This window comes from Methylobacterium sp. UNCCL125, assembly GCF_900116795.1.
In the GTDB taxonomy this organism is placed as follows: domain Bacteria; phylum Pseudomonadota; class Alphaproteobacteria; order Rhizobiales; family Beijerinckiaceae; genus Methylobacterium; species Methylobacterium fujisawaense.
The window spans coordinates 110,894-225,364 of sequence record NZ_FPBW01000008.1; the positions used below are offsets into that span (position 1 = coordinate 110,894).

Consider the following 114,471-nt stretch of genomic DNA (forward strand, 5'->3'; position numbering starts at 1 on the left):
TCTTTATCCAATTTCGGCCGGATCAGTGTCGATGAATCGTCTCTTTCTCGCATCATCTGTTCAGGTTGCTGCGTGTTGTCGAAGTAGACTTGTTTGCCGGGGGCGAGCCTGTTGCGGCCTGCCGCCTGACGGGGCAGGCTCTGCCGGTCCAGACGACGCCCCTCCGTCCCGCACGGGAAACCGAGGACGGCTCTACACACCCGCGATCGGCTGCGGGCAGAGCAGGAGCAGGCGCATCAACTCGGCCTGGCGGCGCGTCCCCGTCTTCTCGAAGAGGTGACGCAGGTGCACGCGTGCCGTGTTCCGGGTGATCTGGCGGCGCGTCGCGCTCGCCGCGAGGTCGTTCCCCGCCAGGATGTCGATGGCCAGGGCCGCCTCCGCGGGGGTAAAACCGAACTGATCCTGCAGAACGCCGGGATCCGGCAGGCGTGGCGCCGCGGGGTCGATGAGGCGCAGGAGAACCGCGCCCTCGGCGATCGGGCGGAAGGCCCCGGGGATCGCGCAGGCGGCGACCAGGAGTGTCCCGTCGGGGCCGTCCAGGCGCACCGCGGCGCCGCGCTGGCCGGCGGCGCAGCGGTCGATGACGCGGCGGAGCGTCGCGCTGTCCTCCGGCCCCGCGCCGCGCAGGCCGCCGTGCTCGAGGCGCAGAAGGCCCCGGTCGATGAGGGATTGCGCAGCCCGGTTCAGGAAATAGGGCCGACCGCTCCGGTCGGTCACGGCCAGCCCCTGTTCGAGATGCTCCGCCAGGAGGTGGAGCGCGGCCTCCACCACGAACGCGTCCGGGACGGTGGGGGCGCCGCCGGACTGGGACCGCCGCGCGTGCACCGGGCCGGCCTCCGGCATGCCCCCGGTTCTGCGGATGTTCATGTGCGATTGACTGATCACGCCAGGTTCCTCGCCGCATCGACTCCCCGATATCAGTAACAACCCGTCGGAAATGCCGATTATTCCCGTTTCAGCTCGGGCGTCCGCCGGCCCGAGACCGGAACAGGTCGGCGAAGGCGCGCAGGTCGCGCGGGTTGAGGTCCGACACCGCCCAGTAGGTGAGGTCGCCGAGGTGCCAGCGCTCGATCGTGGACCCGTCCCGCCGTCCCTCGCCGTCCGCAGCCCCGTCGGCGGCGGAGACCACCGTGACGCTGATCACGTGCCGGTCGCGGCGATAGACCAGGGTCGGCACGGGGGTGCCGGCGACGATGTCGACCCGGCCGCCGATCAACGGGAAGCCCCGGTCCGACAGGTCCGGAGCCTCGGGCGCGATGGTGGTCCGTCCGTTGAACCAGGGTTTCACCACGTGCCGGTCCGAGGAGGCGACGTCGAAGGGCTGGGGCGCCGCGAGGCCGCGGAGGTGGCCGGCGAGCACGGACGCGCCCGTATCGGGGGCGCCGCCGGGGCGGTCGAGATAGACGGCCCCGGCGCCGAGCACGGCGCCGCCGGCGAGACCGAGGAGCAGCGTCGCGGCCAGCACCTGCCAGGAGCCGAGCCGGGTGCGGGATGGGGGCGGATCGGAGAAGCCGATCTGCTCGATCACGCCCGCCCGCAGGGTCTCCGGGGCCGACGGTCCCGCCAGAGGGCCGCGCAGGGCGCGCGAGAGGTCGCGGAGGCGCTCTGCCATCGCCCGCGCCGCGGGGTCCGCGGCGAGACGGCGCTCCATGGCCAGGACTTCGCCAGGGGACAGTTCGCCGTCCGCGTAGGCGCTGAGGAGCTGAAGGGTCTCGTCGTCGGTCATCGCCCGTCCTTCGCGAGCCGTACAAGCAGATGCTGCCGCGCGCGGCCGAGGCGCGACATCACGGTTCCGATCGGGACGCCGGTCACCGCGGCGATCTCCCGATAGCTGAGGCCGTGGTACTCGCGCAGGATCAGCGCCTCCCGGAAGGCCACCGGCAGGGACCCGACCGCCCGGGCGAGCTGCCCCGCCTCGTCGCGGGCGATGAGGGTCGACTCGGGCGTCTCCGGGGCCTCGGCCAGGGCGCCTCCGGTCTCCAGTTCGGCGCGGGCTTCGGGGGCGAGGTCGTCGGCGAAGACCACCGCCCGCGGCCGGTGCCGCTGCAGCCAGGAATAGCCGGTGTTGCGGACGATCGTCAGGAACCAGGCGCGGGCATTGCCTTCGGCGAACCCCTCGATCGCCCGGTACGCGCGCAGACACGCCTCCTGCATCACGTCCTCGGCGTCGGTGGCATTTCCGGTGAGCCAGTGCGCGAGCCGGTAACCCTCGTCGAGGCGCGGCAGGACGAACTGGCTGAAGCGCGCCCGCGCCAGGGTCGTCATGTCGGCGGCCGGGCCGGGCCCGCCCCGTCGAGAGCCTGCGAAGCCATGGGGTCCCGACCCTCGTGCTCCAGACCGCAGCGTTGTGCCACACGATCAGGAACCGGTGGGCGGCGGGATTTATTCCCGCCCCGCGCCGGGACTTTCGGTCCGACGGCGCGCGGCTCTGCGGCCGGGCCCCGACCTGCCTGGCGGCACGGGCCGGATGCGCGATCCCGGGCGTTCGCGTCCCTTCCAACGGGAAGGGGCAGGGCCGCCTCCTCGGAGACGGCGCCTGCCCCTGGATCAGCTCGCGGCTCGCGTCACGGTTCGGTGCCGCGATCGATCCCGAGCCGTCGGATCATTAGCGGCAGACCCGCCGCGGGCCCCAGGGAGTCGGGCGGAAGAAGCAGCGGGGGCCGTAGAAGCGCGGACGACGGTAGATCGGCCGGCAGCGCCCGTACGGGCCGGGCGCCCAGCCGGGTCCACAGCCGAAGGCGACGGTGCTGACAGACGCGGGGCCGGTGATCGCGGCGGCTCCGGCGGGTGCCAGGGGCGCCGCGCTGGCGGAGACGAGGCCGAGGCCGCCGATGACGGCCGCGGTCGCCGCGAACATCTTCACGTGCATCATGATCTGACCTTCTGTTCGATTTGTGCCGGTCGGGACCGACACAAGGCCACGATAGAATGGTCGTCTCGCCTGAATGTGGGCTGACCTCCGCCATAACCGTCCAGAAACAAACATTCCGGAACCCTCCGGCGGCGACCGCCGAGAGCAGACTTCCGGTCCGAACCGGCGTGCTCGACGGCTCCTGAGGCGCTGCGGATGGGGGCCTCGGCCGCCGACGATGACGCCCTTCGGCTCGCGCAGGGGCTCTCGCGCAGGGGCTTGCGCCGGATCGGGCTGCTGCGTCTTCCGCTCCCGTTCCCGCGCCTTGAAAGGCGCTCAATCCTGGCCGCCGTCGGGCCGATCCCGCCCCGCTCCGAGACGCGTCCCCTCCCCGGGAATGGCATCGCGGGGCGCCGGGGCGCGGGACCGTACCGGGCCGGGCGCGGGGAGTGAACGCGCCGCAGGAACAGAGCCGCAGGGCTCGTGTTGTCTGCCAAATCTTTTTCACGAGGCGCGACGATGTCGGGTACAGCGAAGAAGACCGACCCCAAGCTGTGGGAGAAGGTCAAGACGCAAGTCACGAAATCGGACAAGGGTGGCAAGCCTGGGCAGTGGTCGGCGCGCAAGGCGCAGATGGCGACCGCCGAATACAAGAAGGAAGGCGGTGGCTATGCCGGCAAGAAGACGGCCGACAACCATCTCCGGCAATGGACCGACGAGGAATGGGGCACGAAATCGGGCGAAGAGAGCGGCAAGACCGGTGAACGATACCTGCCCAAGAAGGCCCGCGAGAGTCTGACGGACAAGGAATATGCCGCCAGCACGGCCAAGAAGCGGGCCGATACCCGCAAGGGCAAGCAGTTCTCGAAGCAGCCGGAGGCCGCCGCCGAAAAGGCCGCCGCAGCGCGCAAGGACGGCAGGAAGGACGGCAGGTCTGCCGGACAGGGCAAGACGTCCGGCAAGGGCTCCAGCCGGTCGGAGCCGACCAAGGCCGAGCTCATGCGCAAGGCCCGCGCTCAGAACGTGCCTGGCCGGTCGCGGATGTCGAAGGCGCAACTGGAACACGCGGTCCACGCCTGAGGCGTGACGCGGAGGGCCATCGCCAGGACGCAAGACGTCCCGGGCAAGACGTCCCGGGCAAGACGTCCCGGGAATGACTCCCGGGACGCTCCTCGGCTCAAGCGGCCAGTTTGATCGGGCTGGGGATGCTCAGGTCGAGAAAGGATACGGCCTGCTCAGAGGGCCTCGTGCTGTCCCGGTGGCCGGGACGCAGCCCCCCGCGGCGCGGGGGGCGCGATCGCGCGAGGATCTCAGTACGAGCCGAACTTGTAGTTCAGGCCGGCGCGGACGACGGCGAACTCGTCATCGCGGCGGCCAATGGTGTTGTACGCCACCGGGAAGTTGTTGGCGGCGTTGATGACGAACGCGCCCTGGTTGCGGGTGTTGCGGTCGAGGTTGACGTACAGGCCTTCGACCTTGAGCGTCACGGCCGAGGAGCGGAAGAAGTTCAGGAAGGAATCGGTGGGCAGGGCATACTCGATGCCGCCGCCGACGGCGTAGCCGGTGCGGAAGCTGTCATTGCCGGCGAAGCCGCCGAAGGAGCGGTCGGCGCTGCCCGAGCCGTAGGCGAAGCCGCCGGTGCCGTAGAACAGCACGCGATCGAAGGCGTAACCGATGCGGCCGCGGACGGTGCCGAAGAAGTCGAGGCTGGAGAGGCCGCGCGGGTCGGTGACGTAGTAGCCGGGAGCCAGCGCGCCGGCGACGAAGGCGTTGTTCCGGTTGCGACCGAAGTCGAGGTACTGGGCGTCCGCCTCGATACCGACGACGATGCCGGAGCCGGGGGTGAACTGGAAGTTGTAGCCAACCTGGCCACCGCCGGAGAAGCCTTCCTGGTTGCGCTGGTTGAAGAAGGCGGTGGTGCCGTTGCCGTACGGGAAGGGCACGGCGAAGCTGTTGGTGTTGTTGCTGCTGGCGTCGAAGGCGTAGCCGGCGTTGATACCGAAATAGGCGCCGGTCCAGGTGAAGACCGGGACGGGGGTGAAGACCGGCGGCGGGGCGGCGCGGCGCGGCAGGTCGGCGGCCGAGGCGGCGCCGGTCAGGAGGGCCGTGGCGGCGCTCGCGAGAAGAAGCTTCTTGATCATCTGGTCCTCTGTCTCCCGTTATGCGGGATGTGTGCGGGGCGGACAGAACGACAGGGCGCGCCAGGGCGATAGTGCGTCGCCGCAACAGCCCGGATACGGGCCCTCCCGCCAAGACAGCCAAGTGTGCTGGGGCACATCCCGATCGGGATTGGTCGAAGCGCTCTCGACCATGTGTATCGGAGTGTTTCCGAGAACAAAAAGCCCCGCCGCGCGGTGCGGACGGGGCTGAAGTTCGTTCGTAAACGTTCCCAGGACCAACCAGGAAGCTTCGACATTCACTAGAGCCTACCGGCAGGCGGCCCGCAAGTCCGTCTGCGACCCGAAGAGCGGTTAACATTAATTTACGAACAGCCCAGATCGGGCCCCCGGATTGCCCGCTTGCGCGAGGGGGGGAGATCTGCTCCGGTCCGGGAGCGTATCGGATCGTTGCCCGTCGGGTTCGCGCCGGCCCGGCCCTGATCTTCCGGCGTCCGACGGCGGATGCGCCCGCGCGAATAGGGGGCCCGGCCGGATCCGGATCTCGGGCGGACGACCGTGACTGCGGCCGCGGCCCCATGGACCGATCGATCTCCCGGGACGCCGCAGATCTCGCGCAAGATCCGGCGCCGGCTCCCGGTGCGGACCCGCTCCGCCCGGCCTGTGGGGAAGAACCTGCGGCCGCCGCACGGCCGAACGGCCGCGGCTTTCCCGGCGCATATCAGGCCCTATCTGCCCGGCCTCGTCATCGGTGGAGAGTTCAGGAGACGCGCATGGGACCCGTCGCGCTGCCTTCGATGCCGGTCCTCCCGGCCCGTATCGGGATCGGGCATCTGTGCCCCACGCCTGCCGGGAGGCTTCGGTGACGGACACGCCGGCCCCCTACATCGCGGTCGCGTTCCTCTCGGCGCTGTTCCTGCTGGTGGCCGGGCTGCAGGCGGAGGGGCTCCTATGGTAGGCTGCTCCGCCCGGGACCCGTGCGCACCCGCGCCTCCATCCGCACCGATGCCCGGCCGCGCCGGGACATGACATGTCCGCGAGCGTAGCGCGTCGATGTTCGGCTTCTCCCTCAATGCGACCGAGCCTGACAGCGTCGCGCACATCATCCAGGTGGCGCTCGCGCCCGCCTTCCTGCTGTCGGCCCTGGCGACGCTGCTCAACGTGTTCTCGACCCGACTCGGCCGGATCTCCGACAAGGTCGACAGCCTCTCGGCGGAGACCGCCCGGGCCACGGCCGCCGAGGCTGTCCGCCTCACCCGCCGTCTGACCTTCCTGCGGCGGCGCTCCTTCGTGCTGGACGTGGCGGTGGTCCTGGCCTCGCTCGGAGGCGGGCTGATCGGCCTGGCGGTGCTGACCCTGTTCGTCGGGGCCCTGCGCGACGCGGCGACCGCCTCCGTCCTGTTCGCCTGCTTCGGCGCGGCGCTGATCTGCACGGTGGCGGCGATCGCGGCGTTCATGACCGAGATCCTCATGGCCGGCCGCGGTGTGCGCGACGAGGTCGAGCACCGTCAGGATGCGGTCACGACGCCACGGTGATTCCGCATCCGAAGCACCCGGGCCGCGCCGGGGCCGGTCCAATCCTCGAATGCGCCCCGCAACGGTGCGCCAGCGGTGCCCCCGTGGCGCTTCGTGGCGCTTCGGGGCGTGCGGGGCGCCGTTCAGAGTGCAGAACGGTCGATCCGTGGTCGCGCGGACGGCCATCAACGATTGCGGCGTGCGGGAACCGGGCCTTAATCTTCCGACGGCCTGATGCCGCCGTCGGCTTCGCCTGAGTGTTCCGTGATGAGCTTCGCGATTATGATTGCCCTCGTTGCCGGAGCGCTCTGCCTCGGAGTCCTGTCCGCGCTCCTGCCGTTCGGGGGGCGGGAGGCTGAGGAACCGCAGGACCTGCTCCCGTACGAGGATGAGTTCTTCGATCTGGGCGGCCCGGTGATCGATCTCGAGGCGCGCCACACCCCCTGACCCCGCCGGGAGGTGTCCTACGGGATGCCGGATCCCACCGTGCCGGGCGGCGGCGTCTGCCGGGCAGACCAGACGACCCGGCCTGCGGGGTCCCTCAGAGCCGCCGAGCCCGACCGGCCGGAGAGCAGCTGCGTGAAGCGTGCCTTCGCGGTGGCGACCGCCGCTTCGTCGGTGGCGCCGGGAATCTGCTCGTCGTGGATAATGATGCCGCCGGCGCTCTCCCGATGGACGATGCATTGCAGCCGGTAGGGCACCGGGGTCTCGATCGGGGCCATGGCGATCTCCTGGCCGGTCATGGGGGCGGCGCGCCGCCAGAGCCGGCGCGGCGACGCAGGATTCCGGACGGCGGCCCTTTGTCGGTCCGGATGGCGAGGACGCCGCAGGACATCCAGCCGGCCTGGGATCGATGACTGGCTCACCTCCTTACCAGATTCCTTCGGCGCGGGCGGGTCTCCCCGCCGCGGTCTTCGCGCCCGCCCCGGCCGTCGCCGGGGCACCCCGGTGACACGTCTCAAGGCTCTCGAAGCGCGGTTCTCGCCCCTGCTCGCCCGCCGGGTCAGCGGCATCCCGGGCCGGCCATGGGGCCCTAGCCGCGCCGGCGCCCGATGACGCGTGGGCGGTGCGTCGGCCTGTCCGGCAGGCGGGATGGGCTCGATCCGGCCCGGTCGTCCGCCGAGGTCCGGGGCGCGGGCAGCAACAGGGGCGGGGGGCGGGGGCGCTCGACGACGACCGCCTCAAGGAGGACCGGCCGCATCGTCCGTGTGGGCCGCGTCACGGGCCCCGGACGTGTCGCGAGGGTTCCGAGGGCCCAGAGCCCGAGGCAAAGCAGGCCGATGAGGATCCCGTCCCAGGACGGCTCGGTCCGGCACATCAGGATGCCGGTCCCGGTGAGGGACGCCCCGGCCGCGAGCAGGCGCGGTGTCGGATCGGCGGAGTTCATGCCGTACCCTCCGTGGCGTTCCCTGAAGACGCGTGAACGGCATCGCTACACTTGTCGGCAACCCCCCTGTTCTCCCCGATGCACACAGCATTCGCTGTGGTCGGTTCCGGCGAGCGCATCTCGATCCGCCGGCCCCGGATGGGATATCGGCGCCGCACGTCCAGCCGCACGTCCAGCCGCACGGCCCGTTGCTCGGCGCGGCGCGGATTCAGACCTCCACCTCTTCGACATGGAGGCCTCCGGCCCGCAGGTGGCTCGGGATCCGGGTGCGGTCGCGGAAGCCGGCTGCGCGCGCCATCGCGTCGAGGGCTGCAAGGGGATCGAGCGCGGAGCCGATCCAGAGGATCGCCCCCGTCGCCGCCTGCATGATCCGGAACACCTTCACGCAACGCCCCAGGTCTCGACCTTCGGACAAGCTCGGGGGGCTGCCGGGTGTTCCCGGCGGAAACGGCGCGGCCCGCAGCTCCCGCCGCCCTAAATGCCCGGAACGGCCTGCATCCGAACGGTTTGCGGCTCGGATCCGCTGCCCGGCGCCCCCGAGTCTTCCCCGAGGCCCATGACCGCCTTCATTCGCTACGCGCCCGACCTGGAGGCTCCGCAGCCCGATGAGGCGGTGGTCCATGCGGGCATGGTCGAGCAACTCGCCAAGATCCAGGGCACCACCCTGAAGGATGACGGCCACGCGGTGCGCGGGGTTCATGCCAAGGCGCACGGCCTGCTGGTCGGCTCCCTGGAGGTGCTGCCCGGACTGTCCCCCGCGTTCGCCCAGGGCGCCTTCGCGGCGCCGGGGCGCCACGATGTGGTTATGCGCTTCTCGACCAATCCCGGCGACATCCTCGACGACAGCGTGTCGACACCCCGGGGCCTCGCCATCAGGATTCTCGGCGTTGCCGGCGAGCGCAACAGACACCCCGCAGGTGTTCAAGAAGGGCTTCTCGGCCCTGCTGCGCGGCGTCGAAGCGGTGCTTGAGGGACTCGGCACGAAGAGCCCGATAGTCATCGCCCTCGGCGGTCATCCCGAAACCCACATCCTGGGCGAGACCTTCTACAGCCAGGCGCCCCTGCGCTGGGGCGATTACGTCGCGAAGGTCGCGGTGGCGCCGGTCTCGCCCGAACTGACCGCGCTCACGGGCGCCGCCCTGAACGTCAACGGCAAGCCGAACGGCCTGCGCGAGGCGGTCGCTGCCTTCTTCGCCGCGCAGGCGGGCGTCTGGGAAATCCGGGCTCAACTCCTCACCAATCGCGAGACGATGCCGGTCGAGGACGCCTCGGTCCCCTGGCCCGAGGCCGAGAGCCCCTATCGCCCTGTGGCGCGCATCACCGTGCCGCGTCAGGAGGCCTGGAGCGACGCGAAGGCGCGGGCTCGCGATGACGGCCTCGTCCTCAGTCCTTGGCACGGCCTCGCCGCCCATCGTCCGCTCGGCGCCCTCATGCGCGCGCCGAGTGGTCTATCCCCGCTCGGCCGGCTTCCGGGCCGAGCACAACGGCTGCCCGATCCACGAGCCGGGCAGCGCGGCCGCATTCCGGGTCTGGATGCTTGCACGGGCATGCCCGAGGTCCGCGGCCGATTCGCGCCGCTCCCGTCCGGGCGGGAACAGGGCGGGCCGGGGGCGGTTCTCGAAGGCAAGCCGGCATGGGCCGGCACGTCGAGAATCCGATCGGGATCCAGGAGAGCCATGACCAGCCGAACCGTTCAATCCGCCCTGCTCGCTCTCGCCCTCGTCGCCGGCAGCGCCGGGATAGCCGCCGCGCAGAGCACGCCCAACGGCAACACCTCGTCCCCCGGCGCCCCTGCGGGCGACAACAGCACCGGCAACGGTGCCACCGGCAGCGGCGCAGCCCCGAGCGGACGGTAACGGGGCTCGACCATCAGGATCGCAGTCCGCGATCCTCACAACCGTGTCCCGTCCCGTCCCGCGGCCGACCGGCCTGCGGGACGTTCCACCTCCGGCACCGGATCCCGCAGGACAGGACGAGCCCGGAGCGCAGAGTCCGGTGTTTGGAACGGAGTGCCACTTTTCTAAGCAGCAGGAATCGCCATACTGGCGGCGGGGCCGATGCCATGTGCGCGGTCCGGACCACAACACGGGCGATGCGACCAAAACCGATCCTGCTGCTCACGGGTGAGAGCCCCGGTCATCGTCAAGCCGACGATTGGCGCGACGCCGTCGCGCCGTTCTGGGACTTCACGATCCGCAAGGAAGATCTGTCCGATTTCCGCGGTCAGTCGCGGGTTCGGCACCTCGGCACCGCGATCGTCTGCAGCGCCCGCGCCTCCGGGCTCCGGTTCGTGCGCGAGCGTGGCCTGGTGGCCCGGATGGGCGTCGATCACATCGTCGCCCACATGCGTGTCTCCGGACAATCGAGGGTGGCGGTCAGCGGCAGGGAGCAGGACTGCGCGCCGGGGGACATCTGCCTGTTCGACCTGTCGCGGCCCCTCTCCGCCGCCTCCACGGATTACGAGGCGATCACGGTCGTCCTGCCGCGGCCGCTCTTCGGCGTCCGGCAAAGCGCGCTCGACACCCTGCACGGGGCGGTGATCCGGGGTGCGACGCCGTTCGGCCGGATGCTCACCGACCACCTGCGCTCCCTCAGCACGCACGCGACCGGGTTCTCGGAGCCGGAGGCCGCTGCGGCAGCTGAGGCCACGGCGGCGCTGCTCGGTGTGGCGGCCTTGGGCCTGCCGCAGGAGGATGGGGGCGTCCAGCCACTCGAGCGGGCCCCCCTGCTCGTCGCCATCCGGCGCTTCATCGAGGCCGAGCTTGCGTCCACGGACCTGACCGCCGAGGCGATCGGGCAGCGGTTCGGCGTCTCGCGCAGCGCCCTGTACCGGCTGTTCGTCCCCCTCGGGGGCGTGTCCGGCTATATCCGGCAGCGCCGGCTCGCCCGCGCCTATCGGGACCTCGCCGCCGGCGACGGGCGCTTCGCCCGCATCTCCGATGTGGCGTATCGCTGGCGGTTCGAGAGCCCCGCACATTTCACCCAGGCCTTCCGCGCAGAGTTCGGCTGCGCCCCTCGGGATGTCCGCGCGCAGGTCGCGATCGAATCCGGGAAATCGTCGGGCACAGAGCCGCCGGCCCCGTCGGAGACCTGGACCGACTTCTACGATTGGGTTCTCAAGCTGGCGGCCTGAGCGGATTCGGGCTCCGAACCGCGTGCCCCGGCTCCGGCGGGCGCTCTGGAGCCGCGATGACCTCCGGGATTCGGCAGCGGCACCCGCGGGTGTCGATCCCGGCCTCTCAGGGCACCTCCCGTGGCGCTGCCATCGGGCGATCCGCATGGAAGCAGCCGGGATCGCCTCCCCGGCGCCGCGGCTTCTGCCTTGCCCGATCCCGTCCGGTAGCCTGCCGCCGGCCCGGCGGCAGCGTCGTCCAGCCGATGGAGCCGCGCTGCGACGCACTGCCCGCCGGGACCTTCCGGTTCCTGCGGCAGGGGGGCGCCGGTCTGGTGCGGGAGATCGATCCTGGTTTGCTGAATGATGCGGCGTCGCCTCGATCGAGGCCGCCCGCGCCGGTGAGGCGGGCCGTGACTTCGCCGTGGTCGCCGCGGCGGTGAAGGCGACCGCCGGACAGACCGCCCGGACGACGGACGAGATCGGCGGCCGGATCGCCGCGATCCAGGCGGCGACCGAACGGGCCGGGGCGGCGGCGGTCTCGCTCAGGCCGGGAGGATGTGCAGCATCCCGCCGACCATGCCGAGAGCCCCCATGCCGATCAGCCCGACGGTGATGTACAGCCGCATCCGGCTCGCGTCGGCGGCCGACGACGGGGGGATGTCTTCGGGCAGGTCGGACCAATCCATCAGGTGAGCATAGCCGGTCGGGTGGGCGGGAGGCGCCGCCCTAGGCCGGCCCGATGACGGCTGGATGACGGGGCCGCCGCAGCGGCACAGGTCCCGGCCATGCTGCTGCCGCGATGCCGCCGCGGTGCGCCGCCGCGGTGCCGCGACGGCTTCACGAGCAGAACGTTCGCTGCCCGGGCGCGCAGGGGGACGGCGCCGCCGTCCTCGAATCCCGGCGTCTCCGGCAGGTCGACGGCCTTCATCAGGGCCCTGCGACCGGCTCCGCCTCGACCTGGGCCATCGCGGCCCCGCCCTTCGATCGCCGTCGCCGTGGCGGGGATATCGTTGCGCGCACCGTGCTCCATGGGGCCGCCGCATTGCGCGGCCCGTCCGGTTGCCGCCCCCGCCTGTCGCGGCTGGGGCTCCGGCTTCAGGGGCGGGATCGTGGGCCGGATCCCGCCCCAGCATGAGGCGAATCAGCGACGGTCCGGGGCTCCGGCCGCGCCGCCGGCCTTGTCGCCGCCCGGCTGGAAGCCGGCCGCATTCGGCGGTCCCTTCATCCGGCCGTCCTGTTTCGGCATCTCCGAGCCCGGTGATCCGGTCGTCGTGCCCGTCGTCGTCCCCGTCGTCGCGCCCTTCCCCGTCTCGTCCTTGCCCGTATAGCCGGCCGCATTGGGCGAGCCCTGCATGCGGGGGCCGGTATTCTCCGCGGCCGTGGCGGCCGCGCCCGTCGCCAGGAGGCCCGCGACGGTCAGGCTGATCAACGTCTTCATGTGTGAATCCTCGGAACGCTTCCCCAGGCTGCCTCTACCGGGCCTGTCGGGAGCAACGCGGCCGGACGGATCCCGTTCACGTCCCCGGGATCGGGGTTGCGCGAGCGCCGGGCCTGCGGGGAAATACTTGCTGCGATGCAATATTTCCGCGTCCGAGAAGGCGCGGCGCGCGTTTCGCGGAGTGATGTATTGATTTATCTTCGGGCTTGAGCGGGTTCGAACAATTGCAATCCACGGCAGAATCTGATTGAATATTCGTATACGTCGCGTCCTATCGTGGTGACTGAATTCGCTTGTGGCCTCTCGGGCTGCGCGAGGAGGTCGAGCATGTACGCTTTGGCCAAGACCAAAGAGAGAACCGACTGGGAGCTGGTCGTCGTCTTCGGTGGCTGGATCGTCTTCGAGATCGCGATCCTGACGTTGTGCTTGGTGTCGATGTAGGCGCTCTCGGAAAGACATCCGTTCTGGCCCGTCCGGTGCCGTGCGGGCCGGCCGGACGCATGCGCCGGGCCACCAATGCTTGGAGATGCTCGGAGATGCTCGGAGGCGCTTGAGAGACATGCCCGTGCCGGGGCATGCTCTGCCGATCGCAGGACACGCCGACAGGATCGGCGCGACGGCAGGGGACGGGTGCATGGCGAAGGCGGTGCGGGCGGGCGGCGATCGCGAGGCGCGTCAGAGACCCCCGGCCGAGGACGTCCACGCTGCGGAACTCGCCCGCCTGCGGGCCGAGGATTCGGCGCCGCGGCCGCCCGGCTGGCAGCTCTCGCTCCAGGCCGTGCGGCGCTTCATCTGCGGTGACGGCGCGACCCCCGCCAAGGTGGTCTGCGCGCCCGCGCTGGTGGAGCGGGCCATGGTCACCCTGGCGACCTCGCGCGCCCTCCTGCTGATCGGGGAGCCCGGGACCGCCAAGAGCCTGCTCTCGGAACTCCTCGCCGCCGCGATCAGCGGGTGCTCGACCCTGACGATCCAGGGCGGTGCGTCGCTGACCGAGGACCAGATCCGCTACGGCTGGAACTACGCGCTGCTCGTCGCCGAGGGGCCGAGCCCCCGCGCCCTGGTGCCGGGCGCCCTCCATACCGGCCTCAGCGCGGGGCGGATCGTCCGCTTCGAGGAGCTGACCCGCTGCCCGCTGGAGGTGCAGGACAGCCTGCTCTCGGTCCTGTCCGACCGGGTGCTCGCCGTGCCGGAACTCACCGGCGCGGACGGGATGGTCTACGCGCGCGACGGCTTCAACCTCATCGCCACCGCCAACACCCGCGACCGGGGCGTGAACGAGATGTCGGCGGCCCTCAAGCGCCGGTTCGGCTTCGAGACCGTGTTCCCGATCGCCGATCTTGAGGCCGAACTCGCCCTGGTGCAGCGCGAGGCCACCGCGCTTCTGGCCCGGTCCGGCGTGCCCCGCAGCCCGGATCCGGAGGTGCTCGAACTCCTCGTGACCTGCTTCCGGGAGCTGCGCGAGGCCGTGGATACGGAGGGCACCGGCATGGAGCGGCTCTCCTCCGTGATGAGCACCGCGGAGGCGGTCAGCGTCGCCCACGCCATCGGGGTGAAGGGCCATTTCCTGCGGGGCGATGCCGGCCAGCCGGAGGACATCGTCGCCTGCCTCGCCGGCACCGCCGCCAAGGACGACGCGGAGGATCTCGCCCGCCTGCGCCGCTATCTCGACCAGCGCGTCAGCCGCCGCTCCGGCGCGGCGTGGCGCCAGCTCTACGCGGCGCGGCACCTCCTCACCCCGCAATGAGCGGTCCCGCGCCGGATTCCGGCCGCCTGACCGTCATCGGCGTACGCCACCATTCCCCGGCCTGCGCCGGGCTCGTCCGGCGCAGGATCGCGGCGTTGCGGCCGGCCTTCGTGCTGATCGAGGGTCCGGTGGACTTCAACTCGCACCTGCCCGACCTCGCCCTCGGCCACGACCTGCCGGTGGCGATCTTCTCGTTCCGGGCGGATGCGACCGGCAGCGCCGCCTCCTACACGCCGTTCTGCGCCTTCTCGCCGGAATGGCAGGCGCTGGAGGCGGGCCGGGCGGTGGGTGCGCAGACGCTGTTCTGCGACCTGCCGGCCTGGGACCCGGCCTTCGGACGCCGCGCCAACCGTTACGCCGACCCGCACGGGGCCCGCGCCGAGGCCGCCGAGCGGGCGCTGGCCGCCGCCCTCGGCGTCGCCGACCAGGACGCCCTCTGGGACGTCCTCGCCGAGGCGGCCTCCGAGGCGGAGCTGCCGGCCCGGCTCGACCGCTACTTCGCCCTGCTGCGCCCGCCCGGCACGGACGATCCCGCCGAGGCGGCCCGCGAGCGCTTCATGGGCGCCTACGCGGCCCACGCCCTGCGCGCGGCCGGCGACCGGCCGGTGGTCCTCGTCTGCGGCGGCTGGCACGCGGACGCCGTCCGGCGCCACGCCGCGCAGGCGGACGGGACCCGGCCCGAGCCGGCGCCGCCGGAGCCGGACCTGCGCACCGGCAGCTACGTGGTGCCCTACGCCTATCTCCGGCTCGACCGGTTCTCGGGCTACGCGGCCGGCATGCCGGCGCCGGGCTATTACGAGCGCGTGGCCGAGGCGGGCCTCGCCCCCGCGGCCGACTGGGCGATGACGGCGATCACCGCGGCCCTGCGTGAGGCCGGACAGGTCGTCTCCACCGCCGACCGCATCGCCTGGCGGGTCCATGCCGAGGCCCTCGCCCGGCTGCGCGCCCATCCGGCGATCCTGCGCGCCGACCTGATCGACGCGGCCCTCGCCGCCCTGGTGAAGGACGCCCTCGACCGCCCGCCCGCCTGGGCGGCCGGCGGCGCCGCGCCCGGCCACCCCGCGCTCGCCGCGATGCTGCGGGCGCTCACCGGCCGGCGCGAGGGACGCCTCGCTCCCGGCACCCGGCAGCCGCCCCTCGTGGCCGACGTCGCCGAGCGTCTGCGCGCCGCCGATCTGGAGCCGGGGCCGGCGCGCCGCAGCATCGACCTCGACTGGGCCGAACCGGGCGACCGGGCGCGGGCGCACCTGCTGCACCGGCTGGCGCTGCTCGGGCTGCCGGGGATCGCCCGCGAGGGGCCGGACCGCGCCGAGCCCGGCCTGCCGCGGGAGCGCTTCACGCTCGTGCGCCACCCGCACTGGCTCGGCGCCCTGATCGAGGCCTCGCTCTGGGGCGGCACCCTGGAGATGGCCGCCGCCGCCCGGATCTCCGCCCGGGTCGAGGCGGCGCCGGATTCCCTCGCCGTTCTCACCGGGGCCCTGTCCGACGCGCTGTTCGCCGGGCTGACCCTGGAGGGCGATCTGCTGGCCCGCTTGAGCGCCGGCATCGCGGCGGCACACGACGTGGCCGCTTTGGGCGCCGCCGGGGCCGGGATCGTGCGGCTATACCGGTTCGGCGACGCCTTCGCGCCTTCGCGGCCCGCCCTCGCCCGCCTCTGCGCCGCTCTGGCGGCCCGGGCGCTCTTCGTCGTCGAAGGCATCCGGGAGCCCCGCGCGGGGCTCGGCGCCATCCCGCTGCTCCTCGCCTGCCGCGACCTGTTCCGCGAGGTCGGCGCCGAGGTTGCGGGCCTCGACGAGCTGCGCGGGCCCTTCGCCGCCATGCTCGGCCGGCGCCTCGCCGACCCGGAGACGCCCCCGGCCCTCGCGGGGGCGGCCCTCGGCTTCCGGGTCGCCTGCGGCGCGGCCGGCTCGGATCCGGAGGCCGCCCTGTCCCGGCTGCGCCGCTTCGGCCTGCCCGCGACGCTGGGCGACTTCCTCGCCGGCCTGTTCGCCCTCGCCCGCGAGGAGATCGCCGCCGACGCCACCCTCGCCTCCGTCGAGGGGCTGGTGGCCGCCTGGGGCGATGAGGATTTCCTGCGGGCGCTGCCGTCCCTGCGGATGGCCTTCGCGTGGTTCCCGCCCCGGGAGCGTGAGCGCATCGCCGTGGCGATCCTGCGCCGGAGCGGCCTCGGCGAGGCCCGGGCCGAGGTCGAGGCCCTGGCCTGGATGCGCCAGCGCGCCCGCCCGGCCGATCAGGCCGAGGCCCTGGCCCGCGAGGCGCGGGTCGCCGCGCGGCTCGCCCGCTACGGGTTGACCTGAGACGCGACAAGGAAAATTTTACCGCCGCGCCACGGGGAGAGGACTGCATGCAGCGTTACGAGCTGACGGCGGGATCATCGGCGAAGTTCTGGGAGGCCGGGACCGAGGACAGCGTTCTCATCGTGAGATTCGGCCGGCTCGGCACGCAGGGGCAGTCCAAGACCAAGAGCTTCGCGAGCGCGCAGGCGGCTCGGGTCGAGCTCGACCGGCTGGTGCGGGAGAAGACCGCCAAGGGCTATCGCCCGGCCGGCGACGCCGCACCGGCTTCGGCCGCCGGGGCGACAGCCCAGGCCACGGTTGCCCAGGCCACGGTTGCCCGGGCCGCCGATTCCGAAGCCGCCGAGGCCTCGCCGGCCCCCGCCGCCCGGGCGGAGGCGCGCTGCACCCCGGCAACCGGCGGCGCCCCGATCTTCTCCGGCACGCCCCTGCCCACGCGCACCCGCCCCGGGCCGCCCCTCGACGCCGCCGCCGACTGGGCGGCCTTCGCGGCGCGGATCCGCCCGCTGCTGGAAACCGCTCCCGACGAGGCCCGCGCGCCGGCCGAGGCCCTCGCCGCCCGGCTCGACGGCGCGCCGCCGGCCCCCGACCACGCCGCGGCCCGGCACTGGCTGGAGCAGCTCGAGGCGGCCTGCCCGGCGCTGAACCAGCGCCTCTGGGGTGCCAAGCCCGGACCGCAGGGGCCGGCGGCCCGGGCGGCGTTCACCCATTTCGCCCGCTGGCTCGTGGCCCGCTCCGGCACCGGGACGCTCGTGGCCCTGTTCGACCGGCTGCAGCCCCGCCCCTCCGGCCGGTACGGCTCCCTGCCGGTCTCGGCCTGGGACATGCCCACCGCCTTCGGCGTCCGGGCCGCCCTGGCCGCCGCCCCCGAGACGGAATACGCGGCGGCCCTGGAGGCGGCCCTCCGGCTCGCCGCCGCGGAGCCGGAGCCGACCCTCGCCCGCTGGCTCGCGGCGGTCTTCGCGGACGACCGGCCCGGCGCCGACCATGCCCTCTGCGCCCGCGCGGTGCTTGGGCGCTGCGACCCGCCGGATCCCAAGGCCTACGGCAATTCCCACGCCGCCCTGCCGCTGATCGTCGACGTGCCGCCGAGCCAGGCCGCGCCCTGGTACGCCGCGCCGTTCCACCGGGCGACCCTGGCGACCTGCGATGTCGGGGCCGAGGAGGCCGCCGCCACGGTGATCGCCGTCGCCGACGCGGCCGGCGAGCCGGCCACCCCCGCCCTCGTCTGGCTCCTGGAGGGAGCGGTCGGCCCCGAGCGCACGCTCATCGCCCGGGCGCTCCTGGAGACCCGGGCCGCCGACGCCCTCGACGCCCTCCTGCCCTTCGTGGGCACCAAGCTGGTCCGCGACGCCCTCGACGCCGCAGACGCGGCCTTCCCCGACTGGATGCTGCGGGCCTATCTCGGGGCGCTCCATGGCAAGGGGGAGCCCGCCTTCGGCCCGCGGGTCGTCACGCTCGCCGAGCGCCACGGACATGAGACCGCCCGCGCCTGGGCGGCGGCCGACGGGGGCCGGGGCGCGGGGCGCCTGGACCGGTTGCTCGCCGCCGGCAGCGGGCCGCAGGCGGCGCCGGAGGCCCTGCCGCCCGTGCTCCGGGACCCGCCCTGGCGGCGGCGCGGGGCCGCGCGCGCCCGGCCGGAACGGGTGGTGGCGCCGATCCCGACGCCCTTCGCGCACGGCTTCGACCCCGAGCAGGCCCTCGACCGCAGCACCTTCTACTTCCAGGCCGGAACGCTGGTGGAGGCCATGACGGACCTCGCGGCGCGGATCCGCGCCACCGAGGCGGAGGCCCTCTACGACATGCCGATCCCGCCGCCGGCCGAGCCCGTGCCCGCCGCCGACGCGGATCCCGCGGCGGCCCTGGCCTGGCTCGACCGCCGGCTCGACCTCACCCGCGAGCAGTTTACGGGCTTCTTCTACTTCAACTACGGGCCCTGGTTCCGGATGGTCGGGTGGCAGCCCGAGCCCCTGGCGCTGATGCTGTGGGAGAAGACCGGGCCGCAGCGCGCCCATTACGTGGCGTGGCGGCGCACCATCGCGGTGATGCTGTCCCGCTTCGGCGAGCGGGCCGTGCCCGGCCTCGTCCGCCTCGTCGCGGCGGATCCGGCGCAGCTCCTGCCGGAGGTCGAGCCGGTGGACGCCGCCGACCTCGCCCCGGTCGCCGCCCGGGTCTTCCACCGCACCCGCAAGCTCCGGCCGGCCGCGGCCGCGTGGCTGCGCGCCCATCCCCGCACCGCGGCGCTGCGGCTCCTGCCCGAGACCCTCGGGCCCGCCGGCCCGGACCGCGACGCCGCCGACGCGGCCCTGCGCTTCCTCGCCGCCGAGCCCGCGGGGCGCGCCGCCCTCGACGCCGCCGTCGCGGCCTATGCGGAGCGGGATCCCGGCGTGACCGAGGCGGTGGCCGCCGGGGTCGACAGCGACCCGCTGGAGCAGGTGCCGGCCAAGCCGCCGAAGCTCCCCGACTGGGTGGTCCCCGCCGCCCTGCCCCGCCCGGTCCTGCGGAGCGGGGGCGCCCTGCCCGACGCCGCCGTCACCGCCCTGTGCGAGATGCTCGCCTTCTCGGACCCACTGACGCCCTACGCGGGCGTCGCGCAGGTCCGCGCCGCCTGCACGCCGGAGAGCCTCGACGCCTTCGCGGTCGCGCTGTTCCAGTCCTGGATCGCCGCCGGCGCCAAGGCGACGGGGGAATGGGCCCTGCAGGCGCTGGCCCTGATCGGCAGCGACCACGCCGCCCGCGACCTCACCCGTCAGATCCGCGCCTGGGGGCAGGCCGGCCTGAAGCCCCGCGGCCGGGCCGGCATCGCCGTGCTCGCCGGGATCGGCACCGACGTGGCGCTGATGAACCTCAGCGCCATCGCCGAGAAGAGCCCGCTGCTGCAACTGCGCGAGGCTGCCCGCGCCGCCATCGTCGACGCCGCCGAGGCGCGCGGCCTCGACGAGGTCGACCTCGCCGACCGGCTCTCCCCCGATCTCGGCCTCGACGCCCGGGGCGGGCTCGACCTGTCCTTCGGGGAGCGCCGGTTCCGGGTCGGCTTCGACGAGACGCTGAAGCCCGTCCTGCGCGACGCCGAGGGCCGGCGGCTCGCCGCCCTGCCCCGCCCGACCAAGGCGGACGATCCCGAATCCGCCAAGGCGGCGTCCCGGCACTGGGCGGCCCTGCGCAAGGACGCGGAAGCCGCCGCCGGCCTGCAGGTCACCCGGCTCGAGGCCATGCTGGCGTCCCAGCGCCGCGTCGCCCCCGGGGTGTTCTGGCCGTTCTTCGCCGCCCACCCGCTGATCCGCCACCTCGCCGGGCGCCTCGTCTGGGGGTTCTATCCGGACGGTGCGCCCGCGACGCCGCCGGGGCACGTCTTCCGCCTCGCGGAGGATCTCTCGCCGACCGACGCCGCGGACGACGCCCTCGCCCTCGACGTCGCGGCGGCCGAGGGCGTGGTCGGCCTCGTCCATCCCCTGCACCTCGACCCGGAAGCGCTGGCGGCCTGGAGCGGCTTGTTCGCCGATTACGAGATCGCCCAGCCCTTCCCGCAACTCGCCCGCGAGACCTTCGCGTTCACCGAGGCCGAGCGGGGCGGCGCCGAGACCCTGCGCTTCGACGGAATCCGGGTGGGCGGCCGCCGCCTGCGCGGCCTGCGGCCCCAGGGCTGGTCGACCGACACCGGTGGCGAGCACGTCCATGCGGTGCAGCGGCCGGTCGCGCTGCCCGACGGAACCCGCCTCGTCGCGGTCCTGCGCTTCGAGGACGGGTTCTGGCACCGGCCCGGCCCGGAGGATGACGGGATCCAGACGCTGCGGAGCCTGACCCTGTCCGAGACCGGCTGGCGCGCCGCGGCGACCCACCGGTTCGGCGACCTCGATCCGGTGACCGCCAGCGAGGTCCTGCGCACGCCGAGCCTGCTCGCCGCCGCCGGCGACGCGTGAGAGGGAGACAGCCCATGGAACGCTACGAGCTGGTCGAGGGCAGCGCGGCCAAATTTTGGGAGGTCGGTGTCTCCGGCCCGACGCTCACCGTCCGCTTCGGGCGCCTCGGCACCCAGGGCCAGAGCAAGGACAAGACCTGCGCCGATGCGGCCGCGGCCGTGAAGGAGAAGGACAAGCTCGTCCGCGAGAAGACCACCAAGGGCTACGTCCGCGCCGAGGGATCGGCTCCCGCACCCGCCGCCGCCCCGGCCGCACCGGCTCGGACCGCGGATGCGGTTCAGGCGTCCGGGACGGCTGAGCGACCGGAGAGCGCCGCTGAAATCCCCGCCGAACCGGCCACCGTGACGGCCACCGACGAGACGGCACCCGTCGCGGCTCCGCCGGCGGCGGCCGAGCCCGCCCCGGACCCGGCCGCGCAGGAGCCCGCATTGCCCCCCGCCCCGGCCGCGGTCTTCGAGGCGGTGCCGCTGCCGACCCGCCTGCGCCCCGGTCCGTGCCCGGACGCGGCGGAGGCTTGGCGGGCGATCGCGGCGCCGTTGGCGGCCGCGCTCGGCGATGCCGAGGCCGCGCGCCTCGCCGGGGCGCCGCCGGACCGGGACGGCCTCGCCGCTTGGCTGGACGCGATCGTCGACGCCGCGGAGGCGCGCCGACAGGGAAATCCGTCCCGGGCCGCCACCGGCGACGCCATCCTGCGGCGGGCGCTGGAGGCGATCCTTCGCTACGCCGTGGCCCGGGGCGGGACGGAGGCCGTCGCCCGGCTGGCCGACCGGCGCCGCCCGACCCCGAAGACGCCGCGCCCCTACCAGCGCCTGTCCTGGGCGGAGCCGCTCCACCTCGCCCTGCGGGCCGCCCTGGTGCACGCCCCGGAGGCCGATTACGACGCCGCGGTCGCGTTCCTGAATGCGCGGATCGCCGAGGATCACGACTGGCCGGCGGCCTGCGCCTGCGCGTTCATCCTGGCCGACGACCGGCCCGCCCCGCACCCGCTCCAGCCCCGCGCCGTGCTCGAAGCCGCCGCTTCCGCGGGGATCGACGTGACGGCCGATACGGCCTTCGTGCCGCTGCTCGCCGATGCGCCGCCGGACGCGGTGGCGCCCTGGCGGACCAAGCGCAGCTACCATTTCTACTTCGTCTACTGCGCCGTCGACGCGGGGGAGGCGGCCGCGACCCTGCTGGCGGTCGCTCGCGCCGCCGGGCAGCCGGCGCTGCCGTCCCTCGACTGGCTGCTGCACTACGCCACCGACGACCAGCGCCGGACGGTCGCCCTGGCGATCCTGTCGACGGGGGAGGCCGGCGCGCTGCCGGCCCTGCTGCCCCATCTCCACGAGAAGCCCGTCGCGGCGGCCCTCGACGCGGCGCTGGAGGCCGATCCCGCCGCGATCCTGCCCCGCTGCCTCGCCGCCCTCGCGGGCGGCCGATCGGAGCCGGCCCTGCGCGCCCGGGTGAACCGGGCGCTCGATATCCACGGCCTCGACACGGTCCGCGGCTGGCTCGCGGCGTCGGGCGGGCGCGGGGCCGGCATCCTCGATGCCCTGGCGGAGGCCCGCGCCGTGCCCCTGGCGGAGCCCGCCGCCTGGCCGCGGGTGCTGCGTGATCCGCCCTGGCGGGCCAAGGCCCGGACCCGGGACGACCTCGTCCTCGCCCTCGCGCCGCTGCCGACGCCGTTCGCGCACGCGGTGCCGGAGGTCGCCCCGAGCTACTGGCGGGCGCGGAACGCCGTGACCCTCGACGGCCCGGAGGCGCTGTCGGCCTTCGTGGCGGCCACCGAGCTTTCCCATCCGACGCAGGGCTGGAGCCGGATCCCGCCCGCGCTCTCCGAGCCGCCGCGCGACGACCCGCCGGCCCTGATCGCCTGGGTCGCCGCCCGCGTCGCCCAGATCGACGAGGCCTGCCGCTACTGGGCGAACTCGCCCTATCGCCAACTGGTCGGCAGCCTGGAGCGGCAGCCCGAGCCCCTGGCGCTCGCCCTCTGGGCCCAGTCGCGCGTCGTTGCGGGATGCTTCCACGTCTCGCAATGGCCGGAGATCGTGTGGGCGATGCTGGCGCGGTTCGGCGAGCGGGCGATGCCGGGCCTCGTCGGGCTGGTCGAGGCCGATCCGGTCGGGCTCCTGCCGGCGGTCCTGGCGGTGGACGATGGCCGTCTCGCCGTGCCTGCCGCCCGCGCCCTCACGAAGCTCAAGAAGGCCCGCGAGCCGGCGCTGGCCTGGCTGCGCCGCCATCCCGAGACCGCCCTCATCCGCCTGCTGCCCGACGCCGTGGGCCGGCCCGGGGCGCTGCGCGACGCTGGCGAGCACGCCCTGCGCGTGCTGGCGCAGGACCGGGCGGACGGCCGCGCCATCATCACTTCCGTGGCCGCGCGCTACGCGGACCAGGCACCGGACGTGACAGAGGCGGTCGCGCAGGTGCTCGACCGCGATCCCCTCGACCGCGTCCCCGCCAAGGTCGGCAAGCCGCCCGCCTGGGTCGTGCCGTCCATGCTGACCCGCCCGCGTCTGCGGGACGGGACCGCCCTGCCGGACGCGGCGATCCTGACCCTCTGCGAGATGCTGTCCTTCACCAACCCGGACGCCGTCTATGCCGGCGTGCCGATGGTCCGCGAGGCCTGCACCGAGGCGAGCCTCGCGGCCTTCGCGTGGGACCTGTTCTCCGCCTGGATCGCCGCCGGGACGCCCTCGAAGGACGGCTGGGCCCTGCGCGCGCTGGGCTGGTTCGGCACCGACGCCACGGCCCGCGACCTGACCCGCCTGATCCGCCGCTGGCCCGGCGAGGCCGCCCACGCCCGCGCGGTCACCGGACTCGACGTGCTGGTCGATATCGGCACCGACGTCGCGCTGATGAACCTCAACGGCATCGCCGAGAAGCTGAAGTTCAAGGGGCTCCAGGAGAAGGCCCGGCAGAAGATCGCCCAGCTCGCCGAGGCCCGCGGCCTCACCCCCGAGGAGCTGGCCGACCGGCTCGCCCCCGACCTCGACCTCGACGAGCGCGGTGGCCTCGACCTCGATTTCGGCCCCCGCGGCTTCCGGGTCGGGTTCGACGAGACCCTGAAGCCCTGGGTCCGGGACGCCGCCGGCCAGAGGCTCAAGGACCTGCCCAAGCCCGCCAAGGCCGACGATGCCGGCAAGGCCGCGGCGGCGGTGGCCCGCTGGGGTGCCCTGAAGAAGGACGCGCGGGCCGTGGCGAGCCTGCAGGTGGCCCGCCTGGAGGCGATGCTCGCCGGCGCCCGCCGGGTCCAGCCGACGGTGTTCGGCCCCTGCTTCGCCGCACACCCGCTCGTGCGCCACCTCGCCCAGCGCCTCGTCTGGGCCACCTTCGCGGATGCCGACCCGCGGACCGGCCCGGGCCTGACCTTCCGGGTGGCGGAGGACCTGACCTTCACGGATGCCGACGACGCGCCGCTCGACCTCGACCTGACCGGGGCGGCCCCGGGCCTGATCGGCCTCGTCCATCCCCTGCAACTCGACCCCGGGGCCCTGGCCGCCTGGGGGGCGCTGTTCGGCGACTACGAGATCGTCCAGCCCTTCCCGCAGCTCGCCCGCGAGACCTACGCCTTCACGGAGGCCGAGGCGGCCGCATCGACCACGAGCCGCTTCGCCGGGACCGTGGTGGAGGCCAACCGCCTGCGCGGCATGGCCGCGAAGGGCTGGCCCCTCGGGTCACCGCAGGATGGCGGTGTGGTCTGGTGGATCGAGCGCGCCGTCACCTTCCCGGGGGGCGCCGCCGGCCAGGCCTCGCTGATCTTCTCGGAGGGCCTGTTCACCGGCGCGGTGGAGTTCGAGGACTGGGAGCAGACCCTCGGCGACCTGACCCTCGGCTCGCCCTGGAGCAACCGGACGGAGCCGGGCCAGCGGACCTTCGGCGCGCTCGCGCCGGTGACGGCGAGCGAGCTCCTGCGCGGACCGAGCCTCCTCGCCGGGACGCGGCTGCGGTGAGCCTCGACCCCGTCACGCGCTGGCGGCTCATCCTGGGCGAGGCGGCGGAGTCCGCCTGCGCGGGGGCCGGCTGCGCCCTGTCGGGGGAGGCCGCCGCCATGGATCAGGCGCTCGACTGGCTCTACGGCCGCGACGCCGACGGCACGGCGCGGGGGGAGCGGCGCCAGGGCGGCCGCGAGGGCTCGACCCTGACGGTGCCGGGCTGGATCAACGCGGTCCACACGCTCTTCCCCCGCGAGACCATCGAGCGGCTGGAGCGCGACGCGATCGAGCTCTACGCCATCGACGACGTGGTCACGAACCCCGAGGTGCTGGCCCGGGTCGCGCCGAACGAGACGCTGCTGAAGGCGGTCCTGCGCACCAAGCACCTGATGGCGCCCGACGTGCTGGTGATGGCCCGCAAGCTCGTCCAGGAGGTGGTGCGGCAGTTGATGGAGCGGCTGGCCCGGGACCTCGCGGTGGCGTTCTCGGGGGTGCTCGACCGGCGGCGGCACACGCGCCTGCCCGGCGCCCGCGACCTCGACCTGAACCGGACGATCCGCGACAACCTGCGCCACTACGATCCCGAGAGCCGGCGGATCACCGTCGAGCGGCTGCACTTCTTCGCTCGGAACCGGCGGCAGATGCGGCCCTGGCAGGTGATCCTGCTCGTCGACCAGAGCGGGTCGATGCTCGATTCGGTGATCCACGCCTCGGTGATGGCCGCCTGCCTGTGGAAGCTCCCCGGCATCCGCACCCATCTCGTCGCCTTCGACACGGCGGTGGTGGACCTGACCCGCGATTGCGACGACGCCTGCGAGCTGCTCATGAAGGTCCAGCTCGGCGGCGGCACCGATATCGGCGGGGCCCTGCGCTACGCGGCCGGCCTGATCACCGCGCCGGAGCGGGCGATCGTGGTCTTGGTCTCCGACTTCTACGAGGGGGCGAGCGAGGCCGCCCTGGTCGCTCAGGTGCGGGCGCTCTCCGGCCAGCGCACCCGCGTGCTCGGGCTCGCGGCCCTCGATTCGGCGGCCCGGCCCGCCTACGACCGGGCGATGGCCCAGCGGCTCGTGGCGGCCGGTGCCGAGATCGCCGCGATGACGCCCGGCGAACTCGCCGGCTGGCTCGCCGCCGCGATCCGGAGCTGAGCCGCGGCGATGGCCCGCCCCGACCTCCGCGCCCTCACGGATGACGGCCTCGTCCAGCTCGCCAATGCCGGCCTGGTGAAGCGCGCGCTGCGCGAGGTGGCCGCCGGCCAGGGGCCGGCCCTCGCGGAGGCCGAGGACGGCACCGTCGAGGCGCGCTTCGCCGACGGCACGGTCACGCGACTCGGCCCCGGCCGGCCCCCGGGCGAGGCCAGCTGCACCTGCCCGGCGAGCGGGATGTGCCGCCACCGGGTCGCCCTCGTCGTCGCCTACCGGGCCGCGGCGGTCGCGGATGGACCGGCGCAGCCAGCCGCACCCGCGGCGGTCGCCTGGGATCCCGGCAGCCTCGACGGCGCCGCCTTCGAGGCGGGGCTCGGCGGCGCGGCGGCGGCGGAGCTGCGGCGCCTCCTGGCGGGTGGGATCACGGTCGGGCTGGAGCGCGGCGCCGTGCCGGCCGCGCGGCTCCCGACCGCGACGGTGCGCTTCCTCGTGCCCGACGCGGTCGGCTACGCCCGCTGCGACTGCGCGGCGGGGGGCGGCTGCGCCCACGTCGCCCTGGCGATCCGCGCCTTCCGGGCGGCCGGGGGCGCCGCCGAGATCCGCCTGGGCGGGGCGGCGCCGGCCGGAGCGGAGGCGGGGCCGGCGGAGGAGGGACTCGCGGAGGCCGCCGACCGGGTGGTCGCCGGCCTGCTGGAGGCCGGGGTGGTATCCGGTCCGGAAGCCCACGACGCCGCCCTCGTCCGGCTGCGGCGGGTGGCCGAGAGGCGGGGCGCCACGCAGATTCTGCTGGCCGAGGCGGACCTGGCCGGGCAACTCGCGGCCTATGCCGGGCGTCACGCCGCCTACGACGCGGCCGTGGTCCTGGCGCTCGCCACGGAACTCCTCGGCCGCGTCCGGGGCGGGGAGGCCGCCCTCGGCGTCGGCCAGCCCTACGAGACCGCCATGGGCAGGACGCGCCTCGTTTCCCTGGGCGCCCGGCTCCTCGCCCGCGGGCGCGGCGCCAGCGCCCGGGTGGCCCTGGCCGACACCGATACCGGCGCGCTCCTGGCCCTGGAGCGCGATTTCGCGCCGGGCGAGGCCGAGGTGGATTTCGTCGGCAGCCTGCCCGGGCGGCTCCTGGGATCGGGCCTGTCCGTCTCGGGCACCGGCCAGGGCCAGATCCTGACCAGCGTCGCCCGGCGCCGGGCGGACGGGCTCCTCGCCCTCGGCCGGGGCGCGCAGGGCCGCACGGCCCTGCTGCCGCGGGACGCCCGCGTGACCGTGCCGGCCCCCCTGGCGGCGCGGGACGTCCCGTCGATCCTGCGCCGTCTGGCCGAGCGGCCGCCGGCCTTCCTGCGGCCGCGCGACCGGCTGGAGGCCTTCCACGTCTTCCCCGTCGATGCGGTCCTGGGACAGGCCTGGGCACCGGGCGCCCAGACGTGGCAGGCCGCCGTCGAACTGCCGGAGGCGGGCGGCACGCTGCATCTCGCCCGCGCCTACGACCCCGCCGCGCCGCACGCCCTGGACGCCCTCGCGGGCGCCTGCTCGGGGCGCTGGGGACCGGTGCGGCAGGTCGCCGGCCCGGTGCGGATCGCCGACGGGGCCCTGGTCTGCGATCCCTGGTCGGTGTCGGTCGACCGGCTCGTCGTGCCCGACCTCGCCGCCCCGGACGGCGCCGGCCACCCGATCCCGCCGGCACCGGACCTGGGGCCGGCCACGCTCCTCGACGAGGCGGCCGCGCTCCTGGCGAACGCCCTCCATGCCGGGCGGCGGGCCTTCGCGGCGAACGCCCGCGCCGGCGGGGCCGACCTCGTGGCGCGCCTCGCGGCGGCGGGGCATCCCGCCACCGCCGCGCGGCTCTCGGCCTTCCTCGCCGCCGCCCTGGCCCCCCCGGGCGCGGAGCCCGATCCCTTCGCCCGGGCTGCCCTCTGGGTCGCCGCCATGCGGGATGATTCCGGGCCGGCGGAGGGCTGATCACGGAATCGTGGGGACGCGGTTGCCCCATCCGGCGCCCTGGGGCAGCTTGCCGCGGTTTCGGGCGCCGTGATTCGCCGGCCGTCCCGTCCCGATCGTTGCGTGAGGAGCCCGAATGCGCGGATCCGTCGATCGTCGCCCAGGCCTGGGCCATCCCGTTCGTCCGGCGCGCGGCCCGCACGCCCACGCGGTGGCATGAGGGTCGTCCGCGCGGCGCGCCTCCACCTGCGGGACGCCACCTCCGACAAGGTCTACGACGTCGATCTGATCGAGAACGAGGCCCTCGGGACGCCCGAGCGCTACTTCGTCAACACACGCTACGGCCGGCGCGGCGCGACCCTGCGCGAGGGCTCCAAGACACCCCAGCCCCTCACCGCCGAGGCGGCGGCCCGGGTGTTCGACAGCGTGATCGTCGCGAAGATCAACGGCGGCTACCGGCGGATCGACGGCCCGGAGCCCTCCGCCGCGTCGGAGCCGTCGGCCGACGGGCGCGCGGCCGTGCTGCGGGCGCGGCTCTCCGCCTGCCTGCACCAGCGCTGGCCCGAGCGGGAGCGCGACCGCCTTCTCTGGCGCATCGGCGAGCTGCGGCTGGCCGCGGCGGCCCCGGACCTGATCGCCCTGGCGCGGGCCCTCGGTCCGACGCAGGCGAGCTACGCTCTGGTCTGGGCGCTCGCCCGGGCGGCCGGCGCGGAGGCGGGCCCGATCCTGGACGCGATCGCCGCCGACGCCCCCGGAAGCGTCGTCCGGGACCTCGCCCGCTTCGCCCTGGCCGCCCCGCTCACCGGGGCGTATCGCCCGCCGGAGGCCGAGCCGGACCTGTCCAGCATGGTCGCCCGGCCGGCCGAGGCGGGCGACGTCGACGGCCTGTGCGGGGCGCTGGACGGCCTCGCCCGGCATGATCCCGGCCGGGTCGGGCCGGCCCTGGTGGCGCTGGGCCGGCTTGCCCAGGGGCGGCCCGCGCTGCACGCGACGCTCTGCGCCGCCCTCCTCCGGCTGCCGGCGCGGCCACCCTACCTGATCGGCCTGCGGCGCCTGTTCAAGCACGCCGAGATGGCCGACGATGCCGCCCTGTTCGGCGCCGCCGCCCAGCGCTTCGAGACCGCGCAGGCGATGTACCAGGCCGGCCGGAGCCACGCCTACGTCCCCGACCTCCGGCGCTACGTCGCGGTGGACGCGGCGCGCCACGGCCCGGAGGCGCGGCTCGGCCTGTCCACGGCCACCCGCGCCTACATGAAGCGGCGGATCTGGCGCGCCCTGCGCAAGCGCGGCGCCGTCGGGGACCCGGCCTTCACCGCGCTGGCGACGGGCTTCCTGCTGGCCCTCGGGCCGGAGGATCTCGACCCCCCGACCCGCTGGACCGCCTGGGGGCGCAAGCCGGACGGGACCTGGGGCCGGCAGGCGCGGGCACGGGGACCGCTCGGCCGCAACTGGACGGCGAGCCAGCTCCTGTACCGCCACGCCCCGGAGGCCCGGCCGCGGACGGGATCGCTGACCTTCCTGGAGACCGGCGCCGTCGATCCCGACCGGCGCGACGAGGCCTTTCCGGATCTCTGGAGCGCCCGTCCGGACCTGGCGCTCCGCCTCGCCGCCGAGGGGCGGATCGAGCCGGTGGCGCGGCTGGGGCTGCGGGTGCTGCGCGCGGACCCGGGGGCCTGCGCGGCTCTGGACGCCGCCGCGATCGGGCGCCTCCTGGCGGCCCCGCACGACGCCGTGCGGACCTTCGCCTTCCAGATCGCCCAGGCGCGCCTCGCCGCCGGGATCGCCGATTCCGCCGACCTCGCCGCCCTGGTGGCGGCGCTGCTGGCCGCAGCCCTGCCGGAGGCGCGGGCGCTTGCCCTGCGGCGCCTCGAGGCCGGGGCGCCAGTCGTCTGGTCGGATCCGGACCTCGCCGCCGCGCTGCTCACGAGCCCGGAGCCGGATGTCCAGGCGGCGGTCCCGGGGCTCGCCCGGGCGCTGCCCCCAGGGCTCGCGGCGCCCCTGGTCTCGCGGCTGGTGGCGTGGCTGCGGGCGATGCCGCCGGAGCCCGACGCCGCCGCGACGGCCGCGATCCGGGGCCTGCGCGCCGCCCTGCCCCTCCTGTGGCCGGACCACGACCTGCCGGTGCAGCCCGAGACTGCCGCCGCCCTGATCGCGCACCCGGCCGCCGCCATCCGATCGGCCGGCCTCGCGCTCCTGGCGCAGTCCCCTGCCGGAGCCGACGGCCTGCCCCCGGAAAGCTGGGACGCGCTGATCGGCACGGGCTCCGAGGACATCCGGATTGCCGCCCTGGTCCTGCTGGCGCGTCTCGACGACGCGCGGCTCGGACCCTACGCCGAGCGGATCGTCGCCTTCGCCAGCGGGCCCGGCAGCGCCGTCCGGCAGGCCGCCCGGCCCCTGGTGGCGCGCCTCGCGGCGGCGGATCCGGGTCTCGCTCCCCGCCTCGCCCGGGAGCTGATCGGCAGCCTGTTTCGCGCGGCCCCCGACGACGCCTACGCCGCCGACGTCGTGGCCCTGCTGCGCGAGGCCCTGCCGGGGGAATGCGCCGCCCTCGACGACGGCACCCTGTGGCGCCTGCTGCAGGCCCGCGCCGACGGCGCCCGCCGCCTCGGCGCTGCCCTCCTGCCCGACCGGCGCCCCGCGGCCTTCAGCGTCCGCCAGATCGCCCGGCTCGGCGGCCACCCGTACCGGGCGGTGCGGGACTGGGCGATGGCGGCCTTCGCGGCCGACCCGGCCCGGTTCCAGGCCGCGGCGGCCGAGGCCGTGCTCCTCGTGGAGAGCGACTGGCCCGACACCCTCGCCTTCGCCCGCAGCTTTTTTGAAACGTGGCCGGAGGCTGCCTGGACGCCCGGGGCGCTCGCCGTGGTCACCGACAGCGTCAAGCCGGAGGTTCTGGCCTTCGCCCGCCATCTCCTGCGCAGCCGGCTCCGGCCCGAGGATGCGGAGGGGCAGGTGCTGCGCCTGCTGGAGCACCCCGCTCCGTCCATGCATCTCCTGCTCACCGAACTCCTGACCGAGCAGGCCGTGGCGAGCGAGGCGGCCTTCGCGCGGCTGATCCCCCTCGCCCGCACCGTGATGCTGCAGGTGCTGCGGGGCCGGGTCGCCAAGGACCGGATGGCCGCCTTCCTCCGGGCCGAGGCCCTGCGCAGCCGCGCCCGCGCCGAGGCGCTGCTGCCGCTCTTCGCCGATCTCACTCTGAGCGGCACGGCCCGGGACCGCAGCGCCGCGATCCTGGCGCTGCGCGACATCGCCGAGGCCCATCCCGGCCTCGCCGTGCCTCTCGTCCGGCGGCCGCCAGAGGTGCGGGGGCCCATCTCTCCCTCGGCACCCGTCTCGGAAGGGGCTCGATGAACTTCGTCCATCGCTACCTCGGCGAGAGCCGGGCCGTCTCGGATGCGGACGCGACCCGGCTCGGCTTCGTCCCCGACACGTTGCGCGAGCCGACCTACTTCGCCGGGACGGTGGCGCGACACCTGCCGTTCCGCGAGGCGATCTCGGCCCTGCACCACGTCGTCGTGTCGGACCTGCGCTTCAAGCCGAAGGACCGCACCGCCTATTTCGCGTGGCTCCAGGCCCACGAGCAGGAACTCCTGGCCGAGGCCCTCGCCGAGAAGGACAGCCTGCGCGCCGAGATCGAGGCGCTGCGCGCCGAACACCGGGACATCGCGGCCCGTTCCGACGCGGTGATGCGGCCGTTCTACGACGCGCGGAAGCGGTACTTCGACTACCTCTACCGGGAGAATTTCGACGCCTGGATCGTCCTCGACCCGGTCATCACCGTCCATCCGGACGAGGTCTTCTTCGAAGCGTTCAGCCTCGACGAATCGAGCTACGGGCGCCTGTCCTGCGACCACGACACCTTCGCGCGGATCGGCGACATGGCCTGCGGCACGACCAACATCGACTACAGCCACGCCCTCTACGACGAGTTCCAGAAGATCCGCAGCTACCGCGATACCGAGCTGGCGATCGACCCGACCGGCTTCGCGGTCCAGACCTCCGGCGAGGCCGCCTATCGCGAGGACAAGATCGAGCTGCCGGATTCCTGGATGCGGGGCTTCCTGCAGGTGTCGAGCGCCATGGCGCAGCCCGCCCACGTGGTGGACCTGCACCCGGTCGACATGCACGCGATCCTGACCCGCCTCGCCGCGCGCCGGGAGCGCCACGGCCCGCGCGCCCTGCGGTTCCTGCTCGAGCCCGGCCGGCCGGTCAGCGTGCTGATCGAGCCCTGGAACGAGCGGCTGACCTTCCGGCGCTCGATCTACCGCGGCGGCGAGGCCGCGGAGATCCGCCTGTGGGGCCGGCGGCGCCTCGCCATCCTGGCCCGGACCCTGCCGCTCGCCCGGTCGGTGCGGCTGCACCTCCTCGGCACCGGCCTGCCGAGCTTCGCGGTGGTGGATTTCGGCGGCCTGCGCTTCACCCTCGGCCTGTCGGGCTGGACCGCCAACGACTGGTCCCGGGCCGGGCAGTTCGACCTGCTCGCCCCCCGGGGGGAGGTCGAGGCCGACACCGCCGCCCGCGTCTTCGCGGCGCTCCGGCGCCACCACGCCGCCGGGACCGGGCAACTCGCCGCCGAGACCGGCCTCGACCGGTCGACCGTGGAGGCGGCGCTCGGCGGCTACGTGCAGGCGGGCCGCGCCATGTTCGACCTCGACAAGCGGGTCTACCGCCTGCGGGAGCTGACCCGGGAGCCACTAGCGCCGGGCGCCCTGCGCTTCGCCTCCGAGCAGGAGGCCAAGGCCGACCGGTTCCTGGCGGCCGGGCTCGTCACCCTCGGGCCCGTCGAGCAGGCGGGGGACCGGCGGCGCCTGAGCGGGACCGTGCTGGATGACGGCCGGAGCCTGACGCCCGCGGTGGAACTCGATTCCGACGACCGCATGGTCGGCGGCTCCTGCCAGTGCGGCTTCTACACCCACAACCGGCTCACCCGCGGCCCCTGCGCGCACATGCTGGCCGTGCGCCGCTTCTTCCACGCCCAGGTCGAGGGCAAGCCGGCGCGGTGGCAGGCGTGAGGCAGACCCGATTGATGCGGCCGCAAGCCTGGCCTATCCTGACCGTGACGAGGGGCGTCGGCCGGGGCGGACCTTGCATTTCGGGCGGCGATTCGCCGTCCCTGCACCCTGCCCGGCAAAGCGTCACTGGCCCGCTCTTCACTGGGCCGGCACTGACCACCGGTGCGCGTTCGCGGTTTGGGTTCGCTGAACCCAAACGCGCACCGGTGGTCGTGCCGGCGTCGAGTGGACCGGGCCAGTCCCGAGACTTGACGAAGGCATCCTGGCCGACGTCCCCCGTCACGCTTCCCCCCGTCACGCCTCCCGCCGCCCGCGCCGGAGGCCGCCGATGAGCCCGCAGCCCGGCAGCCTGACCCGCCAGCAGCTCTACGACCGGATCCGCGAGAGCTCGAAGGACGAGGTCATCCTCGAGGAGATGATCCGGCTCGGATTCTGGCCGGACGGGGCGGAGCAGCCCAACCCGCCGGACGACCTGATCCGCCGCCGCGGCGAGATCGCCCGCGCCCTCGCCGATCTGCACCGGCGGGAGGCGGCGTGGCGCGACCCCGAGGCCGCCCTCAAGGAGATGCATCGCCGCCGCAAGACGGCGGCGCTGGAGCGGCGGCGCGAGACGAAGCTGCGCAACGCCCGCGACCGCCACGCCCGGGCGCAGGCGTGGCACGCGCGCCGGGAGGCGGAGATCCTCCATCTCGGCGACGGCGTCTCGGCCGGCCTTGCGAACGCGGATGCGCCCGCGCGGGGGCCCGCCCCCGGTCTTCCCGCCCTGGCGAGCCCGAAGGCGCTGGCGGAGGCCATGGGGATCGGCCTCGGCGAGCTGCGCTTCCTCGCCTACGACCGGGCGCTCAGTGCGGTGAGCCATTACCGGTGCTTCACCATCCCCAAGAAGGCGGGCGGCCTGCGCCGCATCTCGGCGCCGATGCCGCGGCTGAAGCGGGCGCAGTACTGGATCCTCGACGCGCTCCTCGCCCACGTTCCCGTGCATGGGGCGGCCCACGGCTTCGTGCCCGGCCGCTCGATCGTCACCAACGCCGCCGCCCATGTCGGGCGGGACGTGGTGGTCAATCTCGACCTCAAGGACTTCTTCCCGAGCCTCGACTACCGGCGGATCAAGGGGAAGTTCCGGGGCCTGGGCTACGCCGAGCCGGTGGCCACCGTGCTGGCGCTGCTCTGCACCGAGCCGGACGTGGACGCGGTCGAGATCGACGGCGCGCGCCTCTACGCCGCCCGGGGCCCCCGCCGGCTGCCGCAGGGCGCGCCGACGAGCCCCGCGCTCACCAACCTCGTCTGCACCCGGCTCGACGCCCGGCTCACCGGCCTCGCCGCCAGCCTCGGCTTCACCTACACGCGCTACGCCGACGACCTGACCTTCTCGGCCTCCGGCGCGGCCGCCGGGAAAGTCGGCGCGCTGCTCAAATACGTCCACGCCATCGTCGCCGGGGAGGGCTTCACCGTCCATCCGGACAAGACCCGGGTGATGCGCCGCGGCCGGCACCAGGAGGTGACCGGGCTGACCGTCAACGAGCGCGTCGGCGTGCCCCGGGAGACCCTGCGCCGCTTCCGCGCGCTGCTGCACGGGCTCGATCGGCACGGGCCGGCCGGGCGGCGCTGGGGCGCGGCCGGCGAGGGCGACGTGCTCCGCGCCGCGGTCGGCTTCGCGCAGTTCGTCCGGATGGTCACGCCGGAGACCGGTGCGCCGCTGGTGGCGCAGGCCCGCGCCCTCGCGGACCGCCACGGGCTGCGGCCTGCGGTGCGGCCGCAGCCGGACTTCCGCGCCCGGTCCGCGCGGGGAGCAATGCCGCTGGCCCGCTGGTGGGCGCCGGCCCCCCGTCCCGCGCCCGAGCCGGACCCGATCCTGGCCGAGGCCGAGGCGGCTGCCGCGCGGGCGGTCGCCGAGGCTGCGGCCCGCGCGGCCGCGCCGGTGCCGGGCCGCAGCGGCGTGCCGACCTCCGGGCGCCCGCGGTTCGCTACACCCGAGCCGGTCGCCCCCGCGCAGGCCGCGCCCGGCACGGTCGCGGAGGCCGACGACGCCCCCATGAAGCCCTGGAAGGTGGTCCTCGGGGTCTTCGTCCTGTTCCAGGCGGGCGCCCTGCTGCATCCGGCGCTCGGGCTGCTCGTCCTCGTGGTCGCCCTGGTGCTCGGCCTCCGACGCCTGCTGCGCCGCTGGCGCCGGCGCCGGTGAGCCCGCCCCGGCGCCGTCTGGCCGGGCGAATCCTGGCCAGCCTCGCTGCGGCCCTCGCCCTCGCGCGCGGGCCGGCGGCCCGGGCCGAGGAGGCGCCCGGCACGATCATCTTCAACAAGGCGGAGGCCGCGGGGATCGGGGAGCCGCTGCGGCAGGACCCGGCGCTGCTGCGCAGCTTCCCGGCCTGCCCGGCCGACACCTTCGCGCGGGAGCGCCCGGTCTGGCGGCGGGCCTTCGCGCCCCGGCGACCCACCGAGCGCCGCTGCGCGCGCGAACCCGCGGCCTGCTTCGTGCTCTGCACCCGGTGGTCGAACGCGCCGGCCTGCTTCGACCTCGCCCTCGCCTTCGAGCACCATTCCCTCGACGTCCCGGATATCCTCGACAAGGAGCGCCTCTACGCCCTCGCCTGCGCGGGCGGGTTTCCGGCGGGCTGCACCAACCGGGCCGCCGGGATCCGCAACGGCGGCTACGCGGCCGATCCCTTCCGCGATGTGCCGCGCGCGGACACGGACGCCTGCCTCGCCCGGAGCTTCCGCCTCGATTGCGACCGGCGCGGCGCCTGGGGCTGCGCCATGCTCGGCCAGGCCTACCGCCTGGGCGAGGGCGTCCCCGCCGAGGCGTCCCGCGCCCGGGCGGCGTTCGACATGGCCTGCGCGATCAACCCGGACTTCGCGGCCTGCGCCTTCGCCAAGCGGCAGGTGGCCGAGATGGACGCGCCGCCGGACAGCGCGGACGACGCGCCGTGAGGTCCGGCGAGGCGGGGGCGGATCCCGAGGCCCTGCGGGCCCTCTACGGGCGGAGCGATCCGTGGCCGGCCGGTCCCCCTGCCCCGGGCCTCAGGCGCGCCTGCCTGTGCGTGGAGGTGGACGAGGCGGACGACGTCGCCGCAGCGGAGCGCTGGATGCTGGCCCATGCCGGCCGGCTCACCTGCGTGCGCAGCACCGGCTGCGGCTGCTGCGTGATCGGCTGGGACATCGAGGGGCCGGCGGCGATCATCGACACCCTGCCGGCGGCGCTGGCTGCGGCGTTCGACGGGCCGAGCCAGGCGGCGGCCCCCCGGCGCGCGCCGGTCGCCTGGGGGCGGCGCCTCTGGAACCGCTGCTTCCGCCGCGGCTGAGACGCGATCCCGGACCGGCCACGCCGCCGCGCCGGGCGCCGGCCGGGATGCGCGGCATGCGACCTCCTAGCGCCGTTCCGCGACGACCTCCGGGCGATCCGGCGCCCTCGGATCCGGCCTCCGCCCCGGGATCGGCCTCTCCGCCACCGCGGCTCCGCGTTCGAGGGTGGCGACCGCCAGGGGCGCCCCCCGGCCGCGCAGGGCGTGCAGGCCCAGGGGGCGGGCGCGGACGCCGTCGGGCAGCGGGTCCAGCCGTCCGAGGAGATCCTGCGAGATCAGGATGCCGACGCCGAGCGGGCGGCACAGGGCCTCGATCCGCGCCGTCACGTTCACGGCGTCGCCGAAATACGCGATCTTGTGGCGGTCGACTCCGACCTCGGCCGTGACCACCGGGCCGCCATGCAGCGCCGCCCGCAGCCGCGGGACCGTCCCGAACCGGGCGGTCCAGGCCGCGGCATCCGCCTCGATCCGGTCGAGCACCGCGAACAGGCCGGTGACGCAGCGCGCGTCCTTGAGGCCGCGCCTCATCGGCCAGGTGATCATGGCGAGATCGCCGACATAATCGTCCACGGAGCCGCCGTTGCGCCGCACCGGCTCGGCCAGCGTCGCGAACACGGCCCCGAGATACTCCTGGGCGCGCAGATCGCCGTGGGTCTCGGCGAAGGCGGTGGAGCCGACGACGTCGAGGAACAGGAAGATCCGCTCCTCCTGCACCGGCTTGTGGTAGCGGCCGATCATGAAGTTCACGAACACGGCGCCGCCGATCAGGTCGCGCATCCGCATGGCGAAGACGAGGAGGGCCGACACGGCCAGGGAGTAGGCGAGAAACCGCGGCGTGATGCGCACGGCCGTGGACAGGCTGTCGCCGGTGAGGCCGAACCCCCAGACGACCAGGCCGCCGAGGGCGCAGCCGAGGGTGATCAGCACCACGTAGAGCAACTCGGCCGCGAGCATGTAGACCAGCGCCGGCAGGCGGCGGATCCGCGGCTGGAGACCCGACAGGGTCAGGGCGGGGACGAAGGCCAGCACCGTCCCGCCCACTGCCAGGGCGTAGACGAGGCCGGCGAGCATCGAGGCCCCGCCGACGAAGAGCACATTGTAGAGGAGGCCCGCCCCGCCGCAGGCGAGGAGGAGGGTCAGGGCCCAGAGCCAGCGGTAGTGCGGAAGCATGGGCTGTCGGCGGGAGAGAGCGTGGCGGCGGGCGCGGTGCGACCGACGCGATGGCACGGGAGGAAGGCGAGAGAGCGACGAACGCGGCGAAGACTCGGTCTGATTCGGTGCGCCGCAGACTGCCCGTTCGCGCTTGATCGATCGGGATCAATGCGCACCGTCCACATCACGGTGTCGCGGCCGTGCCACAGGGCGCGTTCGGCCTCGCCGTCGTGAGCGGCTCCTGGGCGAGGGACCGATCCGGGCTCGGCCCCTGTGGGTCGGCGGAACCGCGTGAATGCGGGATACGGGGGGCCGGCGAGGGTGGTGCGGCTGCCCGCGGCCAGCCTGGTGGGCCCGGCAGGACTCGAACCTGCAACCAGACCGTTATGAGCGGCCGGCTCTAACCATTGAGCTACGGGCCCGGGAGGCGCCGACGGATAGCCGATCCCCGGCCGTCCGTCACCCGGATTTCGCCGCCCCGCGCAGGCGCCGGGTCCGGGGGGCCGGGGCCTGACGGGCTGATTCGTCCCCCGGCAGGGGCGCCCCGTCCTTGATGCGCCACAGGTAGCGCGCCAGGATCGAGCGGTACGGTGCGAAGGCCGACGCCACCGCGCCGGCATCGGCCTGCCCGGTGAGGCGGCGCAGGCAGCCCACCGCCGCCACGTCGCCCGCGGGCCAGATGTCGGGGTCGTGGAAATGGAAGATGCCGACCATGTCGGCCGTCCAGGGGCCGACGCCGCGTATGCCGCACAGGATCGCCGCCCGCTCGGGATGCGGCAGGCCGGCGAGGCCGGGGCCGAGCAGGCCCGCCGCCTCGGCCGCCACGATCGCCTGGAGGGCCCGCACCTTGTTGCCCGAGATCCCGCAGGCCCGCAGCAGGTCCGCGTCGCCGGCCTCAAACAGGCCCCGGGGGCTCGAATCCGCCGCTGCGGCGGCCGCCTCGATCCGGGCCCAAATCGCCCCGGCCGCCCGGGTGGAAAGCTGCTGGTTGACCACCTCGACGAACAGGCGGTCGGCGACGCGCAGATGCGCCGGCGGCTCGATCCGGATCGGACCGGCCTGCACGAGGGCGGCCCGCAGCGCCGGATGGGCGCGCGCCGCGTCCAGGAGATGGGCGTAGATCGCGGGATCGAGCATCGCCTCAGCCCATCCGGCCCGCACGGCGCTCCGCCCCTCGGAGAGGCGGCCGGCCTCGCGCGCCGCACCCGTATCCGAGCCGCGGCCCCGTTTCCAGTCCGGCAGACGGGATGCCGCGCAGCGCCATCTTGTCCGGGCCTCTCCGGCCGGTCTGGACGGAACGCGATGGCGGCCCAGGTCTCGACGGCATGGCGATCTTCTTCACCGCGGACACGCATTTCGGCGACCCGCACATCCTCCGCCACCGCGGGGCGCGGTTCGGCAGCCTCGAGGCCCACGACGAGGCCCTGGTCGCCGGGTGGAACGCCGTGGTCGGTCCGGAGGATGCCGTCTGGCATCTCGGCGACTTCGCCGCCCATGCGAGCCCCGCCCATTGCGCGGCGATCTTCGCGCGGCTGAACGGCACGAAGCGCCTGGTCCGGGGCAATCACGATTCGAACCGCGTTCTCGACCTGCCCTGGGCGGAGCCGCCGGTGGAGAGCGCCCGCCTCTCCATCGCGGACGCGCAGGGGCGGTCGCACCGCCTGTTCCTGTCGCACTACGCGCATCGGGCCTGGCCGGGGCTGTGGCGGGAGACGCGCCACCTCTATGGGCACAGCCACGGCTGCCTCGCCGACACCACGCGCTCCTGCGATGTCGGCGTGGATGCCTGGAACGACCGTCCGGTCACCCTCGACGCCATCCTGATCCGTCAGGACGCGGCCGCGGGCGTGCCGGAGGAACTCGCGGCCCACGGCCTGCGCTGATGACAGGCCGCCGGCGCGCGCTATCGTCCGCCGGAGACGCGAGATCCCGGCAGGAGGCCGCATCGCCATGACCGACATCCCCGCCCCGCCGTCGGGCTGGACCGCCGCCGCGACGCAGGCCGCGGCCGAACTGGGCCTCGGCACCGATTGGGCCGCTCTCGCCGCGCCGGACTGGACGCGGCTCTGCCGACGGGCCGGCAAGATCCTCGCCGGCCAGGGTCACGCGCCTCCGGCCGGCTGGGAGGGCGCCCTGGCGCGCGCCCTCGGCCGCCCCGATCCGGCGGCGGCCCGGGACGAGCTGGCCCAGGATGAACTGGCCCAGGACGCCGCGAACACCGTGCTCGCCGAGCGGGGCGAGGTGTTCGCGCCGGAGGACGATGCGTGAGGCGGACGACCCGGGCGCGCCTTCGCGCCGGCAGGTGGTTGCCGTCGCGGGGGTGCGGGCCGATGTAAAAGGCATGCCTTATCCCGAACGCCGGCGCGCCGCCCCGAGACCGACCGAACGCTATGGCCCCGGCCCGGCGCCGTCCGCCCTGCGCGTGGTTCCCCTCTCGGGCGGCCCGGTCCTCGACGCGCAGACGCGCCTGCGCCTCGGCCACCAGATGCGGGCGATGTACGATCCGGTGATCGACGAGGCTCTGGATCCCCGACTGGCGGAGCTGCTGCAGCAGCTCGACACGGACCGGGGCGGCGGTTCGACCTGAGGTCTGGGCTGGGCCCCACCTCTGCCCGGCACATCCGCCGGAGATGCGGGAAGAGGCCCCCATCGGTGGATCGGGGGGATGTCACACCGATGGGAGCCGAGCCGAGTCGACGGATCGACCCAACCCGCTTCATATCGCCCAGGCGCCGGCCCGGACGCTTTCACCTAAGTCAAATTTCCTGCCGAATACGGCGGTCTGAGTGTCGAATTGGCTTATTCGACCTGGAGAATCGTCCCGATCAGGCCGAGCTGCCGGTCACCGACAGCATGACCCCGTCGCTGCCGATCTCGGCTCCACTGTATCCGAGCATCCGCGCGAGCTGTTCGCGGGCGCGCCAGACGCGGCTCTTCACGGTCCCGATCCGGCAGTTCATCACGGCGGCGGCCTCGTCATAGCTCAGGTTCTCGATCGCCACGAGAACCAGCGCCTCCCGCATCACCGGGGCGAGGCGGTCGAGGGCGGCGCGCACGTCCTGAAGATCGAGATGGCCCCCCTGCTCGGGAATGCTGGTCAGCCGCTCGGCATAGGTGCCGTCGGTGTCGGCGACCTCGCGGCCCTGCTTGCGGTGCTGGCTGTAGAAGACGTTCCGGAGGATCGTGAACAGCCACGCCTCCAGATTGGTGCCGGGGGTGAAGCCGCCGCGGCCGCGCCAGCCGCGCAGCAGGGTGTCCTGCACGAGATCGTCCGCCGCAGCCGGGTCGCGGGTCAGCGAGACCGCGAATCGGTGCAGCGCCGGCACCACCTCCAGCAGACCCGCCCGGAACAGCTTGTCCCGCTCGCCCTCGGCCTGCGCGAGGGCCGTCTCTAGGCGCGCCAGCAGGTCGGCGAAGGGGTCCGAGGCGGGCTCCGACCCGAGGCCGATCCGGTCGTAGGCGCGGCCGAGCAGGGTGCCGAGATGGGCCCGCACGGCCTCCGGCAGGCCGTGGCGGGTCTCCGCCCCGGCCTCCTCTGCACGATCCGTCACGGGATCGAGGAGCGATGAGCCTTCGGTGTCGGGCATACGGTCCGGTCGTCGGCGAGTGGGCCGGTTGCGCCCATGGGACTGTTTGTGGCGTGCCCGGGCCGCCCATGCCGCAACATGGGTTAGCGCTTTTCCCGAAGGGGGCTCGGCCGCGGGGCCGCGCCGGCGCGCAGCGCCGTCGGGACGGGCCGGCCGATGCCGCCCGAGGTGCCGGTCACGACCGCCGACCCGCCGCTCAGGCGCGCCGATCAGGCCCTGCGTCCCGCGTTGCCGTCGTATTGCAACTGGACGGCGAACCCTTGCCCGCGCCGCGGTGTTTGCCTTCGCAGCTGCAGCCGGTCGGGTGCGCCGTCATGTGCGGCCGACCGGCCTGCGCCGACACGTCCGCCCGAACCCCGCCGAGGTCACCGATGCCAGCCCCCGATCCAGCCCGCACCGCGGGTTCCGCTCCGGAGGGGAGCGCCTCGACGGTCTGGACGCTCGCCCTCGCCACCGCGCTGATCGGCCTCGTCGCCCTTCCGCGCCGGACAGGGCCGCCGGCCCCACGCCCCGCCGACCACTCCGGAGACCGCTCCGCCGGGCGGGACGGGGCGCGCCGGACGTCGCCCTCGCACGCGGGCCAGGAGGCGCAGGCCGTCGCCCGGACCCAGGCCGATCGCGGGCGGGGGGCCTCGACGCCGGCCGAGATCCCCGCCAAGGGTTGGAAGGACATCGCGCTGCGGGCCTATCACGACATCGGCGAGAACCGCCTGTCGCTGATCGCGGCCGGCGTCACCTTCTTCACGCTCCTGGCGATCTTTCCCGCGGTGGCGGCCCTGGTCTCCTGCTACGGCCTCGTGGCGGATGCGGCGACCATCAACGACCAGCTCGCCAGCCTCCAGGGTATCCTGCCCCAGGGCGCCCTGGAGATCGTCGGCGACCAGGTGAAGCGGCTGAACGCGGAGGGCAACAGCACCCTCGGGCTCAGCCTGGTGTTCGGCGTCGTCCTGTCGGTGTGGAGCGCCAATGGCGGGGTGAAGCACGTCTTCGACGCCCTCAACCTCGTCTACAACGAGCGCGAGAAGCGCAACTTCTTCGTGCTCAACTTGGTCTCCCTCGCCTTCACGGCGGGCGCGCTGCTGTTCCTCGTCCTGGCGCTGGCCGCGGTGGTGGCGGTGCCGGTGATTCTCGCGTCTGTCGGGCTCGGCGCGGATGCGTGGTGGCTGTCGCTGCTGCGGTGGCCGGTTCTGCTCCTGGCAGTCCTGCTCGGGCTCGCCCTGCTCTACCGCTACGGGCCGAGCCGGGACGCACCGCGCTGGCGCTGGGTCACGCCCGGGGGTGCCCTGGCGGCCGTGCTGTGGCTCGGCGCATCGGTGCTGTTCTCCTGGTACGTCGCCCATTTCGGCAGCTACAACAAGACCTACGGCTCCCTCGGTGCGGCGGTCGGGTTCATGACGTGGATCTGGCTCTCGACCATGATCATGCTGGCCGGCGCCCAGGTGAACGCCGAGATGGAGCACCAGACCGCCGAGGACACCACCGTCGGCGCGCCCCAGCCCCTGGGCACGCGCCGGGCGCGCATGGCCGATACGGTGGGCGCCGCCGCGGACTAGCGCCGCACCCGGTCCGGCGCGAACGGCCTTTCCGAGCGACCCGAGCGAATAACCTGCGCGGGCGCACCGGATCGACGCGTCCCCCGTCCTCAAGCCCGGGAACGACGACTTAACACAGGTTGGCGCACGTTTTTCTGCTGCAGGCACAAGCCGATCAAGATGATCCGGACTTCGATGTTCGGATGACGGTTTGGTCCCTGCCGATAGAAATATCCTTGTCCCATTATTTCACCGATACCCCCGGCGGCACCGTCGTGCGGGACGCTTCGGACGCGCGCGACGTCCCCCGGTCCCGTGTACCCGGCCGCGACGCGGCCGAATCTCCGGTCGGGCCCGTCTCCCTCCCGAGGGTCGCCGACACGCCGGTGTCGCGGTGATCTGACCGGAGGGGGACGTGGAGAACCCGTTCGTGCGGAAGATGGAGCGGCACGTCCGGCTCGCACCCGAGGACCGCGCGGTCCTCGACGGGCTGGGGCGCCAGCACGTCCGCCATGTCGCGGCCCGTCAGGATATCGAAGGGCAGCAGAGCGACCCGTCCCACACGCACCTCATCCTCGACGGCTGGGCCTGCCGGTACAAGCAGTTTCCGGACGGGCGGCGGGCGATCGTCGCGCTGCTCCTGCCGGGCGACCTGTGCGATCCGTTCGTCTTCCGCCGGGCGCACATGGACCACGCCATCGGCGCGCTGACCTCCGTCACCGTCGCCCGGATCGCGCCGGACCAGCTCGGCGACGCGATCCGCGGCCGGCCGGCCGTGGAGGAATGCCTGTGGCGGGAGATGCTCGCCACCACGGCCCTCCACCGGGAGTGGATCGCCAGCGTCGGCCGGCGCTCGGCGATCGAGCGGCTGGCGCACCTGTTCTGCGAGCTGCACCTGCGGCTGACACGCGTCGGCCTCGCGGACGGGATGACGCTGCCGATGCCGGTGACCCAGCCCGATCTCGCCGATGCCCTCGGCCAGACGAGCGTACACATCAACCGCACCCTGAAGGAGCTGCGCATCAGCGGCCTCGTCGCCCTGCGCAGCCGGCGCCTGACGATCCGCGACCTCGACGGGTTGATGGAGCGGGGGCTGTTCGATCCGGCCTATCTGCAGCTCTCCTGACCGGCGCGGGCGATACGCCGCGGCCCCGCAGGCCGGCCGAACCTTGCCGCGGAACCGCCGCGGCCGATCTGAGGCGGACCTCCCTCCCGGCACGGGCCCGCGCGACACACGATGCACATCCACCTCGACGCGCTCGGCGGCGTGGCCGGCGACATGTTCGCCGCCGCCCTGCTGGACGCCTTCCCTGAGCATCAGGCCGGCGTCTCCGCCAGCATCCGGGCGGTCGACGGGCGCATCGCCTGCGCGGTCCGGGCGCACAATGACGGGATCCTCAGCGGCGCGCGCTTCGCCGTTTCGGCCCCCGGGGTGGAGCCCGGACCCGCGCCGCACCGACACGACCACCCGGCACGCCACGACCATCCGCATCCCCACGATCACGATCACGCCCATGATGACGGCCACGGTCACGGCGATGGCCACGATCAGGGTCACGGTCACGGACACCGGCCCTGGTCGGAGATCCGCGCCGCGCTGGAGGCGGCGGATCTCGCGCCGGCGGTCCGGGCGCAGGCCCTCGCCATCTTCGGCCACCTCGCCGCGGCCGAGGCCCGGGTCCACGGCATCGCGGTCGAGGCGGTGGCGTTCCACGAGGTCGGCGCCTTCGATTCCATCGCCGACATCGTCGCCGCCGCCCACCTGATCGCCGCGCTGGGGGTGCGGAGCTGGAGCGTTTCGGCCTTGCCGCTGGGCTCCGGCCGGGTGCGGACCCAGCACGGTCCCCTCCCCGTCCCGGCCCCCGCCACGACGCTGCTCCTCGAGGGCTTCTCGACCCTCGACGACGGCGTGCCCGGCGAGCGCGTCACCCCCACCGGCGCGGCGATCCTGCGCCATCTCTGCGGCGAAGACCCCGGGCGGGGCCGTCCGCGGGGCATTCTCGGGCGCACCGGCATCGGGTTCGGCACCAAGGTCCTGCCGGGCCTGAGCAACTGCCTGCGCGTCCTGGTGCTGGATGAGGCGGCCGCCCGTCCCGGCCGGCGGGACCTCGCGGTGATCGCCTTCGAGATCGACGACCAGTCCGGCGAGGATCTCGCCATGGGCCTCGACCGGCTGCGGCGTGAGCCCGGAATCCTGGACGTCGTGCAGGCGCCGGTCCTCGGCAAGAAGGGCCGGATGATGGCCCGGATCCAGGTTCTGGTCCGCCCGGAGAGCCTGGAGGCGGCGATCGCGGCCTGCTTCCGGGAGACCACCACGATCGGCCTGCGCTACCATCGGGTCGAGGGGGCGGTGCTCGACCGCGAGGCCCGCACGGTGGATCATGCGGGCCGACCCGTCCGGGTGAAGGTCGTGGACCGCCCCGGCGGGCGCACCGCCAAGGCCGAGGCCGACGATGCCCGCGACCACGCGGGTCACGCCGCACGGGCGCGCTTGCGCCGCGAGGCCGAGCGCCTCGCCCTGACTGTGCCGGAGGAGGAGCGGTGACGCGCCAGAAACTCGAAGCCGTCCTGGCGGGACTCGGCCCCGTCGCCGTGGCGGTGAGCGGCGGGGTCGACAGCCTGACCCTCGCCACCCTCGCCCACCGGCTGGCGCCGGGCACGACCCTGGTGGTGCACGCGGTCTCGCCGGCCGTGCCGGAGGAGGCGACCGCGCGGGTCCGCGCCGAGGGCGCCCGCGAGGGCTGGACCCTGCGGGTGATCGAGGCCGGCGAGTTCGCCGACCCGGCCTACCGGGCCAACCCGGTCAACCGCTGCTTCTTCTGCAAGACCAACCTGTACGGGGCGGTCCGGGCCGTCACCGACCGGCAGATCCTCTCGGGCGCCAACCGCGACGACCTCGGCGAGTACCGCCCCGGCCTCGACGCCGCCCGGGAGCACGGCGTGCGCCACCCCTACGTGGAGGCGGGGTTCGACAAGGCTTCCGTGCGGGCGCTCGCCCGCGACCTCGGCCTCGGCGCCGTGGCGGAGCTGCCGGCGGCCCCGTGCCTGTCGAGCCGGGTCGAGACCGGCATCCCGATCGAGCCGGAGACGCTGGGCTTCATCCACGCCGTCGAGCGGCTGGTGGGGGGCGCCCTCGCTGCGGGGACCGGCGCCAAGCGGGCGGTCCGCTGCCGGGTGCGCGCCGAGGGCGTGGTGGTGGAACTCGATCCCGGGAGCCTGGCGGCCCTCGACGCGGACAGCCGCGCCGAACTCGGGGCCGGGATCCGGGAGATCGCACCGGCGCGTCTCGCCGGCCCGGTTCGGTTCGCGCCCTACCGGGTCGGCAGCGCCTTCCTGGTGCAGCAGGGGGAGGCCCGTTCGTGAGCGTCGCTGAAGAATTCACCCTCGACTTCGCCCGGTCGGAGCGGATCGGGCTGGAGGAGGCGATCTTCTGCGCCGGCAAGAGCCCTGAGCAGATCGACGCGATCCTGGAGTCCGCCCGCGCCCGGGGCGCCTCGCTCCTCCTCACCCGCCTCGATCCGGAGAAGCGCGACCGGCTCGATGCGGCGGCCCGCCTCGACTATTGCCCGGTCTCCCGGACGGCGGTGTTCGGCGAGGCGCCCCGGATCACGGGCCCGGCCCGGGTCGCCGTGGTGGCGGCCGGCACCTCGGACGTGCCCGTCGCCCGCGAGGCCCTGCGGGTGCTGGCCTATGCCGGCCGGGCCGCCGCGCTCTTCGCCGATGTCGGCGTCGCCGGCCTGTGGCGGCTGACCACGCGGATCGAGGAGATCCGCGCGCATCCGGTGGTGATCGTCGCCGCCGGCATGGATGCGGCGCTGCCGAGCGTCGTCGGCGGCCTCGTGGCCGGCGCGGTGATCGCGGTCCCGACCTCCGTGGGCTACGGCGTCGCCGCGGGCGGCCGCGCCGCCCTCGACGCGGTGCTGGCGAGCTGCGCCCCCGGCATCACGGTGGTCAACATCGACAACGGCTACGGCGCCGCCTGCGCCGCCTTGCGCCTGCTCCACGCGGCAGGACGCCTCGCCGCGGAGACCGAACGATGAGCCGGCCCGACGCATTACCTCTCCTCACCCGGACACTCACGAACGGAGACAGCCGATGGAACGCCGCAGCTTCCTACAGGGCGCCGTGCTCGGCGCGGGCTTGGCTGGCGCCGGCAGCGCAGGTGCGGCCGTGAACGCCCCCGTGCTCCCGGGCAACCGCCCGCAGGACCCGGCGGACCTGCCCTTCGTCACCGATCCCGGCGAGCGCCGGGGCGAGATGCTCTACCGGACCTTCGGGAAGACGTCGGAAAAGATCTCGGCGATCGGCATGGGCGGGTTCCACCTCGGCAAGAAGGCCGTGACCGACGACGAGGCGACGCGGCTGATCCATGCCGGGATCGATCGCGGCATCACCTTCATGGACAATTGCTGGGACTACAACGACGGGCGCTCCGAGCTGCGCATGGGCGCGGCCCTCGCCCAGGGCGGCTATCGCGACAAGGTCTTCCTGATGTCCAAGATGGACGGGCGGACCAAGGAGGTGGCGATCAAGCAGATCGACCAGTCGCTCCTGCGCCTGCGCACCGACCGGATCGACCTCGTCCAGCACCACGAGATCCTGCGTTTCGACGACCCGGACCGGGTCTTCGCCGAGGGCGGGGCGATGGAAGGCTTCCTGGAGGCCAAGAAGGCCGGCAAGCTGCGCTACATCGGCTTCACCGGCCACAAGGACCCGCGCATCCACCTGCAGATGCTGGAGGTCGCCGCCGAGCGCGGCTTCCACTTCGATTCCGTGCAGATGCCCGTCAACGTGATGGACGCGCATTTCCGCTCGTTCAGCCACCTCGTCCTGCCCTATCTCGTGCAGAACGGCATCGCGCCGCTCGCCATGAAGACTTTTGGCGACGGGGTGATCCTGAAGGCAGACGCGCCGATCAAGCCGATCGAGTACCTGCACTTCTCGCTGAACCTGCCGGTCTCGGTGGTGATCACCGGCATCCAGAACCAGCGCGACCTCGACCAGGCCTTCGAGGCGGTGAAGACCTTCAAGCCGATGGACAAGGCGGCGGTGGCCGAGCTGCTGTCGCGGTCGAAGCCCTACGCGCTGGAGGGCAAGTACGAGCTGTTCAAGACGAGCGCGACCTTCGACGGCACGGCCAAGAATGCCGCATGGCTGGGCGAGGATGTGGCAAGCGTGAAGAAGCTCGCGCCGACGATGGAGTAGAGCGGGTCGCAGAATGGCGCGCCCTCCCTCCCCCGCAGAGGGGGGAGGGAGAAGCGGCCGGCGTTACGCCACGTCCTCCAGCCGGATCGGCAGGCTGCGGATGCGGCGGCCGGTGGCGTGGTGGACGGCGTTGGCGATGGCGGCGTTCACCCCGATGATGCCGAGTTCGCCCAGACCCTTCAGGCCGAGCGCGTCCACCCGGTCGTCGGGATCGGGTACCAGCAGCGCCTCGACCTCCGGCGCGTCGGCCGCCGTGGGGACGAGGTATTCGGCGAGATCCGGGTTGCGGTAGGCGGCGCCGTCGAGCACCGTCTCTTCGAGCAGCGCCGAGCCGAGGCCCCAGATCATCCCGCCCGTGAGCTGGCTCCGCGCGGTCAGCGGGTTGAGGATGCGCCCCGCCGCGAAGGCACCGGTGAGCCGGGCCACCCGGATCTCCCCGGTCTCGGCATGGACGTGGATCTCCGCGAACTGCGCGCCGAAGCCCCAGGACACGGCTTTCCCGCCCCCGCCCAGGCTGAGCCCGATATGGCCCTGCCGCAGGCCCGCGAGCGCCGTCTCGCGGTCGCCGCCTTCGGGCACGAACGCCGCGACGGTCTCCACGCCCGCTGGGCCGACCGCCTCGGCCAGCGCGATCCCGGCCCCGTCCGGGGCCACGAGCCGCCCGTCCGCGAGGCGCAGCGTCCCCGGATCATGGCCGGCGAGGCGGCCGCCCTGCCCGGTCGCGGCCTGCGCGAGGGTCTCGCGGATCTGCCCGCAGCCCAATGCCAGGGCGTTCATCAGGCTGGTGGTCGTGCTCGATCCGCCCGAGATGCCCGCGGCCGGCAGCTCCGTGTCGCCGAGCCGGACCGTGACCCGCTCCACCGGCACCCCGAGCCCGTCCGCGGCACCCATGGCGAGCAGCGTGGTGATGCCGTTGCCGATCTCGTGATGCGCGCAGGCCACCTCCGCGGACCCGTCCGGGCCCAGCCGGACCCGCATCGTCGCGGCGGCGATCTTCACCGGCCGCACCGAGGTGGCGCAGCCGAGACCCACCCGCCAGGGACCGTCGCGCATCGAACCCGGACGCGGCACCCGGCGCGACCAGCCGAAGGCCTTGGCGCCCGCATCGAAGCAGGCCATCAGCGGCCGGGTCGAGAACGGTTTTCCCGAGACCGGATCCACCGCCGTGTCGTTGAGCCGGCGCAACTCGATCGGGTCCATGCCGAGCGCGGCCGCCATCTCGTCGACGGCGCTCTCCAGGGCGAACAGGAACGGGACCTCCGGGGGCGCCCGCATCGGCCCCGGCGTGTTGCGGTCGACCCGCACGGCCCGCTCCTCGGTCCGGATGTTCGGGCAGGCGTAGAGGCTCGCGGTCACCTCCGCGCCCTCCATGACGAAGGGATCGAAGCGCGAGGTCACGGTGTCGGCTTCGTGGACCATGGCGGTGAAGCGGCCCGTCCGGTCGGCGCCGAGCCGGATGCGGTGGCGGGATTCCGGCCGGTAATTGGCGATGGTGAAGCATTGCCGCCGGCTCGGGACCAGGGAAACCGGCCGGCCGAGGCGCTTGGCCGCCAGGGCGACGAGCGCCGTGTGCTGCGACAGCGCGAATTTCGAGCCGAAATGGCCGCCGATCAGGCCCGCCACGACCCGCACCTGCGCGGGATCGAGGCCCAGTTGCGCGGCGAGTCCGTGCTGGACCGCGCCGACGTAGCGGGTCGGCTCGTGCACCGTCAGTCTGTCGCCGTCCCAGGCGGCCCGGGTGGTGAACAGCTCGATCGGGTTGTGGTGCTGGACCGGCGTCTCGTAGCGCGCCTCGATCCGGACGGCCGCCGTATGCAGGGCGGCTTCGGCATCACCGCGGGCGATGTCCTCGTGATGGGGCTTCAGGTCGGCCAGCCGCACGGTCTCGGCGCCGGGCGCATCGAAGCCGCCGGCGGCGGGCTCGGCCGCGTAGGCGACCCGGACCGCGCCCGCCGCCGCCGCGGCCGCTTCCTGCGTCTCCGCCACGACCAGCGCCACGATCTGGCCGGCATAGGCGACCGCCTCGGAGTCGAGGGGGCGGTGCGAGCTGTTGGCGAAGCCGCCGGCCATCAGGTGCTTCACCGGCGCCACCGCGCCCGCGAAATCCCGGTGGGTGAAGATCCCCAGGAGACCCGGCACCCGCCCGGCGGCTTCGAGGTCGAAGCCGGTGATGCGGCCCCGGGCGATGGTGCTGGTCACCAGGGCGGCGTGGGCCGTGGCGGTCTCCGGGCCGACACGGTCGGAGCTGTAGAGGGCCCGGCCCGTGACCTTGTCGGGACCCTCGACCCGGGTATGGGCCCGTCCGAGATGACCCTCGTCCAGCGCGCGTGCGTCCATCCTGCCCTTCCCGTCCGCGGCCGCTCCGGCCGCCGCTTACGAACGGAATGGACGAGACGGTGGTTCGGGTCCGCTCGCCGCGGGGCGACAGGTTGCAGCGGCCGCTCCGGCCGAGCCGTCCTCGCGCATGAAGCGCTTCGGGGCAGCGCGGCCTGGATCGGCCGGGCGTCCCCCGGATTGCCGCGCGCCCCGCGCGAGGACGGGGCGGGCTGCGGCGGCCTGCGCCGCAGCCCGGCGCCTCAGTTCAGGACCTTGCCGTCCGGCCCGACCTTGATCTCCTGCTCCTTGTCGGCGCCGGCGACCTTGATCTCGTACTGGACCGCGGAACCGTCCTTCTCGACCTCGGCCTCGTAGGCCTTGCCGCCGCCGGCCTTCTGCTCGGCGATGGCGAGCGCGTCCTTCAGCGAGGTCTTGGCGTTCTGGAAGTCGGAGGCCTTCAGCCGGGTGAAGTAGCGCTCGATCGGCTGGTTCTCGGTCTTGTAGAGGGCGCCGGTATCGGCGTTGATGCCGTATTCGACCAGCTTGCCGCTCGGGTAGACGACCTTGATCGCGTAGTGGGCCGGATCCTTGCTGTCGGCCTTCTCGAAGTCGGCGTCGATGGCGCGGCCGCCCTTCTCGTCGCCCTGCGACTCGGCGGTGGCGAGCGCCTGGGCGAGGCCGACCTTGGCGACCTTGGCGACCTGCCACTCCTTCAGGTTGCTGTCGGCCTTGGTGGCGGGTTCGGCGGGGGTCGCGGTGGGGGTCTGGGCCACGGCGAAGCTGGCGGAGAGGGCGAGCAGGCCAGCGGCAGCGGTGAGGCGGGTGATCATGGCGGGTAGTCCCTTTGCGGGCTCGTTCACGGGAGCGTGAAACGTCGGGTCCGGAAATCCGGTTGCCCGCGCCCGGAAAAAATTCTGCCGCCGTCGCCCCGGAGCGCGGCCGGGCGCCCCGCGAGACGGGCGGCCGGGGCCCCTGTATGAGACGCTGACGATCCGGCGTGCCCCTCGGCGACGGCGGAGCCCTCACGGATGGAGCAGGCCATGACCGCGCACGAGCCCGAGCCGCTGGACGATTTCACGCGCCTGCACGCCAAGCTGTCCGCCCTGGAGATCGTGCTCGGCGTCCTGATCGGGCGGCTCTCCGAGGAGAACCCGGAGATCCGCGAGGACGTGAAGCGCGACGTGGCGGCGATCCTGTCGGATATGCCGATCGACGGTCCGAGCGAGGAGATGATCGCCGCCGAGGTCCGCCGGGCCGCCGCGGTTCTGACCAGCGTGTCGATCGGCTGAGCCGTCAGCGCGGCGGCATCCGCAGCGCCCCGTCGAGGCGGATCGTCTCGCCGTTCAGCATCGGGTTCTCGCAGATGTGGCGGACGAGGTCCGCGTATTCCGACGGGCGGCCGAGGCGCGGCGGGAAGGGCACGCTCTGGCCGAGGGTGTCCTGCACGTCCTGGGGCAGCCCCGCCATCATCGGGGTCTCGAAGATGCCCGGCGCGATGGTCACCACCCGGATGCCGTGCCGGGCGAGTTCCCGGGCGAGGGGCAGCGTCATGGCGACCACGCCGCCCTTCGAGGCCGCGTAGGCGGCCTGCCCGATCTGGCCGTCGAAGGCCGCGATCGAGGCGGTGTTGACGATCACGCCCCGGGCGCCCGCCGCGTCCGGCGCCTCCCGGGCGATGGCGTCGGCCGCCAGCCGGATCATGTTGAAGGTGCCGACGAGGTTGACCGAGACCGCCCGCGCGAAGGTCTCGAGCCGGTGCGGCCCGTCGCGGCCGACCACCTTCTCCCCCGGCGCGATGCCGGCGCAGTTCACGAGCCCGTGGAGGTGCCCGAAGGCGTCCAGCGCCGTCCGGACCGCCGCCGCGCCATCGGCCTCGCGGGTGACGTCCGTCTCGACGAAGCGCGCCTGCGTCCCGAGATCCGCCGCCACCCGGGCGCCGGCCTCCCGGGCGATGTCGGCCACGACAACCCGGGCCCCCGCCGCCGCGAGGCCCCGCGCCGTCGCCTCCCCGAGGCCGGAGCCCGCGCCCGTGACGATGAAGACCCGATCCCTGATCATCTCGCTGGCCATCCTGGCCCCCCGACGGTTCCGGGCGACCGACGGCGCCCCGCGGCCACCGACCTAGCGCGGCGCCGCAGCGGCCGGAAGTCGTCCCCGTTCGGATCCGGGACCGATCCGTTCCGCTGGCCGATTGACGTGTGAATTTTTCCCACATAAAACATGCGAAGACGATCTGCGGTCGCGGATCGGATGTCCCCGTGTTTCCCGCGCTTCGGTGCCCGGTCGCCAAGTCATGCCGTGTCCATGTCAGGGAACGGCCAAGTCATGGTGCGGCCGAGTCGTGCGGTCGTGACGGTTCTGTCGCGGGCCGCACCCGTCATTCTCCGGTCCCGGCCATCCGGGAGCGGCCGAGCCCTCACGCCTGATCAGGACAGTCATGGACGTCCCCTGGATCGAGACCGCCGCCCGGCACTGGCGGCATGGGCGGATCGTCGGGCGCCGGTTCGCCGACCGGCGTCCCGGCATCCGCGCGGCCCTGCGGGCGGCCGCGCCGGACAGCGTGCTGCTGGCCGGCAACTCCCACGCGGAGTTCGTCGGAACGCCGGATCTCGGCGGCCGGGCCTGCATCAACATCGCCGTCGGCGGCAGCACCGCGGCCGATTGCGGCCGCCATCTCGCGGAGCTGCGCGTTCCGGCCCGCTGCGCGGCCGCGGTGCTGATCATCGGCACCAACGACCTCCAGCGCTGGCGGCATCCCGAGCGGGCCCGCGTGGTCGACCGGTTCGAGGCCGATGTCCGGCGCATCCTGCGCAGTCTGGAGGCGTGGTCGGCACAGGTGTTCGTCGCCGCCGTACCGCCGGTCGGAATCGGGGCGACCGGCCGGGATCCCGCCGCCGTCGCGGTCTTTTCGGACCGCTTGGCGAGGCTGTGTGCCGAGGGGGGCCACACCTTCTTCGACCCGTTCGCGGCGTGGCGCGCCGGCACCGGGGGGCTCGCCGGCCCCGGTCTCCACCGGGACGGCGTGCATCTGGCCGATTACGCGCCCCTGGCCGCGGCGCTCTCCCGCGCGGTGGCGGGCATGGTCCCTCCGGCCGGGCGGCCGCCCCGCCCGCATGTGCCCTGTCCCGGGCCCCGCCCGACGCCCGTCGCGACCGCGCCTGCCGCGACGGCGCCCCTGCGGGTCCTGCGCGCGGCCTGGGTCGGCCGGCCGTGAGGATCCGCGCGCTCCGGGTCGCGGCCATGCGCCCGCCCTCGCGCGGCGACAGGCCGTCCCTGCCGCGCCGGGTTTGGCCCGCCGACGCGGCGGCGTGGCGCGACGAGAACGGCGTCCGGCAGCCCCGGGCGGCGCGGCGCACCCTCGCGGCGCTGGCGGCCCTCGAGTCCCGCGGACGGTACGACGCCTGGGCGGAGGGCGAGGGCAAGGTCGTCGCCGGGCCGGTCAGCGCGCTGGTCCTGGGCGACGCGGAGGCGGAGATCGGGTTCGTCTTCAGCCTCACGCCCGACGGGTATGGCGCGGAGCCGTTCTGAACGGATCCCGATCAAGGCGGGCTCGTGCACAGCAGGGTGGGCGCGCAGACCGTCCGGAAGCCCGCCCGGACGTAGAGCGCCTCGACCGCGCCGCCGGCCGGGCATTGCAGGAAGACCTGTGTGGCCCCGCGGGCCCGCGCCTCGCGCAGGGCCGCCACGGTCACGGCGGTGCCCAGGCCGCGACGCTGCCGGTCGGCCCGCGTGCTGACATTGTACAGCCCCGCCCTGTCGCCGCGCAGGTAAAGGCTCGCGCAGGCCGCCGGACCGGTGGCGTCGCGCAGGACGAGGTGCAACGGCGCGAGTCCCGTCCTGCTCCGGGCCGCGCGCAGGGCCGGGATATAGAAGCGGCGCAGATGCGTCCGCACGCCCGGGTCGTCGGACAGGTGAGCGAAGACCCGCTCGAAATCCGGCCCCGGTGCGGGCGCGGCCTGCACGGTGATCGCGCCACCCGCCGCGGACGACGACGGCCGCGGCCACGCCACCATCCAGCTCGCCGGGTAGAGCGCCGCCGGCTCGAACAGATCGCGCAGCAGCGCCACCTCCGCGTCGTCCCGGGCCAGGAAGGCCGGCGCCCGGGCACGCCCGAGGGCCGCGGCCCCCGCCCAGGCGAACTGGTCGGGCCGATGCACCCCGAAGGCGAAGTTCAGGGTCGGGTCCGGAATGCTCCGCGACCAGACGTAACCCGCCCCCCCGGGGCCGTGCTCGACGCCGTCGATCAGGGAGCCGGTGAGCGCGGCCACATGGGCGTCGCGCAGGGCCTCGAAGGTCAGATCGGGATCCCGCGGAGTCATGCGGCGGTCCCGGCAGCGGCTCCGGCGGCTCCGGCGGCGGCTCCGGCGACGGTCCGCGCGGCCCGGCCCCATGCCCCGGCACCGGGCGCCATCAGCGCGGCGATCCGGTCGTGGAGATACGGCGACAGGACGATGTCGAGATGATCGGTTTCCGGTACGGTCTCCACCGCGAGAAGCCGGCTGGTGAGCGCGGACCAGTCGATCACCGGCAGGCCGCGGGTCAGGGACTCCGCCGCCACGAAGCTGTGGACCGGCACCGCGGCGGGTTCCAGCCGGAGGCTGCGGAACTGAATGGCGTGGTCGACCAGCGTCCAGAGCATCCGCTCCCGGCTTCCGACCTCGGGTCCGTCGGTCGGCAGGGGCTGCGGCTCGGCGGCCAGGAAGCGCAGGAACTGCAGGTCGGCCTCCGGGTCCATGCGGGCGCGCAGGGCCGCCCAATGCGCACGCATCGGCGAGCGCTCGAGCCAGGCGCCGACCAGCGATTCGTGGGCCGCCCGCTCCTCGGGCGCGATCGGCCGGCCGGCGCCGGGGGCGAAATTGGCCTCCAGGCCGCAGGCATCGAGCATGCCGACGCACGCCAGGGGGAAGCCGGGGCCGAGCCGGCGGGCGGTCTCGTAGGCCAGCACTCCGCCCCAGGACCAGCCCAGGAAGACGCACGTGCCGGCGCGGCCGCGCATCAGGCCGCGCACCCGCTCGGCATAGGCGTCAGCGAGGTCGGCCACCGCCGGCAGCGGCCGGACCGCCTCCACCAGGGAGGCGCAGAGGAAGCCGTGCGCCTCCTGCCCGGGACCGAGATGGGCCACCAGGGGCTCGTATTCCCGGGTGCTCACCAGGAGTCCCGGGAACAGCACCAGCACCGGCCGGTCGCTCTCCGGCCGCCCGGCGGACAGCCGGACCGTGGGGGCGAGGCCCTCGTCGGCGGCCTCCGCTCCGGCATCGATCCGCGCCGCCAGCTCCGCGATGGTGGGATCGCGCAGGAGGTCCGCCACGCCGATCCCGCCCCGGGGCGCGATGAGGCGCAGGCGCGCCACCAGCCGCAGGGCCGACAGGGAATCGCCGCCGAGTTCGAAGAAGCGCCGGTCCGCCACCCGGACCGGAAAGCCCAGGACCTCGGACCAGATCCCGGCGAGCCGCCGCTCCGTGGCGGAGCCGGGGGGCCGCCCGCGCCGGTCGTCGGCGGCGGGGTCCGGCAGGGCGTGGCGGTCGAGCTTGCCGTTGGCGGTCACCGGAAGCCGGTCGAGGAGGGTCAGGCTCGCCGGCACCATGGGCTCTGGCAGGGTGCGGGCCAGGCCGGCGCGCAGGCGGCCGGGCTCCGGGCGGCGTCCGCGTGACGGCACGACATAGCCCGCGAGATAGGCACCGGCCGGGCCCTCCCGGCGCAGGACCACGGCCTCCGCGACGCCCGGCAGCCCCCGCAGGGCCGCCTCGACCTCGCCGATCTCGATCCGGTGGCCGCGGATCTTGACCTGATCGTCCGCCCGTCCGGCGAAGGCGAGGCTGCCGTCGGGGCGGCGCCGCACGCGGTCGCCGGTTCGGTACATCCGGCCGCCGCCCGCGGCGAAGGGGTCCGGCAGGAACCGCTCGGCGGTGAGCGCCGGACGCGCCCAATAGCCCCGGGCGAGGCCGCCGCCGATGTAGAGCTCGCCGGTTTCCCCCGCGCCCACGGGTTCGAGATCGGGCCCCAGCACGTAGGCCGCCCGCGCGCCCACTGGGCCGCCGATCGGCGCGTAGGGCTCGTCGAAGGTCGCGTCCGACGGCACCGCCCAGATCAGCGGCGAGATCACGCATTCGGTCGGGCCGTAGCCGTTGATCAGCAGCCGGGGCTTCAGGGCGCGTCCGAGCCGCGCGAAGGTCTCCCGGGGCATCCCCTCCCCGCCGAAGGAGTAGACCTGGACCGAAGAAGGGGCCTCGCCCAGGCGCTCGGCCCAGTCGGCGAGCTGGCCGATGAAGCTTGTGGGGAAGCCCGCATGGGTCACCCGGTGCCGGCGGATCTGCGCCAGGGTCTCGGCGGCGGTCCAGAGGTCGGGGCCGCGCAGCACGATGCAGCCGCCGGCCACGAGGGGCGTCATCCAGCGCTCGTGGGCGCCGTCGAACGCGAAGGACAGGACATGGAGCTCGCGCGACTCCGCGTCCATCGCGTAGGCCGCGGCCGTGGTCCGGCAGTGCATGGCGAGCGGGCCGTGTTCCACGAGCACGCCCTTCGGCATGCCGGTGGAGCCCGACGTGTAGATCAGGTAGGCGGCATCCCCCGGCTCCGGCATCACCGGGACGGCGGCGGCTCGGTCGGCTTCCAGGGCGGCGGGATCGAGCCGGGCGAGGCCCGCCGGAAGCTCCAGGCGCGCGGCGATCGCCGGCGTCGTGACGCAATGCGCGATGCCGGCATCCGCCAGCATCAGCTGCACCCGGGCGGCGGGGTATGCGGGATCGAGGGGCAGGAAGGCCGCGCCGGCCCGCAGAACCCCGAGCAGCGCCACGATCATCTCCGGCGACCGCTCCAGCGCCACCGCGACGCGGTCCCCGCGCCCGATCCCCCGGGCCGCGAGCCCGGCCGCGAGGGCGCAGGCCCGGGTGTCGAGCTCGCCCCGGGTGAGCGTCCGGTTCCCGAACACCACCGCCGGCCGCCCGGGCTCGGCCGCGGCGAGGCGGGCGAGCCGGGCCGGGACGCTCTCGCGGTCGGCGTCGGGGGCTGGCTCCGACAGGGGGACGGCTTCGGGCGCATGCGCCGGATCGGCGATCCAGTCCCGCGCCGCCGCGATCCCGCAGGGGCCGTATGCCCGGCTCCAGCCGGCGGGCAGCGCCTGGCCGGCCGGCCAGAAGGCGCCGTGCCCGGCCCGGTCGAAGGCCACCACCACCGGTGCCAGGGTCCAATCCCCGGCCGCGTCCGCGGTCGTGTCCCCGCCCGTGTCCGCGATCGCCGCCTCGTCCGCCATCGCCGCCTGGCCGGTCTGCCTGTCCATCCGCTCGCTCCTGCGCCGCTCCGGGCCTCGATGAACTGACGGTTGAGGCGGGGGGCCGTTCACGGCGGCGCCCCGGGGCCTCCGGGCCGCCCCCGCACGAAAGGTCTGAACGCCGGGCGGCCCCATCCGTCAGGGAGGTGCCGGCGACACGCGGAGGACGGATGACGGACGCTTCGAGGCCCAGCATGTCCAGGGACGGGATGCACGACGACACGGCGCACGCCGACGCGCGGGTGCCGCTGACCCTGGAGGGGACCCGGGAGGTGCCGGTGATCCGCCTCGCCGGTTCGGTCGAGCCGGCGGCCGCCGTGGATGCGATCCTGGCGCGCGCCGAGGCGCTGACCGCCGAGGACACGCGGGTCTTGCGCATCGCCGTGACGGCCGATCCGGCGACGACCGGGCGGCTGCTCGACCTCGGCGCGGCCCGGCGCAGCGGCGACGGGGTCGAGATCCTGCCGGGGCTTCTCTGGCAATGCGCCGCCCGCTGGCTTCCCGCGGTCCGGCCGCCGTTCCCCGAGCTGTTCACCGCCACGGACGGGCGCCGCCACCCGCTGCGGCCCGGGACGCCTGCCGGCACGGTCTACGCGCGGGCGATCCCCTGGCTCGGCCGCACCGTGAGCTTCCGCACGATGACGGAGCCCGGCGACGTCGCCCTGTTCTCCGCCTGGATGAACGATCCCCGGGTCGCCGCGATCTGGCAGGAGACCGGCACCCTCGCGGCGCATGCCGCCTACATCGCCAAGCTCCAGTCCGACCCCGCGACCCTGCCGCTGTTCGGCTGCCTCGACGGGAAGCCGTTCGGCTATTTCGAGCTGTACTGGGCGCGGGAGAGCCGCCTCGGGCCGCTCTACGAAGCCGGGCCCTACGACCGCGGCTGGCACGTGGCGATCGGCGACGAAGCCGTCCGCGGGCGGCCCGTTCTCTCGGCGTGGCTGCCGTCGCTGATGCATTACCTGCTCCTCGACGAGCCGCGCACGCAGCGGATCGTCGGCGAGCCCCGGGCCGATCACGCCCAGCAGATCCGGAATCTTCACGCCTCCGGCTTCGCGACGATCGCCACCGTCGACTTCCCCCACAAGCGGGCGGCCCTGGTCGCCCTGTCGCGCGAGCATTTCGTCCGCGACCGGCTCTGGGTGCCGGGCGCGGCCGCCGCCGACGCCGCGCCGCGGCCTCCCGCCGTGCCGGCCTAGACCGCCCCCCGAGCGAACAGAGATGCGAGCGATGACGGATCACCCCGCGACCGACGACATCATCGGCATCGGCTTCGGCCCGGCCAACCTGTCCCTGGCCATCGCCCTGCGGGACGCGATGGGCGACGGGCCGCCGCGGACGTCCCTGCGGTTCATCGAGCGGCAGGATCGGTTCGGCTGGCACCGGGCGATGATGCTGCCCGGCGCCGACATGCAGATCAGCTTCGTGAAGGACCTCGTGTCCCTGCGCGATCCGACGAGCCCGTTCAGCTTCCTCAACTACCTGCACGTGAAGGGGCGGCTCAGCACCTTCCTCAACCTCAAGACGTTCAACCCGTCCCGGGTCGAGTACAACGACTACCTGGCCTGGGCGGCGGACCATTTCTCGGACGTGGTCGCGTATGGCGAGACCGTGGAGGCCGTGCGGCCGGAGATCCGCGACGGCCGGCTCGCCGCCTTCGTGGTCGAGGCCCGGGACGGCGCCGGGACGCGCCGCCTGCGCCGCTGCCGTCACCTCGTCGTGGCCGCGGGCGGCGACCCGGCGATCCCGGCCCCCTTCGCGGCCCACGCGCAGGACCGGCGGCTGATCCACTCCTCCTGGTACCTGCCGGGGATCGCGCAGGCCCTCGGGGCGCCGCGCCTGGACGGGCCGGAGCCCCGCATCCTGGTGGTGGGCGGCGGCCAGAGCGCCGTGGAGATCGTCACCGATCTCGGCGCACGCTACCCGCGGGCGCTCGTCGACCTCGCGATCCGCGGGCCCGCCCTGAAGCCCGCCGACGACAGTCCCTTCGTCAACGAGATCTTCGACCCTGCGGCCGTCGACCGGATCCACGGCGCCCCCGCGCCGGTCCGGGCCGAGCTGATCGCCGCCCACCGCGCCACCAACTACGCGGTGGTCGACGCCGACCTGATCCAGGACTTCTACGCCACGCTCTACGAGCAGACGGTGAGCGGCGTGACCCGCTACCGGCTGCGGCGGAGCACTCGGGTGGTGGCGCTGGAGCCGGCATCGGAGGGCTTGCGCGCGACCCTGCGCGACGACGTCGCCGGCACCGAGGAACGGCAGAGCTACGCGGCGGTGATCTGCGCCACCGGCTACCAGCGCGCCGCGGTGCCGGCGATCCTCGATCCCGTGCGCCCATTCATGGCCGGCGAGACCGCGGACCGGCACTACCGCCTGCCGCTGGAGCGCGCCGAGCCCCGGGTGAGCCTGCACCTCCAGGGCTTCAGCGAGCCGACGCACGGTCTGACCGAGACGTTGCTGTCGATCCTGCCCGTGCGGGCCGGCGCCATCGCGCAGACGATCCTCGAAGAGGAACGCGCCGCCCGGGCGGCCATCCGGTCGGCTGCGGCGGCCCCGTGAGGCGGCCGGTCGATCTCGACCAGGACCGGGTCGTCGCCCTCGTCCTGCGGTTGTCGGGGCCGGCGATCCTCGGCATTTCGGCCCACGCGCTGCAGATGCTGGTCAATGCGTGGTTCGTGGCCGATCTCGGCGCGGCCGCGATCGCCACCATCGCCATCGCGTATCCGGTCACGCTGCTGGTCGCGGCGCTCGGCTACGGGGCGGGGATCGCGGCGGCCTCGCAGGTCTCCCGCGCCCTCGGGGCGGGGGACGACGACCGCGCCGCAGCCTCTGCCGGCCTGGGCTTCTGGCTGAGCCTGCCGGCCGGGCTCGCCGTCACGGCCGCGATCGTCGCCGACACGCCGTTCTGGCTGCGCCTCCTCGGCGCCGATGCCGCCCTCGCCGCGGAGGCCGCGCCCTACACGGCGCTCGCCACGGTCGGCACGGCGCTGATGCTGGTGATGATCGTCGGCGGCTTCATCGTGCGCGCCCAGGGCCATGCGCGCCTCAGCGGCGCCGTCATGGTCGGCAGCTTCGGCCTCAACATCCTGCTCGACGGGGTGCTGATCCGGGTCTGCGGTCTCGGCACGGCGGGAGCCGGCTGGGCGGCGATCGGCGCGCAGCTCGCGGGGGCGGCCGCTTACGGCCTGCATTTCGCCCGGGCGCGGGGGCCGGACCGCATCAGCGTCCGATGGCCCGGCAGCCGGGTCGGGCGGGCGGCTCTCGCCGAGGCCCTGACCCTCGCCGTGCCGGCCACCGGCTCCAGCCTCCTCGCGGCCGTCGCGATGGCGCTGTTCGTGGAGGCGGCCGCCCCCTATGGCGACGCCGCCGTCGCCGCGCAGGGCATCGCCCTGCGGCTGACCCTGGTGGCGGCGCTGCCGCTCCTCGGGACGATGGCGGGCGCCCAGGCCGTCCTCGGCCACGCCGCCGGTGGCGGCCGCCGGGATCGCCTGCACCGCGCCCTCGCCTTCGTGCTCACCGCCGCCCTCGCCTACGGAGCCATCGTGGGCGGCCTGATGATCGTGCTGGCCGAGCCCCTCGCGGGCCTGTTCGCGCAGGATCCGGGGACCGCCCGGGAGGGTGCGCGCGCCACCGCGATCTTCGCCGTGGCCTTCATGCCGGTGGGCCTACAGCTCACGGCCGCGACCCTGTTCCAGGCGATCGGCGCGCCGCGCCGGGCCGCCGCCGTGTCGCTGGCGGCGCAGGGGTTGGCGCTGATCCCGCCGCTCCTGATCCTGCCGCCGCTCCTCGGCTATACGGGGGTGCTCGCCAGCCGGGTCGCGGCCGAGTTCCTGGCCGACGGGATCGGCTTGGCGCTGATGCTTGCGTGGTGCGTCGGCGCGCGCCGGACAGGCGGCGCAGCGCCGGTCGAGGGCCGCGAGGCAATGCAGGTGGCCGCGGCGCACGAGGCCGCACACCAGGGCACGTGAGACCCCGAGCCGGGCCGCGATCTCGATCTGCGGAACGCCCTCGACCCGGTGGAGCTGGAAGGCGGTCCGCACCGGCTCCGGCAGTTCGGCCACCGCGGCCTCCACCTGCCGCAGGGATTCGCGCGACGCCGCGGCCGCCTCGGGGGTTCCCATCCCCGGGTCGGCCGGATCCGGGGCGGCATCGAGGCCGGTGAACAGGCGCCGCTCGAAGCCCTGCCGCCGAGCCCGGTCGAGGGCGAGGTTGCGCACCATCCGCCCGACATAGGCGGCCTGGACCGCATCCCCGGCCTCAGGCGGATCCGCGATGAGCCGGAGCAGCACGTCCTGCACAACGTCCTCGGCCTGGGCCGGGCAGCCGAGGATGCGGCGCGCGCTCGCCAGATAGGCGGCGCGATGGCGCTCGAACGCCGCGAGGTTCCAGGATCCGCCGGGCGGCTGCCGGCCGGAGCCGGGCACGGGAGCCGCCGTGATCCTCTGGCCGGAGAGGCCAGCGTCGTAATTCCGGGCCGCCACGATCCCGCTCACATTGTCCCGCCTGCGTAGCTCACGCAGCCGGGACAGCTATCATGCGGTCGATTTGGACAACAATGTCTATCTTCGTGAATTAGAATGATTAAAATATTCGCTGTTCGGGATGTTTTCGCAGCGATTATCGAAAAGATCTGATTTCCGGGTGCGAAGAAGGTCGTGACGACTTTCTAAGTCTTGAATCCTGCGGTCCGGCGTCTGGTGTCTGGCGTCCGGTGCCGGAGCGGCCGTGGGATCGGATTTCCGTCCGCGCCAGGGCCGGTCGGCGCGTGTATGCTGGCGGCCTGTCGATTCGGAGCGCGGGATGCGCATCCGAACCCTTCCCCGCAGGATCGCGTCAGGAGAGCCGGGGCCGCGATGCCGTCCGTCGATACGCTCGTCCCGGTGGGTGCCTTCGCGCTGCTGGTCCTCGCGTTCGCCGTGAAGCACCTCGCGGCGGATTTCCTGTTCCAGACCAACTGGATGGCTGAAGGCAAGCAACGGCCGTCCGCGTGGCTCGTCCCGCTCTGCGCCCATACCGGCCTGCACGGCCTCGGCACGCTGCTGATCGCCCTCGCGGTGAAGCCGGCCCTGTGGTGGCTGGCGCTGGCGGACTTCGCGATCCACACGGCGATCGACCGCGGCAAGGCGCTGGTCGCCCAGCGGACGCGCCTGCCCGCCACGGATGCCCGGTTCTGGTGGCTGGTCGGCATCGACCAGTTCCTGCATCAGGTCACCCATCTCGGGTTCGCCGTGATGCTGGCGGCGGCCTGATCCGCGGTGCGGAGGGCGGGCGCCGCCGGGCGCGTCACAGCATCTCCGCCTCGAGCAGCCGGTTCGTGTCGGAGACCTTGCCGGCGAGTTCCAGCATCAGGAAGCGCTGGAAGGTGAGCGCCAGATCGGGGCGCTCCCGCTCCATGCGGGCGAGGCCGGCGCGGTCGATGCCGACCACCCGGCAGGGGCTCTCGGCGATGGCGGTGGCGGTGCGCCGGCCGCCCTGGACCAGCGCGATCTCGCCGATCACCGTGCCCGCGGTGGTGGTGCGCAGGCGCAGGTTTCCGCGGCCGGGAACCTCCATCTCGATGGAGACGACGCCCTGCTCCAGGAAGTAGAGGGCGTCGGCCGCCTCCCCCTGGCGCATCAGCGTCGCCCCGGCCGTCAGGTCGCGGACCGTCAGATACGGTGCGAAGTCGTCCGGCCCGAACGTGCTGCCCAGCCGATCGGCCATGTGCCGGGCGAAGACGGCGACCTCCCCCGGGCCGGCTCCCCCGGCCTCCGCCAGGAGGGTGGCCTCGGCTTCGCGCAGGGCCTCGTCCAGGGTGTCGCGGATCCGGATATGCGGGTCCGCGGTGAGGCCGTTGCGGGCGATCTGCAGGCGTGCGGCCGGATCGAGATGGACCAGCAGCACGTCGAAGCCCCGCTGCTCGGCGAGCTGGCCGACCTTGCGGAACGCGATGAGCGCCGAACTGTCGAGCCCGACCGTCTCGCGGAAATCCAGGATCAGGACGCGCAGATTCCTGGCCTCCGCGCCGGCGCGCCGGTAGATCGCCTGGGCGTTGAGGAAGAACAGGTAGCCCTGCAGGGTGTAGATCCGGGTGCGGCCGCCGGCTTCCTGCAGACGCGCCGCGGCGTCGGGACCGCGGATGACGCTGCTGCGCCGCTCCGCCCCAGAGAGCGACCGGCGGATCGCGCCGATCTGCCCGTACTGGACCCCGAAGATCAGGATCGCCAGCAGGACGCCGACCAGGAAGCCCGTGGTGGCTCCGAAGAACGCCGTGGCGGCGCACACGACCAGCGCGATGGCGATCTCCCAGCCCGGAAGGGTCCGGCAGGCGATGTTCAGGTTGAACAGCAGCCCGATGCCGATGGCGATCAGGGCGCCGCCGGCCAGCGGGCGGGGCAGAAGCGCCAGGGGGCTCGCGCCGACGATGAGCAGCGCCGCCATGACGGCCAGCGTCAGCCACCAGCCGAGCCAGTGGCCGCCGCCGATGTTGTGCAGCAGGAGCGTCGAGGTCCGGCCGAAGCCCATCGCGGAGCTGCCGAACAGGCTTCCGACCATGTTGGTGGCGCCGGAGGCGACGAACATCCGGTCGATGTCGAGGTCGCGCCGGATCTCCAGCTCGACGCTCACCACGTAGAGGATCTGGATGATCACTGCCACGACGACCAGGGTGGCGATCTTGGGCCAGATCGGCAGGAGCAGGTGCGGGTCGAAGGCCATGAGGCTGCCGATGGCGGGCGGCCGCAGCAGCGACCCCGCCGGCAGCGGCTCGATCAGCCATCCCGCGGCCTGCCCGGCGGCGACGCTGGTGCCGGTCCAGGCCAGTCCGAGATGGACCACGGCGAGACTCGACAGGATGACCGTGGGATAGGTCCCCCAGTGCCGGACGATCCGGGGCAGGTAGAAGGCGCAGAAGCCGATGCCGAGGGTCAGGGCGATGCGCGCCAGCGCTCCGGCATCGATCCGGCCCGGATCGAGGGCCGCCGGGTCGACGGTGCGGAGCAGGGCCGCCAGCGGATCGTCGACATGGCCGCCGATCTGCACGCCGCTGCGCAGGAACAGCAGCCCGACGCCGCCGAGGAAGCCGGCGAGCACCGGATAGGGCAGGAGCTGCACCAGCAGGGAGGCCCGCAGGGTGCCGAGCAGCGCGAAGACCAATCCGGTGGCGAAGGTCGAGACGCCGCAGGCGACGAGGACGAGCTGGCCCACCGTCTCCGGATCGGTCACGCCCGCCGCTTCCAGCTGCCCGGCGACGCCCGCGGCGATCGCCGCCTGCACGATCGCGGCCGCGCCGATGAAGGAGAGCGAGATCCGCGCGGTCCGGCGGAGCGCGATGAAGACGAGGCTGCCCAGCACGTAGGCCGCGAGCAGGCCCGACAGGCCGGCGGCGCGGCTCTCCGCCAGCGGCCCCGCGAAGATGAGCTGGGAGTAGCTGATGAGATCGAGCAGCAGCACCATCACGGTCACCGCCGCGGCGGCGCCGATGCGTGCACCGCGCAGCAGCCCCTCGCGGCCGCCGGCCCGGGAGGCGGTTCCGGCGGACGTCAGGTCGGGTGTCGTCATCGGCACGGCCTCCACATCGTGCAGTCTCCGGGACTGCCGAGACAGGTTCCCGATAGTCGCGCGGGCCGATCATCACAGAGCCGCAGGACTCGGAGTTCGGCCGCGCGTGTCCTAACCTGATGGCGGCCACGGGCTTAAATTATCGTGCAGGCGTGAGGCTGCCCGAAGGCAGCATCGGCGCGGGCGGCGGACCGACGAGGCCCGGTTGCGGCGCGCGGGTCCCGGTCCGGTATCCGGGATGCGATCCTGGACGGCGCGCCCGCACCTGCTAAGCCGACGGCGCCCAGGAGTCGCCGATGACCGCACCGATCCGACCCATCCGTCCCGCCTGCGCGGCGCTGCTGCTCGCCGGCTTCGCCGGGTCCGCCCGCGCCGCGGATGCGCCGTCGATCGCATGGCCCGAGCCCGGCGGCCGGGCGACGATCAGCCGGCCGCTCAAGGGATCGCCCCTCGCCGTCGGCGTCTCGTCCCGGACCGCGGGCGCCATCGACAGCCTGACCTGGGGCGGCACGCAGTTCATCAACGCCCGCGACCACGGCCGGGAGCTGCAATCGGCCGCCGCCTTCGACGGCTACGGCGAGTGCCTGAACCCCACGGAGGCCGGCAGCGATGCCGACGGCACCGGCCCGCGCAGCACGAGCCTGCTCACGGCCCTGCAGGTCGGCGCCGACACGCTCGAGACCCGGTCCCAGATGGCCTACTGGATCGGGCCCGGTGCGACGACCGGCAATTGCCCGAAGGGCCCCGGCCCCCATGCCGGGCCGCGCTCCAACGACGTCCTGGCCAAGCGCGTCACCCTCGGCGCCGAGGGCGTGGCCAACGCCGTCGCGTACCGCGCCACCTACGTCACCGCCGAGCCGCATGCCTCCGCGACCTTCGAGGCGGCCACCGCCTACATGCCCCCCGACTTCGCGCAGTTCTGGAGCTACGATCCGGCGACGGGCCGCTCCGCGCCGCTCTCCGCGGGGCCGGCCGAGCAGGGCGTGCCGGTGATCCTGGCCAATGCCGACGGATCCCGGGCCATGGGCGTGTACAGCCCCGCCCTCCCCCAGCCGAGCGTGCCGAACGCGGGCTACGGCCGGTTCAACTTCGCGACCCTGCCGGGCCCCGGCAACGCGACGGTGAAGTGGAACTGCGTCTTCCGCGAGAACAACGTCCCGGCCGGGGCGCACAGCTACACCTGCTACGTGGTGGTCGGCACGCTGGAGGACGTCAAGGCGGGGATCGCGGCCCTGCGGACGGCGCTCGGCGGCGGGCCGGCCGCTCAAGCGCCGCAGGCTGCCCAAGCGCCGCGGGCCGCCCAAGCGCCGCGGGCCGCCCAAGCGCCGCGGGCTGCTATCGCGCCGCAGGCGGCCGTCGCGCCGCCCCCGGCCGCCCGGGCGCCCGGTACGGCGCTCTATGTCGGCACGCAGGGCGGCTGCAACGCCGGCGAGGTGACGATCGACCCGGGGTACAAGGGCTGCGCCACGGCACCGATCGGCGCCACTCTGGCGCAACCGGGTAACCCCGGCGACCCGCCCGTCTATGTCGGCACGGCGGCCGGGCTCGATGCAGGCCTCGTCACCAGCAATCCCCGCCATCTCGACGCCGGCACGCGGCCGATCGGCTACCTCGCGCGGCCCGGATCCGGGGGGACGCCCCTCTATGTCGGGACGCAGGCGGGGTGCAATGCCGGGGTGGTCTCGACCAACCCGGCGCATCTCGACTGCAGCGGCGCGCCTCTGGGCGTCGCCGTGCGGTGACGGTTCAGCGCGCCTCGCTGAAGCGCTTGGTCGCCCGCTGCTCCTTCTTGTAGGCGGTGATCGCCGCCGAGCAGTTGGGCGAGAGCTTCTTGAGATTGGCCTTGAAGCAGGCTTCGACTTCCGGGCCGCCCGGCGCGTAGGCGCTGCAGAAATCCATGTAGTCGCCGGTGCAGTACTGCTTGAGCGCTTCCCGGGCCGGGGATTGCTCCGCGAAGGCCGCGGCGGGGCCGAGGCAGAGACCGATGGCCAGCAGGGCCGTCTTGGTCGAAGTCATGGACATCCTTCACTCGTCCCGGCCGCGCGCGTACGGCGCGCGGCGATGGGCGGGGCGGATGGACGCCAAGGATGGCGTCACCATGACACCCGGGCAGCGCGAATGCAGATCAGCCATGCCCGGTCCCGGAGGGCGGCCCGATCCTCCGGTCAGTGCGCGCCGACGCGGCGGCTGGGCACGATGTCGTTGGCGACGATCTCCCCGAACGGGCCGTCGTTGCGGGCATTGGTGGCCGGGCGACCCGTGGTGGCGCGCAGCGGCAGCTTCGGGAAGACCAGCTCGGCGAAGCGGTAGGCCTCCTCCAGGTGCGGGTAGCCCGAGAGGATGAAGCGGTCGATCCCGAGATCGATGTACTCCTTCATCCGGTCGGCGACCTGATCGGCCGAGCCGACCAAAGCCGTCCCGGCACCGCCGCGCACGAGGCCGACGCCGGCCCAGAGGTTGGGCGACACCACCAGCTTGTCGCGCTTGCCGCCGTGGAGGGCCATCATGCGGCTCTGGCCTACGGAATCCTGCCGCTTCAGGGTCTCCTGCGCCTTGGCGATGGTGGCGTCGTCGAGCTTCGAGATCAGTTGCTCGGCTGCGTCCCAGGCCTCGCCCTCCGTCTCCCGGGCGATAACGTGCAGGCGGATGCCGTACGAGAAGGTCTTGCCCTTCGCCTCGGCGGCCTGCCGGGCGGCGGCGATCTTCTCCGCGACCTGCGCCGGCGGCTCGCCCCAGGTGAGGTAGACGTCGCAATGCTCGGCCGCCACCGCCATCCCGGCGGGCGAGGAGCCGCCGAAATAGAGCGGCGGATAGGGCTTCTGCACCGGCGGGTAGATCAGCCGGCCGTTCTCGGCGCGCAGATGCGCGCCCTGGAAGGTCACGGTCTCCCCCGCCAGCAGGCCGCGCCAGATCGTCAGGAACTCGTCGGTGACGGCGTAGCGTTCGTCGTGGGACAGGAACACGCCGTCGCCGGCGAGCTCCACCGGGTCGCCGCCGGTGACGACGTTGATCAGCAGGCGCCCGCCGGAGATCCGGTCGAGGGTCGCGGTCATGCGGGCGGCGGCCGAGGGCTCCATCAGGCCCGGCCGCACCGCCACGAGGAAGCGCAGCTGCCGGGTCAGGGGCGCCAGGGCCGAGGCGACGATCCAGGAATCCTCGCAGGAGCGCCCGGTGGGCAGCAGCACGCCGTAATAGCCGAGGGCGTCGGCGCCCTGCGCGATCTGCTGGAGGTAGCCGAGCGACACGTCCCGGGCGCCCTCCTGGGCACCGAGATAGCGCCCGTCGCCGTGGGTCGGCAGGAACCAGAGGACGTCGGCGCGCCCGTCGTGCGATGCGGTCATCGGGAAGCTCCGTTGCGGGTCAGGCGGCCTGCGGCGCGCCCAGAAGATGATCGAGAATACGGCCTTCGAGGCGTGCGAGATCCGGATCCCCGCGTCGGCGCGGGCGCGGCACGTCGACCCGCAGGTCGAGGGCGATCCGCCCGGCTTCCACCACGAGGATGCGGTCGGCCAGCGCCACCGCCTCGGCGACGTCGTGGGTCACGAGCAGCGCCGTGAAGCCCTGCGCCTGCCAGATCCGCTCGATCAGGTCCTGCATGCCGATGCGGGTCAGGGCGTCGAGGGCGCCGAGGGGTTCGTCGAGGGCGAGCAGGCCCGGCCGGCTCACCAGCGCCCGGGCCAGCGCCACCCGCTGCCGCTGGCCCCCCGACAGGGTCGCGGGCCATTGTCCCGCCTTGTCGCCGAGCCCGACCTCGGCGAGCGCCGCGAGCGCCCGCTCCCGGCGCTCGGCCCGGGAGCCGAGGCCCGACAGGCCGACCGCGACGTTGTCGACGACCCGCGCCCAGGGCAGGAGGCGCGGCTCCTGGAACATGATCCGCTTCGGCGGCTCCGACCGGCGGGGCGACGTCGCCGGCCCTTCCAGATCGATCCGGCCGCCGGTGGGCGTCTCCAGCCCGAGGATCAGGCGCAGCAGGGTGCTCTTGCCGCAGCCGGAGCGGCCCACCACCGCGGTGAACCCGCCGGCCGGCAGGAACAGGTTCAGGCCCTCGATGACGGCGGTGCCGTCGAAGCTCTTGTGCAGGTCGCGGACGGTGACGGCGATGCCGCGGCCCGCGGGCTCCGCGGGCGGGCGTGACGATGCGGATCCCCCGGCCTGACGGGGTGCCGATCCGGCGTCGGGAAGCGCCTCGCGGCGGACGGCGTCGAGCAGCATCAGGCGCTCCTGTAGGCGGGATTCCAGGCGAGGCAGGTGCGCTCGAGCTGGCGGGTCAGGGCGTCGGCGAGCTTGCCGAGGGCCGCGTAGATCAGGATCGCCAGCACCACGACGTCGACCAGCATGAACTCGCGCGCCTGCATGGCCATGTAGCCGAGCCCCGACGAGGCCGAGATCGTCTCGGCGACGATCAGCGTCAGCCACATGATGCCCAGGCCGTAACGCAGGCCGACGAAGATCGACGGCAGGGCGCCGGGCAGCACCACCCGGGCGAACAGCTCGCTGCGGGACATGCCGTAGACCCGGCCCATCTCCACGAGGCCCGGATCCACCGAGCGGATGCCGTGCAGGGTGTTGGCGTAGATCGGGAAGAACACGCCGAGCGCCACGAGGAACAGCTTGGCCTCCTCGCCGATGCCGAACCACAGGATCACCAGCGGGATCAGCGACAGGTGGGGCACGTTGCGCACCATCTGCACCGAGGTGTCGGTGAGCCGCTCCGACAGGCGCGACAGGCCGTTGGCGAGGCCGAGCGCGAAGCCGATGCCGCCGCCGATCACGAAGCCCGCGAGCGCCCGCAGGGTGCTGACGCCGAGATTGGTCCAGAGCTCCCCGGTCCGCCCGGCCTCCCAGCCGGCCCGGACCACGTCGAGGGGCGCCGGCATGAAGCGGTTGGAGACGAGGCCCGCCGAGACCGCGGCCTGCCAGCCGAGAAGGAGCGCCGCCGGCAGGAGCCAGGGCAGGGCCGTGTCGCCGAGGCGATCGAGCTTGGCGTTGCGCATCAGCGAGTCTCCGCCCGATTCTCGGCCCGGCGCTCGGGCTGCGTCCAGACCGCGTCGGCGACCCGGATCGGTCGCGGCAGGAGGCCCAGCCCGTGGAACGCGTCGGCGACCTTCTGCTGGTCGGCGACCGCCGCGGCGTCGAGGGGCGCGACGCCGTAGGACAGCCGTCCCAGGGCGACGCCGAGAACCGGCGCGGGGATGCCCACCGCGGGGGCGAGTTCCGCCGCCACGGCGTCCGCGTGGCCCTCCGCCCAGGCATCGACCTCACCGATCGCCTTGAGTACGGCCGACACGATCTCCGGGCTGGAATCGGTGAAGCCCCGCCGGGACAGGTAGAACTGGCGGTTGGGGGCGAGCCCCTGCCCGTCGGCCAGGACCCGGGCGCCCGTGGCGCGCTCGGCGGCGGCGAGATACGGATCCCAGATCGCCCAGGCGTCGACGGAGCCGCGCACGAAGGCGGCGTTGGCGTCCGCCGGCGCCAGGAAGGCGAGCTTCACCCCGTCATAGGGCACGCCCGCCTGCGCCAGGGCGCGCACCAGCAGGAAGTGGACGTTCGAGCCCTTGTTGAGGGCGATGGTCTTCCCGCGCAGGTCGGCGACGCTGCGCACCGGGCTGTCCTTGGGCACGAGGATCGCCTCCCCCCGCGGCGCCGGCGGCTCGGTGGCGACGTAGCGCAGCTCCGGGCTCGCGGCCTGGGCAAAGATCGGCGGGGCCTCCCCGGCGGAGCCGAAATCGATCGCCCCGGCATTCAGCGCCTCCAGGAGCGGCGGCCCGGACGGGAATTCCGACCACGCCACCGTGACGCCCAGCGGCTGGAGCGCCGTCTCCAGGCTGCCGCGGCCCTTCAGCAGCACCAGGGAGCCGTATTTTTGGTAGCCGATCCGGATACTGCCCGCGGCCCGGGCGGGGCGCAGCATCGCGGCCGCCGCGAGGCCGAGCCCGGCGGATAGGAGCAGGCGGCGGTTCGGCGCCGGGCGGTCGGACGGCGGCAGGGCCAGGGCGCGGGGCGTGCGGTCGGTCATGGCTCTCGGCAGTCGGTGTCAGCCGTTGCGGGCGGGGGCGGTCCAGACCGCGTCGGCGATCCGGATCGGCTTGGGGATCAGCTTCAGGACGTGGAAGCGGTCGGCGATCCGCTGCTGCTCGGCGGCGACCCGGTCGTTCATCGGGCCGATCACGTAGTCGGTCCGGTCCACCGCCCGGCGCGTGGCGGCGAGGGGCACGCCGGTGCCCTGCGACAGGAGGTCGGCGACGGCGCCGCGGTTCTGCGTGCACCAGGCCGCCACGTCCCCGAGCGCGTCGATCACCGCCTGGAGCACCGGGGCGCGGGTCTCCGCGAAGGGGCGACTCGCCAGGAAGTAGTTGTTCTGCGGGGTGATGTCGCTGGCGCGGGCCAGCACCCGCACCCCCTCCCCCTGCTCGGCGATGGCGAAATACGGGTCCCAGATCGTCCAGGCGTCGATGCTGCCCCGGGCGAAGGCCGCCGCGGCGTCCGCGGGCGCGAGGGTCACCGGCGTGATGTCGGCGTAGCTGAGGCCGGCCTTCTCCAGGGCCGCGATGGTCAGGTTGTGGGCGCTCGACGCCTTGGCGAAGGCGACCCGCTTGCCCTTGAGCTCGGCGAGGCTCTGGATCGCCGAGGCCTTCGGGAGCAGGATCCCCGCCCCCGACCCGCCGGCCTCCTGGGCGGCCGCGTAGACGAGGTTGGCGCGTGCGGCCTGCGCGAAGATCGGCGGCGCGTCGCCGGTCTGTCCGAAGTCGATCCCGTCGAGCGACAGGGCCTCCAGCAGCGGCGGCCCGAAGGAGAACTCGACCCAGCGCACGCTCTGGCCGAGGGGCTCCAGGCGCTTCTCGATGATTCCCTGCTGCTTGGCGACGACCAGGATGCCGTTCTTCTGGTAGCCGATCCGCACCACGCCGGGCTCGGCCGCGCGGGCGCCCCGGACCAGGGCCGGCGCGAGGGGCAGGGCCGCCAGGGCGGCCAGCAGGTTGCGGCGGTCGAGCATCGCCCGGCTCACTCGGCGGCGGCCAGGGCGAGGGGCGCAGCGGAGGCCGACCGGTGGACCAGCAGGGCCGCGAGCTGCCCGCCGGCCTCGGCGGCGCGGGCGCGCACGCCGGCCTCGGTGAGCACGCCGTCGCTGAAATCGGGATCGGAGGCGTAGACGGCCGTCGGGATCTGGAGGGCGCCGAAGAAGCCGAAGAGCGGCCGGAAGGCGTGCTCGACCACGAGCGCGTGGCGCGCGCCGCCGCCGGTGGCCACGATCGCCACGGGCTTGCCGGCCAGCGCCCCCGGATCGACGAGGTCGAACAGGTGCTTGAACAGGCCGGTATAGGCGCCCTTGTAGACCGGCGAGCCGACCACGAGACCGTCCGCCTCCTCGATCGCCGCGAGCACGCTGCGCGAAGACGCCGGGAGCTGGTCGCGGGTCCAGGCGGCGCCGAGGCCGGTTCCGGCATCGACGAAGTCGAGGAGGCGCACATCGAGGGGCGCCCGGGCGCCGGCCTCGCGCAGCACCGCATCCACCAGCGTCCGGGTCTTGGAGGGCCGCTGCACGTTCGCGCTCAGGCCGACGAGTCTCGGTCGTGTCATTCCGGGTGCCTTGCTGCGGGACAGGATGGCGAGCCGCCGCGATCTCGAAGAGCGAGGATGGTGCGGCCGGACATCCGAATAGGTTGATAGAATTGATCGCCCCACGTTCCGCCGTCAATGAAACGCGGTTCCCAATTGTCTCGCGAACGCAAAACGTTCTGCTCGAAACATCTCGCCCCGGATGAGATTTTATCTCAGGATGCCGGGCGGACGCGCGCCGAAATCTTGTGCCGCGGCGGCTTGGTCGCGCGGGAAACGAAGCTTTCGTCTCCCGGAGGGCCCGGCGGGAGAAGGGCGCTCTCGCATTCCGCGGGGCTATGGAAGGGCCTCGTCGGCCGGGAGCCCGGCGGGCCGGCAACCGGCAGACGCTCACCCGTCGGCCGCGAACCCTGGCGGCCGGAGGGCGGCGGGGGGGGGGGCCAGCACGCGCCCGGCCGGCGGCCCGTCTATTTGCGGGCGAGGAGATGCAGCACGGTACCGTCGTCGCCGTACTTGTCCCACATCTGCGCGCAGGCCTGCTCCGGACGCTCCCGGAACTGCGTCGCCTCCGCGTCGAGGTCCTGCTGCAGGGCGACCGAGCGCTTCTTCGTGAAGAAATCGGCGTGGTTGAGGTGGTTCTCTCGCGAGAACTGGCGGAAGCGCTCCGTGTCGATACGGACATTCGGGCAGTTCCGGGCGGCCAGATCGGCTTCGATGCCCGGACGCAGGGCCGGAATATCCTTCTGGAGCGCGGATCGCCGGGCTTCGGCCCAGGTGCCGAAGGCGGCCCAGGCGAGGATGGCGGCGACGAGAGGGGCAAACTTGGTCATCGAGAAACGTGTCGCTGTGCTGCGACATCCCAAATCTCGCACCTGCGATCGGTTCGACCTGAGCCGGAGGATGCACCACACTTCTGTGTGAAAGCGCACATCCCGCGGTCGGATCCGGGCCGCCGGGTTTCGAGAACCGGTGCGCTCAGTAGGTCGGGACGACGCGCGTCTCGGGCAGCGGCGCACGCATGGTGAAATGCAGGCCGGCCGGCTGGAAATCGAAGGCGATCTCCGCCTGGCACTGGAGCTTCAGGACGCGTTGCAGCAGCGTCGAGCCGAAGCCCTTCCGCGTCGGTGTCTCCGTGAACGGGCCGCCCCGTTCGGTCCAGTCGAGATGGAGCATGCGTGCCGCCGGCGTCTGCTCGACACCCCAGCGGATCCGGATACAGCCCTCCGGAACCGACAAGGCGCCGTGCTTGGCCGCGTTGGTCGTCAGCTCGTGGATGGCCATGCCGGTCGGGACCGCGAGGTCGCCCATCAGGTCGATCGGCGGCCCGTCCAGCTGGATGCGGGAGCCCTCGACGTCGTTGTAGGGCCCCAGCTCGTTCATCAGCATCTCGCGCAGGGGGGCCTGCTGCCAGTAATCCTCGGTCAGGAGATTGTGGGTCTTGGCCAGCGAGATCACCCGCGCCGAGAACGCCTCGTAGAACGCGTCCACGGTGGTGGCGGACCGGGCCGAAGCCCCGAGCAGCGCCTGCACCGTCGCCAGCGTGTTCTTCACCCGGTGATGCAGCTCGCGGATCAGGAGCGCCTGCCGCTCCGTCGTCCGCTCGCGCTCCTCGAGATGGGCCCGCGCCTCGAGCTGCCGGCGCTTGGCGCGATGGGCGGCCCGGGCCGCCATGATCAGGGTCGCCGGATGGAACGGGCGCTCCAGCACGCTCACGTTGCCCAAGAGGTCGGTCAACTGCGTGTTGGGCTCGGCGCCGCGCAGTCGCAGGAGGATGAACGGGAAGTCGGACCAGGGCGGCTGGGCGGCGATCCAATCCGCCAGCGCCTGCCGGTTCGAGGAGAGCAGCGCCTCCTCGGTCAGGACCGCGCAGGCGGCCGTGTGGAGCCGGGCGACCACCTCCGCGAGGCTGCCGCAGATCTGCGACGCGATCTGTCCCTCGCCGAGGATGGTCGCGGCGACGACGGCGTCGCGGCCCCCCGGCGTGAAGAGGAGAACCGGCGGTTCAGCGTCGGTCATCAGCCCTGTGGGTGGGCAAGAGGGACGACCGTTCACCTTCGAATGTCGGAACGCCGGTCATGATACCCCTGAACGCGCTGAGTGGTTCGCCAACGCGGATCCCGTCGGAGTCGATCCGCAACTCGCGGATCGCGTTCTCATGGCTGCCGGTCCGCTTCTTCACCACCGAGATCGCGCGCCGCAGCCGGCCATCGGCCTCGAAGGTGCGGAACAGCAGGATCGTGTCGCTGAGATAGGTCAGGTCGACATTGGCGCCCATCGCCCCGATCATGCCGTGCTGGGCCAGGACCAGGAGCGTGACGACGCCCTGCTGGTTCAGGTAGGTCAGCAACTCGTGCATCTGCAGGAGCAGGTAGTTCTCCTCCGGCATGGCGTTGTGATAGCCGGTCAGGGAATCGATCACGACCGTCGTCACGCCCTGGTGCTCGACCGCCTCCTGCACGATGTCGGCGAGTTCGCCGGGCGAGACCTCCGCCGGATCGATCTGTTCGACCCGGAGATCGCCGGAGGCGATTACGGCGTCGATCGGCATGCCGAGGCCGCGGGCCCGGCGGCGCAGCACGTTCGTGGTCTCGTCGAAGCTGAGGATCAGCACCTTCTCGCCGCGGGCGATCGCCGCGGTGACGCAGGTGAGCGCCACCGTCGACTTGCCGACGCCGGACGGGCCGATCAGCATCGTGCTGGTCCCGCGATCGATGCCGCCGCCGAGCAGCAGGTCGAGCTCGGGGCTGCCCGTGCCGCACTGGTCGTCGGCGAAGGTGCCGAGATGCTCGGCCGCGACGAGCCGCGGGAACACCGTGAGACCGCCGCGCCGGATGACGTAGTCGTGGAACCCGCCCCGGAACGGCGTGCCGCGCATCTTGATCACGCGCAGGCGCCGCCGCTCCCCGCCGTAGAGCGGCGCGAGCTGTTCCAGCCGGATCACGGCATGGCTGAGACTGTGCAGATTCAGGTCGTCCGCCTCGGCGGTCAGATCGTCGAGGAGCAGCGCGGTGGTGTTCTGGATGAGCAGGAAGCTGCGCAGGGCGTGGACCTGCCTGCGGTAGCGCAGCGAACCCTGCGAGAGCAGCCGGATCTCGGACAGGCTGTCGAACACGACGCGCTGCGGCTTGGTCCGCTCGATCTCGGCGATCGCCATGCGGATGGTCTCGCCGAGTTCGAGATCGGACGAATGGACGAGGCTCTGCTGCTGGTTCGGGTCGAGGCTGAGTTCCGGCGCGATGAGTTCGAAGATCTCGATGCCGTCGAGGGACCAGCCGTGGCGCCCGGCGACGTTCAGAAGCTCGCGCCGGCTCTCGGACAGCGTGATGTACAGGCAGCGCTCGCCCCGCCGCACGCCGTCGAGCAGGAACTGCATCGCCAGCGTCGTCTTGCCGGATCCGGGCCGGCCCTCGATGAGGTGCGAGCGCCGGGACGCGTAGCCGCCGTCCAGGATGTGGTCGAGGCCGGCCACTCCGGTACAGACCGGCGCCGCGTCTTGATCGGTCACTGCCATGTCCAGGTCTCTGCCGTCGCCCGACGGGCGGGCAGCCCACCGACCGCGTGACGGAACGCGGAGCCCGGTCTCGTACACGAAGGAGCGCGCAGGGCGAAACCCCGTCCGCCGCGCTCCTGCGCCGGCCGATACCGTCAGCGCGACCGGGATATCGGTCCTGCCGGACGGCCGCGCCGTGCGGCAGCCGGGATTGGCGCCGCGATGGAGGACCGGCGCCCGCATCCTGCGGGCGCCGGGGGTTCGCGCGCTCACTGGCTGCCCGGACCCTTCGCCAGGCCGGCCAGGGTGAACAGGTCCACCGACAGCTTCGCGCCGATCACGAAGGCATCCGGGATCGGCTTCGGACGGAACGGGAAGCGGGTCTGGTCCGGGTCGATCACGTATTGCAGGTTCGGCATCAGCCGCACCGCCGGGGTGAGCTGGATGCCGTAGCTCAGCTCCAGGATGGTCTGCAGGGATTCGACGTTCCGGGTGCCGAGCCCGAGCGCCGTGCGCGCCGCCCGGATGTTGGCCGTGCCCAGCGGCGAGAGCTTCTCCATGGCGAAGACGAAGCCGAGGGTGTCGTAGGGCCGGCCGGGGAAGGTGCCGGTCAGCACGGCGCCGCCCTCCAGGAAGTAATCCTGGGTCTGCCGGCCGCCGGTCCCGCCGAGCGCGACGCCGAAGACCGACAGGCCCTGGATGCCGCTCGGGTCCGGCCGCCAGACCATCTGGTCGAAGCGGGCGTAGACCGCCGAGCGGCCGAACCGGGTCAGCGGATCGAGGCCGCTGAAGACCCGGGCGCCGCCCCGCTGGTCGAGCACGGGATCCTTGTAGTCCGACCGGTCGAAGACGACGCCGACGCTGTAGTTGCGCGGCAGCGGGTCATTGCCGAAATTGGTCGAGTAGCCGACTTCCACCGGCACCAGGACACCGGTGGCGCCGTTGGTCGACCAGTCGATCCCGTTCTGCGTCGGCAACTGGTCGCGGGGGTTCACCTCGTAGATGCCGGCGTGCAGGAACACCTTGTCGTTGACCCAGGCCTTGGCATGGCCGCCCCAGGTGGCGATCGGCCAGTAGGTGAAGTTCGTCAGCTTGAAGATGGACTTCGGCGCGCCGCAGGTCGCGTTGTTCTGGAAGTTGCAGTAGAGCGGCGAGGCCAGGAAGTTCGGGTTGGCCAGCAGGCGGCCGACCTCGAGGTCGAGGCGGTTGTCGAACAGCTTCTGCTCATAGGACAGCAGGGTCAGATGGGCGGTCTGGCCGCCGCCGTAGATCTCCTGCACGCTGCCGTCGAAGCCGATGGAATCCTGCGCCAGGCTCCGTCCGTGGCGCTGGGTGACGACGGTGTGGACCGAGCCGCCGTCGATCCCCGCGAGACGCGCGAGATCGGCGTCGAGGCCGAAGGCGATCTGGCCGGCATAGGCCGATCCCTGGCGGATGCCGCCGGACGGGTTGGCGGCGAACTCGCCGGTGTAGTTCAGGATCATGCTGATCCCGTTGCCCAGATCGAGGGTGCCCGGCGGCAGGCTGGGCGGCGTCGCGCTGCTGCCCTGCACGTCGAGGCTGGCCGCGGCGCTGCTGGCGCCCGAGAAGCTCCGCGCCTCCCGGATGACCCGCCGCCGGGCGCGGTTCGCCCGGTACCGGGCCTTCTGCGCCGGATTCGCCTTCGGCCCCGGATTCACCAGCGACGGTCCCCCGTCCGGAGCCGTGGCTTCAACCTGTGCGCCCGCCGGACACGCGCCCGCCGTGACCGTCGCGGCGCAGAATGCGAGCGCGGCCCATCGCCTATGCTTTCTCCATTGCTTACCCATGTGACTCCCCCTTAACCGCGCGGCCTTGCCTGGCTCTGTCGCGTTCGTGTCCCGCAGGGGGCCTCCCGGTCAGTCCGTGTCCGGTCAGTCCGTGAAGGCCTCCACCGTGCGGCGCTCGCCGCGCATGAAGGCGTCGGCGGCGTGGATCAGCGGATTCAGGTCGACGTCGCTGGCGCCGGAGCGGACCAGGGCGGCGAAACGGTCGTAGAGGCCGCGGTACTCCGCCTCGGGCGGGAGCGGCTGGTCGCGGCCGTCGATCGTCAGGACGGCCCCGCCCTGCGAAAGCACCAGGGTACCGTCGTCGGTCTCGACCCGGATGTCCCAGGTCTGCGGCCCGGTCTGGCGCCAGTCGAACCGGGCTCGGATCGGGGTGCCGGCGGCATCGGCGAAATGCAGGTCGGCGGCGATCGGCGCCTGCCGGTTCTCCGGCACCGACAGGGTCGCGCCGGTCAGGTGGAACGGCGGCAGGATATGCGTGGCGATGGACAGGGCGTTGATCCCCGGATCGAACACGCCCATCCCGCCCGCGTCCCAGATCCAGTCCTGGCCCGGGTGCCAGTGCCGGACATCCTCCAGCCAAGCGATCTCCACCGACCGGATCCGGCGGCCCGACAGCCAGCGGCGCGCGGGCTCCACCCCCGGCGCGAAGCGCGAGTGCCAGCTCGCGAACAGGCTCACGCCCCGGGTCCGGGCGGCCTCGACCAGGAGCCCGACCTCGGCCAGCGTCGCCCCCGGGGGCTTCTCGAGGAAGACGTGGCGGCCCGCCGCGATCCCCGCCAGGGCCGCCGCGAACCGCGCCTGCGGCGGCTGGCACAGGGCGATGGCGTCGAGGTCGCCGTGCGCCGCCAGCATCGCCTCCAGGCTGCCGTAGCTCGGCACGCCGTCGAGCCCGCCATGCCGGCTCGCCACCGCCACGAGGCTGTAATCCGGGGAGGCGGCGATGACCGGCAGATGCTGGTCGCGGGCGATCTTGCCGACACCCACCAGACCGATGCGGATCGGGTTCGCCATCTCAGAGCACCCGCACGGTCGGGTCGGCGGGCGGGGCGGCCGCCAGGGGGTTGCGCAGGGGCAGCGCGAACGGCTCGGCCTCGATCTCGAACACGTCGCCGGGCCGGGTCGCGACGCCGTCGCTGAACGATAGGGTGGCGGTCCCGAAGAAGTGGACGTGCACGTCGCCGGGGCGCCGGAAGGGTGCGTATTTGAAGTGGTGCCGCTCCAGGTTGGCGATGCTGTGGGACATGTTCGCCTCCCCGGAGAGGAACGGCTTCTCCCAGAGCACGGCGCCGTCGCGCAGGATACGGCTGGTCCCGCGCACGTCCGGCGGAAGCGCCCCGAGCCACAGCTCCGGGCCGAGGGCGGCCGGGCGCAGCTTGGAATGGGCGAGCCACAGGTAGTTGCCGCGCTCGGTCACGTGGTCGGAGAACTCGTTCGCCAGGGCGAAGCCGAGGCGCACCGGGGTGCCGTCGGCGTCGACCAGGTAGATCCCGGCGATCTCCGGCTCCTCGCCGCCGTCGCGGGCGAAGGCCGGCGAGACCAGCGGCTCGCCGGAAGCGACCAGGCCGGATCCGTCGCCCTTGTAGAACCATTCCGGCTGCACGCCGGCCTCGCCCGGCGCCGGCTTGCCGCCCTCGACGCCCATCCGGAACATGCGCATCGAGTCGGTCGGCGCCGGGTCGGCCGCGGCCGCGCGGTGCATCGCGTCGCGGCCCTCCGCGGAGCCGAGATGCGTCAGGCCGGTGCCGCTCAGCATCAGGTGGGCGGGATCGGCGTGGTCGATGGGCGGCAGGAGCCGGACCGTGTCGAGATCGACGGGCGCGCCGAGTCCCGCCCGCTCCGCCGTCGCGGCCAGATCGTCCCCCGCCTCGAGAGCCCTGCGCGCCAGGGCGCGCACGCTGTCGACGCCGAGCACCCGCCGCGCCCGACCGTCGGCGAGCAGCGCGACGCCCCGCTGCCCGTCGGCGGCGCGGAATTGTAGGAGTGATCGTCCCATCTGTGTCCTCCCGGGGACGACCGCTTCGGGTCGTCCTGAACGCGCGGCCGTCGAGGGTCGCGCGGCGGCCTGTCAGCGGCCGGGTTGCGGGTCGAGAACGCCGTCGATCCGGCGCGCGAGATGCCAGGGATTGTCCGGACGCAGGGGCGGCGGCAGGAGCGCGTCGGGCAGGTCCTGGTAGCAGACCGGGCGCAGGAACCGTTCGATCGCCAGCGTGCCCACCGAGCTGCTCCGGCCGTCCGAGGTGGCCGGGAACGGCCCGCCATGCACCATCGCGGGGGCGACCTCGACGCCGGTGGGCCAGCCGTTCGCCAGGATCCGTCCGGCCTTGCGGGCCAGCAGCGGCACGAGCCCGGCGGCGAGATGCTCGTCCGCGCGGTCGAGGTGCAACGTCGCGGTGAGCTGCCCGCCGAGGGACTCGAGGAGCCGGGTGACCTCCGCCGTGTCGGCGGCGGCGACCAGCAGCGCGGCCGGACCGAACATCTCGTCGGCGAGGGCCGGATCCGCGAGGACGTGGCGCGCCTCCGTGCGCAGCAGGCAGGCGGGGGCGCCCCCCGGCCCGGCGGCCGCCCCGCGCGCCGCGACCGTCACTCCCGGTCGGGCCGCCAGCGCGGCGACGACGTGCGCGAACCGGTCGCGGATGTCCGGGGTGAGCATGGTGTGCGGCACACTCTCCCGGATCGCCGCGGCGGCGGCCTCCGCGAAGGCGTCGAGGTCGGAGCCGGCGATCCCGATCAGCAGACCGGGATTGGTGCAGAACTGCCCCGCCCCCAGCGTCAGCGACTGGACGAAGCCCGCCGCCAGGGACGCGCTCCGGGCCCGCAGGGCGCCGGGCAGGAGCACGACCGGGTTGACCGCGCTCATCTCGGCATAGACCGGGATCGGCTCGGGCCGGCCGGCGGCCACCCGCATCAGGGCGAGCCCGCCTGCGCGCGACCCGGTGAAGCCGACGGCCTTGATCCGCGGGTCGGCGACCAGGGCGCTTCCGAGGTCCGTGGACGGTCCCGGCAGGTAGGAGAACGTGCCCTCGGGCAGGCCGCCGGTGGCCACCGCCGCACGCACGGCCCGCGCGACCAGCTCCCCGGTCCCGGGATGGGCCGGATGGCCCTTCACCACCACCGGGCAGCCCGCCGCCAGGGCGGCGGCGGTGTCGCCCCCCGCCACCGAGAAGGCCAGCGGGAAGTTCGAGGCACCGAACACAGCCACCGGGCCGATCGCGACGTGGCGCCGGCGCAGGTCCGGCCGGGGCAGCGGCTGCCGCTTGTGCTGCGCCGGATCGATCGTCGCCCGGATCCACGCGCCGGAGCGGACGAGATCCGCGAACAGCCGCAGCGGCCCGACCGTGCGGGCGCGCTCGCCCTCCAGCCGCGCCCGCGGCAGGCCGGTCTCGGCCATCGCCCGCTCGACGAGCGGCGCGCCGAGATAGGCGATGCCCTCGGCCACAGCTTCGAGACAGCGAGCGCGTGTTTCTGGTGGCGTCTCCGCGAAATGCGGGAACGCCGCTTCCGCCAGCGTGCAGGCGGCCTCCACCTCCCGAGGGCCTGCGGCCGAGAAGGCCGGCTCCAGGGGCGCTCCGGTGGCGGGATCCACGGCCCGGAAGAGCGCGGCTGTGGTCACGTCGGTGGCGCCGATCAGGACGCTGCCGCGGATCGTCACGGACCCTGGTGATTCACTACTCATACAATTAGGCTAGGGCAGTTCGCCTCCCGCCGCAAGCGCGGCCGCGATTCCGGTGCAGAGGGTGTTCCTCTTTGCGCTCCTACAACTTCAGGATAGAATCACGCCGATCCCGCCCCGACCGACCCGGTGGCCCGGACTGGAGGTGGACGAGTGAGGCAGGATCGCGGTCCGGAGAACGTCACGCTGCCCCTCGCCTCGGGCTCGCGCCGCATCCACGGCTCGGTCGCCCGCGATCTGGGGGTGGCGATCCTCGGCGGCCGCTACGCCCCCGGGGACGTGCTGCCCGGGGAGATCGAATTCTCTGAGAAATTGAACGTCTCGCGCACCGCCTATCGCGAGGCGATCCGCATCCTGAGCGCGAAGGGGCTCGTCGAGAGCCGCCCGCGCACCGGCACCCGCGTGAGCCAGCGCAGCCGCTGGAACCTGCTCGACCCCGACATCCTCGCCTGGGCCTTCGAGTCGGAGCCGAGCGAGTCCTTCATCCGCGACCTGTTCGAGCTGCGGATGATCGTCGAGCCGGCGGCGGCGGCGCTCGCGGCGGAGCGGCGCTCGGGCCTCGACATCGCCCGGATGGGCCATGCCCTGGAGGAGATGGGCCGCCACGGCCTCGCCACCGAGGCCGGACGGGCCGCCGACCAGGCCTTCCACAACACGATCCTGGAATCGGCCCGCAACGGGGCGCTGATGGCCCTGTCGAGTTCCATCGCCGCCGCGGTCACGTGGACGACGATCTTCAAGCATCGCCGCCAGGGCCTGCCCCGGGATCCGATGCCCGACCACCGCGCCCTCTACGACGCGATCGTTGCGGGCGACCCGGCCGCCGCCCGGGAGACTATGACCGAGCTGGTCCGCCTCGCCCTCGCCGACACCGAGCTGGCGATGCGCCCCTGACGGAGCCGGCGGCGTCCGCGCCGCCGGCCCGGGCCTCGTCTCAGTGGTTGTCGCGCGGCACGCCCCGGGTCTGCGCGATGCGCTGGAACGCCTCGGCGCCCTCCAGGATGGCCCCGGTGTGCATCTGCCCGACCGCGGCGCGCTGCATCGCCTGCCACGGCGTCTGCGAGGCCGGATAGGCGTAGCCGCCCGCCGCCTCCAGGGCGCTGCGGCGGCGGACGATCTCGTCCGCGTCGACCAGCATGTCGGCGGTGCCGCGGCGCAGGTCGATCCGCACCCGGTCGCCGGTGCGCAGGAGCGCGAGGCCGCCGCCGGCCGCCGCCTCGGGCGAGGCGTTGAGGATCGACGGCGAGCCCGAGGTGCCGGACTGGCGCCCGTCGCCCAGGCAGGGCAGCGCGTGCACGCCGGCCCGGATCAGCTGCGCGGGCGGGCGCATGTTCACCACCTCGGCGGCCCCGGGATAGCCGATCGGCCCGGCCCCGCGCATGATCAGGATGGTCTCCGCGGTGATGCCGAGGCTCGGGTCGTCGATCCGGGCGTGGTAATCCTCCGGTCCGTCGAAGACCACGACGGGACCCTCGAAGGCGTCCGGATCCTCCGGGTTCGACAGGTAGCGGGCGCGGAACTCGTCGCCGATGACGCTGGTCTTCATGACCGCGGCGTCGAACAGGTTGCCGCGCAGGACCAGGAAGCCCGCCGCCTCCTTGAGGGGCCGGTCGATCGGCCGGATCACGTCCTCGTCCTCGATCACGGCGCCGCGGCAATTGTCGCCGAGGGTGCGCCCGTTGACCGTCAGCGCGCCCTCCCGGATCAGGTCGCGGCGCATGAGCTGCGCCACCACCGCGGGCAAGCTGCCGGCGCGGTAGTAATCCTCGCCGAGATAGGTGCCCGCCGGCTGCAGGTTGACCAGCAGAGGCACGTCGAGCCCGTGGGTCTGCCAGTCCGTGATGTCGAGGTCGACCCCCATGTGGCGGGCGATCGCCGCGAGGTGGATCGGCGCGTTGGTCGAGCCGCCGATCGCCGAATTGACCGCGATGGCGTTGAGGAAGGCGTCGCGGGTCAGGATGTCGGAGGGCTTCAGGTCCTCGGCCACCATGGCGACGATGCGCTTGCCGGTCTGGTAGGCGGCCTCCTGCCGGTCGCGGTAGGGCGCCGGGATCGCGGCCGAGCCGGGCAGCATCATGCCCAGGGCCTCGGCGAGCGTGTTCATCGTGGTGGCGGTGCCCATCGTGTTGCAGAAGCCGGTCGAGGGCGCCGACGAGGTGACGAGCTTGATGAAGCCGTCATGGTCGATCTCGCCGGCTGCCAGCATCGCGCGGGCCTTCCAGACGATCGTGCCGGAGCCCGTGCGCTGGCCCTTGAACCAGCCGTTGAGCATTGGCCCCACCGACAGGGCGATGGCCGGGATGTTCACGGTGGCGGCGGCCATCAGGCAGGCCGGGGTGGTCTTGTCGCAGCCCGTGGTCAGCACGACCCCGTCCAGCGGGTAGCCGTAGAGCAGCTCCACGAGGCCCAGATAGGCGAGGTTGCGGTCGAGGCCCGCGGTCGGCCGCTTGCCGGTCTCCTGGATCGGGTGGACCGGGAATTCCAGGACGATCCCGCCCGCCTCGCGGATGCCCTCGCGGATCCGCTCCGCGAGGACGAGATGGTGGCGATTGCACGGGGACAGGTCCGAGCCGGTCTGGGCGATGCCGATGATCGGCCTGCCCGAGCGCAGCTCCTCCAGGCTGAGGCCGAAGTTCAGGTAGCGCTCCAGGTAGAGCGCCGTCATGTCGATATTGTCGGGGTTGTCGAACCAGGCGCGGGAGCGCAGGGGCCGTGCAATCGGTCGGTCGGTCATTTCTGGGTCCGGTGAGCGGGGCTGGTCGAGAACCGGTAGGCGATCACGTTCCGGTAGGTCTTGCCGGGGTCGAGCCGGGCGGAGCCGAAGGCCGGCTGGTTCGGCGTGTCGGGGAAGAGTTCCGGCTCCAGCGCCAGGGCGTCCGACTGCCGGTAGGCGAGGCCGGATTTACCCACCACCGTCGCGTTGAGGAAGTTGCCGGCATAGAACTGCACCCCCGGCTGGTTGCTCGCCACCTCGAGGATCCGGCCCGATTCCGGATCCTCGACCCGCGCCACGAGGTGCGGCTCGGCCGTGGGCGCGTCGGTGACGACCCAGTTGTGGTCGTAGCCGCGCGCCCGCACGATCTGCTCGTCCCGCCCGTCGCGGATCCGCGCGCCGATCACCGTGGGCTTGCGGAAGTCGAAGGGCGTGCCGGCCACCGGCAGGTGCGCGCCGGTGGGGATCAGGGTGGCGTCGACCGGCGTGAAGCGCTCCGCCGGGATGGTCAGGGTCTGATCGAGGATCGAGCGGCCTGAGCCCTCACCCGCGAGGTTGAAGAAGCTGTGATTGGTCAGGTTGACGATCGTCGGCTTGTCGGTCGTGGCCTCGTAGGTGACCGTCAGCGTGTCGGTCGCGTCGAGCGTGTAGGTGGCGGTGGCCGTGAGCGTTCCGGGATAGCCCTCCTCCCCGTCCGGGCTGACGTAGCGCAGGGTGACCGACGGGGCCGCGCCGCCCTTGACCGCGGTGATCGTCCAGAGCCGCTTGTCGAAGCCGGCCGCGCCGCCGTGCAGGGCGTTCGGGCCGTCGTTGGTGGGCAGCGTGTAGGTCTGGCCGTCGAGGGTGAAGCGCCCGGCGCGGATGCGGTTGGCGTAGCGCCCGACGCTCACGCCGAAATAACTGCCCTTGGTCAGGTAGGAGGCGAGGTCGTTGTAGCCGAGCACCACATCCGCGGCCTTGCCGGACCGGTCCGGGACGTCGAGGCTCCTCAGTAGCGCGCCCCACGACAGGATCCGGGCCGTGATCCCCTTGCCGTTCGTCAGCGTCACCTCCTCCACCGACCGGCCGTCCGGCAGGGTGCCGAACACCGTCCGGACCGGCTCGGCCGCCCGGACCGGAGCCGGGGTCAGGCCCGGGATCGCCGCGCAGGCGCACAGCGCCAGGGGTCCCACTCCACGCATCGCATCCTCCCCTCGATGAAGCCGCCCGTCCCGCCGATCCTGCGCCGGCACGCGACGGGGACGCGGTTGACGTCCGCGAATCCGATATATACTCAGACAAATGAAATGGACAACATGGGACCGTCGGCAAGGCGGCCCGGAGCGCAGAGGACAACGCCGGATGGCAGGACCGATCGCGACCGTCGGGACGACGGCGCCCCGGACGGGGGCGGAGGCCGCGCGCGACCGGGGCGCCTACCGCCCGGCCCTGTCGCTGCTGGCGAGCCTCTTCTTCATGTGGGGCTTCATCACGGTCATAAACAACACGCTGCTGCCGCACCTGCGCAGCGTGTTCGACCTCGATTACACGCAGACGACGTTGATCGAGTCCGTCTGGTTCATCGCCTATTTCGTGGCCTCGATCCCGGCGGCCAAGCTGATCGAACGGGTCGGCTACCAGCGCGCCCTGGTGGCGGGGCTGGGCATCATGGCGCTGGGCACGCTCGGGATGATCCTGGCCGCGCACCAAGTCTCCTACGCGATCACGCTCACGGCCCTGTTCGTGATCGCCAGCGGCATCACCCTGCTGCAGGTCGCCGCGAACCCCTACGTGGCGGTGGTCGGCCCGGCCGAGAGCGCTCCGGCGCGCCTCAACCTCGTGCAGGCGTTCAACTCCTTCGGGACGACCCTGGCGCCGCTGTTCGGCGGCTACCTGATCCTCGGGCGCTCCGCCGCGGGCAACGCCGCCGCCGGCACCATCCTGACACCGGCCGAGCGCTTGGCCGACGCGCAATCGGTGCAGTTGCCCTACCTGATCGTGGCGGCGATCCTCGTCGGTCTCGCCGTGATCATCGCCCGCTTCCCGCTGCCCGCCCTGGGCGGCGCCGGCGGCACCACGGCCCGGGCCGTCAAGGCCGAGCGCGCCGGCCTGTCCCTCTGGCGACACCGCAACCTCGTGCTCGGCGTGCCGGCGATCTTCATCTACCTGATCGCCGAGATCGGGGTGTCGAACCTGTTCATCAACTTCGTCTCACAGCCGGAGATCGGCGACCTGACCCACGCCCAGGCCTCGCGCTACCTGTTCCTGCTCTGGGGGGGCATGATGGTCGGCCGCTTCGCCGGCAGCTACCTGATGCAGGCTCGGGCGGCCGAGACCGTGCTGGCCGGGGCGGCGATCGGCGCCTGCGCGGTGATGCTGGTGGCGACCTTCGCGACCGGCCATTGGGCGATGTGGGCCCTGATCTCGGTGGGCCTGTTCCACGCGATCATGTTCCCGACGATCTTCACCCTGGGGATCCGCGGCCTCGGGCCGCTCACCGAGGAGGGCGCCGGGCTGCTGATCATGGCGATCGCGGGCGGATCCCTGGTGGTGGTGCAGGGTTGGGCGGCGGACCGGTTCGGGCTGCAGCATTCCTTCCTGATCACCGCCGCCTGCGAACTCTACGTCCTGTTCTACGCTCTCTGGGGCTGCCGCCCCGCCGCCGCGGCGCGGCCGGCGGGCGCCTGAGCGTCGGCGGGATCGGGGAGCGCTCTGCCATGGACCCGCGGATCCGCATCCTGGACCGGCCCCGGCGCGACCGGCTCGGCGAAGGCCCGATCTGGGTTCCGGAGCGGGGCTTGCTGTTCTGGGTCGACATCGAGGCCCCGGCCCTGAACTGGCTCGACCTCGCCCGCGGCGAGACCGGCACGCATCCGTTCCCGGAGCCGCTGGGCTGGATCATCCCCCGCGCCGGCCGGCGCGACTTCATCGTCGGGCTGAAGAGCGGGTTCGCGATCTACGACCTCGAGGCCGACCGGATCACGCCGATCGGCGATCCGGAGCCCGACGAGCCCGACAACCGCCTGAACGATGCGAAGGTCGACGGCGCCGGCCGGATCTGGGCCGGGAGCATGCACCAGGCCGAGACCGCGGCTTCGGGATCCCTCCACCGGCTCGATCCCGACCTGACTTGGCGGCGGATGGACACGAGCTACGGCGTCGCCAACGGGCCGACCTTCAGCCGCGATGGCCGGATCCTCTATCACAGCGACAGCGCCGCCCGGACGGTCTACGCCTTCGACCTCGCCGCGGACGGCACGCTGACGGGCAAGCGCGCCTTCCTGCGCTTTCCGGAGGCCTGGGGCTGGCCCGACGGGATGACCACGGATTCCGAGGGCTGCCTCTGGATCGCCCATTGGGGCGGCGGCCGGCTCAGCCGCGTGGATCCCGAGGGGCGACTGATGCGGGCGATCCCACTGCCCGCCCCCAACATCACGAGCTGCGCCTTCGCGGGAGAAGGGCTCGACCGCCTGTTCGTCACCTCGGCCGCCCGGGGCGCCGAGCACGTGCCGGCGGCGGGGGCCCTGTTCGAACTCGATGTCGGCGTGACCGGCCTGCCGCCCCGCGCCTTCGGGGGCTGACCGGCCCGGCGGCCGTGGAAGGTCTTTCCCTGTGGCTGTAGCGTCCCCGGACGGCGGGGCCTGATGGCGGCCGGGTTGTCCCGGGCGCCCGACGCGATCCGTGCGGCGGCCCGATCCGCGTCCGCGCGGGCCTCGACGCAATCCTCGCAGGATCGTGTGGCCGCCTCATCCGGATGGGGGATGCGCGGTCCCCGGCCGGTCTCTACGCTCGCCACTTCTCCGAGACGAGATCACCTTCAGCCCGCCCGGCCCTGCCGCGGCGGGCTCCTTGTCGGATGTCGCCGACACGGCGCTACCGCCGGATCGGAAGCCGGCGGATGGGCCGCCCGGCGGTGTCGCGCACCACCAGGCTCCAGGAGCGGCCGGGATCGGCCGCGCAGACCTCATCGGCCATCTCGGCGATCACGCTGCGTGCCTCGGCCAGGGCCTCGTCCAGGCTGCCGACCTCGACGCCTTCCTCGTCGCGGATCGTTTCCTCGCCGCTCTCGACGTCGAAGTAGAAGCGTTCGGACACCGACCTCCCCCCTGCTGCCGCCCTCCGGCGGTCGTCCTGATCTCTCTACGTAGTCCGGAATATGACTGGGACCGGTCTTTGATCGGATAAACCTTAATGCATTTAAAACGCGGATTTGCCTGTATCTGTGCGAAGGCGGCCCAGTCTCGATTGAATTATCGATTATAAGAACCAGGCACGCCGCCGCCGATGTCCGATGGCTTGCTGAGGTGGCGCTCTTGGAGTCGGGACCCCTGACATGTCGACCTCCGCCGATCCGCCCAACGCGCGCGCCGAGAAAGCCGCGCTCCGCAAAGCCACGCTGCGGGCGCATATCAAGAACGTTCTGTCGACGATCCGCAGTCATCATACGGGGCGCGGCCGCGCGTCGATGCGGGTCTCGCGCTACACCCTTGGACGGTGGTTCCGGGGCATCGCCGCCGGAGCGAACCCGCTTTTTGCGTAGCAACGCTCGTCCGATGGACGTGTTTCTCAAGGCGCCGCGCTCCGGCGCTTCGAACCGCGTCCCATGGCCGAGACCACCCGCCTCCGATCCCATATCCGTGGCGTGCTGCTCAGGCTGATGCAGCGGCTGCGCGCCCGGGCCGGCTGACGCGACAGCGGTCGGACGCCGGCCGTCGGGCGGCCGTCTTGCGCCCCTGCCCTCGGCTGCGGCGCGGTGGAGTGCGGGGGGGGGGCGCCTGCCGATGGGGCGGGCCACGCGACACGGCCCGATCCCGCCTGGAGGTCCCGCCTGGGGGGCCTGCCTGGAGATCCTGCCCGGAAAACCTGCTTGGCGAACCGCGCCGTCCAGGCCGGGGACGGCGCGGCGGAGCCGCCGACAATCTGAGGGATTGACCGGATTTCACGCCGAAACGACCGGTCTAGTGCTGACACGACCCGTCTTCGTTGCCGTGCCAGCGGCTTTATCTCCAATCGATACAGATCTAGATTCGCGGGCCCAACGAGCCGGCACCGGGCCCGTCCCGGCGCGGGCGCGCCGTCCTGCCGGGCAGACCGGCTCCCGAGGTGACGATGGGCCAGATGACGATCAAGGACGTCGCCCGACGGGCCGGCGTGAGCTTCCAGACGGTCTCGCTGGTCCTGAACCATCCGGAGAAGGTCGCCCGGACCACGCGCGAGACCATCGAGACGGCCATGCGCGACCTGGACTTCGTGCCGAGCCTCGCCGCCCGGTCCCTGCGCAAGAAGCCCAGTCGCAGCATCGCCTGCGTGTTCTCCCTCGGGGCGCAGCCCGCCGATGCCGCGTTCCATCTGAGGGAGGAGGCCGATCAGGGCCTCGTCCTGCAGACCTTCGGGTACGTGACCGACCAGCAGGGCTATACCCTGGTCCACCGGTGTCGCCGCGGCGACGACCCGGACGGCCTGAGCCGGATCGCCAGCCTGGTCAGCGAGGCCCGGGTCGACGGCATCGTCGTCTTCGCCGACCGCCAGGACGACCCGCTGATCGGCCTGCTGCAGGCCAAGCGGTTCCCGTTCGTCGTGTTCGGCCTCGACGTTCCCGGCACGCATTACGCCATGCAGGCCGAGCGCGACGCGGCCCGCGACGCCGTCCGCCACCTGATCCAGGCCGGGAGCCGGTCCATCTGCTTTTTCACGGGCGCGGGCGACGGTCGGCGGTGGCGTGCCGGGGCCGAGCGGTTCCGCGGCTACCGGGACGCGCTCGCGGAGGCGGGGCTGCCGCTGCGCGACGACCGCGTGGTGGCGTGCGACTGCACGTCCGAGGGCGGCTATCGGGCGACGCGCGCGCTGCTGGAGCGGCCGGACACGGGGTCAGGAGACCGGCCGGATGCCATCGTGGCCGCCAGCGATCGGGTGGCGTTCGGCGCGCTGAAGGCGCTGCACGAGCGCGGCGTGCGGGTCCCCGCGGAGATCCGCGTCGTGGGCTTCGACAACCTCACCCAGGGGGCCTACTCGGTCCCGAGCCTGACCTCGGTCGATGTCCCGACCCTCGACATGGTCCGGTTCGCCTTCGCGACCCTGGTCGAGCTGATCGAGGGGACGCGCGCGCCGGACGACCTCGCCCAGCGGCTGTTTCCCACGCGCCTCGTCGTGCGCGAATCGACCGCGGCGCGGCCGCAGGCCTAGGAGGCCGAGGCCGGCGTTCCGCCGCCCGTATGGGCGCCTCACTCCGCCGCGAGGATGCCCGTCTCGGGGTCGCCCCGTCCGAACTGCGCCGCGTGCAGGCGGCTGTAGGGGCCGCCGGCGGCGAGCAAGGCCGCGTGCCGGCCCTCCTCGACCACGCCGCCCTCCCCCAGGACCACGATGCGGTCGGCGTCCCGGATGGTCGCGAGGCGGTGGGCGATCACCAGGGTCGTGCGCCCGCGGGCGAGTTCGGCGAGCGCCCGCTGGATCTCCCGCTCGGTCTCGGTGTCCAGCGCCGAGGTCGCCTCGTCGAGGATCAGGATCGGCGGGTTCTTGAGGAAGACCCGCGCGATGGCGATGCGCTGCTTCTGCCCCCCCGACAGGCGCACGCCGCGCTCGCCCACCACCGTGTCGAGGCCCTCCGGCAGGCCGTCGATCAGCCCGCCGAGCCGGGCGCGCCGGGCGGCGGCGTCGATCTCCGCCTCCGTGGCGTCGAGGCGGCCATAGGCGATGTTCTCCCGGATCGTGCCGGCGAACAGGAACACGTCCTGCTGCACGATGCCGATCTGCCGGCGCAGGCTCGCGAGGGTGATGTCGCGGATGTCGATCCCGTCGACGGTGATCCGGCCCGCCTCGACCTCGTAGAAGCGCGGCAGCAGGGCGCAGAGGGTGGTCTTGCCGACCCCCGAGGGGCCCACGAACGCCACCGTCTCGCCCGCCGCCACCGCGAGGTCGAGGCCGGCGAAGACCGGGCGCCCGGGGCCGTAGCTGAAGCCGATCCCCTCGAAGCCGATGTCGCCCCGCAGGGACTCCACCGCGCGGGCCTCCGGCCGGTCGGTGATGTCGGGCGCGGTGGCGAGCAACTCCTGATAGCGGCGGAACCCCGCCACACCCTTCGGGTAGGTCTCGACCACGGCGCCGATCTTCTCCAGCGGCCGGTAGAACACCCCGACGAGGAGCAGGAAGCCCACGAAGCCGCCGGGCGTCAGGTCGCCCCGGACCACGAAGGCCGCGCCGCCGAGCAGCACGGCGATCTGCACGAGGCGCAGGCCCAGGTAGTTGATCGACAGGCCCGCCGCCATCAGCCGGTAGGCCTCGAGCTTGGTGTCGCGGTAGCGGGCATTGTCGCGGGCGAACAGGGCGCGCTCGTGGGGCTCGTTGGCGAAGGCCTGCACGACCCGCATCCCGCCGACATTCTCCTCGATCCGCGCATTGAAGGCCCCGACCCGGCCGTACTGGGCCTGCCAGTTGCGGGTCATGCGGCCGCCGTAGCGGATCGACACGAAGGCGATCAGCGGCAGGATCGCTGCCGTGATCAGCGCCAGCGGCGCGTGCACCGTGAGCATCAGTGCGAAGGCGCCCAGCAGCGTCATCACGGCGATGAACAGGTCCTCGGGCCCGTGATGGGCGACCTCGCCGATCTCCTCCAGGTCCTTGGTCACCCGGGCGACGAGATGGCCGGTCTTCTGGCCGTCGTAGAAGCGGAAGGAGAGCTTCTGCAGGTGGTCGAAGGCCCGTTCCCGCAGGGTGGTCTCGATGTTGATGCCGAGCACGTGGCCCCAGTAGGTGACCACCACCATCAGGCCGGCATTGGCCACGTAGACCAGCGTCAGCGCCGCGGCGGCGAGCAGGATCAGGCCCCAATCCTGCCGGGGCAGGAGGCTGTCGATGAAGCCCTTCACGGCGATGGGGAAGCCGAGTTCGAGCAGGCCGGACAGCACCGCGCAGCCGAAATCGACCAGGAACAGCGTCCGGTACGGCCGGTAATAGGCGAGGAAGGCCTTCAGCATCGCGCGGCTCGGATCAGCGTGGGGCGGCGCACGCGACGGGGCAGAGCGCGCCGCAGGACGGCACCCCCGGCAGGCGCTGGCGCAGGCAGCAGACGCGCCGCCGCCGGCACCCCGACGTCCCCGGACAGAGCGCCTGCGCCAGGGGGCTCCTAGCGCAGCCCGGGCCCGGACGCCATCCGAGGCAGGCCGCGACGTCGTCACAGGCGGCGGCGCAAGCGGGGGGCGCCCCGGCCCCCGCCCCGTCCCCGCCCCCGTCCCCGAGCGGGGTCCCGAGTTCCCGGGCGACGTAGTCGAGGATCACCGCCGCGTTGCCCCAGAGGATCCGGGGGGCGATGCCACATCGGGCGTGGCACAGCTCCACGAACGGGCGCAGATGCGCCTCCACCAGCCCGGTGAGGCCGGGCGCCGGGCAGGCCGCGCAGCCGGACCCGTCCGCGGGCAGGCGGAAGCGGCACGGCCGCCCCGCCGCGTCGAGTTCGAGGCGCATCGCATCGAAGGCGAGCGGCAACGGCCGGCCGAGGCGGACCAGGGCCGTCAGCGCCGGCGTCGCCAGGGCCGCGAGGTAGAACTGGCTCCAGTACGAGACCCGGATCCGCGGATCCGCGGTCTGGAACTCCGCGCCGAACCCGGCCCCGAAGGCCGCCAGCGTCGCGTCGAACACGTCCGGGTCGCGCAGGGCGCCGAGGGGCACCGCCTCCGGGCCGCCGGGACCGTCCGCGACGCCGTCCCGATAGGCCGCGAGCGAGTCGGGTATCTGCGCGGCGACCTCGGCGATCATCGCGCCACCCCGTCGGCCCGCAGGGTCCGGCCCACCGCGACGGCGAGCCACGCCACCGCGGCGGCGTAGAGCGGCAGGCTGGCGGCGAAGTAGCCCGGCCAGCCGACCCAGCCGGCGAGCGCCGGAGCGGCGACCCGCAGGGGCATGGCGGCGAAGAAGGCGGCCCCGAACAGCAGCGCGTAGTCGGTGGCGGGCCTCGGCCCCTGGGCCCACCGGTAGATCATGTTGAAGACCGGCACGCCCAGGAAGCCGCCCGCGACGAAGCTGAGCACCGTGGCGGCGATTCCGAGATCCGCCATCCGGCCGGCGCAGGCGACGGCCATCAGGCCCCCTGAGGCCAGGACGCCGAGGGCGCCCGCGGCGATCAGCCGGACCGTGCCGAACCGCGCGGCCAAGCCCCCCGCCGCCAGGGCCATCACCAGGTTCACGGCCGGCAGGACGGTGCCGGTGAGCGATCCGACCTGCCCGAGCGACACGCCGAGATCGAGGAGCGCCAGGGTGTTGGGCCCGGCGACGAGATAGGAGGCGGCGAAATAGGCCCCGAGGACGAGCACGCGTCCGGCCAGGCGGCGCAGACGCGCCAGCGCGCCCGACCCGCGCTCCAGGCTTGGCCCGGCCCCGCGCAGGCGCGCCTCCCCGTAGCCGAGGATCGGCAGCAGGCAGAGGGCGTCGAGCGCCGCGCAGGCCAGGACCGCCCCGTGCCAGCCCAGGCTGTCGTAGGAGCCGACCAGCACGCCGACCCCCAGGATCCCGCCCAGGGAGGCCCCGCACAGCTTGGCCGAGGCCACGTAGGCCCGCTCGTCCGCCGGGACGGTCTCGACCACCAGCGCCTCGAGGGCGATGTCCATGGTCGCCACGCAGGCGCAGGCGGCGATCGCCAGGGCGAGCAGCGCCGGGAGCGGCCAGGTCTCGCCGAAGCTCAGGGCGACCAGCAGGAGCACCGAAGCGGCCTGCGCGACCACGATCCAGCCGATCCGATGGCTGAGGAACGGCAGGCGCAGCCGGTCGAGGACGGGCGCCCACAGGAAGGTCAGCCCGACCGGCAGGTTGATCAGTTGCAGCAGGCCGACCTCGGCCAGCTCCACGCCCCGGGCCCGCAGGATCAGCGGCGCCCCGCCGGACAGGAAGCCGAGCGTGGCCCCGAAGGTCACGTACAGGCAGAAGAACGGCGCCAGCGGCCGCAGCCCGGCCAGGGCGTCGACGACCCGGGTGCCGATGGCGGGGCCGGCGGATCCGGTCACCGCGGCCCACACGCTGGTCTGAGTCCCGCGCCGTCCCGGAGGCTGCAGTTTATAATCACACTAATCTATTGATTTACCTCAGTTTTTGTTGTTTAGAGGGGGGCGGGTCTTGGATCAAGCCGGTCGGCAGATGCGGCGCGCTGTCCCCTCGCGGAGAGCGGATCCTGCGTTAACCTTCCGTCAACCATACCGCCGACAGAATCCCAGGCGGAGGGCAGAACCATGACCCGACGCCGGGATTTCGACGCGCTGAGCGAAGCTCAGATCGCCGCGGGACGCACGCAGAAGCGCTGGGTCGAGCCGAAGGCGGGGTTCCGTCCGGCCGCGCCGCAGGCCGTGGCCGACTTGCTCGACACGATCCAGCACGTGGCCGAAGCCGCTACCGGCGAGCGCAGCTTCCTGTACCTGCGCCCGCAGGCCGGCCGCCCCCGCGGGCGCTGAGGCGATCCCGCCCACGCTTCCGGCGCCCGGATCCCGCGGCGCACTGGCAAGGGCCGGCCGGTTCTGCAAAAACGCCGGTATGGCACCGCATCCCGCTCTCGAATCCGCCTGCGCGCGCGTGTCGATCGCGTCCGCCCGATCCGGCGGCGATTCATGAGTGTGGACGAGGTCGCGGATCTCCGGCAGCGCAACCGTGCGCTCGCGGACGAGGTCGAAGGCCTGCGTGCCGCCCTCGCGGCCCGGGCGGAGACAGACGCCGCGGTCACACCGGCGGGCGAGACCGCCTTCGGCCGCGCCTTCTGGCGCGCGCCCGCGCGGATCGACGCGACCCTGCCCGATCCCGACCCGGCACGGCTCGACGATGCCGAGTTCCGCAACCTCGCCGACCACCTGCCGATCCTGTGCTGGCTCGCCCGCAGCGACGGCTACCTGTTCTGGTACAACCGCCGCTGGCTCGACTATTGCGGCACCACCCAGGAGGCGATGGCGGGCTGGGGCTGGCAGGCTGTCCACGACCCCGCCGAGCTGCCGCGGGTCAAGGCGGTCTGGGCCGCCGCGATCGCCACCGGCGAACCGTTCGAGATGGTCTTCCCCCTGCGGGGCGCCGACGGCGTGTTCCGGCCCTTCCTCACCCGGATCGTGCCCCTGCGGGACGCCACCGGACGGGTGGCGCGCTGGTTCGGGGTCAATACCGAGATCGGCGCGCAGGCCCGGGCCGAGGCGGCTCTGCGCGCCTCCGAGGGCCGCCTGCGCCGGGCCCAGGAGGCCGGCGGCGTCGGCGTCTTCACCATCGACATCGCCAGCGACACCGTCCACGGGACGCCGAACTTCTTTCGCCTTTACGGGCTGCCGGAGCAGGACCGGCTCCCCGTCGACGTCATCGCCAGCCTCGTCAGCCCGGACGATGCCGGCCTGATCGCCCGGCGGGCCGACCGCGCGGCCGGCCGCGCCGCGCGGGACGTCGCCTACCGGATCCGGCGGGCCGATACCGGCGCGGAGCGCTGGATCGCCTGGCGCGGCGCGTTCGAGCGGGACGGCGCGGGGCGTGCGGTCCGGTTCGTCGGCGCGGTGCGCGACATCACCGACCACAAGGCCGCAGAGGGGCTCGCCGAGGCCAACGAGCGCGAGCTGCGCCTCATCACCGATGCGCTGCCGGTGCTGATCGCCTTCATCGGCCGGGACTACATCTACCGTTTCGCCAATGCGGCCTATCAGGACTGGTTCTTCCGCCCGGCCTCCGAGATCGTCGGCCGCGACGTGCGTGCGCTCCTGACTCCGGCGAATGCCGAGTTGCGGCGCACCTACATCGAGCGCGCGCTCGCCGGCGAGGCCGTCCTGTTCGAGGCGGCGTGGCCCCACGCGGACGGGCGCCACCGGGATGCCGAGATCCGCTATCTGCCCCGGCGCGATGCCGGCGGGGCGGTCGACGGCTTCCACGTGTTCGTCCAGGACATCACCGACCGCAAGGAGGTCGAGGCGACGCTGCTCTCCGAGGTCACGCAGCGCACCCGCGAGCGCGACCGGCTGTGGGAGACCACCAACGACCTGATGGGCACGGCGGGGCTCGACGGCTTTCTCAAGAGCGTCAACCCGGCCTGGGCGCGCATGCTCGGCTGGACCGAGGCCGAGCTCCTCGGACGCCCGTTCGCGACGTTCATCGATCCGGACGACCATGCCGAGGCCGCCGCGGTGGTCGGGCGGCTCGCCGCCGGCGAGAGGGTGGCGGGCTTCGTCGACCGCGTCCTCACCCGCGCGGGCGACCGCCGGGTCGTGATGTGGACCGCGGTGCCCGAGCCCGGGGCCGGGCTGTTCTACATCGTCGGGCGGGACCTGACCGAGCAGCGCCGCGCCGAGGAACAGCTCCTGCAGGCGCAGAAGATGGAGGCGATCGGTCAGCTCACCGGCGGCATCGCCCACGACTTCAACAACCTGCTCACCGGCATCATCGGCTCCCTCGAGCTGATGCAGACCCGCATCCGGCAGGGGCGGTTCGACGCGATCGAGCGCTATGCCGGCGCCGCCATGGCATCGGCCAACCGGGCGGCGGCCCTGACCCACCGGCTGCTCGCCTTCGCCCGGCGCCAGCCCCTGGCGCCGCAGCCGACCGCCGCCAACCCGCTGATCGCCGGCATGGAGGAGCTCCTGCGCCGCACCCTGGGCGAGCGGGTGGAACTCGCCCTGGTCACGGCGGCCGACCTGTGGCTGACCCTGTGCGACCCGCACCAGCTCGAGAACGCCGTCCTCAACCTCGCCATCAACGCCCGGGACGCGATGCCGGAGGGCGGCCGCCTCGTGATCGAGACCGGAAACGCCCGCCTGGGCGATGCCGACGCAAGGCTGGAGGCCGGCGCGAGGGCGGGCTCCTACGTGAGCATCCGCGTCAGCGATACCGGGACCGGCATGAGCCCGGAGGTCGCCGCCCGGGCCTTCGATCCGTTCTTCACGACCAAGCCGCTGGGCCAGGGCACCGGCCTCGGCCTGTCGATGATCTACGGCTTCGCCCGGCAGTCCGAGGGGCATGTCCGGATCGAGTCGGAGCCGGGGCGCGGCACCGCCGTCACGCTCTATCTGCCGCGCCACCGCGGCGTCGCGGAGCCCGAATCCGTGGCCTCGGATCGCACGGTGCTGCACCGGGCGGCGCGCGGCGAGACCGTGCTGGTGGTGGAGGATGAGCCGGTGGTGCGGGACCTGATCGTCGAGGTGCTGGCCGACCTCGGCTACACCGCGGTCCGGGCCGCGGACGCCCGGGCGGGGCTCGCCCTGCTGCGGGGACCGGGCCGGATCGACCTTCTGATCAGCGATGTCGGCCTACCCGGCGGCCTCGATGGCCGACAGATGGTGGATGCGGCCCGCCCGCACCGGCCGGACCTGAAGGTCCTGTTCATTACGGGCTATGCCGAGAACGCGACCTTCGGCACCGGTCACCTTGAACCGGGGATGCAGATGATCACCAAGCCGTTCTCCGTGGAGGTGCTGGCCGCCCGGGTGCGGGCGATGATCGCCGGTCGCGACTGACCGCCGATGCCGCTCCGCGTCCCACGCCCCGCCGCGCCGCCGCCGTCGCTACCGCCGTCGCCGCCTCTCTCGCTGCCTCTCTCGCTGCCTCTGTCGCTGACGACCCGCATCCTGCTGCTCGTCCTGCTCGCCCTCGCCCCGGCACTGGCGATCCAGGGCTACAACGAGGTCGCCCTGCGGGCGAGCCGCGACGCGGCCGTGCGGGCCGAGGCCCGCGCCATCGCGTGGGACGTCGCGGAGGATTTCGCGCAGATTTCCGAGCGGATGCAGCAGGCTCTCGACCTGATCTCGGGGGATGCCTCCGTGCAGACCCGCGACCCGGCGGCCTGCACCGCCTACCTGCGGCGCGCCGCCGCCCGGCTGCCGCACGTGCTGCTGATCGCCCTCACCGATCCCGAAGGCGCCGTGCTCTGCGACAGTGCCGGCTCCCCGGCGGGTTCCTACACGAGCCGCGACCGCGCCTATCACCGCCGCGCCCTGGAGACGGGCGGCTACGCGGTGGGCGGCTACGCGGTCGGCCTGCAGACGCGGCGGCCCTCGATCCACTTTGCCCGGGCCGTCCATGCCGGCGACGCGACGGCGGCCCCCACCGGCGTCCTCCTCGCCGCCGTCGACCTCGACTGGCTCTCCGATCATCTGGAACAGACGCTCCATCAAGCGGAGACGGCGATCACCGTCACGGACCGCGACGGCCTGATCATCGCCCGCCGTCCGGACGAGGCCGCCTGGATCGGCAAGCCGATCCCGCCCGACCAGCGCGCCATGCGGGAGATCCAGGGCAGCGAAGTCCGCGTCGCCGAGGGGCTCGACGGCCGCCTGCGGATCATCGCGGCCGCAACGCCGGACGGCCCGCTGGCGGGGGTGCGCGTCGTGGTCGGGCGCGACCATGCCGCCGCCTTCGCGGATATCGACGCCGCCACGCGCCGCGGGCTGGTGCTGATCGCGCTCGGGGCGGCGCTGGCGCTGGCCGCCGCCCTCGTGGCCGGGCGGCTCTTCATCCGCCGTCCGGTCGAGCGGCTCCTGCACATCGCGGCGGCTTGGCAGGCCGGTGATCTCGCCGCCCGCACCGGCCTGCGCGGCGCCACGGAGTTCGAACGCCTCGGCAGCAAGCTCGACGCCATGGCCGGCACCCTCCAACGCAGCACCGCCGCGCTGCACGCGGAGATCCAGAACGGGCGCGCCCTGCAGGCGCAGCAGGGCACGATGCTGCACGAACTGAACCACCGGGTGAAGAACACCCTGGCGACCGTCCAGGCCCTCGCCCGCCAGTCCCGCGGCTCCGCGGACGTCCTGGAGGCGCGGATCCTGGCCCTGTCGAAGACCCACGACCTCCTGACCCGCGAGGACTGGAGCGGTGCGTCCCTGCGCGAGGTGCTGGAGAACGAACTCGGCCCCTACCGGACCGGCGGCGACCAGATCCGCCTGGACGGTCCGGACGTCTCGCTGAGCCCCCGCGAGGTGCTCGCGCTCGGCATGACCATCCACGAACTGACCACCAATGCCGCCAAGTACGGCGCCCTCTCGGTCCGCGAGGGCCGCGTCCGGGTGACGTGGTCGCTCGCGCCGGGCGCGCGACATCTGCGGTTCCGCTGGGAGGAGAGCGGCGGCCCGCCGGTGCAGCCGCCGACCCGGGTCGGCTTCGGGACGCGGCTGATCGCCGGCGGCGTGCGGCGCGAGCTCGCCGGCACGGTCGATCTCGCCTTCGAGCCCCAAGGCCTCCAGTGCCGGATCGACGTGCCGCTGGATCCGGGGCTCGGCACGATGCTGGCACCCACGGGCTAGAGCCCACGGGGTTCAGCAAGATTGTCTCGATGCGACAGGGCGTTGAGGCGACATTCTGATTGATCGGTTCAGCACATCCGGATCAGCCGGGCGCGATGGGCCGGCTTGCCAAGACAGGATGCGGAACGACGAAGCAGCCCCTCTACCGGCGAAGCGCCGGGCCGCTCGCGTCACGCGTGAACGAACGGGCATAGCCACCTGACGGAAAACGACCTTTCGGTCCCGGGATCAGGTGCCGATGCGTGTAACCTCCCGGACGTCCCGCTTCACCTGCCGCCATGTCCGCCAGGGTTCCAGGTTCGAGAGCGCCATCCGGCGCACGCCCATCCAGCCGAGGCCGAGCGCGACGGCCAGGAACGGCGCGGCGACGAGCAGCGCGGCCGGCGCCTCGGAACCGAACGGCACCGCCAGCAGCTTCACCACGGCGTCGAGGCCGAGGAAGAAGGTGACGATCAGGAGCACCGGGATCGTGCCGATGATGGCGACCAGCGATACGATCGCCCGGATGTTGCCGTCGATCTCCGTCCGCGCCAGCGTCAGCAGCGCCTCCACGTGCGCGGTCCCCTCGCGCAAGGCCGCAATCAGCAGGGCGAGGGTTCCGTCCGGGGTCTGACGCATGGATACGATGGTCCTCGGGGCCGTTTCCGGCCGTCCCGGGCCAACGGGGCCGCGGGCCGAAGCGTTCCGCCCCCGACGCTCACAGCATCAGGAGCACCGCGCCGAGGATCAGCACGGTCGCGAGGCCGGCCAGGATGACCGCCCGGCTGGCATCGGCCCGGTCGTCCGGGATCGGCTCCGGCGGGGCCGCCGCAGCGGATCCGGGCGCAGCGAAGGCGGCGCCGTATCCTGCCTCCGTTGCCCGGTCCGGCGGCGTGCCGGGCTTCGGTGCCGGGAGTTCCACCGCGGTCGAGACCGGCCGGTTCGCCGGGGGACCGACGGCCTCGGGCTCGACGCTCACGCCCGCCGCCTCCAGCTCCAGCATCACCAGAACCAGGGCATCGACATCCATGCGCTCGACGGGCAGCGCGGTGTGCAGATCGTCGGCCGTGATGGCGCCCCGGCTCCGGCCGAGGGCGATCAGCCGGTCGAGCGTGCCGCGATCCAGACCCTGCGTCATGCTCCGCCCTCCCCGGCCGCGACCCGATGGTCTATCGCGAAACGCGCCCGGGCGGGCCCGGTTACCCGGCGGCGCGTCCGGCGCTAGGCGCTGAGCGCCGGACGCGCCGCCGGTATGGGGCCGGGCTCGGGGCTTGCGGCGGCGCCCGTTCCCGCGCGGAACCGGAGCATCGGCCGTTCGATCAGAAACCAGCTCAGCAGGCCGAGGGGCATGGCGGCCCCGAGCGCCAGGGCCGCGACCGCCCAGGGGGAAATGCCGGGGATCCGGGCGATCAGCAGGTTCTGCAGCGGCCAGGCGTAGAGGTAGAGCCCGTAGGACGGATCGATCTGGGCGGTGGCGCGGCTGAGGGCATTGGGACGCACCGCGAAGGCGAACCAGAAGATCAGATACCCGCCGAGGAGCGCGAAGGCCGGCTCGGCCAATGGCCGGCTGAACAGGAGCGGCACCAGCAGCAAGGCGGCGAGGCCGGCGCCGCGGCGCGTGTAGGCGATCCGGTCGGCGAAGAGCCGGAAGGCGCCGCCGCAGCAGAATACGAAGGTGAGGCGGATCATCTCCGACAGGGAGCCGAGGGCATCCCCCGGATGCCCGATGGGCAAGTAGAGCCAGCGCAGGGCGAGGAGGATGCCGAGACCCGTGAGGAGACCGAGATAGCGCCCGCGCCGGCGCAGGGCGCGGGCAGTGCCGACGAGGCCGAGCAGGAGGTAGCAGCCGAACTCGCAGGGGATCGTCCACATCGATCCGTTGAGCAGCGGATAGGGCAGCCCGGCGAAGGTGCCGGGGACCACCGGCATGAGGAGCAGCGACAGCCGCGCCAGGGCCTCCAGCGGCGAGGCCGCCGCGAGGTCGCCGCCGCCCAGGGGCGCGACCACGGCGATGCAGAGCAGGGACGCCACCACGAAGGCCGGGTAGATCCGCAGCGCCCGCCGCATCAGGTAATCCGCGAAGGAGCGCTTGGCGCGGTAGCTCGCGGTGATCAGGTAGCCGCTCACGAGAAAGAACCCGTCGACGGCGATCTCCCCGAGGGACAGGGTGCCGAAGGCCTGCGTCAGCAACTCGCGCGACCGGTTCCCATCCACGAGTTCGGGGGCGTGGGCCAGGATCACGAGGGTCGCGAACAGGAGGCGCAGGGACCCGAAATTGTTCGCCCGCGGATCCCGGCCGCCCGTCACCTCCGCCACCGCTGTTCGCTCCCGACCCCTCTGCCCGGTGTTCAGGGGTCAAGAAGCGGCGCACGAAGGCAAGGACGCCGGCGCCACACCGGATGGTGATCGGGCGGCGCCGCGCGATGGGACGGGCGCCGTTGCACGGGCGACGCAGTCGGATCAGGGCATGGCCGTGGCCCGGGCCCGCAGCTCAGCCGGACAGCGCGTCGCCCTCCGAAGCTGGAGGGGCTGGCCCTCCAAGGTGCTGAGGGCTGCGATAGAATTCAGTCTCTGAGCCGATCGCCGAACTGCCGGTCATCGCGTGTGGCGCACCCGCGGCGCCGTTGGGCCTCATCGGGCAACTCGCCGCGACCGCCTTCCGCAGCGGGCAAGCCGCGTCTGAAAGCCGCGTCCGTCGGGCCGGGCCGGCGGTCCGGCACGATCGACGTGCGCCTTCAACGGCACTGTTCCTCCCTACACCACCCCAAGTGCCGCGCGAGATCCAGCCTGTCGGGCTCGTGTCGGTATCGGCACCTCCGCTGCCGCGCGGGTGACGTCTTGGACGATCCGACGTGCCGACGCGGGTGTGCCTTCTGTCGCCACCCGCATGGTCGTCCCAAGCGCCGCGCACGCCCGCGAGCTATCGTCGACCACGACGCGGATGCCGGAAGCGCCGTCCCTCGTCGCGCGTGTCGGGGGCGACGTCGCGGCTCCAGCGCGCGCCGCGCCTCCGTATCGACCGTTGCTCGTCCCGATCGAGGCGGAACAGCGTCTTGCGATCGAGAGGCCGCCCCGTCGACCTCGGCCCAGCCCTCGTCCCCAACCCTCCGTGCCCTCGTCGAAGCCGTGGACCGCAATGCCGACATCGGTCTGGCTGTAGGCGCAGTTCGGGGACGCAACGCCTTCGAAGCGAATTTGACGCTGGCCCGTTCTACGCAGGCTTCGGCATCGTCGTGCAACCTGATGCAGAGGCCCCCTCCTTCTGGACGGCCGCCATCATTCGTGGGCAGCCGTTCCCGGTCCGGCATTCCCGTGCTGCTGCCCTCTGCGGCGACGCGATCCCCGGGGCGACCCTCCCCGTCTCGATCGGGACGGGAGCGCCGTTGATCGCGCTCGCCCATCGCCTGCGGCGGCGCACGCGCGGCGCGCCATGCGCCGGCTGCCCTGGCTCAACTCCGGTCAACCCGCTCCGGCGCGCCCCCACGACGTCCCCGTCGAGGCGATGAGAAGCAGAGCGCGATCGTATCGGCGCCGTTGCGCTCCTCGCGCGCTTGGGCTAGGAAATCGCCACGGCCTGCACCCGTAGCTCAGCTGGATAGAGCGTTGCCCTCCGAAGGCAAAGGTCACACGTTCGAATCGTGTCGGGTGCGCCAATTTTACCCTTCATTGACAGCTACTTAGCTGCTTCGCCGACTTGGCGGCCCTGATCTTTCGAGGGGTGGTGTGCCAAGGGTGTGCCAAAGATGCTGGCGGTTTGCGTGGTGTCGGGCGCCTTCACGGCGTCCCACAAGCGAAGAAATTTGACACAGGCAGACCGATTCACCGCGTGAAGGTGGGATAGCCTTCGACTTAAGATTGATCCGCTGCCCTGATCCGGCCAGATTGCAACCTGGAGGTTGGCATGGGCAGGGTGTGGGCCGGTTTTGTCGCGGTGCTCCTTCTGGTAGCGCTGCCCTCTGTCGCCGATGCAGGCGATCTCGCCTTGTCCGGCAACGCCCGCTGGGTCGTTCTGGCCAGCCGACCGGACGTCGACACCGCCATCGGCGTCGCGCGCTACCATCGCTGGCAATTCCCGAGCGTGCGTGTCGTGCGCGCGGCCAACGGCTGGTTCGCGGTCGTCGCCGGGCCGGAGAACGCTACCGATCCGCGCGCCCTGCGCCAGCGCCTTACCCGTGCGGGTGGCCTGCCGAGCGACTTTATCTTCTCGCGTGGTGATAGCTACGTCGAGCAGGTCTGGACGCCGCCGCGCCCACCGGCCGGGCCAAGCGCCAAGTACGACGGAAAACGCGACAGCGTCCTGCGCGTCGGCACCCTGTCCGTCATGCTCAGCAGCGTCAGGGGAAAGGACGGCGACCGCCACCCGGTGGCTGTAGGCCGTGAGGATGGGCAGTTGGCTTTCGCCCTCTCCCTCGATCAGTCCACCCGTGGGACGGACGATGATTCGAACTCCGACTTTGCCGAGGTCGCCGCCGTGCGACTCGACCCAATCTCGCCGCGCCTCAGCCTTGTCGTCTCATCGTTCTGGGGCGGCGCCCACTGCTGCACGGTGACGAAGATCGCCACGCAGGACGCGCGGACAGGCCGCTGGTTGGTCGCGGACGGCGAGACCTTGGATAGCGGCGGCTACGCCTTTGAGGATCTCGACGGAGACGGCACCTACGAACTGCTCAACGGCGACAACAGCTTCCTGTACGCCTTCGGCCCCTATGCCTCGTCCAATCCACCCGCCCAGATCCACTGGGTGCGCGCCGGACGGCTGGAGGATGTGACCCGCCACGCCAACTTCGCGGGCTATCAGCGCCAGCGGCTCGCGGGCATGGAGCACACGGCAAGCCTCGACCCCGAGCGGTGGCATGACAACAACTTCCTTGGCGGGTGGGTCGCGCAAAGCATCCTCGTCGGGCGCGGTGAGGCCGCGTGGGCGCGCATGCTGCAACTGTACGATCGCAATGCTGAGTGGCCCTACGAGGAATGCACAGTCGCCCTGCCCCTGGCCAAATGCCCGGATGCACGGAAGCGCAAGACCGACTTCCCGACCGCGTTACGGCGTCACCTGAACGAAGCGGGCTATCCGACTCCCTGGCTTGGACCCCTGGCGGTGGCACCGCCCGCGGTCACTGTGCCTGCGGGCCCTGCCCGGTACGAGTTCGCCGCTGCGGCCTTCGAGTCCCAGCCGGTGAATGAGCGCATCCGCCTCCAGGTGCTGCTGACCGCTACCGGCCATCAGGTCGCCGTGCCGAACGTCGATTTCTCCAAACGGCTGTTCGAGACGGTGGTGCGCTTCCAGTCGCAGAGCGGGCTATCCGTAACTGGGGTGATTGATGAGGGGCAGGCCGCGACGCTCATGAGCTCGGCGACGCCGCTGCTGCGCACCTGGGGTTTTCGCGCCGCTGCACATCCATACAGGGGCCACCCTATCTGGGTGCCGTTCGGCCTCGGGCTGCGCGAGGAGCGCACGGGCTCGGGCGTGACCTGGACTGACCCCGCCAAGCGCGCGACGCTCAGCTACATCGCCACCCCGAGCGCGTTGGAGGACGGCTATCGCACAGCCCTCGAACGGTTCGCCAGGGACGGCACGCGGGTGAACTACAAGGTTCTCCGCCCAGATTTCTTCGCGATATCGGCCTCCGGTACGGATGGGCTGGATTGGTACATGCGCTTCCACCGAGACGGAGCAGGCACGCTCGGCTTCTTCCTGGCTTGGAAGTCCGCGGAGGCCGACCTACACATGGAACGCGTCGCGGTGCTGGTTTCGGGGTCACTGGCCGCCAGCATGTCGGGCGCGCCGTTCACGGCGCCAATCGCCGTAGCCCCTCCTTCAGCGGTGGCGGTGGCCACGCCCTTACAGCCAGTCGTTCCGACGCCGCCCGCAGTCGCTCCCAGGCAGCCGGATCCCAAGCCGCATACGGCCTCGTCCGGCACCGGCTTCTTCATCAGCCGCGCTGGCCACCTGCTGACGAACGCCCATGTGGTTCAGGATTGTGCGACCATTGAGGTGAATGGACCAAACGGGCTTGTAGCGGCCCGGCTCGTGGCTCAGGACCGGACGAACGATCTTGCGCTTCTGAAGGCGGAAATCACTCCGGTAAAGATCGCTGCCTTGCGCACGGGGGTTCGCCTCGGCGAGGCAGTAGCAGTCTTCGGCTACCCGTTGTCGGGCATGCTCTCGACCTCAGGTAACTTCACGCTGGGCAACGTCACTGCGCTGACCGGGCTCGCCGATGACAGTCGCTACTTCCAGATCTCGGCGCCCGTGCAGCCGGGCAACTCGGGTGGCCCGCTCGTCGACGCCTCTGGCAACCTAATCGGTGTGGTGAGTGCGAAGCTGAACGCCTTGAAGGTGATGGTCGCCACCAATGGCGACATCCCGCAGAACGTGAACTTCGCGATTAAAGGCTCGCTGGCGGGAGCGTTCCTGGAGAGCAACGGCGTGGCATACACCATAGGAACTGATACCACCGCCCTCCCCCCGGCTGATCTCGCCGAACATGCCAAGGGGCTCAGCGTATTCGTGGCTTGTCGGTAGGCCAAAAACTCCTTCACAGAGCCAGATGATTGCGGGAAACGGCAAAACGGGCCGGGCATCAGAGGGAGAATGCCCAGCAAAAACGTGGGGGATTCTGGAACAGGGGTAGGACGCGAGTTGGTCAAACCAACGATCTGCTCGACGACGTCAACGAGGGCCAGAGGCGATACGTAAGGACGTTGAGGACGTTGAGAAGGAGGTCACCGAAACCGACAAAAAATTCACCAGATGCGATTCACGCGAACAGATCGGTGCGGGGTGAGCAATCTCAGCTCTGAACCCGAGCGTTGCTTGACGTGATGATATGCATCACAAGACTGGGCTCGTGGGGACTGCAACACCGGTTATGACCGTTGATCTTGTCACGATAGATCACGCCCAGGCTATGCCACCAGGAACGGATCAGGCGCGCCTCGTCGCCCTCGTCGATCACCTCCGTGCTCTCCCGGCTGAGACCGGTTGGGCAGAGTTCAAGGAGAACAACGCCGACCCGGATCGGATCGCGCGGACCGTGTGTGCGATGGCCAATACCGCATGCCTAGAAGAGCAACCCTTCGCCTACTTGATCTGGGGCATCCGGGATAGCTCGCACGAGGTCGTGGGCACCACCTTCGAGCCCACCGCTGAGAAGAAGGGCAACGAACCCTTTGAGTTGTGGTTGGCCAAGAACCTGAGCCCAAGTCCTTCCTTTCACTTCAAGGTCATCACGCACGGAGGTTTGCGGGTCGTCCTGTTGGAGATCCCGGCCGCCAGCACCGTGCCGGTGAAGTTCAATGGCATTCCCTATTTGCGGGTGGGTAGCGCTACCCCCAAGCTCTCCGACTTCCCGGAGCGCGAGGCCGATCTCGTCAGTAAGTTGCGGCCCTTCGTATGGGAGCATGGCGCTGCCCGCTCCTTCGTCACCGACCAAGGTGTGCTCGCCCTTCTCGATCACACTGTCCTGTTCACAATGCTCAAGCAGACAGCCCCCGAGAACCCGGCGACCATCCTCGAACGCCTCGCTGAGGAGCGCCTGATCGCCCGCGACGTGGGCGATCGGTGGAATATCCTGAACCTCGGTGCTGTGCTGCTCGCGCGCAGGCTCGAACAGTTCGATGGCCTCGCTCGGAAGGCGCTGCGCGTCGTGCAGTACGACGGTAACACGCGCGTGAAGAGCAAGCGCATCCAAGAGGGCTCGAAGGGCTATGCCGCCGGGTTCGTCGGCCTGCTACGCTACATCGACGACCTGCTTCCGAGCGAGGAACGCATTGAGGTCAGCGGCGTCCGTGTGCAGCGGCGCGCCTTCCCGCAGATTGCACTTCGGGAACTCGTCGCCAACGCGCTCGTCCATCAGGACATGACCGTGACTGGGTCGGGGCCGCTGGTGGAGATATTCGACAACCGCGTGGAGATCTCGAATCCGGGTGCGCCCGTGACCGACGTGCTGCGCAAGCTGTTCGGCGCTCCCCCACGGTCCCGCAATGAGCAAATGGCCCGGCTCATGCGCCGCATGGGCCTGTGCGAGGAACTTGGGTCGGGGCTCGTCAAGATCGTGGCGGCCCTGGAGGAACACCGCCTCCCTGGCTTGGAGTTGAAGGTCGTCGACGCGAACTTCCGGGCCATCCTGCTCGGGGCACGACCGTTCGCTGAGATGACCCGGATCGAGCGCGCCCGTGTCTGCTTCCAGCACGCCTGCTTGAAGTTCCACGGAGGAGGTCTCCTGACGAACGCCTCCTTGCGCGATCGGTTCGGGATCGAAGACCGCAATGCCGCCCAGGTCTCACGGGTAATCCGGGACACCCTGGACGAGGGAGCGATACGCCCCGCCGACCCGGAACGCCCGAAAGCAGGCTACGTCCCCTACTGGGCGTGAGGACGCAGGATTTGATCGTGATTTGACTGGCGAGCCTTCCGCAGGGTGGGGCGCGCAGAGAATGCGTTATCCGTCAATCTTTTAGCCCCAGGCGTTGCGCGGTCCGGTCTTGACCTTGATTTGATCCTCGCCGCTCCAATGCCTCAGCGCGGCGACGGTCCCATATGTGGGGTAGGCCAATATGGACGTAGGGCGTGGGGCAGCGCAGCGGACCGAAGCATCCTGATCGAGGATAACCGATCGAGGCGCTGGCGGGCACAATCGAGCGTGTCACCTTCCACAGCCCTGAGACCGGCTTCTGTGTCCTCAAAATCCAGGCCCGCGGCAAGCGCGACCTCGTGCCCGTCATCGGCCACGCCCCGCCATTCGGCCCGCGGGGGGGCGTCGAGGGTGTAGCCCTGGCGGCGTAGATCCGATCCGTTCGAATGAGGGGGCGTAATCGGCTCGTCCACTTTATCGGGGCCGGACTGGTGCGCTCTGCTCTAGGCGGCTGCGGCCGGGTACTCGTCCCAGGTCCGCCCGTCGAGAAGCCGACCCGTGCGCGATTTTTGTGGGCCGCCCCACTGCTTGAAGTGGAACGCGACGCCCGCCTCCACGGTCGTGTCGCGGATCTCGCGCACCCAAGCCGAGTCGACGGGGCGCGCGCCCGGCCCGCTCTCACCGCCCGCGATCACCCAGTCGATGCCGTCGAGGTCGAGGTCGGGAAGGGGTCCGAGAAGGGGCTCCAGAGACAGGAACTTCACCTTCGCGCCTGCTTCGCGGAGGCGGTCGATGCGCCAGAGGTAGTCCGCGCTCTCGACGCTCACCCCCATCCAGACGTTGTCGGGCCACGCCAGCGACGGCGAGACTTCGAGCAGCCGGTCTGCGCGCTTGGTGAGGACCTGATACGTGTGCTGGGGCGTCTCGGCCATCACCGCGAACACCTCGCGCACGTATGCCAGCGGCACGTCCTCATGGAACAGGTCGGACATCGAGTTGACGAAGACCCGCCGCCCCTTCGCCCACGCGCGTGGGGCGTGCAGGGCCTTGCGATCGAGCACGAGCTTCCCGGTCCATTTCGCCCGACCGCCCGACTTGCGCGTCGTTCCGGCGTACTTGGCGTGGCCCATCGCCTCGCAGCGGGCGGCCATGCGCATCGCGTAGCAGTTCGTGCAGCCCGGTGAGACGATGGTACAGCCCGCGACCGGGTTCCAGGTCGCGTCTGTCCACTCGATTGATGAGGAACTTCCCACGCCGCTCGCCTCTACCGGAATGTCACCGTGACGTTCTCGCCGAACGTCCGCTCGCCCTTACGCATCTGACGTTCGGCGGCGGGCGGGCTGGCGGTGATGCGGCCAGCGTTCTCCATCTCGTTCAGCACGCGCTTGTAGTTCCTCTCGACGAACGGCGTGTTGACGTTGTGCGCCTCGTAGATCTGCTTCATCGTCATCGTGCGACCGGCATACCTGACGGCCAGATCGTTCGCCAGCGCTGCGATCGGCCGGTTCAGTGAGAACAGCAGCGGGCAGCGCGCGTCGGCGGGGGAGTACGTGAAGGAGGGCACGCCCTCGTCCTCCGTCGAACTCTCCTTTGCCATGATGTCCTTCATGATGCCGTAGCCGAGCTTGTCCTTCGAGACGAACACCAGCGCGTGAGAAGTGCGGCTGCCGTCCGCCCGCTTGAAGCGGAACGGCAGGATGAATGGCGCGCCGAGGTCGCGCAGCGCGCTGGCGAGTTCCTCCAACACGAAGGCTTCTCGCTCGTTCGGCCTCATCTCGGTCATGAACGCCCGCATGCGGTCGATGCGCTCGCGCCCGAACAGGGCGTCCATGTGCGCGCGAACGGCGTCGTTGTTGATGCCCGCGTTGATGCGGCCGTAGTTGAAGAAGAACACGCAGTCGCAGCCCCAGTCCTTCACCATGGCCTGGACGAAGCCGCGCGACAGGCCCCTGTAGCCGAAGGGGTCGGCGAACGAGAACGTCGGGAACATCCGGATGCCCTTGAACATCGCCTCGGCGTCGGCGCCGACCTCGCCGCAGTAGATACGCGGCTTGTGCTTGAGCTTGGCGAGATCAGGTAGGGCGTCGACCGCGATCCTCAGAGAGTCGACGTTCTCCTCGTCCCTGTCGTTGAACATCGTCGTCAGAATCTCGGCCAGTTCCGGCTTGGCGACGGCCTGCTCCAACACGAGGAGTGGTGTCGACTTCGCCCCGTCCTTGTAACGGCCGGGTCCGGCGAAAAGGTCGATGTAACCCAGTCTGTCGATACGAATGCCTTTGCGGCGGTTGGCCAGCATGACGTGCGCCCAGGCGTCGAAATACTTGGCTACGATCCGAGCCTTGGCCTCGGACTGCTCAGTCTGCTCGTCGAAGAACTGCTCCACCTTGGCCACGCACAGCCTCCATGGTGCGAGGCATATCAGATCAGACGTCGGAACGAAAGTGGAACACAAATGCGAGGAACTGCGCTCGCGTTGAGCCGAAGCCACCGCATCAGATCTCGATCGCCAGACCTCTTCTCCCTGTCAGCGGCCTCAGGCAGGTAGGAACACCCCGAACAACCTTGACCATTCTAAGTTGAGGATGCAACCATCTGCGACTGGCTTCGCGCACCGGCTTGAGAGGACCCTTATGAGCCGCGTCGAGTTCGACTCCACGAAGAAGCCCCTTGACGAACTCCTGCGTAAGGCCGCCGAGGGCCTGATCCAGCTACCCGACTTCCAGCGCGGCTGGGTCTGGGACGACGAGGGCATCCGCGGCCTGCTTGCTTCCATCTCGCGCTCCTTCCCGGTCGGTGCGCTCATGACCCTCCAGACCGGCGGCGAGGTCCGCTTCAAGCCCCGCACCGTCGAGGGCGCGCCCAAGGTCAGCGCCGCGCGCGAGCCCGAAAGCCTTCTGCTCGACGGCCAGCAGCGCATCACCTCCCTCTATCAAGCCGTCATGCGCCGGGAGGTCGTCGAGACCCTCAACGCAAAGCGCCAGCGCATCAAGCGCTGGTACTACATCGATATGAAGGCCGCCCTCGATCCGAACTACGACCGCGGCGAAGCCATCGTCGGTGTGCCCGAAAATAAGACCGAGACGCGCAACTTCGGCCGCGACGTCGTCCTCGATCTCACCACCCCCGAGCGCGAGTACGAGGCGATGCTGTTCCCCGTGAACCGCATCTTCGACGACCGCGAGTGGCAGCACGGCTTCGAGGACTTCTGGCTCGACCGCGACGACCGGGACAAGCGCGGCTTCTACCGCGACTTCTACGACAAGGTGCTTACCGCGTTTCTGCGTTACCAGATGCCGGTAATCGAACTCGGTCGCGCCACCAGCCGCGAGGCCGTCTGCCTCGTGTTCGAGAAGGTCAACACCGGGGGCAAGAAGCTCGACGCCTTCGAACTGCTCACCGCGATCTTCGCCACCGACGAGTTCGACTTGCGCCAGGACTGGCTCGGCACGGCGGAGATACCCGGCCGCCAGAAGCGGCTGGCCAAGCACAACGTCCTCTCGCAGGTGCAGCCCACCGACCTGCTTCAGGCCGTCTCCCTGCTGCACTCAGCCGCCCGCCGCCGGGCGCACGTCGCGGGCGGCGCGGCAGGCGATCCGCCGCCCGTCATCTGCACGCGGGACGCGATTCTCAACCTGCCGCTGGCCGCCTACCGAGAGCACGCCCCGAAGGTCGAGGCCGGGTACGAGCGCGTCGCCCGCTTCCTGCGGGCGCAGCGCATCCACTGGTTCAAGGACGTGCCCTACACCACCCAACTCGTGCCCCTGGCCGCGATCCTGGCGGCGATCGGCGACCGCTGGGAGGAGGAAGCCGCGCGGCGCAAGCTCACCCGGTGGTACTGGTGCGGGGTGTTCGGCGAACTCTACGGCTCGGCGGTCGAAACGCGCTACGGCAAGGACCTGTGGGAGGTCCCTGCCTGGATCGACGGCGGCCCGGAGCCGAGCAGCGTGCGCGACGCGGTGTTCCGCGCCGACCGGCTCGACACGATGACCTCGCGGCTGTCGGCAGCCTATAAGGGGGTGCACGCCCGCCTGATGCGCGAGGGCGCCCGCGACTTCCGCTCCGGGCAGAGCTACGACGACACGGTGTACTTCGAGGACGCGGTCGATATCCACCATGTGTTCCCCCGGGCGTGGTGCGAGAAAAACGGCGTCCCACGCACCCGCTACGACACCATCGTCAACAAAACGCCGCTGACGGCCAAGACGAACCGCATCATCGGCGGCTCGGCCCCGTCGCGCTACCTCGGGGCGCTTCGCGAGGCTGGCTCGATTAGCGACGACGCGGCGCTCGACGGCCTCGTAGCCAGCCACGCGATCGACCCGGCCCTGCTGCGGGGGGACGACTTCGCCGCCTTCTACGCCGCGCGGCGCGAGCGGCTGCTCGGGCTGATCCAGGAGAGCATGGGCCACAGCGTGTACCGGGGGGGCGAAGCCGACGAGGCGACCGGGCCTGTCATCGACGAGGAGCACGACAACCGCGAATCCCTCCCGCAGGCGGCGGAGTAGCCACGGGGGGGGGGCGTCGGTTCGGTCGCCGCAACCGCGCCTCAGCGAAACCCCCGCGCCTTGCGCGCCGCGTCGTAGGCGACGTTGATGCGCTTCGACTCCTCCTCGGCCAGGGCGCGCAGCTTCGGCCCGAGGGTGGCGACGCGATCCGAGTGGTAGCCCTTGATCGCCTCGCGGTAGGCGGTCTTGATCTCCCCCTCGGAGGCGGTGGCCGCAACGCCGAGGACCTCGTGCCACGACGGATCGGGCGGCGTTTGCTGTGCCTCCCGCCGCCGCTCCGTCCGCTCCTCGTCGCGCGGGATCTCCGAACGGTCCGCGACGAAGTAATCGTCGGCGTCGGTGTGAGGCGACCACCTCGCTTCGAGGTGCAGCCACGCCGCCGCCCGATCGCGATCGATCCGCTCCGGCAGCCTCCGCCGATGCACCCGCAGCGCGACGGCGAAGGTCGCGTAGGCGAGCACGGCCGCGCCGACCAGCGGGCTGATCAGCACCCGCGGCGGCAGCGGGTCCCACAGCAGGAAGCCCTGCGCGGCATAGGCCGCGTCCGGCCGGGCGAGCGACCAGACGTACAGCACGACGGTTGCGACGCCGAAGGCCACCAGCCCGTGTAGGACGGCGAGCTTGACGGCGTATCGCCTTACCCAACCCTCGAACTCCGCGCGCCAGGGCGGGATGTCGGCGCCGACGCGCAGTCGCGCGTCGCGGACCGCGCCCTCGATCCGCAGCAGCGCGGTCTCGGCCGCGTCGAGGGTGGCGTTCAGTTCCCGGCCCAGCCGACCGCGCGTGTCGAACCGCGTCTCGCCGCTGCCCTTGGTGAGGTGCAGCCCTTCGAGTGAGCCGCGGCCGTACTGCTCGCGGCGGCGGCGTGTCCACGCTTCCTTCTCGCCGAGGAGCTTGGCGACACTCCGCGCGATGCCCCCATCGTGAAAGCCCGCCGGGTCCGACAAAGCGGGTGGATGTCGACCGACATCCCGCAAGGCCAGGAGTGCGATGCCGACCGCGAGCGGCAGCGCGTAGAGGGCCGCGGTGGCGGCGAGCTGGAACAGGAAGCCGACGACGGCGACGATGACGCCGAACGCCATCACCAGGAGGATGAGGACTAGCCCGAGGCCGCCGTCCCCGGCGTTCTTCCTGCGGCGTGCCACGGCGCCGTCCTACGGCTTGGCCGCCAGCGCGCCGCCGAGCAGCGCCAGCAGTCCGAGGTAGAACGCGGCGCTGAAGGCGTAGGTCATCAGCGGGCTGCGGGCCTGCCGGGTCTCGAACAGGATCGCGCTATAGCGGCCGGAGGGGAACATGTAGATCAGCCACTGGATCGCGAGGCCCGGCAGCAGCAGCCGCTTCCACGGCCGATCCAGCCTGATCCGCGGGATGTTCTCGCGCCGCCAGTCCATCCGCTCTCCCCCCTACGCGGCGCCTCTGCCCAGCCGCGCGCGCGGCCTCGCCGGACCCCAGAACAGTCGGCCGAGGGTCAGCCCGATACGCCGGGCAAGCAGCGCCGCGGCGAAGCTCCAGGTCAGAGCGAGCCACAGTGCCTGCGTCAGCCACGCCAGGACGTTGCCGAGGAGGAACGCAGCCGGGCCGAGCAGTTTGAGGGCGGAGCGTGTCGGCTTGCCCACCGCTTCAGCCAAGCGTCGTATCCTGCCGACCTCGCGCGCGTTCTGAGCCACGTTCAGCGCCTGAGCCGCCCCGCGTTGACCGAGGCGCGCCTCAAGCGCCAGGGTGTCCTCGCCGAGGCGGGTGAGCGTGCGCAGAGCCTCGGGTCGCATGGCCTGCTGCGCCGCTCGCCGCGCCGCCGACAGGTTGAGAACCCGCGCGGCGGCGACCGCGTCCGTGAGGGCCGCCGCGTTCACCGTCTCGGTCGTCATGCGGACGAGCCGTGCGGCCAGATCGCGCGACAGCAGCCCCGCCCTGCGCGCCGACTTGAGGAAGTTCAGACCCCGCGCGATCGAGAGCTTCGCCGCCGCGAGCGGTGCCGCGCTGACGACGGCGGCCGACCCAGCGACGGTGGCGCCGGTCAGCGCAACGCCCGCGGCGGACAGGCCGAGCACGAGGTCGTCGTAGGGCTCGCCGCGGTAGAGCTTGTTGCCCTCCTGCCAGAGGTCGCGCATGTCGCCGAAGCCGACGACGTCGGCGACGAGCGCCCCGGCCGTGCCGACCCAGGTGTCCGAAGCGCCGCTGGCGAAGCCGGTGGCGAAGTCTCGTCCCGCCCCCGGTGCCGCCACGAGGGCGGCGGTGACGCGCTGGCGCCGGGTGGGGTCAACCGGTACGCCCTGCACATCGGCTAGGGCCGTGAAGCTGTCGGCGAGATCCGGGTCTCCCTGGCGCAGGGCTTCGTCGATCTCCTCGGCGAGGCGATCGCGCGTGGCGACCGCCGGGAGGCGCAACTCGGTGAGACGGACCGGATCCTCCTCGGCGCTGAGCAGGGCCATGCCCGTCATCACCTGCGGCAGGTGTGAGGCACCCGCGGCGACGATGAGCGCGAACAGGGCGGCGGTGACGGCGAGGCGGACCCGCGGGCCGCTCCCCTTGAGGCGGCGGATCAACCTGTTCGAGCGGATACGAGCCCCGTGGTCTCGTGCCCAGGCCACGAGCCGGTCCAACTCTCCCCTGGTCTGTTCAACAGGGCTCATGCGGCCAACCTAACGTACTTGCCCTTGGAGAGATATGGCCGGAGAGTGTGATCATGAGCATGTCGCCGACGGCATCAGTTCTCGCGGTCTGCATCCTCGTCTTCGGGGTCACGGGGGGCCGTGCGCTCGCTGGGCCGGATGGCGACGGCTCCATGATCGTCCTTAAGGGGGTGTGCAATGAGAAGAGTCACATCGCCGAAGGGTCGCGGACCGAGGATCTGACGAAGCGACAGTCGCGGTTCTTCTGTGACTCCGCGGTGATCATTCACCCGAACGGCGATCCC

93 protein-coding genes, 2 tRNA genes and 4 pseudogenes (2 of these 99 only partly in view) are annotated in these 114,471 nt (G+C 72.8%); 48 read left to right on the forward strand and 51 right to left on the reverse strand.

The window, feature by feature from the left end; translation table 11 throughout:
• The 5 genes from BM396_RS33305 to BM396_RS09935 form a co-directional block, all read right to left on the reverse strand.
• Positions 1-200, reverse strand: partial view of a YjiS-like domain-containing protein gene (locus BM396_RS33305; protein WP_244538852.1) — the 5' end (the start) only. Its footprint begins 259 nt before the window's first position; 200 of the gene's 459 nt are visible here — the first part of the coding sequence; the start codon lies at positions 198-200; the stop codon falls past the left edge of the window.
• Entirely contained in the window at positions 193-885 is a 693-nt protein-coding gene (locus tag BM396_RS09920) for a helix-turn-helix transcriptional regulator (RefSeq protein WP_043389287.1), read from the reverse strand. Before BM396_RS09920 ends, BM396_RS33305 begins: the two co-directional genes overlap by 8 nt.
• Positions 886-955: 70 nt before the next feature.
• Complete coding sequence (locus tag BM396_RS09925) at positions 956-1,726, reverse strand: anti-sigma factor family protein (protein WP_043389283.1); 771 nt, start codon at positions 1,724-1,726, stop codon at positions 956-958.
• Positions 1,723-2,265: a sigma-70 family RNA polymerase sigma factor gene (locus BM396_RS09930; protein ID WP_043389281.1), complete on the reverse strand. Its 543-nt coding sequence runs from the start codon at positions 2,263-2,265 to the stop codon at positions 1,723-1,725. The genes BM396_RS09925 and BM396_RS09930 overlap by 4 nt, the downstream gene beginning before the upstream one ends.
• Positions 2,266-2,605: 340 nt before the next feature.
• The gene (locus BM396_RS09935) at positions 2,606-2,872 is read right to left on the reverse strand and encodes a GCG_CRPN prefix-to-repeats domain-containing protein (protein ID WP_043354130.1); all 267 of its coding nucleotides are present in this window, start codon (positions 2,870-2,872) and stop codon (positions 2,606-2,608) included.
• Between the two features lie 498 nt (positions 2,873-3,370).
• On the opposite strand from BM396_RS09935, the gene BM396_RS09945 reads away from it, so the two are divergent.
• Positions 3,371-3,931, forward strand: a complete 561-nt coding sequence (locus BM396_RS09945; RefSeq protein ID WP_043389277.1) for a hypothetical protein — start codon at positions 3,371-3,373, stop codon at positions 3,929-3,931.
• Positions 3,932-4,161: 230 nt separating this feature from the next.
• On the opposite strand, the gene BM396_RS09950 is transcribed toward BM396_RS09945, so the two are convergent.
• Positions 4,162-4,992 carry an outer membrane protein gene (locus tag BM396_RS09950; RefSeq protein ID WP_091994785.1) on the reverse strand — a complete coding sequence of 277 codons (831 nt, stop codon included), beginning with the start codon at positions 4,990-4,992 and terminating at the stop codon, positions 4,162-4,164.
• 1,029 nt (positions 4,993-6,021) lie between these two features.
• On the opposite strand from BM396_RS09950, the gene BM396_RS09955 reads away from it, so the two are divergent.
• Both BM396_RS09955 and BM396_RS09960 read left to right on the forward strand, forming a co-directional pair.
• A complete protein-coding gene (locus BM396_RS09955) occupies positions 6,022-6,504 on the forward strand; it encodes a DUF2721 domain-containing protein (RefSeq protein WP_043355782.1) in 483 nt (160 codons plus the stop codon).
• Between the two features lie 246 nt (positions 6,505-6,750).
• A complete protein-coding gene (locus BM396_RS09960) occupies positions 6,751-6,930 on the forward strand; it encodes a hypothetical protein (RefSeq protein WP_043355784.1) in 180 nt (59 codons plus the stop codon).
• A gap of 17 nt (positions 6,931-6,947) precedes the next feature.
• Here BM396_RS09960 and BM396_RS09965 read toward each other — a convergent pair whose 3' ends face one another.
• The 3 genes from BM396_RS09965 to BM396_RS32730 form a co-directional block, all read right to left on the reverse strand.
• The gene (locus BM396_RS09965) at positions 6,948-7,205 is read right to left on the reverse strand and encodes a hypothetical protein (RefSeq protein ID WP_043355792.1); all 258 of its coding nucleotides are present in this window, start codon (positions 7,203-7,205) and stop codon (positions 6,948-6,950) included.
• 311 nt (positions 7,206-7,516) lie between these two features.
• Entirely contained in the window at positions 7,517-7,870 is a 354-nt protein-coding gene (locus BM396_RS09970; RefSeq protein WP_043382308.1) for a hypothetical protein, read from the reverse strand.
• Positions 7,871-8,078: 208 nt separating this feature from the next.
• On the reverse strand, positions 8,079-8,255 hold the full coding sequence (locus tag BM396_RS32730; RefSeq protein ID WP_158713283.1) for a hypothetical protein: 177 nt from the start codon (positions 8,253-8,255) through the stop codon (positions 8,079-8,081).
• 171 nt (positions 8,256-8,426) lie between these two features.
• Here BM396_RS32730 and BM396_RS09975 point away from each other — a divergent pair.
• From BM396_RS09975 to BM396_RS09990, 4 genes and pseudogenes are all read left to right on the forward strand, one after another.
• Positions 8,427-9,388: pseudogene (locus BM396_RS09975) on the forward strand (catalase family protein); the annotation flags it as partial.
• 158 nt (positions 9,389-9,546) lie between these two features.
• Positions 9,547-9,726 (forward strand): hypothetical protein, encoded by a 180-nt coding sequence (locus tag BM396_RS09980; RefSeq protein WP_043355788.1) that lies wholly within the window; start codon positions 9,547-9,549, stop codon positions 9,724-9,726.
• 236 nt (positions 9,727-9,962) lie between these two features.
• Positions 9,963-11,003, forward strand: a complete 1,041-nt coding sequence (locus BM396_RS09985; protein ID WP_043382311.1) for an AraC-like ligand-binding domain-containing protein — start codon at positions 9,963-9,965, stop codon at positions 11,001-11,003.
• A 355-nt stretch (positions 11,004-11,358) separates the two neighbouring features.
• A pseudogene (locus tag BM396_RS09990) lies at positions 11,359-11,508 on the forward strand (methyl-accepting chemotaxis protein); the annotation flags it as partial.
• A gap of 19 nt (positions 11,509-11,527) precedes the next feature.
• Here the strand turns inward: BM396_RS09990 and BM396_RS32735 are convergent.
• Both BM396_RS32735 and BM396_RS10000 read right to left on the reverse strand, forming a co-directional pair.
• Positions 11,528-11,671: a hypothetical protein gene (locus tag BM396_RS32735; RefSeq protein WP_167380411.1), complete on the reverse strand. Its 144-nt coding sequence runs from the start codon at positions 11,669-11,671 to the stop codon at positions 11,528-11,530.
• A 455-nt stretch (positions 11,672-12,126) separates the two neighbouring features.
• Positions 12,127-12,423, reverse strand: a complete 297-nt coding sequence (locus BM396_RS10000; RefSeq protein WP_043355801.1) for a hypothetical protein — start codon at positions 12,421-12,423, stop codon at positions 12,127-12,129.
• A gap of 634 nt (positions 12,424-13,057) precedes the next feature.
• Between BM396_RS10000 and BM396_RS10005 the strand changes: the two genes are divergently transcribed.
• From BM396_RS10005 to BM396_RS10055, 11 genes are all read left to right on the forward strand, one after another.
• On the forward strand, positions 13,058-14,167 hold the full coding sequence (locus tag BM396_RS10005) for an ATP-binding protein (protein ID WP_043382316.1): 1,110 nt from the start codon (positions 13,058-13,060) through the stop codon (positions 14,165-14,167).
• Positions 14,164-16,464 carry a DUF5682 family protein gene (locus tag BM396_RS10010; protein WP_043382318.1) on the forward strand — a complete coding sequence of 767 codons (2,301 nt, stop codon included), beginning with the start codon at positions 14,164-14,166 and terminating at the stop codon, positions 16,462-16,464. The genes BM396_RS10005 and BM396_RS10010 overlap by 4 nt, the downstream gene beginning before the upstream one ends.
• Positions 16,465-16,511: 47 nt before the next feature.
• Entirely contained in the window at positions 16,512-20,381 is a 3,870-nt protein-coding gene (locus tag BM396_RS10015; protein WP_043382321.1) for a DUF4132 domain-containing protein, read from the forward strand.
• Positions 20,382-20,395: 14 nt separating this feature from the next.
• A complete protein-coding gene (locus BM396_RS10020; RefSeq protein ID WP_043382323.1) occupies positions 20,396-24,310 on the forward strand; it encodes a DUF4132 domain-containing protein in 3,915 nt (1,304 codons plus the stop codon).
• Positions 24,307-25,437: a VWA domain-containing protein gene (locus BM396_RS10025; RefSeq protein ID WP_043382325.1), complete on the forward strand. Its 1,131-nt coding sequence runs from the start codon at positions 24,307-24,309 to the stop codon at positions 25,435-25,437. Before BM396_RS10020 ends, BM396_RS10025 begins: the two co-directional genes overlap by 4 nt.
• A gap of 9 nt (positions 25,438-25,446) precedes the next feature.
• The gene (locus BM396_RS10030; RefSeq protein WP_043382328.1) at positions 25,447-27,387 is read left to right on the forward strand and encodes an SWIM zinc finger family protein; all 1,941 of its coding nucleotides are present in this window, start codon (positions 25,447-25,449) and stop codon (positions 27,385-27,387) included.
• 195 nt (positions 27,388-27,582) lie between these two features.
• Complete coding sequence (locus BM396_RS10035) at positions 27,583-30,714, forward strand: hypothetical protein (protein WP_043382330.1); 3,132 nt, start codon at positions 27,583-27,585, stop codon at positions 30,712-30,714.
• The gene (locus BM396_RS10040; RefSeq protein WP_043382332.1) at positions 30,711-32,375 is read left to right on the forward strand and encodes an SWIM zinc finger-containing protein; all 1,665 of its coding nucleotides are present in this window, start codon (positions 30,711-30,713) and stop codon (positions 32,373-32,375) included. The genes BM396_RS10035 and BM396_RS10040 overlap by 4 nt, the downstream gene beginning before the upstream one ends.
• Before the next feature lie 328 nt (positions 32,376-32,703).
• A complete protein-coding gene (locus BM396_RS10045) occupies positions 32,704-34,554 on the forward strand; it encodes a reverse transcriptase family protein (RefSeq protein WP_043382335.1) in 1,851 nt (616 codons plus the stop codon).
• Positions 34,551-35,300, forward strand: a complete 750-nt coding sequence (locus BM396_RS10050; RefSeq protein WP_043382337.1) for an SEL1-like repeat protein — start codon at positions 34,551-34,553, stop codon at positions 35,298-35,300. The genes BM396_RS10045 and BM396_RS10050 overlap by 4 nt, the downstream gene beginning before the upstream one ends.
• Complete coding sequence (locus BM396_RS10055; RefSeq protein WP_043382340.1) at positions 35,297-35,671, forward strand: hypothetical protein; 375 nt, start codon at positions 35,297-35,299, stop codon at positions 35,669-35,671. The genes BM396_RS10050 and BM396_RS10055 overlap by 4 nt, the downstream gene beginning before the upstream one ends.
• A gap of 66 nt (positions 35,672-35,737) precedes the next feature.
• Here the strand turns inward: BM396_RS10055 and BM396_RS10060 are convergent, their stop codons facing one another.
• The 3 genes from BM396_RS10060 to BM396_RS10070 form a co-directional block, all read right to left on the reverse strand.
• A complete protein-coding gene (locus tag BM396_RS10060; protein WP_043355495.1) occupies positions 35,738-36,841 on the reverse strand; it encodes an adenylate/guanylate cyclase domain-containing protein in 1,104 nt (367 codons plus the stop codon).
• A 328-nt stretch (positions 36,842-37,169) separates the two neighbouring features.
• A tRNA-Ile gene (locus BM396_RS10065) sits at positions 37,170-37,245 on the reverse strand.
• Between the two features lie 37 nt (positions 37,246-37,282).
• A complete protein-coding gene (locus BM396_RS10070; RefSeq protein ID WP_043382342.1) occupies positions 37,283-37,960 on the reverse strand; it encodes a DNA-3-methyladenine glycosylase family protein in 678 nt (225 codons plus the stop codon).
• Positions 37,961-38,148: 188 nt separating this feature from the next.
• On the opposite strand from BM396_RS10070, the gene BM396_RS10075 reads away from it, so the two are divergent.
• The 3 genes from BM396_RS10075 (at position 38,149) to BM396_RS10085 (ending at position 39,410) form a co-directional block, all read left to right on the forward strand.
• Positions 38,149-38,706 (forward strand): metallophosphoesterase, encoded by a 558-nt coding sequence (locus BM396_RS10075; protein ID WP_043355505.1) that lies wholly within the window; start codon positions 38,149-38,151, stop codon positions 38,704-38,706.
• A 67-nt stretch (positions 38,707-38,773) separates the two neighbouring features.
• Complete coding sequence (locus BM396_RS10080; RefSeq protein ID WP_043382344.1) at positions 38,774-39,091, forward strand: hypothetical protein; 318 nt, start codon at positions 38,774-38,776, stop codon at positions 39,089-39,091.
• Between the two features lie 73 nt (positions 39,092-39,164).
• A complete protein-coding gene (locus BM396_RS10085; protein ID WP_043382347.1) occupies positions 39,165-39,410 on the forward strand; it encodes a hypothetical protein in 246 nt (81 codons plus the stop codon).
• A gap of 238 nt (positions 39,411-39,648) precedes the next feature.
• Here the strand turns inward: BM396_RS10085 and BM396_RS10090 are convergent, their stop codons facing one another.
• Positions 39,649-40,410, reverse strand: a complete 762-nt coding sequence (locus BM396_RS10090; protein WP_043382349.1) for a sigma-70 family RNA polymerase sigma factor — start codon at positions 40,408-40,410, stop codon at positions 39,649-39,651.
• Between the two features lie 371 nt (positions 40,411-40,781).
• Here BM396_RS10090 and BM396_RS10095 point away from each other — a divergent pair, with 371 nt between their 5' ends.
• From BM396_RS10095 to BM396_RS10120, 6 genes are all read left to right on the forward strand, one after another.
• Complete coding sequence (locus BM396_RS10095; RefSeq protein ID WP_091994787.1) at positions 40,782-41,963, forward strand: YihY/virulence factor BrkB family protein; 1,182 nt, start codon at positions 40,782-40,784, stop codon at positions 41,961-41,963.
• Positions 41,964-42,357: 394 nt separating this feature from the next.
• Complete coding sequence (locus tag BM396_RS10100) at positions 42,358-43,068, forward strand: Crp/Fnr family transcriptional regulator (RefSeq protein ID WP_043355518.1); 711 nt, start codon at positions 42,358-42,360, stop codon at positions 43,066-43,068.
• A 111-nt stretch (positions 43,069-43,179) separates the two neighbouring features.
• A complete protein-coding gene (locus BM396_RS10105; RefSeq protein WP_043382354.1) occupies positions 43,180-44,487 on the forward strand; it encodes a nickel pincer cofactor biosynthesis protein LarC in 1,308 nt (435 codons plus the stop codon).
• Positions 44,484-45,305: an ATP-dependent sacrificial sulfur transferase LarE gene (locus BM396_RS10110; protein ID WP_043382356.1), complete on the forward strand. Its 822-nt coding sequence runs from the start codon at positions 44,484-44,486 to the stop codon at positions 45,303-45,305. Before BM396_RS10105 ends, BM396_RS10110 begins: the two co-directional genes overlap by 4 nt.
• Positions 45,302-45,982, forward strand: coding sequence for a nickel pincer cofactor biosynthesis protein LarB (larB, locus tag BM396_RS10115; protein WP_043355532.1), 681 nt, complete (start codon positions 45,302-45,304; stop codon positions 45,980-45,982). The genes BM396_RS10110 and larB overlap by 4 nt, the downstream gene beginning before the upstream one ends.
• A 55-nt stretch (positions 45,983-46,037) precedes the next feature.
• The gene (locus BM396_RS10120) at positions 46,038-47,147 is read left to right on the forward strand and encodes an aldo/keto reductase (protein ID WP_043382359.1); all 1,110 of its coding nucleotides are present in this window, start codon (positions 46,038-46,040) and stop codon (positions 47,145-47,147) included.
• A gap of 63 nt (positions 47,148-47,210) precedes the next feature.
• Here BM396_RS10120 and BM396_RS10125 read toward each other — a convergent pair whose 3' ends face one another.
• Positions 47,211-49,484 (reverse strand): xanthine dehydrogenase family protein molybdopterin-binding subunit, encoded by a 2,274-nt coding sequence (locus BM396_RS10125; RefSeq protein WP_043382361.1) that lies wholly within the window; start codon positions 49,482-49,484, stop codon positions 47,211-47,213.
• Positions 49,485-49,723: 239 nt separating this feature from the next.
• Entirely contained in the window at positions 49,724-50,293 is a 570-nt protein-coding gene (locus tag BM396_RS10130; RefSeq protein ID WP_043382364.1) for a PepSY domain-containing protein, read from the reverse strand.
• Positions 50,294-50,503: 210 nt separating this feature from the next.
• Between BM396_RS10130 and BM396_RS10135 the strand changes: the two genes are divergently transcribed.
• Complete coding sequence (locus BM396_RS10135; protein ID WP_043355542.1) at positions 50,504-50,752, forward strand: hypothetical protein; 249 nt, start codon at positions 50,504-50,506, stop codon at positions 50,750-50,752.
• Between the two features lie 4 nt (positions 50,753-50,756).
• Here BM396_RS10135 and BM396_RS10140 read toward each other — a convergent pair whose 3' ends face one another.
• Complete coding sequence (locus BM396_RS10140) at positions 50,757-51,521, reverse strand: 3-hydroxyacyl-CoA dehydrogenase (protein ID WP_236952901.1); 765 nt, start codon at positions 51,519-51,521, stop codon at positions 50,757-50,759.
• Positions 51,522-51,900: 379 nt separating this feature from the next.
• On the opposite strand from BM396_RS10140, the gene BM396_RS10145 reads away from it, so the two are divergent.
• Both BM396_RS10145 and BM396_RS10150 read left to right on the forward strand, forming a co-directional pair.
• The gene (locus tag BM396_RS10145) at positions 51,901-52,677 is read left to right on the forward strand and encodes an SGNH/GDSL hydrolase family protein (RefSeq protein ID WP_043382365.1); all 777 of its coding nucleotides are present in this window, start codon (positions 51,901-51,903) and stop codon (positions 52,675-52,677) included.
• Positions 52,678-52,703: 26 nt separating this feature from the next.
• Positions 52,704-52,991, forward strand: coding sequence for a hypothetical protein (locus BM396_RS10150; RefSeq protein WP_244538853.1), 288 nt, complete (start codon positions 52,704-52,706; stop codon positions 52,989-52,991).
• Between the two features lie 11 nt (positions 52,992-53,002).
• Here BM396_RS10150 and BM396_RS10155 read toward each other — a convergent pair whose 3' ends face one another.
• Both BM396_RS10155 and BM396_RS10160 read right to left on the reverse strand, forming a co-directional pair.
• Complete coding sequence (locus tag BM396_RS10155; protein ID WP_043382476.1) at positions 53,003-53,782, reverse strand: GNAT family N-acetyltransferase; 780 nt, start codon at positions 53,780-53,782, stop codon at positions 53,003-53,005.
• Positions 53,779-56,739: an amino acid adenylation domain-containing protein gene (locus tag BM396_RS10160; protein ID WP_081948655.1), complete on the reverse strand. Its 2,961-nt coding sequence runs from the start codon at positions 56,737-56,739 to the stop codon at positions 53,779-53,781. The genes BM396_RS10155 and BM396_RS10160 overlap by 4 nt, the downstream gene beginning before the upstream one ends.
• A gap of 185 nt (positions 56,740-56,924) precedes the next feature.
• On the opposite strand from BM396_RS10160, the gene BM396_RS10165 reads away from it, so the two are divergent.
• From BM396_RS10165 to BM396_RS10175, 3 genes are read left to right on the forward strand one after another with little or no spacing between them, the layout of a single operon-like run.
• On the forward strand, positions 56,925-57,929 hold the full coding sequence (locus tag BM396_RS10165; RefSeq protein WP_244538854.1) for a GNAT family N-acetyltransferase: 1,005 nt from the start codon (positions 56,925-56,927) through the stop codon (positions 57,927-57,929).
• Positions 57,930-57,960: 31 nt separating this feature from the next.
• Positions 57,961-59,292 (forward strand): lysine N(6)-hydroxylase/L-ornithine N(5)-oxygenase family protein, encoded by a 1,332-nt coding sequence (locus BM396_RS10170; RefSeq protein ID WP_043382372.1) that lies wholly within the window; start codon positions 57,961-57,963, stop codon positions 59,290-59,292.
• Positions 59,289-60,701, forward strand: coding sequence for an MATE family efflux transporter (locus BM396_RS10175; RefSeq protein WP_043382375.1), 1,413 nt, complete (start codon positions 59,289-59,291; stop codon positions 60,699-60,701). Before BM396_RS10170 ends, BM396_RS10175 begins: the two co-directional genes overlap by 4 nt.
• Before the next feature lie 24 nt (positions 60,702-60,725).
• Here BM396_RS10175 and BM396_RS33310 read toward each other — a convergent pair.
• Positions 60,726-61,226 (reverse strand): annotated as a pseudogene (locus tag BM396_RS33310) (sigma factor); the annotation flags it as partial.
• A 360-nt stretch (positions 61,227-61,586) separates the two neighbouring features.
• Between BM396_RS33310 and BM396_RS10185 the strand changes: the two are divergent.
• A complete protein-coding gene (locus tag BM396_RS10185; RefSeq protein WP_043357581.1) occupies positions 61,587-61,982 on the forward strand; it encodes a DUF3307 domain-containing protein in 396 nt (131 codons plus the stop codon).
• Positions 61,983-62,016: 34 nt separating this feature from the next.
• Here the strand turns inward: BM396_RS10185 and BM396_RS10190 are convergent, their stop codons facing one another.
• Complete coding sequence (locus BM396_RS10190; protein ID WP_043382481.1) at positions 62,017-64,272, reverse strand: SLC26A/SulP transporter family protein; 2,256 nt, start codon at positions 64,270-64,272, stop codon at positions 62,017-62,019.
• 296 nt (positions 64,273-64,568) lie between these two features.
• Between BM396_RS10190 and BM396_RS10195 the strand changes: the two genes are divergently transcribed.
• On the forward strand, positions 64,569-66,014 hold the full coding sequence (locus BM396_RS10195) for a hypothetical protein (protein WP_051976058.1): 1,446 nt from the start codon (positions 64,569-64,571) through the stop codon (positions 66,012-66,014).
• A 4-nt stretch (positions 66,015-66,018) separates the two neighbouring features.
• Here the strand turns inward: BM396_RS10195 and BM396_RS10200 are convergent, their stop codons facing one another.
• The 14 genes from BM396_RS10200 to BM396_RS10265 all read right to left on the reverse strand — a co-directional run bounded on the left by BM396_RS10200 (position 66,019) and on the right by BM396_RS10265 (position 80,776).
• Positions 66,019-66,288 carry a hypothetical protein gene (locus BM396_RS10200; protein WP_043357569.1) on the reverse strand — a complete coding sequence of 90 codons (270 nt, stop codon included), beginning with the start codon at positions 66,286-66,288 and terminating at the stop codon, positions 66,019-66,021.
• A 149-nt stretch (positions 66,289-66,437) separates the two neighbouring features.
• Complete coding sequence (gene ssuD / locus BM396_RS10205) at positions 66,438-67,613, reverse strand: FMNH2-dependent alkanesulfonate monooxygenase (RefSeq protein ID WP_043382379.1); 1,176 nt, start codon at positions 67,611-67,613, stop codon at positions 66,438-66,440.
• Positions 67,614-67,632: 19 nt separating this feature from the next.
• Positions 67,633-68,484, reverse strand: a complete 852-nt coding sequence (locus BM396_RS10210; RefSeq protein ID WP_043382382.1) for an ABC transporter ATP-binding protein — start codon at positions 68,482-68,484, stop codon at positions 67,633-67,635.
• Positions 68,484-69,266, reverse strand: a complete 783-nt coding sequence (gene ssuC, locus BM396_RS10215; RefSeq protein ID WP_043357563.1) for an aliphatic sulfonate ABC transporter permease SsuC — start codon at positions 69,264-69,266, stop codon at positions 68,484-68,486. Before ssuC ends, BM396_RS10210 begins: the two co-directional genes overlap by 1 nt.
• Positions 69,266-70,288 (reverse strand): sulfonate ABC transporter substrate-binding protein, encoded by a 1,023-nt coding sequence (locus BM396_RS10220; protein WP_043382385.1) that lies wholly within the window; start codon positions 70,286-70,288, stop codon positions 69,266-69,268. The genes ssuC and BM396_RS10220 overlap by 1 nt, the downstream gene beginning before the upstream one ends.
• Before the next feature lie 18 nt (positions 70,289-70,306).
• Entirely contained in the window at positions 70,307-71,266 is a 960-nt protein-coding gene (locus tag BM396_RS10225) for an aliphatic sulfonate ABC transporter substrate-binding protein (protein ID WP_043382388.1), read from the reverse strand.
• An 8-nt stretch (positions 71,267-71,274) separates the two neighbouring features.
• Complete coding sequence (gene msuE / locus BM396_RS10230) at positions 71,275-71,850, reverse strand: FMN reductase (RefSeq protein WP_043355222.1); 576 nt, start codon at positions 71,848-71,850, stop codon at positions 71,275-71,277.
• A 446-nt stretch (positions 71,851-72,296) separates the two neighbouring features.
• On the reverse strand, positions 72,297-72,659 hold the full coding sequence (locus BM396_RS10235; protein WP_043382391.1) for a hypothetical protein: 363 nt from the start codon (positions 72,657-72,659) through the stop codon (positions 72,297-72,299).
• A 145-nt stretch (positions 72,660-72,804) separates the two neighbouring features.
• On the reverse strand, positions 72,805-73,845 hold the full coding sequence (locus BM396_RS10240; RefSeq protein ID WP_043355225.1) for a sensor histidine kinase: 1,041 nt from the start codon (positions 73,843-73,845) through the stop codon (positions 72,805-72,807).
• Positions 73,832-75,340 carry an ATPase domain-containing protein gene (locus BM396_RS10245; protein ID WP_043355227.1) on the reverse strand — a complete coding sequence of 503 codons (1,509 nt, stop codon included), beginning with the start codon at positions 75,338-75,340 and terminating at the stop codon, positions 73,832-73,834. The genes BM396_RS10240 and BM396_RS10245 overlap by 14 nt, the downstream gene beginning before the upstream one ends.
• A gap of 248 nt (positions 75,341-75,588) precedes the next feature.
• Positions 75,589-77,127, reverse strand: coding sequence for a carbohydrate porin (locus BM396_RS10250; protein WP_043382394.1), 1,539 nt, complete (start codon positions 77,125-77,127; stop codon positions 75,589-75,591).
• Positions 77,128-77,211: 84 nt separating this feature from the next.
• Entirely contained in the window at positions 77,212-78,138 is a 927-nt protein-coding gene (locus BM396_RS10255; RefSeq protein ID WP_043382396.1) for a Gfo/Idh/MocA family protein, read from the reverse strand.
• A 1-nt stretch (position 78,139) separates the two neighbouring features.
• Complete coding sequence (araD1, locus tag BM396_RS10260; RefSeq protein WP_043382399.1) at positions 78,140-79,120, reverse strand: AraD1 family protein; 981 nt, start codon at positions 79,118-79,120, stop codon at positions 78,140-78,142.
• Between the two features lie 72 nt (positions 79,121-79,192).
• On the reverse strand, positions 79,193-80,776 hold the full coding sequence (locus BM396_RS10265; protein WP_244538855.1) for an aldehyde dehydrogenase (NADP(+)): 1,584 nt from the start codon (positions 80,774-80,776) through the stop codon (positions 79,193-79,195).
• A gap of 174 nt (positions 80,777-80,950) precedes the next feature.
• Between BM396_RS10265 and BM396_RS10270 the strand changes: the two genes are divergently transcribed.
• Entirely contained in the window at positions 80,951-81,691 is a 741-nt protein-coding gene (locus tag BM396_RS10270) for a FadR/GntR family transcriptional regulator (RefSeq protein ID WP_051976059.1), read from the forward strand.
• Between the two features lie 40 nt (positions 81,692-81,731).
• Here the strand turns inward: BM396_RS10270 and BM396_RS10275 are convergent, their stop codons facing one another.
• Positions 81,732-83,531 carry an IlvD/Edd family dehydratase gene (locus BM396_RS10275; protein WP_043382404.1) on the reverse strand — a complete coding sequence of 600 codons (1,800 nt, stop codon included), beginning with the start codon at positions 83,529-83,531 and terminating at the stop codon, positions 81,732-81,734.
• Complete coding sequence (locus tag BM396_RS10280; RefSeq protein WP_043382407.1) at positions 83,528-84,691, reverse strand: aldose epimerase family protein; 1,164 nt, start codon at positions 84,689-84,691, stop codon at positions 83,528-83,530. The genes BM396_RS10275 and BM396_RS10280 overlap by 4 nt, the downstream gene beginning before the upstream one ends.
• Positions 84,692-84,851: 160 nt before the next feature.
• Between BM396_RS10280 and BM396_RS10285 the strand changes: the two genes are divergently transcribed.
• Together BM396_RS10285 and BM396_RS10290 are read left to right on the forward strand one after the other, a co-directional pair.
• Positions 84,852-86,177 carry a sugar MFS transporter gene (locus tag BM396_RS10285; protein ID WP_043382409.1) on the forward strand — a complete coding sequence of 442 codons (1,326 nt, stop codon included), beginning with the start codon at positions 84,852-84,854 and terminating at the stop codon, positions 86,175-86,177.
• Positions 86,178-86,206: 29 nt separating this feature from the next.
• Positions 86,207-87,070, forward strand: coding sequence for an SMP-30/gluconolactonase/LRE family protein (locus tag BM396_RS10290; protein WP_043352263.1), 864 nt, complete (start codon positions 86,207-86,209; stop codon positions 87,068-87,070).
• 292 nt (positions 87,071-87,362) lie between these two features.
• Here the strand turns inward: BM396_RS10290 and BM396_RS10295 are convergent, their stop codons facing one another.
• Positions 87,363-87,584 (reverse strand): DUF6894 family protein, encoded by a 222-nt coding sequence (locus BM396_RS10295; protein WP_043382412.1) that lies wholly within the window; start codon positions 87,582-87,584, stop codon positions 87,363-87,365.
• Between the two features lie 238 nt (positions 87,585-87,822).
• Between BM396_RS10295 and BM396_RS10300 the strand changes: the two genes are divergently transcribed.
• A complete protein-coding gene (locus BM396_RS10300) occupies positions 87,823-88,029 on the forward strand; it encodes a hypothetical protein (protein ID WP_043382414.1) in 207 nt (68 codons plus the stop codon).
• A 578-nt stretch (positions 88,030-88,607) separates the two neighbouring features.
• Positions 88,608-89,672, forward strand: a complete 1,065-nt coding sequence (locus tag BM396_RS10305) for a LacI family DNA-binding transcriptional regulator (protein WP_236952898.1) — start codon at positions 88,608-88,610, stop codon at positions 89,670-89,672.
• A 38-nt stretch (positions 89,673-89,710) separates the two neighbouring features.
• Here BM396_RS10305 and BM396_RS10310 read toward each other — a convergent pair whose 3' ends face one another.
• The 3 genes from BM396_RS10310 to BM396_RS10320 are packed head-to-tail and all read right to left on the reverse strand — an operon-like array spanning position 89,711 to position 93,478.
• Complete coding sequence (locus BM396_RS10310) at positions 89,711-91,459, reverse strand: ABC transporter ATP-binding protein (protein ID WP_043382420.1); 1,749 nt, start codon at positions 91,457-91,459, stop codon at positions 89,711-89,713.
• Between the two features lie 13 nt (positions 91,460-91,472).
• The gene (fhuF, locus tag BM396_RS10315) at positions 91,473-92,237 is read right to left on the reverse strand and encodes a siderophore-iron reductase FhuF (protein WP_043382424.1); all 765 of its coding nucleotides are present in this window, start codon (positions 92,235-92,237) and stop codon (positions 91,473-91,475) included.
• Entirely contained in the window at positions 92,234-93,478 is a 1,245-nt protein-coding gene (locus tag BM396_RS10320) for an MFS transporter (RefSeq protein WP_043382488.1), read from the reverse strand. Before BM396_RS10320 ends, fhuF begins: the two co-directional genes overlap by 4 nt.
• Before the next feature lie 222 nt (positions 93,479-93,700).
• Here BM396_RS10320 and BM396_RS10325 point away from each other — a divergent pair, with 222 nt between their 5' ends.
• From BM396_RS10325 to BM396_RS10335, 3 genes are all read left to right on the forward strand, one after another.
• A complete protein-coding gene (locus BM396_RS10325) occupies positions 93,701-93,919 on the forward strand; it encodes a hypothetical protein (RefSeq protein ID WP_043356299.1) in 219 nt (72 codons plus the stop codon).
• A 153-nt stretch (positions 93,920-94,072) separates the two neighbouring features.
• A complete protein-coding gene (locus tag BM396_RS10330) occupies positions 94,073-96,934 on the forward strand; it encodes a hybrid sensor histidine kinase/response regulator (protein WP_051976060.1) in 2,862 nt (953 codons plus the stop codon).
• A 6-nt stretch (positions 96,935-96,940) separates the two neighbouring features.
• Positions 96,941-98,716 carry a sensor histidine kinase gene (locus tag BM396_RS10335; protein ID WP_081948656.1) on the forward strand — a complete coding sequence of 592 codons (1,776 nt, stop codon included), beginning with the start codon at positions 96,941-96,943 and terminating at the stop codon, positions 98,714-98,716.
• Between the two features lie 228 nt (positions 98,717-98,944).
• Here BM396_RS10335 and BM396_RS10340 read toward each other — a convergent pair whose 3' ends face one another.
• The 4 genes and pseudogenes from BM396_RS10340 to BM396_RS33315 form a co-directional block, all read right to left on the reverse strand.
• On the reverse strand, positions 98,945-99,334 hold the full coding sequence (locus BM396_RS10340; protein ID WP_043382426.1) for a phage holin family protein: 390 nt from the start codon (positions 99,332-99,334) through the stop codon (positions 98,945-98,947).
• A gap of 79 nt (positions 99,335-99,413) precedes the next feature.
• Positions 99,414-99,833: an RNA polymerase sigma factor region1.1 domain-containing protein gene (locus tag BM396_RS10345; protein ID WP_043382428.1), complete on the reverse strand. Its 420-nt coding sequence runs from the start codon at positions 99,831-99,833 to the stop codon at positions 99,414-99,416.
• A gap of 83 nt (positions 99,834-99,916) precedes the next feature.
• Complete coding sequence (locus BM396_RS10350) at positions 99,917-101,011, reverse strand: acyltransferase family protein (RefSeq protein ID WP_043382429.1); 1,095 nt, start codon at positions 101,009-101,011, stop codon at positions 99,917-99,919.
• A 582-nt stretch (positions 101,012-101,593) separates the two neighbouring features.
• Positions 101,594-101,759, reverse strand: a pseudogene (locus BM396_RS33315) (IS3 family transposase); the annotation flags it as partial.
• Between the two features lie 512 nt (positions 101,760-102,271).
• Between BM396_RS33315 and BM396_RS10355 the strand changes: the two are divergent.
• The 3 genes from BM396_RS10355 to BM396_RS10365 all read left to right on the forward strand — a co-directional run bounded on the left by BM396_RS10355 (position 102,272) and on the right by BM396_RS10365 (position 107,073).
• Positions 102,272-102,348, forward strand: a tRNA-Arg gene (locus BM396_RS10355).
• Between the two features lie 248 nt (positions 102,349-102,596).
• Positions 102,597-105,221, forward strand: a complete 2,625-nt coding sequence (locus BM396_RS10360; RefSeq protein ID WP_051976061.1) for a S1C family serine protease — start codon at positions 102,597-102,599, stop codon at positions 105,219-105,221.
• A gap of 346 nt (positions 105,222-105,567) precedes the next feature.
• Complete coding sequence (locus tag BM396_RS10365; protein ID WP_199807247.1) at positions 105,568-107,073, forward strand: ATP-binding protein; 1,506 nt, start codon at positions 105,568-105,570, stop codon at positions 107,071-107,073.
• Between the two features lie 482 nt (positions 107,074-107,555).
• On the opposite strand, the gene BM396_RS10370 is transcribed toward BM396_RS10365, so the two are convergent.
• Entirely contained in the window at positions 107,556-108,305 is a 750-nt protein-coding gene (locus BM396_RS10370) for a DUF5131 family protein (protein ID WP_043382435.1), read from the reverse strand.
• Between the two features lie 11 nt (positions 108,306-108,316).
• On the reverse strand, positions 108,317-109,444 hold the full coding sequence (locus tag BM396_RS10375; RefSeq protein WP_244538856.1) for a three-Cys-motif partner protein TcmP: 1,128 nt from the start codon (positions 109,442-109,444) through the stop codon (positions 108,317-108,319).
• A gap of 238 nt (positions 109,445-109,682) precedes the next feature.
• Between BM396_RS10375 and BM396_RS10380 the strand changes: the two genes are divergently transcribed.
• Positions 109,683-111,557 carry a GmrSD restriction endonuclease domain-containing protein gene (locus BM396_RS10380; RefSeq protein ID WP_043382438.1) on the forward strand — a complete coding sequence of 625 codons (1,875 nt, stop codon included), beginning with the start codon at positions 109,683-109,685 and terminating at the stop codon, positions 111,555-111,557.
• A gap of 41 nt (positions 111,558-111,598) precedes the next feature.
• Here BM396_RS10380 and BM396_RS10385 read toward each other — a convergent pair whose 3' ends face one another.
• From BM396_RS10385 to BM396_RS10395, 3 genes are read right to left on the reverse strand one after another with little or no spacing between them, the layout of a single operon-like run.
• Entirely contained in the window at positions 111,599-112,702 is a 1,104-nt protein-coding gene (locus tag BM396_RS10385; RefSeq protein ID WP_043382441.1) for a J domain-containing protein, read from the reverse strand.
• Between the two features lie 9 nt (positions 112,703-112,711).
• A complete protein-coding gene (locus BM396_RS10390) occupies positions 112,712-112,948 on the reverse strand; it encodes a hypothetical protein (protein WP_043382445.1) in 237 nt (78 codons plus the stop codon).
• Between the two features lie 12 nt (positions 112,949-112,960).
• Positions 112,961-114,187, reverse strand: a complete 1,227-nt coding sequence (locus tag BM396_RS10395; protein WP_139239478.1) for a hypothetical protein — start codon at positions 114,185-114,187, stop codon at positions 112,961-112,963.
• A gap of 53 nt (positions 114,188-114,240) precedes the next feature.
• Between BM396_RS10395 and BM396_RS10400 the strand changes: the two genes are divergently transcribed.
• Positions 114,241-114,471, forward strand: partial view of a hypothetical protein gene (locus BM396_RS10400; protein WP_051976063.1) — the beginning only. It continues 615 nt past the right edge of the window; only the first 231 of its 846 coding nucleotides appear in the window; it begins with the start codon at positions 114,241-114,243; its stop codon lies off the right edge, out of view.

What these genes read in the sequence shown, in the direction of transcription:
- BM396_RS09925 (WP_043389283.1), bottom strand. Translation starts at nt 1,726, where the DNA reads ATGACCGACGACGAGACCCTTCAGCTCCTCAGCGCCTACGCGGACGGC.
- BM396_RS09930 (WP_043389281.1), bottom strand. Translation starts at nt 2,265, where the DNA reads ATGACGACCCTGGCGCGGGCGCGCTTCAGCCAGTTCGTCCTGCCGCGC.
- BM396_RS09935 (WP_043354130.1), bottom strand. Translation starts at nt 2,872, where the DNA reads ATGATGCACGTGAAGATGTTCGCGGCGACCGCGGCCGTCATCGGCGGC.
- BM396_RS09945 (WP_043389277.1), top strand. Translation starts at nt 3,371, where the DNA reads ATGTCGGGTACAGCGAAGAAGACCGACCCCAAGCTGTGGGAGAAGGTC.
- BM396_RS09950 (WP_091994785.1), bottom strand. Translation starts at nt 4,992, where the DNA reads ATGATCAAGAAGCTTCTTCTCGCGAGCGCCGCCACGGCCCTCCTGACC.
- BM396_RS09955 (WP_043355782.1), top strand. Translation starts at nt 6,022, where the DNA reads ATGTTCGGCTTCTCCCTCAATGCGACCGAGCCTGACAGCGTCGCGCAC.
- BM396_RS09960 (WP_043355784.1), top strand. Translation starts at nt 6,751, where the DNA reads ATGAGCTTCGCGATTATGATTGCCCTCGTTGCCGGAGCGCTCTGCCTC.
- BM396_RS09965 (WP_043355792.1), bottom strand. Translation starts at nt 7,205, where the DNA reads ATGGCCCCGATCGAGACCCCGGTGCCCTACCGGCTGCAATGCATCGTC.
- BM396_RS09970 (WP_043382308.1), bottom strand. Translation starts at nt 7,870, where the DNA reads ATGAACTCCGCCGATCCGACACCGCGCCTGCTCGCGGCCGGGGCGTCC.
- BM396_RS09980 (WP_043355788.1), top strand. Translation starts at nt 9,547, where the DNA reads ATGACCAGCCGAACCGTTCAATCCGCCCTGCTCGCTCTCGCCCTCGTC.
- BM396_RS09985 (WP_043382311.1), top strand. Translation starts at nt 9,963, where the DNA reads ATGCGACCAAAACCGATCCTGCTGCTCACGGGTGAGAGCCCCGGTCAT.
- BM396_RS32735 (WP_167380411.1), bottom strand. Translation starts at nt 11,671, where the DNA reads ATGGATTGGTCCGACCTGCCCGAAGACATCCCCCCGTCGTCGGCCGCC.
- BM396_RS10000 (WP_043355801.1), bottom strand. Translation starts at nt 12,423, where the DNA reads ATGAAGACGTTGATCAGCCTGACCGTCGCGGGCCTCCTGGCGACGGGC.
- BM396_RS10005 (WP_043382316.1), top strand. Translation starts at nt 13,058, where the DNA reads ATGGCGAAGGCGGTGCGGGCGGGCGGCGATCGCGAGGCGCGTCAGAGA.
- BM396_RS10010 (WP_043382318.1), top strand. Translation starts at nt 14,164, where the DNA reads ATGAGCGGTCCCGCGCCGGATTCCGGCCGCCTGACCGTCATCGGCGTA.
- BM396_RS10015 (WP_043382321.1), top strand. Translation starts at nt 16,512, where the DNA reads ATGCAGCGTTACGAGCTGACGGCGGGATCATCGGCGAAGTTCTGGGAG.
- BM396_RS10020 (WP_043382323.1), top strand. Translation starts at nt 20,396, where the DNA reads ATGGAACGCTACGAGCTGGTCGAGGGCAGCGCGGCCAAATTTTGGGAG.
- BM396_RS10030 (WP_043382328.1), top strand. Translation starts at nt 25,447, where the DNA reads ATGGCCCGCCCCGACCTCCGCGCCCTCACGGATGACGGCCTCGTCCAG.
- BM396_RS10035 (WP_043382330.1), top strand. Translation starts at nt 27,583, where the DNA reads ATGAGGGTCGTCCGCGCGGCGCGCCTCCACCTGCGGGACGCCACCTCC.
- BM396_RS10040 (WP_043382332.1), top strand. Translation starts at nt 30,711, where the DNA reads ATGAACTTCGTCCATCGCTACCTCGGCGAGAGCCGGGCCGTCTCGGAT.
- BM396_RS10045 (WP_043382335.1), top strand. Translation starts at nt 32,704, where the DNA reads ATGAGCCCGCAGCCCGGCAGCCTGACCCGCCAGCAGCTCTACGACCGG.
- BM396_RS10060 (WP_043355495.1), bottom strand. Translation starts at nt 36,841, where the DNA reads ATGCTTCCGCACTACCGCTGGCTCTGGGCCCTGACCCTCCTCCTCGCC.
- BM396_RS10070 (WP_043382342.1), bottom strand. Translation starts at nt 37,960, where the DNA reads ATGCTCGATCCCGCGATCTACGCCCATCTCCTGGACGCGGCGCGCGCC.
- BM396_RS10075 (WP_043355505.1), top strand. Translation starts at nt 38,149, where the DNA reads ATGGCGATCTTCTTCACCGCGGACACGCATTTCGGCGACCCGCACATC.
- BM396_RS10080 (WP_043382344.1), top strand. Translation starts at nt 38,774, where the DNA reads ATGACCGACATCCCCGCCCCGCCGTCGGGCTGGACCGCCGCCGCGACG.
- BM396_RS10085 (WP_043382347.1), top strand. Translation starts at nt 39,165, where the DNA reads ATGCCTTATCCCGAACGCCGGCGCGCCGCCCCGAGACCGACCGAACGC.
- BM396_RS10090 (WP_043382349.1), bottom strand. Translation starts at nt 40,410, where the DNA reads ATGCCCGACACCGAAGGCTCATCGCTCCTCGATCCCGTGACGGATCGT.
- BM396_RS10095 (WP_091994787.1), top strand. Translation starts at nt 40,782, where the DNA reads ATGCCAGCCCCCGATCCAGCCCGCACCGCGGGTTCCGCTCCGGAGGGG.
- BM396_RS10105 (WP_043382354.1), top strand. Translation starts at nt 43,180, where the DNA reads ATGCACATCCACCTCGACGCGCTCGGCGGCGTGGCCGGCGACATGTTC.
- BM396_RS10120 (WP_043382359.1), top strand. Translation starts at nt 46,038, where the DNA reads ATGGAACGCCGCAGCTTCCTACAGGGCGCCGTGCTCGGCGCGGGCTTG.
- BM396_RS10125 (WP_043382361.1), bottom strand. Translation starts at nt 49,484, where the DNA reads ATGGACGCACGCGCGCTGGACGAGGGTCATCTCGGACGGGCCCATACC.
- BM396_RS10130 (WP_043382364.1), bottom strand. Translation starts at nt 50,293, where the DNA reads ATGATCACCCGCCTCACCGCTGCCGCTGGCCTGCTCGCCCTCTCCGCC.
- BM396_RS10135 (WP_043355542.1), top strand. Translation starts at nt 50,504, where the DNA reads ATGACCGCGCACGAGCCCGAGCCGCTGGACGATTTCACGCGCCTGCAC.
- BM396_RS10140 (WP_236952901.1), bottom strand. Translation starts at nt 51,521, where the DNA reads ATGATCAGGGATCGGGTCTTCATCGTCACGGGCGCGGGCTCCGGCCTC.
- BM396_RS10145 (WP_043382365.1), top strand. Translation starts at nt 51,901, where the DNA reads ATGGACGTCCCCTGGATCGAGACCGCCGCCCGGCACTGGCGGCATGGG.
- BM396_RS10150 (WP_244538853.1), top strand. Translation starts at nt 52,704, where the DNA reads ATGCGCCCGCCCTCGCGCGGCGACAGGCCGTCCCTGCCGCGCCGGGTT.
- BM396_RS10155 (WP_043382476.1), bottom strand. Translation starts at nt 53,782, where the DNA reads ATGACTCCGCGGGATCCCGATCTGACCTTCGAGGCCCTGCGCGACGCC.
- BM396_RS10160 (WP_081948655.1), bottom strand. Translation starts at nt 56,739, where the DNA reads ATGGACAGGCAGACCGGCCAGGCGGCGATGGCGGACGAGGCGGCGATC.
- BM396_RS10165 (WP_244538854.1), top strand. Translation starts at nt 56,925, where the DNA reads ATGTCCAGGGACGGGATGCACGACGACACGGCGCACGCCGACGCGCGG.
- BM396_RS10170 (WP_043382372.1), top strand. Translation starts at nt 57,961, where the DNA reads ATGACGGATCACCCCGCGACCGACGACATCATCGGCATCGGCTTCGGC.
- BM396_RS10185 (WP_043357581.1), top strand. Translation starts at nt 61,587, where the DNA reads ATGCCGTCCGTCGATACGCTCGTCCCGGTGGGTGCCTTCGCGCTGCTG.
- BM396_RS10190 (WP_043382481.1), bottom strand. Translation starts at nt 64,272, where the DNA reads ATGACGACACCCGACCTGACGTCCGCCGGAACCGCCTCCCGGGCCGGC.
- BM396_RS10195 (WP_051976058.1), top strand. Translation starts at nt 64,569, where the DNA reads ATGACCGCACCGATCCGACCCATCCGTCCCGCCTGCGCGGCGCTGCTG.
- BM396_RS10200 (WP_043357569.1), bottom strand. Translation starts at nt 66,288, where the DNA reads ATGACTTCGACCAAGACGGCCCTGCTGGCCATCGGTCTCTGCCTCGGC.
- ssuD (WP_043382379.1), bottom strand. Translation starts at nt 67,613, where the DNA reads ATGACCGCATCGCACGACGGGCGCGCCGACGTCCTCTGGTTCCTGCCG.
- BM396_RS10210 (WP_043382382.1), bottom strand. Translation starts at nt 68,484, where the DNA reads ATGCTGCTCGACGCCGTCCGCCGCGAGGCGCTTCCCGACGCCGGATCG.
- ssuC (WP_043357563.1), bottom strand. Translation starts at nt 69,266, where the DNA reads ATGCGCAACGCCAAGCTCGATCGCCTCGGCGACACGGCCCTGCCCTGG.
- BM396_RS10220 (WP_043382385.1), bottom strand. Translation starts at nt 70,288, where the DNA reads ATGACCGACCGCACGCCCCGCGCCCTGGCCCTGCCGCCGTCCGACCGC.
- BM396_RS10225 (WP_043382388.1), bottom strand. Translation starts at nt 71,266, where the DNA reads ATGCTCGACCGCCGCAACCTGCTGGCCGCCCTGGCGGCCCTGCCCCTC.
- msuE (WP_043355222.1), bottom strand. Translation starts at nt 71,850, where the DNA reads ATGACACGACCGAGACTCGTCGGCCTGAGCGCGAACGTGCAGCGGCCC.
- BM396_RS10235 (WP_043382391.1), bottom strand. Translation starts at nt 72,659, where the DNA reads ATGACCAAGTTTGCCCCTCTCGTCGCCGCCATCCTCGCCTGGGCCGCC.
- BM396_RS10240 (WP_043355225.1), bottom strand. Translation starts at nt 73,845, where the DNA reads ATGACCGACGCTGAACCGCCGGTTCTCCTCTTCACGCCGGGGGGCCGC.
- BM396_RS10245 (WP_043355227.1), bottom strand. Translation starts at nt 75,340, where the DNA reads ATGGCAGTGACCGATCAAGACGCGGCGCCGGTCTGTACCGGAGTGGCC.
- BM396_RS10250 (WP_043382394.1), bottom strand. Translation starts at nt 77,127, where the DNA reads ATGGGTAAGCAATGGAGAAAGCATAGGCGATGGGCCGCGCTCGCATTC.
- BM396_RS10255 (WP_043382396.1), bottom strand. Translation starts at nt 78,138, where the DNA reads ATGGCGAACCCGATCCGCATCGGTCTGGTGGGTGTCGGCAAGATCGCC.
- araD1 (WP_043382399.1), bottom strand. Translation starts at nt 79,120, where the DNA reads ATGGGACGATCACTCCTACAATTCCGCGCCGCCGACGGGCAGCGGGGC.
- BM396_RS10275 (WP_043382404.1), bottom strand. Translation starts at nt 83,531, where the DNA reads ATGACCGACCGACCGATTGCACGGCCCCTGCGCTCCCGCGCCTGGTTC.
- BM396_RS10280 (WP_043382407.1), bottom strand. Translation starts at nt 84,691, where the DNA reads ATGCGTGGAGTGGGACCCCTGGCGCTGTGCGCCTGCGCGGCGATCCCG.
- BM396_RS10285 (WP_043382409.1), top strand. Translation starts at nt 84,852, where the DNA reads ATGGCAGGACCGATCGCGACCGTCGGGACGACGGCGCCCCGGACGGGG.
- BM396_RS10290 (WP_043352263.1), top strand. Translation starts at nt 86,207, where the DNA reads ATGGACCCGCGGATCCGCATCCTGGACCGGCCCCGGCGCGACCGGCTC.
- BM396_RS10300 (WP_043382414.1), top strand. Translation starts at nt 87,823, where the DNA reads ATGTCGACCTCCGCCGATCCGCCCAACGCGCGCGCCGAGAAAGCCGCG.
- BM396_RS10305 (WP_236952898.1), top strand. Translation starts at nt 88,608, where the DNA reads ATGACGATCAAGGACGTCGCCCGACGGGCCGGCGTGAGCTTCCAGACG.
- BM396_RS10310 (WP_043382420.1), bottom strand. Translation starts at nt 91,459, where the DNA reads ATGCTGAAGGCCTTCCTCGCCTATTACCGGCCGTACCGGACGCTGTTC.
- fhuF (WP_043382424.1), bottom strand. Translation starts at nt 92,237, where the DNA reads ATGATCGCCGAGGTCGCCGCGCAGATACCCGACTCGCTCGCGGCCTAT.
- BM396_RS10325 (WP_043356299.1), top strand. Translation starts at nt 93,701, where the DNA reads ATGACCCGACGCCGGGATTTCGACGCGCTGAGCGAAGCTCAGATCGCC.
- BM396_RS10330 (WP_051976060.1), top strand. Translation starts at nt 94,073, where the DNA reads ATGAGTGTGGACGAGGTCGCGGATCTCCGGCAGCGCAACCGTGCGCTC.
- BM396_RS10335 (WP_081948656.1), top strand. Translation starts at nt 96,941, where the DNA reads ATGCCGCTCCGCGTCCCACGCCCCGCCGCGCCGCCGCCGTCGCTACCG.
- BM396_RS10340 (WP_043382426.1), bottom strand. Translation starts at nt 99,334, where the DNA reads ATGCGTCAGACCCCGGACGGAACCCTCGCCCTGCTGATTGCGGCCTTG.
- BM396_RS10345 (WP_043382428.1), bottom strand. Translation starts at nt 99,833, where the DNA reads ATGACGCAGGGTCTGGATCGCGGCACGCTCGACCGGCTGATCGCCCTC.
- BM396_RS10360 (WP_051976061.1), top strand. Translation starts at nt 102,597, where the DNA reads ATGGGCAGGGTGTGGGCCGGTTTTGTCGCGGTGCTCCTTCTGGTAGCG.
- BM396_RS10365 (WP_199807247.1), top strand. Translation starts at nt 105,568, where the DNA reads ATGACCGTTGATCTTGTCACGATAGATCACGCCCAGGCTATGCCACCA.
- BM396_RS10380 (WP_043382438.1), top strand. Translation starts at nt 109,683, where the DNA reads ATGAGCCGCGTCGAGTTCGACTCCACGAAGAAGCCCCTTGACGAACTC.
- BM396_RS10390 (WP_043382445.1), bottom strand. Translation starts at nt 112,948, where the DNA reads ATGGACTGGCGGCGCGAGAACATCCCGCGGATCAGGCTGGATCGGCCG.
- BM396_RS10395 (WP_139239478.1), bottom strand. Translation starts at nt 114,187, where the DNA reads ATGAGCCCTGTTGAACAGACCAGGGGAGAGTTGGACCGGCTCGTGGCC.